The organism is Streptomyces sp. NPDC039736, assembly GCF_055596485.1.
Window position 1 is genome coordinate 1 of record NZ_JBVIUQ010000010.1, and the last position, 115,343, is coordinate 115,343.

At 72.6% G+C, this 115,343-nt stretch carries 91 protein-coding genes and 4 pseudogenes (1 of these 95 running past the window's edge); 32 read left to right on the forward strand and 63 right to left on the reverse strand.

Annotation, left to right across the window (positions count from 1 at the left end; all coding sequences use genetic code 11):
- Positions 1 to 295 precede the first annotated feature (295 nt).
- Both ACZ56L_RS27670 and dapA read right to left on the reverse strand, forming a co-directional pair.
- Entirely contained in the window at positions 296 to 1,981 is a 1,686-nt protein-coding gene (locus ACZ56L_RS27670) for a ribonuclease J (protein ID WP_345217309.1), read from the reverse strand.
- A gap of 145 nt (positions 1,982 to 2,126) precedes the next feature.
- The gene (dapA, locus tag ACZ56L_RS27675) at positions 2,127 to 3,026 is read right to left on the reverse strand and encodes a 4-hydroxy-tetrahydrodipicolinate synthase (RefSeq protein ID WP_345217308.1); all 900 of its coding nucleotides are present in this window, start codon (positions 3,024 to 3,026) and stop codon (positions 2,127 to 2,129) included.
- A gap of 385 nt (positions 3,027 to 3,411) precedes the next feature.
- Here dapA and ACZ56L_RS27680 point away from each other — a divergent pair, with 385 nt between their 5' ends.
- Both ACZ56L_RS27680 and ACZ56L_RS27685 read left to right on the forward strand, forming a co-directional pair.
- Positions 3,412 to 3,651, forward strand: coding sequence for a hypothetical protein (locus ACZ56L_RS27680; RefSeq protein ID WP_345217307.1), 240 nt, complete (start codon positions 3,412 to 3,414; stop codon positions 3,649 to 3,651).
- Between the two features lie 95 nt (positions 3,652 to 3,746).
- A complete protein-coding gene (locus ACZ56L_RS27685) occupies positions 3,747 to 4,298 on the forward strand; it encodes a hypothetical protein (protein WP_345217306.1) in 552 nt (183 codons plus the stop codon).
- Between the two features lie 96 nt (positions 4,299 to 4,394).
- On the opposite strand, the gene ACZ56L_RS27690 is transcribed toward ACZ56L_RS27685, so the two are convergent.
- From ACZ56L_RS27690 to eccD, 6 genes are all read right to left on the reverse strand, one after another.
- Positions 4,395 to 4,847, reverse strand: coding sequence for a hypothetical protein (locus ACZ56L_RS27690; protein WP_401762401.1), 453 nt, complete (start codon positions 4,845 to 4,847; stop codon positions 4,395 to 4,397).
- Between the two features lie 11 nt (positions 4,848 to 4,858).
- Complete coding sequence (dapB, locus tag ACZ56L_RS27695; protein WP_345217304.1) at positions 4,859 to 5,611, reverse strand: 4-hydroxy-tetrahydrodipicolinate reductase; 753 nt, start codon at positions 5,609 to 5,611, stop codon at positions 4,859 to 4,861.
- A gap of 29 nt (positions 5,612 to 5,640) precedes the next feature.
- Positions 5,641 to 7,020, reverse strand: a complete 1,380-nt coding sequence (locus tag ACZ56L_RS27700) for a M16 family metallopeptidase (RefSeq protein ID WP_468691396.1) — start codon at positions 7,018 to 7,020, stop codon at positions 5,641 to 5,643.
- A 2-nt stretch (positions 7,021 to 7,022) separates the two neighbouring features.
- Positions 7,023 to 9,236: a polyribonucleotide nucleotidyltransferase gene (locus ACZ56L_RS27705; RefSeq protein WP_380837817.1), complete on the reverse strand. Its 2,214-nt coding sequence runs from the start codon at positions 9,234 to 9,236 to the stop codon at positions 7,023 to 7,025.
- A gap of 369 nt (positions 9,237 to 9,605) precedes the next feature.
- Positions 9,606 to 9,896, reverse strand: a complete 291-nt coding sequence (gene rpsO, locus ACZ56L_RS27710; RefSeq protein WP_185034549.1) for a 30S ribosomal protein S15 — start codon at positions 9,894 to 9,896, stop codon at positions 9,606 to 9,608.
- Positions 9,897 to 10,084: 188 nt separating this feature from the next.
- Positions 10,085 to 11,626 carry a type VII secretion integral membrane protein EccD gene (gene eccD, locus ACZ56L_RS27715; protein WP_471067055.1) on the reverse strand — a complete coding sequence of 514 codons (1,542 nt, stop codon included), beginning with the start codon at positions 11,624 to 11,626 and terminating at the stop codon, positions 10,085 to 10,087.
- Positions 11,627 to 12,112: 486 nt separating this feature from the next.
- On the opposite strand from eccD, the gene eccCa reads away from it, so the two are divergent.
- Positions 12,113 to 16,219, forward strand: a complete 4,107-nt coding sequence (eccCa, locus tag ACZ56L_RS27720) for a type VII secretion protein EccCa (RefSeq protein WP_471067057.1) — start codon at positions 12,113 to 12,115, stop codon at positions 16,217 to 16,219.
- A 66-nt stretch (positions 16,220 to 16,285) separates the two neighbouring features.
- Here the strand turns inward: eccCa and ACZ56L_RS27725 are convergent, their stop codons facing one another.
- The 6 genes from ACZ56L_RS27725 to eccB all read right to left on the reverse strand — a co-directional run bounded on the left by ACZ56L_RS27725 (position 16,286) and on the right by eccB (position 21,650).
- Complete coding sequence (locus tag ACZ56L_RS27725) at positions 16,286 to 16,585, reverse strand: WXG100 family type VII secretion target (protein ID WP_345220150.1); 300 nt, start codon at positions 16,583 to 16,585, stop codon at positions 16,286 to 16,288.
- 44 nt (positions 16,586 to 16,629) lie between these two features.
- Positions 16,630 to 16,992, reverse strand: a complete 363-nt coding sequence (locus tag ACZ56L_RS27730; RefSeq protein WP_345220149.1) for a WXG100 family type VII secretion target — start codon at positions 16,990 to 16,992, stop codon at positions 16,630 to 16,632.
- A 16-nt stretch (positions 16,993 to 17,008) separates the two neighbouring features.
- The gene (locus ACZ56L_RS27735) at positions 17,009 to 18,286 is read right to left on the reverse strand and encodes a hypothetical protein (RefSeq protein WP_471067060.1); all 1,278 of its coding nucleotides are present in this window, start codon (positions 18,284 to 18,286) and stop codon (positions 17,009 to 17,011) included.
- A complete protein-coding gene (locus tag ACZ56L_RS27740; protein ID WP_471067062.1) occupies positions 18,283 to 18,741 on the reverse strand; it encodes a hypothetical protein in 459 nt (152 codons plus the stop codon). Before ACZ56L_RS27740 ends, ACZ56L_RS27735 begins: the two co-directional genes overlap by 4 nt.
- 171 nt (positions 18,742 to 18,912) lie before the next feature.
- Positions 18,913 to 20,148, reverse strand: coding sequence for a type VII secretion-associated serine protease mycosin (gene mycP / locus ACZ56L_RS27745; RefSeq protein ID WP_468691382.1), 1,236 nt, complete (start codon positions 20,146 to 20,148; stop codon positions 18,913 to 18,915).
- On the reverse strand, positions 20,145 to 21,650 hold the full coding sequence (gene eccB, locus ACZ56L_RS27750; protein WP_471067064.1) for a type VII secretion protein EccB: 1,506 nt from the start codon (positions 21,648 to 21,650) through the stop codon (positions 20,145 to 20,147). Before eccB ends, mycP begins: the two co-directional genes overlap by 4 nt.
- Before the next feature lie 153 nt (positions 21,651 to 21,803).
- Between eccB and eccE the strand changes: the two genes are divergently transcribed.
- The 9 genes from eccE to ACZ56L_RS27795 all read left to right on the forward strand — a co-directional run bounded on the left by eccE (position 21,804) and on the right by ACZ56L_RS27795 (position 33,963).
- Positions 21,804 to 22,952 carry a type VII secretion protein EccE gene (eccE, locus tag ACZ56L_RS27755; RefSeq protein ID WP_471067066.1) on the forward strand — a complete coding sequence of 383 codons (1,149 nt, stop codon included), beginning with the start codon at positions 21,804 to 21,806 and terminating at the stop codon, positions 22,950 to 22,952.
- Positions 22,949 to 23,710, forward strand: coding sequence for a hypothetical protein (locus ACZ56L_RS27760; RefSeq protein WP_471067068.1), 762 nt, complete (start codon positions 22,949 to 22,951; stop codon positions 23,708 to 23,710). Before eccE ends, ACZ56L_RS27760 begins: the two co-directional genes overlap by 4 nt.
- A 31-nt stretch (positions 23,711 to 23,741) precedes the next feature.
- On the forward strand, positions 23,742 to 23,975 hold the full coding sequence (locus ACZ56L_RS27765; RefSeq protein WP_345220142.1) for a DUF397 domain-containing protein: 234 nt from the start codon (positions 23,742 to 23,744) through the stop codon (positions 23,973 to 23,975).
- A 506-nt stretch (positions 23,976 to 24,481) separates the two neighbouring features.
- Positions 24,482 to 27,760 (forward strand): SCO5717 family growth-regulating ATPase, encoded by a 3,279-nt coding sequence (locus tag ACZ56L_RS27770; protein ID WP_471067070.1) that lies wholly within the window; start codon positions 24,482 to 24,484, stop codon positions 27,758 to 27,760.
- Between the two features lie 240 nt (positions 27,761 to 28,000).
- On the forward strand, positions 28,001 to 29,902 hold the full coding sequence (locus ACZ56L_RS27775) for an ABC transporter substrate-binding protein (protein WP_471067072.1): 1,902 nt from the start codon (positions 28,001 to 28,003) through the stop codon (positions 29,900 to 29,902).
- 77 nt (positions 29,903 to 29,979) lie between these two features.
- On the forward strand, positions 29,980 to 31,059 hold the full coding sequence (locus ACZ56L_RS27780) for an ABC transporter permease (protein WP_468691371.1): 1,080 nt from the start codon (positions 29,980 to 29,982) through the stop codon (positions 31,057 to 31,059).
- Positions 31,056 to 31,967 carry an ABC transporter permease gene (locus ACZ56L_RS27785; protein ID WP_471067074.1) on the forward strand — a complete coding sequence of 304 codons (912 nt, stop codon included), beginning with the start codon at positions 31,056 to 31,058 and terminating at the stop codon, positions 31,965 to 31,967. The genes ACZ56L_RS27780 and ACZ56L_RS27785 overlap by 4 nt, the downstream gene beginning before the upstream one ends.
- Positions 31,964 to 32,953: an ABC transporter ATP-binding protein gene (locus ACZ56L_RS27790; protein ID WP_345220137.1), complete on the forward strand. Its 990-nt coding sequence runs from the start codon at positions 31,964 to 31,966 to the stop codon at positions 32,951 to 32,953. Before ACZ56L_RS27785 ends, ACZ56L_RS27790 begins: the two co-directional genes overlap by 4 nt.
- Positions 32,950 to 33,963 carry an oligopeptide/dipeptide ABC transporter ATP-binding protein gene (locus ACZ56L_RS27795; protein ID WP_468691368.1) on the forward strand — a complete coding sequence of 338 codons (1,014 nt, stop codon included), beginning with the start codon at positions 32,950 to 32,952 and terminating at the stop codon, positions 33,961 to 33,963. Before ACZ56L_RS27790 ends, ACZ56L_RS27795 begins: the two co-directional genes overlap by 4 nt.
- A 53-nt stretch (positions 33,964 to 34,016) precedes the next feature.
- On the opposite strand, the gene ACZ56L_RS27800 is transcribed toward ACZ56L_RS27795, so the two are convergent.
- The 3 genes from ACZ56L_RS27800 to ACZ56L_RS27810 form a co-directional block, all read right to left on the reverse strand.
- A complete protein-coding gene (locus ACZ56L_RS27800) occupies positions 34,017 to 35,525 on the reverse strand; it encodes an ABC transporter substrate-binding protein (protein ID WP_468691366.1) in 1,509 nt (502 codons plus the stop codon).
- A complete protein-coding gene (locus ACZ56L_RS27805) occupies positions 35,519 to 37,615 on the reverse strand; it encodes a hypothetical protein (RefSeq protein ID WP_471067077.1) in 2,097 nt (698 codons plus the stop codon). The genes ACZ56L_RS27800 and ACZ56L_RS27805 overlap by 7 nt, the downstream gene beginning before the upstream one ends.
- Positions 37,616 to 37,756: 141 nt before the next feature.
- The gene (locus ACZ56L_RS27810; protein WP_345220133.1) at positions 37,757 to 37,960 is read right to left on the reverse strand and encodes a CsbD family protein; all 204 of its coding nucleotides are present in this window, start codon (positions 37,958 to 37,960) and stop codon (positions 37,757 to 37,759) included.
- A gap of 172 nt (positions 37,961 to 38,132) precedes the next feature.
- Between ACZ56L_RS27810 and ACZ56L_RS27815 the strand changes: the two genes are divergently transcribed.
- Positions 38,133 to 40,040 (forward strand): flavin monoamine oxidase family protein, encoded by a 1,908-nt coding sequence (locus ACZ56L_RS27815; RefSeq protein ID WP_345220132.1) that lies wholly within the window; start codon positions 38,133 to 38,135, stop codon positions 40,038 to 40,040.
- A 63-nt stretch (positions 40,041 to 40,103) separates the two neighbouring features.
- On the opposite strand, the gene ACZ56L_RS27820 is transcribed toward ACZ56L_RS27815, so the two are convergent.
- The 9 genes from ACZ56L_RS27820 to rimP all read right to left on the reverse strand — a co-directional run bounded on the left by ACZ56L_RS27820 (position 40,104) and on the right by rimP (position 52,164).
- Positions 40,104 to 41,051 carry a bifunctional riboflavin kinase/FAD synthetase gene (locus ACZ56L_RS27820; protein WP_345220131.1) on the reverse strand — a complete coding sequence of 316 codons (948 nt, stop codon included), beginning with the start codon at positions 41,049 to 41,051 and terminating at the stop codon, positions 40,104 to 40,106.
- A gap of 188 nt (positions 41,052 to 41,239) precedes the next feature.
- Positions 41,240 to 44,833 carry a serine protease gene (locus ACZ56L_RS27825; RefSeq protein ID WP_471067080.1) on the reverse strand — a complete coding sequence of 1,198 codons (3,594 nt, stop codon included), beginning with the start codon at positions 44,831 to 44,833 and terminating at the stop codon, positions 41,240 to 41,242.
- A gap of 230 nt (positions 44,834 to 45,063) precedes the next feature.
- The gene (gene truB / locus ACZ56L_RS27830; RefSeq protein WP_345220129.1) at positions 45,064 to 45,966 is read right to left on the reverse strand and encodes a tRNA pseudouridine(55) synthase TruB; all 903 of its coding nucleotides are present in this window, start codon (positions 45,964 to 45,966) and stop codon (positions 45,064 to 45,066) included.
- The gene (rbfA, locus tag ACZ56L_RS27835; RefSeq protein WP_345220128.1) at positions 45,963 to 46,412 is read right to left on the reverse strand and encodes a 30S ribosome-binding factor RbfA; all 450 of its coding nucleotides are present in this window, start codon (positions 46,410 to 46,412) and stop codon (positions 45,963 to 45,965) included. The genes truB and rbfA overlap by 4 nt, the downstream gene beginning before the upstream one ends.
- 26 nt (positions 46,413 to 46,438) lie before the next feature.
- Positions 46,439 to 46,732: a DUF503 domain-containing protein gene (locus ACZ56L_RS27840; protein ID WP_345220155.1), complete on the reverse strand. Its 294-nt coding sequence runs from the start codon at positions 46,730 to 46,732 to the stop codon at positions 46,439 to 46,441.
- A 158-nt stretch (positions 46,733 to 46,890) separates the two neighbouring features.
- A complete protein-coding gene (gene infB, locus ACZ56L_RS27845; protein WP_471067083.1) occupies positions 46,891 to 50,028 on the reverse strand; it encodes a translation initiation factor IF-2 in 3,138 nt (1,045 codons plus the stop codon).
- A gap of 155 nt (positions 50,029 to 50,183) precedes the next feature.
- Positions 50,184 to 50,474 (reverse strand): YlxR family protein, encoded by a 291-nt coding sequence (locus ACZ56L_RS27850; RefSeq protein ID WP_345220127.1) that lies wholly within the window; start codon positions 50,472 to 50,474, stop codon positions 50,184 to 50,186.
- 131 nt (positions 50,475 to 50,605) lie between these two features.
- On the reverse strand, positions 50,606 to 51,658 hold the full coding sequence (nusA, locus tag ACZ56L_RS27855; RefSeq protein ID WP_345220126.1) for a transcription termination factor NusA: 1,053 nt from the start codon (positions 51,656 to 51,658) through the stop codon (positions 50,606 to 50,608).
- Between the two features lie 2 nt (positions 51,659 to 51,660).
- The gene (gene rimP, locus ACZ56L_RS27860; RefSeq protein WP_345220125.1) at positions 51,661 to 52,164 is read right to left on the reverse strand and encodes a ribosome maturation factor RimP; all 504 of its coding nucleotides are present in this window, start codon (positions 52,162 to 52,164) and stop codon (positions 51,661 to 51,663) included.
- Positions 52,165 to 52,318: 154 nt separating this feature from the next.
- On the opposite strand from rimP, the gene ACZ56L_RS27865 reads away from it, so the two are divergent.
- The 3 genes from ACZ56L_RS27865 to ACZ56L_RS27875 are packed head-to-tail and all read left to right on the forward strand — an operon-like array spanning position 52,319 to position 54,190.
- Complete coding sequence (locus ACZ56L_RS27865) at positions 52,319 to 52,822, forward strand: hypothetical protein (protein ID WP_345220124.1); 504 nt, start codon at positions 52,319 to 52,321, stop codon at positions 52,820 to 52,822.
- An 11-nt stretch (positions 52,823 to 52,833) separates the two neighbouring features.
- Entirely contained in the window at positions 52,834 to 53,262 is a 429-nt protein-coding gene (locus tag ACZ56L_RS27870) for a ferritin-like domain-containing protein (RefSeq protein ID WP_345220154.1), read from the forward strand.
- 31 nt (positions 53,263 to 53,293) lie between these two features.
- The gene (locus tag ACZ56L_RS27875) at positions 53,294 to 54,190 is read left to right on the forward strand and encodes an aminoglycoside phosphotransferase family protein (protein WP_471067086.1); all 897 of its coding nucleotides are present in this window, start codon (positions 53,294 to 53,296) and stop codon (positions 54,188 to 54,190) included.
- Between the two features lie 145 nt (positions 54,191 to 54,335).
- On the opposite strand, the gene ACZ56L_RS27880 is transcribed toward ACZ56L_RS27875, so the two are convergent.
- From ACZ56L_RS27880 to ACZ56L_RS27935, 12 genes are all read right to left on the reverse strand, one after another.
- Positions 54,336 to 56,030, reverse strand: coding sequence for a proline--tRNA ligase (locus tag ACZ56L_RS27880; protein WP_345220122.1), 1,695 nt, complete (start codon positions 56,028 to 56,030; stop codon positions 54,336 to 54,338).
- Between the two features lie 67 nt (positions 56,031 to 56,097).
- On the reverse strand, positions 56,098 to 56,634 hold the full coding sequence (locus tag ACZ56L_RS27885; protein WP_345220121.1) for a GNAT family N-acetyltransferase: 537 nt from the start codon (positions 56,632 to 56,634) through the stop codon (positions 56,098 to 56,100).
- 34 nt (positions 56,635 to 56,668) lie between these two features.
- Complete coding sequence (locus tag ACZ56L_RS27890) at positions 56,669 to 57,514, reverse strand: GNAT family N-acetyltransferase (protein ID WP_345220153.1); 846 nt, start codon at positions 57,512 to 57,514, stop codon at positions 56,669 to 56,671.
- Between the two features lie 131 nt (positions 57,515 to 57,645).
- Positions 57,646 to 58,800: a flavodoxin-dependent (E)-4-hydroxy-3-methylbut-2-enyl-diphosphate synthase gene (gene ispG, locus ACZ56L_RS27895; RefSeq protein ID WP_345220120.1), complete on the reverse strand. Its 1,155-nt coding sequence runs from the start codon at positions 58,798 to 58,800 to the stop codon at positions 57,646 to 57,648.
- Between the two features lie 171 nt (positions 58,801 to 58,971).
- Positions 58,972 to 60,273 carry a M50 family metallopeptidase gene (locus tag ACZ56L_RS27900; RefSeq protein ID WP_345220119.1) on the reverse strand — a complete coding sequence of 434 codons (1,302 nt, stop codon included), beginning with the start codon at positions 60,271 to 60,273 and terminating at the stop codon, positions 58,972 to 58,974.
- Entirely contained in the window at positions 60,270 to 61,541 is a 1,272-nt protein-coding gene (gene dxr / locus ACZ56L_RS27905) for a 1-deoxy-D-xylulose-5-phosphate reductoisomerase (protein ID WP_345220118.1), read from the reverse strand. The genes ACZ56L_RS27900 and dxr overlap by 4 nt, the downstream gene beginning before the upstream one ends.
- A 151-nt stretch (positions 61,542 to 61,692) precedes the next feature.
- A complete protein-coding gene (locus ACZ56L_RS27910; protein WP_401762331.1) occupies positions 61,693 to 62,409 on the reverse strand; it encodes a hypothetical protein in 717 nt (238 codons plus the stop codon).
- A gap of 56 nt (positions 62,410 to 62,465) precedes the next feature.
- On the reverse strand, positions 62,466 to 64,412 hold the full coding sequence (locus ACZ56L_RS27915) for an acyl-CoA dehydrogenase family protein (RefSeq protein WP_468691352.1): 1,947 nt from the start codon (positions 64,410 to 64,412) through the stop codon (positions 62,466 to 62,468).
- Positions 64,413 to 64,924: 512 nt separating this feature from the next.
- Entirely contained in the window at positions 64,925 to 65,950 is a 1,026-nt protein-coding gene (locus ACZ56L_RS27920) for an AraC-like ligand-binding domain-containing protein (protein WP_471067090.1), read from the reverse strand.
- A 243-nt stretch (positions 65,951 to 66,193) separates the two neighbouring features.
- On the reverse strand, positions 66,194 to 67,639 hold the full coding sequence (locus tag ACZ56L_RS27925; protein WP_345220114.1) for an aldehyde dehydrogenase family protein: 1,446 nt from the start codon (positions 67,637 to 67,639) through the stop codon (positions 66,194 to 66,196).
- A 331-nt stretch (positions 67,640 to 67,970) separates the two neighbouring features.
- Positions 67,971 to 69,560 (reverse strand): PucR family transcriptional regulator, encoded by a 1,590-nt coding sequence (locus ACZ56L_RS27930; protein ID WP_471067092.1) that lies wholly within the window; start codon positions 69,558 to 69,560, stop codon positions 67,971 to 67,973.
- A 108-nt stretch (positions 69,561 to 69,668) separates the two neighbouring features.
- A complete protein-coding gene (locus ACZ56L_RS27935) occupies positions 69,669 to 72,071 on the reverse strand; it encodes a type IV secretory system conjugative DNA transfer family protein (RefSeq protein WP_471067094.1) in 2,403 nt (800 codons plus the stop codon).
- 229 nt (positions 72,072 to 72,300) lie between these two features.
- Here ACZ56L_RS27935 and gabT point away from each other — a divergent pair, with 229 nt between their 5' ends.
- Positions 72,301 to 73,644, forward strand: coding sequence for a 4-aminobutyrate--2-oxoglutarate transaminase (gabT, locus tag ACZ56L_RS27940; RefSeq protein WP_345220111.1), 1,344 nt, complete (start codon positions 72,301 to 72,303; stop codon positions 73,642 to 73,644).
- 328 nt (positions 73,645 to 73,972) lie between these two features.
- A complete protein-coding gene (locus tag ACZ56L_RS27945) occupies positions 73,973 to 74,548 on the forward strand; it encodes a phosphatase PAP2 family protein (RefSeq protein WP_471067096.1) in 576 nt (191 codons plus the stop codon).
- On the opposite strand, the gene ACZ56L_RS27950 is transcribed toward ACZ56L_RS27945, so the two are convergent.
- From ACZ56L_RS27950 to ACZ56L_RS27980, 7 genes are all read right to left on the reverse strand, one after another.
- Positions 74,517 to 75,017, reverse strand: a complete 501-nt coding sequence (locus tag ACZ56L_RS27950; protein WP_471067098.1) for a hypothetical protein — start codon at positions 75,015 to 75,017, stop codon at positions 74,517 to 74,519. The two genes, ACZ56L_RS27945 and ACZ56L_RS27950, sit on opposite strands and share 32 nt — an antisense overlap.
- A gap of 179 nt (positions 75,018 to 75,196) precedes the next feature.
- Entirely contained in the window at positions 75,197 to 76,615 is a 1,419-nt protein-coding gene (locus ACZ56L_RS27955; RefSeq protein WP_471067100.1) for an NAD(P)/FAD-dependent oxidoreductase, read from the reverse strand.
- Positions 76,616 to 76,648: 33 nt separating this feature from the next.
- Positions 76,649 to 77,455, reverse strand: a complete 807-nt coding sequence (locus tag ACZ56L_RS27960) for an ABC transporter permease (protein ID WP_345220107.1) — start codon at positions 77,453 to 77,455, stop codon at positions 76,649 to 76,651.
- A complete protein-coding gene (locus tag ACZ56L_RS27965) occupies positions 77,455 to 78,375 on the reverse strand; it encodes an ABC transporter permease (protein ID WP_345220106.1) in 921 nt (306 codons plus the stop codon). The genes ACZ56L_RS27960 and ACZ56L_RS27965 overlap by 1 nt, the downstream gene beginning before the upstream one ends.
- Positions 78,372 to 79,523 carry an ABC transporter ATP-binding protein gene (locus ACZ56L_RS27970; protein WP_345220105.1) on the reverse strand — a complete coding sequence of 384 codons (1,152 nt, stop codon included), beginning with the start codon at positions 79,521 to 79,523 and terminating at the stop codon, positions 78,372 to 78,374. The genes ACZ56L_RS27965 and ACZ56L_RS27970 overlap by 4 nt, the downstream gene beginning before the upstream one ends.
- Positions 79,524 to 79,631: 108 nt before the next feature.
- Positions 79,632 to 80,834, reverse strand: a complete 1,203-nt coding sequence (locus tag ACZ56L_RS27975) for an ABC transporter substrate-binding protein (protein ID WP_345220104.1) — start codon at positions 80,832 to 80,834, stop codon at positions 79,632 to 79,634.
- A gap of 139 nt (positions 80,835 to 80,973) precedes the next feature.
- Positions 80,974 to 82,488: a gamma-aminobutyraldehyde dehydrogenase gene (locus ACZ56L_RS27980; RefSeq protein WP_468691333.1), complete on the reverse strand. Its 1,515-nt coding sequence runs from the start codon at positions 82,486 to 82,488 to the stop codon at positions 80,974 to 80,976.
- Between the two features lie 206 nt (positions 82,489 to 82,694).
- Between ACZ56L_RS27980 and ACZ56L_RS27985 the strand changes: the two genes are divergently transcribed.
- Positions 82,695 to 83,240 (forward strand): NADAR family protein, encoded by a 546-nt coding sequence (locus tag ACZ56L_RS27985; protein ID WP_471067104.1) that lies wholly within the window; start codon positions 82,695 to 82,697, stop codon positions 83,238 to 83,240.
- Positions 83,241 to 83,653: 413 nt separating this feature from the next.
- Here ACZ56L_RS27985 and ACZ56L_RS27990 read toward each other — a convergent pair whose 3' ends face one another.
- Positions 83,654 to 84,331 (reverse strand): DUF4190 domain-containing protein, encoded by a 678-nt coding sequence (locus tag ACZ56L_RS27990; RefSeq protein ID WP_471067106.1) that lies wholly within the window; start codon positions 84,329 to 84,331, stop codon positions 83,654 to 83,656.
- Between the two features lie 182 nt (positions 84,332 to 84,513).
- Here ACZ56L_RS27990 and ACZ56L_RS27995 point away from each other — a divergent pair, with 182 nt between their 5' ends.
- The 3 genes from ACZ56L_RS27995 to ACZ56L_RS28005 all read left to right on the forward strand — a co-directional run bounded on the left by ACZ56L_RS27995 (position 84,514) and on the right by ACZ56L_RS28005 (position 87,146).
- The gene (locus tag ACZ56L_RS27995; protein WP_471067108.1) at positions 84,514 to 85,542 is read left to right on the forward strand and encodes an adenosine deaminase; all 1,029 of its coding nucleotides are present in this window, start codon (positions 84,514 to 84,516) and stop codon (positions 85,540 to 85,542) included.
- 62 nt (positions 85,543 to 85,604) lie between these two features.
- Positions 85,605 to 86,318 (forward strand): glycerophosphodiester phosphodiesterase, encoded by a 714-nt coding sequence (locus ACZ56L_RS28000; protein WP_345220100.1) that lies wholly within the window; start codon positions 85,605 to 85,607, stop codon positions 86,316 to 86,318.
- A gap of 54 nt (positions 86,319 to 86,372) precedes the next feature.
- Positions 86,373 to 87,146 (forward strand): SAM-dependent methyltransferase, encoded by a 774-nt coding sequence (locus ACZ56L_RS28005; RefSeq protein ID WP_468691325.1) that lies wholly within the window; start codon positions 86,373 to 86,375, stop codon positions 87,144 to 87,146.
- A 51-nt stretch (positions 87,147 to 87,197) separates the two neighbouring features.
- Here ACZ56L_RS28005 and ACZ56L_RS28010 read toward each other — a convergent pair whose 3' ends face one another.
- The 4 genes from ACZ56L_RS28010 to ACZ56L_RS28025 form a co-directional block, all read right to left on the reverse strand.
- Positions 87,198 to 87,731, reverse strand: coding sequence for a hypothetical protein (locus ACZ56L_RS28010; protein WP_471067110.1), 534 nt, complete (start codon positions 87,729 to 87,731; stop codon positions 87,198 to 87,200).
- Between the two features lie 153 nt (positions 87,732 to 87,884).
- Positions 87,885 to 89,090 (reverse strand): polyamine ABC transporter substrate-binding protein, encoded by a 1,206-nt coding sequence (locus ACZ56L_RS28015; protein ID WP_471067112.1) that lies wholly within the window; start codon positions 89,088 to 89,090, stop codon positions 87,885 to 87,887.
- A gap of 100 nt (positions 89,091 to 89,190) precedes the next feature.
- Complete coding sequence (locus tag ACZ56L_RS28020) at positions 89,191 to 90,630, reverse strand: gamma-aminobutyraldehyde dehydrogenase (protein WP_345220096.1); 1,440 nt, start codon at positions 90,628 to 90,630, stop codon at positions 89,191 to 89,193.
- A 99-nt stretch (positions 90,631 to 90,729) separates the two neighbouring features.
- On the reverse strand, positions 90,730 to 90,885 hold the full coding sequence (locus ACZ56L_RS28025; RefSeq protein WP_345220156.1) for a hypothetical protein: 156 nt from the start codon (positions 90,883 to 90,885) through the stop codon (positions 90,730 to 90,732).
- On the opposite strand from ACZ56L_RS28025, the gene ACZ56L_RS28030 reads away from it, so the two are divergent.
- The 7 genes and pseudogenes from ACZ56L_RS28030 (at position 90,809) to ACZ56L_RS28060 (ending at position 98,293) form a co-directional block, all read left to right on the forward strand.
- Complete coding sequence (locus tag ACZ56L_RS28030; RefSeq protein WP_345220095.1) at positions 90,809 to 91,300, forward strand: Lrp/AsnC family transcriptional regulator; 492 nt, start codon at positions 90,809 to 90,811, stop codon at positions 91,298 to 91,300. The genes ACZ56L_RS28025 and ACZ56L_RS28030 overlap by 77 nt on opposite strands.
- Positions 91,285 to 92,688: an aspartate aminotransferase family protein gene (locus ACZ56L_RS28035; protein ID WP_345220094.1), complete on the forward strand. Its 1,404-nt coding sequence runs from the start codon at positions 91,285 to 91,287 to the stop codon at positions 92,686 to 92,688. Before ACZ56L_RS28030 ends, ACZ56L_RS28035 begins: the two co-directional genes overlap by 16 nt.
- Before the next feature lie 210 nt (positions 92,689 to 92,898).
- Positions 92,899 to 93,651 carry an ABC transporter ATP-binding protein gene (locus tag ACZ56L_RS28040; RefSeq protein ID WP_471067115.1) on the forward strand — a complete coding sequence of 251 codons (753 nt, stop codon included), beginning with the start codon at positions 92,899 to 92,901 and terminating at the stop codon, positions 93,649 to 93,651.
- Positions 93,633 to 94,196, forward strand: a pseudogene (locus ACZ56L_RS28045) (hypothetical protein); the annotation flags it as partial. The gene ACZ56L_RS28040 and the pseudogene ACZ56L_RS28045, both read left to right, overlap by 19 nt.
- A 1,487-nt stretch (positions 94,197 to 95,683) precedes the next feature.
- Positions 95,684 to 96,808 carry an LOG family protein gene (locus ACZ56L_RS28050; RefSeq protein WP_345228049.1) on the forward strand — a complete coding sequence of 375 codons (1,125 nt, stop codon included), beginning with the start codon at positions 95,684 to 95,686 and terminating at the stop codon, positions 96,806 to 96,808.
- 54 nt (positions 96,809 to 96,862) lie between these two features.
- A pseudogene (locus ACZ56L_RS28055) lies at positions 96,863 to 97,231 on the forward strand (VOC family protein); the annotation flags it as partial.
- A 135-nt stretch (positions 97,232 to 97,366) separates the two neighbouring features.
- A complete protein-coding gene (locus ACZ56L_RS28060; RefSeq protein ID WP_471067117.1) occupies positions 97,367 to 98,293 on the forward strand; it encodes a DMT family protein in 927 nt (308 codons plus the stop codon).
- Positions 98,294 to 98,377: 84 nt separating this feature from the next.
- Here the strand turns inward: ACZ56L_RS28060 and ACZ56L_RS28065 are convergent.
- Positions 98,378 to 99,451: pseudogene (locus tag ACZ56L_RS28065) on the reverse strand (glycosyltransferase 87 family protein); the annotation flags it as partial.
- 142 nt (positions 99,452 to 99,593) lie between these two features.
- Here ACZ56L_RS28065 and ACZ56L_RS28070 point away from each other — a divergent pair.
- Both ACZ56L_RS28070 and ACZ56L_RS28075 read left to right on the forward strand, forming a co-directional pair.
- Positions 99,594 to 100,787 (forward strand): sensor histidine kinase, encoded by a 1,194-nt coding sequence (locus tag ACZ56L_RS28070; RefSeq protein WP_471067119.1) that lies wholly within the window; start codon positions 99,594 to 99,596, stop codon positions 100,785 to 100,787.
- On the forward strand, positions 100,781 to 101,482 hold the full coding sequence (locus tag ACZ56L_RS28075) for a response regulator (RefSeq protein ID WP_471067120.1): 702 nt from the start codon (positions 100,781 to 100,783) through the stop codon (positions 101,480 to 101,482). Before ACZ56L_RS28070 ends, ACZ56L_RS28075 begins: the two co-directional genes overlap by 7 nt.
- A gap of 67 nt (positions 101,483 to 101,549) precedes the next feature.
- Here ACZ56L_RS28075 and ACZ56L_RS28080 read toward each other — a convergent pair whose 3' ends face one another.
- The 9 genes from ACZ56L_RS28080 to rpsB all read right to left on the reverse strand — a co-directional run bounded on the left by ACZ56L_RS28080 (position 101,550) and on the right by rpsB (position 111,884).
- On the reverse strand, positions 101,550 to 102,590 hold the full coding sequence (locus tag ACZ56L_RS28080; RefSeq protein WP_471067122.1) for an ABC transporter ATP-binding protein: 1,041 nt from the start codon (positions 102,588 to 102,590) through the stop codon (positions 101,550 to 101,552).
- A gap of 18 nt (positions 102,591 to 102,608) precedes the next feature.
- Entirely contained in the window at positions 102,609 to 104,228 is a 1,620-nt protein-coding gene (locus ACZ56L_RS28085; RefSeq protein WP_471067124.1) for an ABC transporter permease, read from the reverse strand.
- Positions 104,229 to 104,338: 110 nt separating this feature from the next.
- On the reverse strand, positions 104,339 to 105,433 hold the full coding sequence (locus ACZ56L_RS28090) for a thiamine ABC transporter substrate-binding protein (RefSeq protein WP_471067126.1): 1,095 nt from the start codon (positions 105,431 to 105,433) through the stop codon (positions 104,339 to 104,341).
- Positions 105,434 to 105,674: 241 nt separating this feature from the next.
- On the reverse strand, positions 105,675 to 106,781 hold the full coding sequence (rlmN, locus tag ACZ56L_RS28095) for a dual-specificity RNA methyltransferase RlmN (RefSeq protein ID WP_345228061.1): 1,107 nt from the start codon (positions 106,779 to 106,781) through the stop codon (positions 105,675 to 105,677).
- A gap of 202 nt (positions 106,782 to 106,983) precedes the next feature.
- On the reverse strand, positions 106,984 to 108,237 hold the full coding sequence (locus tag ACZ56L_RS28100; protein WP_471067128.1) for a phosphatidate cytidylyltransferase: 1,254 nt from the start codon (positions 108,235 to 108,237) through the stop codon (positions 106,984 to 106,986).
- Positions 108,237 to 108,794, reverse strand: coding sequence for a ribosome recycling factor (gene frr / locus ACZ56L_RS28105; protein ID WP_401762263.1), 558 nt, complete (start codon positions 108,792 to 108,794; stop codon positions 108,237 to 108,239). Before frr ends, ACZ56L_RS28100 begins: the two co-directional genes overlap by 1 nt.
- A 211-nt stretch (positions 108,795 to 109,005) precedes the next feature.
- Positions 109,006 to 109,758, reverse strand: coding sequence for a UMP kinase (gene pyrH, locus ACZ56L_RS28110; protein WP_345228069.1), 753 nt, complete (start codon positions 109,756 to 109,758; stop codon positions 109,006 to 109,008).
- A gap of 183 nt (positions 109,759 to 109,941) precedes the next feature.
- The gene (gene tsf / locus ACZ56L_RS28115; protein ID WP_345228071.1) at positions 109,942 to 110,778 is read right to left on the reverse strand and encodes a translation elongation factor Ts; all 837 of its coding nucleotides are present in this window, start codon (positions 110,776 to 110,778) and stop codon (positions 109,942 to 109,944) included.
- Between the two features lie 182 nt (positions 110,779 to 110,960).
- Positions 110,961 to 111,884: a 30S ribosomal protein S2 gene (gene rpsB, locus ACZ56L_RS28120; protein ID WP_471067131.1), complete on the reverse strand. Its 924-nt coding sequence runs from the start codon at positions 111,882 to 111,884 to the stop codon at positions 110,961 to 110,963.
- Positions 111,885 to 112,206: 322 nt separating this feature from the next.
- Here rpsB and ACZ56L_RS28125 point away from each other — a divergent pair.
- Positions 112,207 to 112,716 (forward strand): annotated as a pseudogene (locus ACZ56L_RS28125) (peptidoglycan DD-metalloendopeptidase family protein); the annotation flags it as partial.
- A gap of 173 nt (positions 112,717 to 112,889) precedes the next feature.
- Here ACZ56L_RS28125 and ACZ56L_RS28130 read toward each other — a convergent pair.
- The 3 genes from ACZ56L_RS28130 to dprA form a co-directional block, all read right to left on the reverse strand.
- Positions 112,890 to 113,450, reverse strand: a complete 561-nt coding sequence (locus ACZ56L_RS28130) for a TetR/AcrR family transcriptional regulator (RefSeq protein WP_345229122.1) — start codon at positions 113,448 to 113,450, stop codon at positions 112,890 to 112,892.
- 110 nt (positions 113,451 to 113,560) lie between these two features.
- The gene (gene whiG / locus ACZ56L_RS28135; protein ID WP_345228076.1) at positions 113,561 to 114,397 is read right to left on the reverse strand and encodes an RNA polymerase sigma factor WhiG; all 837 of its coding nucleotides are present in this window, start codon (positions 114,395 to 114,397) and stop codon (positions 113,561 to 113,563) included.
- Between the two features lie 256 nt (positions 114,398 to 114,653).
- Positions 114,654 to 115,343, reverse strand: the 3' portion of a protein-coding gene (dprA, locus tag ACZ56L_RS28140; protein WP_471067133.1) for a DNA-processing protein DprA. Its footprint extends 486 nt past the window's final position; only the last 690 of its 1,176 coding nucleotides appear in the window; its start codon lies beyond the right edge, outside the window; the stop codon is at positions 114,654 to 114,656.

Sequence of the window (115,343 nt, forward strand, 5' to 3'; positions counted from 1 at the left end):
TTTTCGTTCGGTGTTTCTGTTGTTCTTGCGTCTCCGACTCTACCAGACTGTTTCCAGTGCCGATTTCCTCGGTTTCCGCTCGATGCTTTCCAGGTTCTCCGCTTTCGCGATTTCCCTTTCCGGCGGCTCCGACTTTATCAGAAGTTCTGAGTCGGAATTTCCAGTCCCGTGGAGGACGCAGACACGCGAACGTGTGTTGCTTCCCGCTGGGGTGGAAACGTAAACGTACTGGAGCGGGGTGCCTCGATGCAAATCGAGGTGCCCCGCTCCAGAAGATGAGGTACAGGGACCTCGGTCAGACCTCGACCACGACCGGGAGGATCATCGGCCGGCGGCGGTAGGTGTCGGACACCCACTTGCCCACCGAGCGGCGGATGAGCTGCTGGATCTGGTGCGCTTCCATCACTCCGTCGGCCGCGGAGCGCATGAGAGCTTCCTCGATCTTCGGGGTGACGCCGTTGAAGGCCGAGTCGTCGATGCCGGAGCCGCGGGCGTGGAAGGTCGGGCCGCCGACGATCTTGCCGGTGGAGCTGTCGACCACGACGAAGACCGAGATGAAGCCCTCGTCGCCGAGGATGCGGCGGTCCTTGAGGTGGGACTCGGTGACGTCGCCGACCGAGAGGCCGTCGACGTAGACGTAACCGGCCTGGACCTTGCCGACGATCTTGGCGCGGCCGTCGATCAGGTCGACGACGACGCCGTCCTCGGCGATCACGATGTGGTCCTTGCGGACGCCGGTGAGGGCGCCCAGCTCGGCGTTGGCGCGCAGGTGGCGCCATTCGCCGTGGACCGGCATCAGGTTCTTGGGCTTGCAGATGTTGTAGAAGTACAGCAGTTCGCCGGCCGAGGCGTGGCCGGAGACGTGCACCTTCGCGTTGCCCTTGTGGACGACGTTGGCGCCCCAGCGGGTCAGGCCGTTGATGACGCGGTAGACCGCGTTCTCGTTGCCCGGGATGAGGGACGAGGCCAGGATGACCGTGTCGCCGGGGACGATGCGGATCTGGTGGTCGCGGTTGGCCATCCGGGACAGGGCGGCCATCGGCTCGCCCTGGGAGCCGGTGCAGACCAGGACCACTTCCTCGTCGGGGAGGTCGTCGAGGGTCTTGACGTCGACGACGAGGCCGGCCGGGACGCGCAGGTAGCCGAGGTCGCGGGCGATGCCCATGTTGCGGACCATCGAGCGGCCGACGAAGGCGACGCGGCGGCCGTACTCGTGGGCGGCGTCCAGGATCTGCTGGATGCGGTGCACGTGGCTGGCGAAGCTCGCGACGATGATGCGCTTGTCGGCGCTCGCGAAGACGTTGCGGAGCACGTTGGAGATGTCGCGCTCGGGCGGGACGAAGCCCGGGACCTCGGCGTTCGTGGAGTCCGAGAGGAGGAGGTCGATGCCCTCCTCGCTCAGACGCGCGAAGGCGTGGAGGTCGGTGAGGCGGCCGTCCAGCGGGAGCTGGTCCATCTTGAAGTCGCCGGTGGCGACGACCAGGCCCGCGGGGGTGCGGATGGCGACGGCCAGCGCGTCCGGGATGGAGTGGTTGACCGCGACGAACTCGCAGTCGAAGGGGCCCAGGCCCTCGCGGTCGCCCTCGACGACTTCGAGCGTGTACGGGCGGATGCGGTGCTCCTGGAGCTTGGCCTCGATCAGGGCGAGGGTCAGCTTGGAGCCGATCAGCGGGATGTCCGGCTTGAGGCGCAGGAGGTAGGGGACGCCTCCGATGTGGTCCTCGTGGCCGTGGGTCAGGACGATGCCCTCGATGTCGTCGAGGCGGTCCTTGATGGAGGTGAAGTCCGGCAGGATCAGGTCGATGCCGGGCTGCTCCTCCTCCGGGAAGAGGACGCCGCAGTCCACGATGAGGAGGCGGCCGTCGAATTCGAAGACGGTCATGTTGCGGCCGATTTCGCCGAGACCGCCCAGCGGGGTGACGCGCAGGCCGCCCTTGGCCAGCTTCGGGGGGGCGCCGAGTTCGGGGTGCGGATGACTCAAAAGACTCTCCTTACCATGCGCGCCACGGAGCTCGGGGAGAGCGTGGCGAACATGTCGTGACGTGCGCGGACGGCACGTGTGGGGGTGGGGGCGGGGTGTCCGCCCGTGCTGGGGGTGGTGCTTGTTCAGTTGTGAAGTCCGTTGTTCAGAGCTGTACCCCGCCCGCGGCGAGGTCGATCTTGAGCTGGTGGGTTTCGTCGGCGGAGAGCTCGACGAGGGGCAGCCGCAGCGGGCCGGCGGGCAGGCCCTGGAGGGCGAGCGCGGCCTTCGTGGTGATGACGCCCTGGGTGCGGAACATGCCGGTGAAGACCGGGAGGAGCCGCTGGTGGAGCTCGGTGGCCTTCTGCACGTCGCCGGACAGGTGGGCGTCGAGGAGGGTGCGGAGCTCCGGGGTGACGATGTGGCCGACGACGGAGACGAAGCCGCAGGCGCCGACGGAGAGCAGCGGGAGGTTCAGCATGTCGTCGCCGGAGTACCAGGCGAGGCCGGAGCGGGCGATGGCCCAGCTCGCACGGCCCAGATCGCCCTTGGCGTCCTTGTTGGCGACGATCCGGGGGTGCTCGGCGAGGCGGACGATCGTCTCGGTGTTGATCGGTACGCCACTGCGGCCGGGGATGTCGTACAGCATGACCGGGAGTCCGGTGGCGTCCGCGATGGCCGTGAAGTGGCGGAGGAGGCCCTCCTGCGGGGGCTTGTTGTAGTACGGCGTCACCGCGAGCAGGCCGTGAGCGCCGATCTGCTCGGCGGCGCGGGCCAGCTCCAGGCTGTGGCGGGTGTCGTTGGTGCCGACTCCGGCGACGACGTGGGCCCGGTCGCCGACCGCTTCCAGTACCGCCCGTACCAGGTCGTTTTTCTCCGCGTCGCTGGTGGTCGGGGACTCGCCGGTGGTGCCGTTGACGACGAGGCCGTCGTTGCCTGCGTCCACCAGATGGGCGGCGAGCCGCTGAGCGCCGTCGAGGTCGAGTGCGCCGTCCGCCGTGAAGGGCGTGACCATGGCGGTGAGGACCCGCCCGAAGGGGGTCTGCGGAGTGGAGATCGGAGCCATGGGTAACACGCTACTCGCTGATCAGCGCGGGGTGTCCCCTCGGGGGGACACTGGGGAGGCGGGCAGAGGGGGGAAAAGGACACCGGCACTGCCTGCTCGGGGGTTCAAGCAGTGCCGGGTCCGTTTGTTCAGCCTAGATGAACTTCTCGAAACGTCGCAATACGGACACCTCGTGCGGCCCATCCGTACATCTGTGCCCGCCTCCTGTTCCGCAAGGGCCATGCAGGCGCGCAGGTGGCCGCGGGGAAATGAGGCGGCAGGGCGTTCTTTGAGCAATCCGGGGAAATCGGGCACCAAGTGAGACGGTTGTTCGTCTGTCTCTGTAGAGGTGCCTGTGCAGGGCATCACAGACACATCCGGATTGATGACATAAGGAGCGCCACCCATGTTTCGCCGGCGAGAAGCCGTCCCGTTCGCCTTCGTGGCCGAGGCCGACCGCTTCCGCAGTAACGTCGTCCCGCCCACTCCCGAACGCCCCAGTGCGAGTCAGGTGCTCGGCCGATCGCTGGTCGGTCTGACCGTGGTCGCCGGGCTCGTCGGTTCCCTGCTCTTCGGGCTTCCCGCGCTGGACCCGGGGCACTCGACGGGCAAGGTGCAGCAGTCCGAGGCGTCCGAGGGACGTTGACTCCTTCCGGCCCCCCTGAGGTGGCCCGGCAGGAGTCCGCTCGGTAGCCTCACCGGGCACAGCGAATCGAGCGTGCTTGTGAGTGAGGACCAGTCGTGCCCCTGCCTTTCCTGACGGCCGATCGCGCTTTTGAAACAGGCGCGGACGACATCGCGCTGCCGTTCGACGATCACGACCAGTGGCGGCGGCCGTACCGCCCCGGGCCCTACCGGGTCGGGACGGCCGCGCTGTTGCTGCTGCTGGCGTCGTTCGTCCTGCTGTCGGCGATGATCATCGCCTTCGCCGCCGAAGTGACCGGTGCGCTGATCGTGTTCGGCGTCGGGGCGGGCCTGATCGCCTGTGCGCTGCGCATCCTGCGGCTCGGGGTGTGGGTCAGCCGGGCCGGGCTGCGCCGGGTGGGGTTCTTCAGCACCGTGACGGTGCCGTGGGACCAGACCTCCCACGTACGGACCGTGCAGCAGCCGGTGCGGTGGCTCGGGCTGCCGCGCACGGTGCAGGGGCAGGCGCTGGTGATGGACCGGCAGGGCGGTGCGGCGCTGCCGCCGCTGCTCACCGACCACGACGCGGACTTCCTGTCCCGGGTGGAGGCGTTCGACCGGGCGGCCGACACCATTGAGGCGTGGGGCGAGGAGTACCGGGGACGGTAGCGCGACGCGCGGTCAGCACAGGTAAGGGGCGGCCTCCAAGGAGGCCGCCCCTTACCTGTGTGTCTTCGCGCGGATCCGGGAGGACCGGCCGGGTCCCTAGGACGGGACCTGCTTGCCGTCGTGCAGGGCGATGGCGCGCTGCATCGCCCTGCGGGCGCGCGGGGTGTCCCGGGCGTCCTGGTAGGCGACGGCCAGCCGGAACCAGCAGCGCCAGTCGGCCGGGGAGTCCTCGGTCTCCGCGCGGCGCCTGGCGAACACCTCGTCGGCGGAGTCGCGGTCGATCCGGCCGGCCGGAGTGCGCCGCAGTTCGTCGACGGGCAGTGCCCCTTCGGCGTCCAGGAGCGCCGCCAGCTTGTTGGCCTTCCGTACGAACTGGGTGTTCTTCCAGAGGAACCAGACGCCGATGAGTGGGATGATCAGCGCGGCGAGGCCGAGGCCGACGCCCAGCGGGGTGCCCAGTCGCATCATGGCGACGGCACGGCCGCCGACCAGGACGAAGAAGACGACCAGGACGGCTGCCGTGATGAAGTAGGTGATCTTTGCGCGCATGGCGGGTGCCGTCAGTTCAGGTCGAGGAAGTGTTCCAGGCCGAAGGTGAGGCCGGGGGTGGTCACCACGCTGCGAACGCCGAGCAGGATGCCCGGCATGAAGCTGCTGTGGTGCAGGGAGTCGTGGCGGACGGTGAGGGTCTCCCCCTCGCCGCCGAGGAGGACTTCCTGGTGGGCCAGCAGGCCGCGCAGGCGGACCGAGTGGACGGGGACGCCGTCGACGTCGGCGCCGCGTGCGCCGTCCAGGGCGGTCGAGGTGGCGTCCGGCATGGGGGCGCTGCCCGCCTCGGCGCGGGCCGCGGCGATCAGCTGGGCGGTGCGGGCGGCCGTGCCGGAGGGGGCGTCGGCCTTGTTGGGGTGGTGCAGCTCGATGACCTCGACGGACTCGAAGTACGGGGCTGCGATCTGCGCGAACTTCATGGTGAGGACCGCACCGATGGAGAAGTTCGGGGCGATCAGGACACCGGTGGAGGGGGATGCCTCCAGCCAGGAGCCGAGCTGCGCGAGGCGGTCGTCGTTCCAGCCGGTGGTGCCGACGACGGCGTGCATTCCGTGGCGTACACAGAATTCGAGGTTGGCCATCACCGAGTCGGGGTGGGTCAGGTCGACGACGACCTGGGCGCCGGAGTCCTTCAGGGTCTCCAGCGCGTCCTCCCGGTCGAGGGCGGCGACCAGGTCCAGGTCCTCGGCGGCCTCGACGGACCGGGCCGCTTCGGAGCCGATGCGGCCCTTGGCACCGAGGACCGCCACGCGCAGCTTGCTCATTGCTTCTTCCTTAAACGCCGTGAAGGGGGTTACGCGACCGCTTCGTCGAGGCGGGCGGCCTGCTTGTCCTTGAGCGGACCGATCACCGAGAGGGACGGCCGCTGTCCCAGGATGTCGCGGGCGACTTCCCTGACCTCGTCCGGGGTGACCTCGGAGATGCGGGTGAGCATGTCGGTGACCGACATGTGCTCGCCCCAGGCCAGTTCGCTCTTGCCGATGCGGTTCATGAGCGCGCCGGTGTCCTCGAGTCCGAGGACCGTGGAACCGGAGAGCTGGCCGACCGCGCGGCGGATCTCGTCGTCGGTGAGGCCGTCGGCGGCCACCTTGTCGAGTTCGTCGCGGCAGATCTTCAGGACGTCGTGCACCTGGCTCGGGCGGCAGCCCGCGTACACGCCGAACAGGCCGCAGTCGGCGAAGCCCGAGGTGTACGAGTACACGCTGTAGGCCAGGCCGCGCTTCTCGCGGACCTCCTGGAAGAGGCGGGAGGACATGCCGCCGCCGAGGGCGGTGTTGAGGACGCCGAGCGCCCAGCGGCGCTCGTCGTTGCGGGCCAGGCCCGGCATGCCGAGGACGATGTGGGCCTGCTCGGTCTTGCGGTTCAGGAGCTCGACGCGGCCGGCGGTGCGGAGCGTGCGGGAGCCCGCGCGCGGGGCGACCGGGGCGGCGTCCGGGCGGCCGAGGGCGCCGGCGTTCTCGAAGGCCCTGCGGACCTGGCGCACGACCTTGGCGTGGTCCACGTTGCCCGCGGCGGCGACCACCAGGTGGGTGGGGTCGTAGTGCTTCTTGTAGAAGCGGCGGATGCGGTCGGCCTGGAGCGCGTTGATGGTGTCGACGGTGCCCAGGACCGGGCGGCCGAGGGGGGTGTCGCCGAGCATGGTGTGCGCGAACAGGTCGTGCACGCAGTCGCCCGGGTCGTCCTCGGTCATCGCGATCTCTTCGAGGATCACTCCGCGTTCGGCGTCGACGTCCTCCTGGCGGATCAGCGAACCGGTCAGCATGTCGCAGACCGTGTCGATGGCCAGCGGGAGGTCGGTGTCGAGGACGCGGGCGTAGTAGCAGGTGTACTCCTTCGCCGTGAAGGCGTTCATCTCGCCGCCGACCGCGTCGACGGCGGAGGAGATGTCCAGGGCGCTGCGCTTGGCCGTGCCCTTGAAGAGGAGGTGTTCGAGGTAGTGCGTCGCGCCGTTCAGGGACGGGGTCTCGTCGCGGGAGCCGACGTTGGCCCAGATGCCGAAGGTGGCGGAGCGGACGGAGGGGAGGGTTTCGGTGACGATGCGCAGGCCGCCCGGGAGGGTGGTCCTGCGGACGGTGCCGATGCCGTTCTCGCCCTTGAGGAGCGTTTGGGTACGGGCGACGGCCCGCCCCTCCGAGGAGGGGCGGGCCGTCGCCGCGGAACTGCTCGACGTCACTTTTAGGCGTCGTCCTTCTGGTCGTCGTCGCCCTCTTCGCCCTCGATGACGGGGATGAGGGAGAGCTTGCCGCGGGAGTCGATCTCGGCGATCTCGACCTGCACCTTGGCGCCGACCGCGAGCACGTCCTCGACGTTCTCCACGCGCTTGCCGCCGGCGAGCTTGCGGATCTGCGAGATGTGCAGCAGACCGTCCTTGCCCGGCATGAGCGACACGAACGCGCCGAAGGTGGTCGTCTTGACGACCGTGCCCAGGTAGCGCTCGCCGACCTCCGGCATGGTCGGGTTGGCGATGCCGTTGATCGTGGCGCGGGCGGCCTCGGCGGCCGGGCCGTCGGCGGCACCGATGTAGATGGTGCCGTCGTCCTCGATCGTGATGTCGGCGCCGGTGTCCTCCTGGATCTGGTTGATCATCTTGCCCTTGGGGCCGATGACCTCACCGATCTTGTCCACCGGGATCTTGACGGTGATGATGCGCGGCGCGTTCGGGGACATCTCGTCCGGAACGTCGATGGCCTCGTTCATCACGTCGAGGATGTGCAGACGCGCGTCACGGGCCTGCTTCAGCGCGGCGGCCAGGACCGAGGCGGGGATGCCGTCGAGCTTGGTGTCGAGCTGGAGGGCGGTGACGAAGGTCTTCGTACCGGCGACCTTGAAGTCCATGTCGCCGAACGCGTCCTCGGCGCCGAGGATGTCGGTCAGCGCGACGTAGTGCGTCTTGCCGTCGATCTCCTCGGAGATGAGGCCCATGGCGATGCCGGCGACGGGGGCCTTGAGCGGCACACCGGCGTTCAGCAGCGACATGGTGGAGGCGCAGACCGAGCCCATCGAGGTGGAGCCGTTGGAGCCCAGCGCCTCGGAGACCTGGCGGATCGCGTAGGGGAACTCCTCGCGCGTCGGCAGGACCGGCACGATCGCGCGCTCGGCGAGCGCGCCGTGGCCGATCTCGCGGCGCTTGGGGGAGCCGACGCGGCCCGTCTCGCCGACGGAGTACGGCGGGAAGTTGTAGTTGTGCATGTAGCGCTTGCGGGTCACCGGGGAGAGGGTGTCCAGCATCTGCTCCATGCGCAGCATGTTGAGGGTGGTGACGCCCAGGATCTGGGTCTCGCCACGCTCGAACAGGGCGGAGCCGTGCACGCGCGGGATGGCCTCGACCTCGGCGGCGAGGGTACGGATGTCCGTGATCCCGCGGCCGTCGATGCGGACCTTGTCCTTGATGATGCGCTCGCGGACCAGCTTCTTGGTCAGCGCGCGGTACGCACCCGAGATCTCCTTCTCGCGGCCCTCGAAGGCCGGGAGCAGCTTCTCGGCGGCGATGTCCTTGACGCGGTCCAGCTCGGCCTCGCGCTCCTGCTTGCCGGCGATGGTGAGCGCCTGGGCGAGCTCGGACTTGACGGCCTTGGTGAGGGCCTCCAGGACGTCGTCCTGGTAGTCGAGGAAGACCGGGAACTCGCCGGTGGGCTTGGCGGCCTTGGCGGCGAGGTCCGACTGGGCCTTGCAGAGGTTCTTGATGAACGGCTTGGCGGCTTCCAGACCGGCGGCGACGACCTCTTCGGTCGGGGCCTCGGCGCCGTCCTTGACGAGCTGGATGGTCTTCTCGGTGGCCTCGGCCTCGACCATCATGATCGCGACGTCGCCGTCCTCCAGGACGCGACCGGCGACGACCATGTCGAAGACGGCGTCCTCGAGCTCGGTGTGCGTCGGGAACGCGACCCACTGGCCCTTGATCAGGGCGACGCGGGTGGCGCCGATCGGGCCGGAGAAGGGCAGGCCCGCCAGGATCGTGGAGCAGGACGCGGCGTTGATGGCCACCACGTCGTACAGGTGGTCGGGGTTGAGCGCCATGATCGTCTCGACGATCTGGATCTCGTTGCGCAGGCCCTTCTTGAAGGAGGGGCGCAGCGGCCGGTCGATCAGGCGGCAGGTGAGGATCGCGTCCTCGGAGGGCCGGCCCTCGCGGCGGAAGAAGCTGCCGGGGATCTTGCCGGCGGCGTACATGCGCTCTTCGACGTCCACCGTGAGGGGGAAGAAGTCGAGCTGGTCCTTGGGGCGCTTGGAGGCGGTCGTGGCCGACATCACCATGGTGTCGTCGTCCAGGTAGGCGACGGCGGAACCGGCGGCCTGCTTGGCCAGACGGCCCGTCTCGAAGCGGATGGTGCGGGTGCCGAAAGTGCCGTTGTCGATGACGGCCTCGGCGTAGTGGGTCTCGTTCTCCACTAGCGTTTTCTCCTCGTCTTCGTCTCCTGCACCCGTGTGGTGAGGGACGGTGGCGGAGAAGGGCGCGCTCCGTGGTGCGGGCCGGTCTTCGATCGAAGCACCCGGGGTCATGTTTCTCCGGGGGCCACTACCGAGGACCGGCGGGCTGGGCTGCGCCGCTTCTCGCTGCTTCGTTGTGCTGCTTCTTCGTTCTCGTTCGTCGTGCGGTGCTGCTGGGCAGCGGTGCTGCGCTCGCAGCGGTACTGCGGGTGTTCCGCGTACCAGACTAAATGGCGACCGGTACGTCGTGCACGTACGAGCTCCGTGAGCTCCGTACGTACGGCGAAGGGAGCGGCCCCAGTAGGCGGGAACCGCTCCCTTCGTGGCGTCTTACTTGGCGCCGCCGGCCGCACCGCGGCGGATGCCGAGGCGGTCGACCAGCGCACGGAAGCGCTGGATGTCCTTCTTGGCGAGGTACTGGAGCAGGCGACGACGCTGGCCGACCAGGATCAGCAGACCCCGGCGGGAGTGGTGGTCGTGCTTGTGCGTCTTGAGGTGCTCGGTCAGGTCCGAGATGCGACGGGAAAGCATGGCGACCTGGACCTCGGGAGAGCCCGTGTCGCCCTCCTTCTGGCCGAACTCGGACATGATCTGCTTCTTTACAGCGGCGTCGAGAGCCATGCGTACTCCTCGTGAGTGAAGTGACTGCCACCGAGTGCCCCTGGTCTTGGTCTCAGGGGAGCTTCCGTTACTCGGGAGGCGGGGATCCGCTGGGCGCAGCCCCCAGAGCTCCGGGGAGACTCCGACGAGCGCGTACACAAACGGCCGTAGGTCAGAGTACCAGGCGGTTTGTGCGGGCCTCGCCAGGGCTACCTCGGGCCCAGGCCGCGCAGGGTGCGGTAGGCGTCGAAGACGGCCAGGCACAGCGGGACGAGGGTGAGCAGGACGCAGCCTTCGGCGAGCTCCAGGAAGCGGCCCCAGAACGGGGTGACCCCCTTCTTGGGGACGATCAGCGCGATCGCGGTCAGGGCCGCGGCGGTGGCGGCGGTGCCTGCCGCGATGACGATCGTGCGCAGGCCGGGGTCGGGGGCGCCGGCGTGCGGCGGGTGCAGGGCGAGGCCGAGTCCGAGCAGGAGCAGGGCGGCGAGGCCCGCGCCGAGGGTGCAGGCGGCCTGGGCGGTGTGGCGGAAGAGGTGGGCGCGCGTCAGGAACGCGATGCCGAGGGCCAGGGCGAGGAACTGGGCGCTGAGGCCGCCGGAGAAGCCGAGGACGGCGGCGCAGGCGGTGGCGGTGAGGGCGCAGCCGCCGACGAGGGCGGTGAGGAGGGCGTGGGCGCGGTGGGTGCGGTGGACGAGGGGGACGGGGTCCGGGCCGCCGCCGGGGTGGGTGGGGTGCGTGTTCGCGTCGGCTGTCGGGGCGGGGGCGTCGGGGGTGACGGCTGTACGGGGTGGGGCGAAGCCCACGGGGAGGCGGGCGAAGCGGGCGGCGAGGCCGGGGAGGCAGGCGAGGGCGCCCACCAGGAGCGGGACGCCGAGGGCGGCGGTGCGGGCGGGGGCGAGGCCGGCGAGGGCGCCGGTGAAGGTGAGCAGCAGGCCGGTGGCGGCGGCGGTCGCGGTGGCGAGGAAGGGGGCGGCGGCGAGGGGGTGCGGGGCGGGGCGGGCTCCCTCCGGGAGGCGGGGTTTCGCCGTGGGGGTGGCCAGGGTCAGCAGGACGGAGGCGAGCAGTACGGCGGTGCAGGCCAGCAGGAGGTGGAGGCGGCCGGGGCCCTGGCCGGGGGTGGGCGGCAGGAGAGCGGTGGCGGCGACGGCCGTGTGCGCGAGCGCGGGCAGGCCGAGGGCGAGGGCGGCGCCCTGGTCCTCGTACACCCGGGTGCGTACGGCGGCGAGGGCGAGGAGGAGGACGGCGGTGACCGCGGCGAGGGCGGCGGGGAGGCCATGGGCGGGGGCCGCCCTCCAGAGGGCGAAGGCGAGCAGGGCGAGAAGTGCGGACGCGGCGAACAGACCTGCTTGGCGGGTGAGTTGGTCGCTCCAGAGGGTGCGGTCGCGGGCGACGGCGGCGGCGACCTCGTCGCACACGTCGTCGAAGACGGGCGGGGCGAGGGACTCCGCGTAGGGGCGCAGGGCCAGGATCTCGCCGTCGAGGACGCGTTGGGCGGCGAGGGTGCGGGAGCTGTCCAGCGGGGTGCCGTCGCGGCGGACCAGGTGGTGGCCGACGGGGGCGTAGGGGGTGGGGCGCGGGGCGGAGAGACGGAGGATCTCGGGGAGGAGCTCGGCGAGGGGGAGGTCGGCGGGGAGGGCGAGGTCGATGCGGGCGGTGGGGGTGGTGAGGGTGAGGCGGCGGAGGGGGGTCGGGGGGTGAGGTGGGGCCGGGGTTTGGGTGGGGGTGGGGGTTTGGGTCGGGGTGGTGGGCAACGGGAGGGTCTCCTTTCGGGGGATGTTCGGGTGGGGTGTTTCGGGTGGGGCGTTTCGGGTGGAGGTGTGAGGGGGCGTTGGTCCAACGGGGGTGGGGGCGGGGAGGGTGCGGGGGGCGCCGGGGGCTTGCGGGGGGACGGGGCGGGAGTTTTGGGGTGCGGGCCCGGGGGCCTTGGTGGACGTGTGGCCGGTGCAGGCGCTTGGGCAGGGGCGGCACCCGGGTGGGCCGGGAGCGGAAGGGGCCGCCCTCATGCCCGCCCTCCCCCAAGCTCTCGGCTTCGCTCAAGCAAGGGGTGCCCCCTCGCCCCCTTGGGGCGGCTGCGAAAGCCCAAGGAAGCGGGGGCGGCAGGGTGCCTGCGATGCGCAAGGGGACGGGGAGGAAGGAATGAGTGCATCGCCCGAGAGGTGGGGGCGGGGCAGTAGGGTTCGCGGGCGGTTGAGGGGGGTTGGGGGGCATACGGCTGTTCGGTGAGGGGATCGGGGATCGTGGGTCAGGTTGTAGTGAAGCGTCCGCCTCGGGTGTTGCCGCCCGTTTTCCCGGCCGAGCAGGTGCGGGTGCAGCCGCCGCCCGAGTTGCCGCGCGGGCAGCAGGAGGGGGTGCTGATGCAGCTCCTGCCGCTGCTCGGGATGGGCGGGTCGGTGGTCTTTCTGTTCCTCGGCAAGCAGACGATCATGATGGTGATGGGCGGGCTCATGATCGCCTCCACCGTCACCATGGCGATCGCCATGATGGTGCGTCACCGACGGGGCAGTCAGGGGCAGTTGGCGGATCTGCGGCGCGATTACCTCAAGCACCTCGCGCAGGCGCGGCGGGCCGTGCGGAAGATCGCCCGGACCCAGCGGGACGTGCAGTTGTTCGTGCACCCGGCTCCGGAGCAGCTCTGGGCGCTCGTGGCCGAGGGCAGCCGGGTGTGGGAGCGGCGGGTGGGCGACCCCGATTTCGTGCAGGTGCGGGTGGGGCTGGGGAGTCAGGCGCTCGCCGCTCCCCTGGAGGCTCCGGAGACCGCGCCCGTCGATGAGCTGGAGCCGCTGACGGCGGGGGCGCTGAAGCGGTTTCTGGCGGTGCACAGCACGGTGGACGATCTGCCGATGGCCGTGTCGTTGCGGGCCTTCTACCACGTGACGGTGAGTGGGGACGAGGAGCGCGCACGGGACGAGGTGCGGGCCGTGGTCGGGCAGTTGGGTGCGTTGCACTCCCCCGCCGACCTGGTGGTCGCGGTCGCGGCGGGCGAGCGGGCCGCGGCGGAGTGGGAATGGGTGAAGTGGCTGCCGCACGCGCAGGCGCGCGACGCGTCGGTCGCGGAGGACGGCGCCGGCTGCCGGAGGCTGGTGGCCGGCGGGGTGCGGGAGCTGGAGGAACTGCTCGGCGGGGTGCTGGAGGGGCGGCCCCGCTTCCGGGCGGACGGGGAGCCGTTGGTGGAGCGGCCGCACGTGGTGGTCGTACTCGACGGCGTGACGGTTGTGCCGGGGTGTGCGCTGGCCTCGGCGGACGGGCTCCAGGGGGTGACCGTGGTCGAGGTCGTGCCCGGGGAGCTGGGCGACGAGGACGCGCGGGGTGCGCTGTCCGTGGTCGTGCGGGAAGGAGCGTTGCGGCTGGAGTCGGGGCGGGCGGAGGGCGCGGTCGCGTACGAGGGCGTGCCGGACGCCCTCGAGGTCGCGGCGGCGGAGGCGCTGGCCCGGCAGCTCGCGCCGCTGCGGGCCCCGGTGGGGGTCGACGAGGGTGAACCGCTGCTGGCGGAGCTGGAGTTCACCGATCTGCTGGAGCTGGGGGACGCCGGGGAGGTCGAGGTCGCGCGGACCTGGCGGGCGCGGCCCCGGGCGGACCGGTTGCGGGTGCCGATCGGGGTCGGGGAGGACGGTGCTCCCGTACTCCTGGATCTGAAGGAGGCGGCGCAGGAGGGGATGGGTCCGCACGGGCTCTGTGTCGGGGCGACCGGGTCGGGCAAGTCGGAGCTGCTGCGGACGCTGGTGCTGGGGCTGGCGGTCACGCACTCGTCGGAGACCTTGAACTTCGTGCTGGCGGACTTCAAGGGCGGGGCGACGTTCGCGGGGATGGCGCGGTTGCCGCACGTGGCGGCGGTGATCACCAATCTGGCTGACGACCTGTCGCTGGTGGACCGGATGGGGGACTCGATCCGGGGCGAGCTGAACCGGCGGCAGGAGCTGCTGCGGGACGCGGGCAACTACGCGAACGTGCACGACTACGAGCGGGCGCGGGCGGCGGGGGTGCGGGCGGGCCGGGCGCCGTTGGCGCCGATCCCGTCGCTGGTGCTGGTGATCGACGAGTTCAGCGAGCTGCTGACGGCGATGCCGGACTTCATCGAGATGTTCGTGCAGATCGGGCGGATCGGCCGGTCGCTGGGGGTTCATCTGCTGCTGGCGTCGCAGCGGCTGGAAGAGGGGCGGCTGCGCGGCCTCGAGACGTACCTGTCGTACCGGGTGGGGCTGCGCACCTTCTCGGCTGCGGAGTCGCGGGCGGCGCTGGGGGTGCCGGACGCGTACCGGCTGCCGAACGTGCCGGGGTCGGGGTACCTCAAGCACGGGACGGACGAGCTGGTGCGGTTCAAGGCCGCCTACGTCTCCGGGCCGTACCGGAGCGGGGCGGACGCGGGGGACGCCGGGGCGGGGCCGGGGGCCGGGGCCCGGCAGCGGCGGGGACCGGTGCGGTTCACGGCGGGGTGGGTGGATCCGGTGGCGGGGGCGGGTGACGTGCGGGACGGGGACGCGGCACCGGAGGCGCGCTCGGCGCGGGGTGGGAGCGGGGCGCCGGAGGCGCACGGTACGCGTGGGGACACGCCGGACGGCGCCGGCGGGTGCGTCGGCACGGTTCCCCCGCCCGCGCGGTCGTCCGGGGGAGGTACGGAGGAGGCGCTCGGGGAGTCCGTGCTGGACGTGGTGGTGCGCAGGCTGGAGGGGCGGGGGCCCGGGGCGCACCGGGTGTGGCTGCCGCCGTTGGACTCTCCGCCGGCGCTCGACGCGTTCGGGGCCGTGGGCGCCCTGACCGTACCGCTGGGGTACGTCGACAAGCCGTACGAGCAGCGGCGGGACGTGCTGGTGCGGGACTTCTCCGGGGCCGGTGGCCACATGCAGATCGTCGGCGGGCCGCGGTCCGGGAAGTCGACCTTGCTGCGCACGCTCGTGGCCGCGTTCGCGTGGACGCACTCGCCGCGGGACGTGCAGTTCTACGGGCTGGACTTCGGCGGTGGCGGGCTGTCCGCCGTCGCCGGGCTGCCGCACGTCGGGGGTGTCGCCTCGCGGCTCGACCCCGAGCGGGTGCGGCGGACCGTCGCCGAGGTGCACGGGGTGCTGGCGGACCGCGAAGAGCTCTTCCGGGCCGCCGGCATCGACTCCGTGGCGACCTGCCGGACGATGCGGGCGCGCGGGGAGGGGGCCGCGGCCGCGCAGCCGTGGGGGGACGTGTTCCTGGTGGTGGACGGCTGGGGGAACTTCCGTACCGAGTACGAGGCCCTGGAGCCGGTGGTCGTCGACATCGCGGCGCGGGGGCTCGGGTACGGGGTGCACGTGGTGCTGACCGCCTCGCGGTCGATGGAGGTACGCGGCCAGCTCAAGGACCTGCTGATGAACCGGCTGGAGCTGCGGCTCGGTGACGTCATGGACTCCGAGCTGGACCGGAAGGCCGCCGCCCAGGTGCCGGCCGGGGTGCCGGGGCGCGGTCTGACCCCCGAGAAGCTGCACTTCATGGGGGCGGTGCCGCGCTGCGACGGGGTGGAGTCGGCGGAGGGGCTGGCGGCGGCCACCGCCGCGCTCGTACGGGAGGTCCGGGAGCGGTGGGCGGACGTTCCGCGGGCTCCTCGCGTACGTCTGCTGCCGAGGGAACTGCCCCTGCGGGAACTGCCGGGCGGCGGGGAGCGGCCCGGGGACGGGGTGGCGTTCGGCGTGGACGAGGACCGGCTGGAACCGGTGTTCGCGGACTTCGAACGGGACCCGTTCTTCCTGGTGTTCGGGGAGGGCGAGTCGGGCAGGACGAATCTGCTGCGGTTGCTGATCGGGCAGTTGAGCGAGCGGTACGCGGGCGAGGACTGCAAGTTCTTCGTGATCGACGACCGGCGCGGACTGCTCGGCGCCGCTCCCCCGTCGCACCTGGCGGAGTACGTGCCGATGTCGCACTCCATGGACCACCACGTGGAGGCGCTGGCCGAACTGATGCGGCGGCGGGCCCCGTCGGCGGACGTGACGGCGCGGGAGTTGAAGGAACGGAGCTGGTGGGAGGGGCCGACGGTGTTCGTGGTGGTGGACGACTACGACCTGGTGGCCACGTCGAGCGGCAATCCGCTGGCGCCGCTGGTGGAGCTGCTGCCGTTCGCGCGGGACGTCGGCGTGCGGTTCGTGCTGGCGCGGAACACGGCGGGGGCGAGCAGGGCGGCCTATGAGCCGTTCGTGCAGCGGATGGTGGAGCTGGGGGCGCAGGGGGTGGTGCTGTCCGGCGATCCGAATGAGGGGGAGGTGTTCGCCGGGGTACGGCCGAGACCGCTGCCCGTGGGGCGCGGGGTGGCGGTGTCCCGGCGGAGGGGGGCGGCGTTGGTGCAGACGGGGTGGGTGGAGCAGGGGGGACGCGTGGGAGCGGGCGGCTGAGGCCGGGACGCGGCGGAGCGCCCCTGCCCCGGCGCCGGGGCGGGGGGCGCTCGTGTGTGGTTCCGCCTACAGGAAGCCCTGGGCGGCTTTGCGGTCGCCCTCACGGTAGGCGGGCGCGGCGTTCTGGACGGCGCGGGAGATCTGGAGGAGGGAGGTGTGGATGGCCTTCGCCTCGCGGTCCCATTGGGCCTGGGCCGTGTTGTAGGCCTCGCGGGCGTCGCCGGCCCAGAGTTCGGAGACGGCGGAGATCTTCGTCCTGATGGCCTCGAGGCTCTGGTCCAGGCGGTTCGCCTGGGTCTGGATCGCGCGGGCCGCGTCGTCCAGAGCCGCGTACGTGACCAGCATGGTGCCGTCGTTGGCGGGCATGGCGGTGCTCCTCAAGGTGGATCGGGTGGGTGGAGGCCGGTGGGTCAGTAGCGGGAGAACGAGGAAGGGGGTGCGGGGGGTGTGGTGCCGCCTCCCTGGTAGCCGGGGGCCACGTCGATTCCGCGCATCGCGGCGAGGACGTCGTCCTCCGTGTTTCCCGAGATCGTGCGGGCCGCTTCGATCGCCTCCTGGAATTTCAGGAGGAGCTTGCCGATGCGGACCATGTTCTGGTTGATCTGCGCCTGTTTGGTGTTGAAGGCGCCCGCCCCGATTCCCTTCCACTGCCCTTCCAGGGCGTCGATCGTGGCGTGCAGCGCGTGGAGTTGGCCCTTCACGCTCTGGAAGTTCTGGTTGAGCTCCGTCTGGAGTTGCGCCAGCGCGACTCCGTTGACCTTCTGGACTGCCATGGGTGGGGTCTCCTCCTCAGTGCGGGTGGTGGGGGTCCGCCGGGGCGGTGATGACCGCGGGGGTGGCCGGGGGCCGGCCCGCGGTCCAGGTCGAGGTGTCCTCGGTGGCCCGGGGCGGCGGCGTCGCACGGCGGCCCGTGCGGGAGGCGGCGGCCGGCCGGGAGCGCACCAGGCCCGCGCCGCCCTGGGTGAAGGCGGGGCGGGGGGTGGGCGTCGCCGTTCGCGCGGGGATGCCGCCCGTGATTCCCGGGATGCCGGGGAGGGCGCGCGGGAGCGGGGCGGCCGGGGCGGGCCCGCTGCTCCCGGCCGGGGTCGCGGCGGAGCCGGGGACGGCGGTGGGGGGCAGGGGCGCGGGCGTTCCGTACCCGGAAGGCACCGCGCGGGTCAGCAGGGGGACGGCGACCCCTCCGGAGATCGCCCCGGGGAGCGGCTGCGCCGGGGCCGGGGCGGGGCCCGGTGGCTGGGCGGACGCGGCCGGCGGCGGGACCGGCTGCGCGCCCGGGGACACGCTGTTGAGCTCCATGGCCGTCGGCGGCGCGGACTCGGCGGGCGCGGCCGGGGCGAGCGGTGCGGGGGCTGCCCGGTGCGGTGGGCCCGCCGAGGTCAGGTCGTCCCGGGTGGCGACCTCGCCCCAGCCCGGAGCGGACCCGTGCGGGGCGGTGCGGGGGGCCGACGGGACCGTTCCGGAGGGGTCGGCCGATGCGGCGGGACCGCTGCCCGAACCACCCGCGCCGCCCGCACTACCCGGACCGCCCATGCCGCCCGCGCCCGTCGGCGCAGAAGGCGCGGCGGCGGCTCCGGGTGAGGCCGGTCGCGGGACGTCTGCCCGCAGGTCGGGGACGAAGGCGGGCGGTTCCGCCGAGGCCAGGTTCGCGCCCGCCACCGCGTAGAAGGAGGCCAGCCGGTTGAGCTGGTTCACCGCCTCCTGCCGGTGCGGTTCCGCCGGTCCGCCGGGCAGGCCCCCGTCCGGGGTCGTGCTCCGCGGCGGCATGGAGTTCCGTACCGACGTCAGGCCCCCGGCGGCCTCCTCCAGTTGGCCGGCGACGATGCCCGCGTACCTGCCCAGGTCGTCCGCGTGGTCGGCCAGGCGGGCGCCGAAGCGGCGGAACTCCCGTTCCGCCTCGCCCTTCCACGCCACCGCGTCCAGGCGGCGGCGCAGTTCGACCGCCACGTCCGCGAAGGCCGCGCGCACCCCGGTCAGTGCCAGGGCCGCGCCTGCCACCGCGCGCGGGTTCGCGGCGTCGACCAGGTCGATCATCGTGTTCAGGGGCTGGTCCTCGAAGCCGCTCGTCATGCGTCGGCCCGTCCTTCGTGTTCCGTACGGGACCGGATCGACCAGAAGCGCCGGCGCTGGTCCTCCTCCAGGTTGTCGAAGCCGATCTCCGCGCCATGGACCGCGATCGACAGGTACTCGATCTGTTCGGTGAGGGAGCGGGAGAGCTTCACCAGGCCCAGGTGCGCACGGCGGTACTGCGCGTGCAGGTCGTCGGCCTCCGGGAAGGAGGTGCCGGGTGCCCCCAGGTCGGCGCGGGTGAGGCGGTGGGCCGCCGGCCTTCCCGGGCCCGCCGGGCCGTCCTCGAACGTGGCGAGCAGCGTGTGCACGTGGGTGCGGAAGCGGCGCAGCGCGTCCGCGCCCCGGGCGAGGTCGCCGCCGAGGCCGCCCCCCGGTGCGGCATGGGCGGCCGGTGCGGTGGGGGCGGCCGGTGCGGTGGGGGCGGCCGGTGCGGGAGTGCGGTCTCCGTCGCGCACGGGGCTCCTTTCGTCCCGGAGGTAGGGGTGGTGCCGATCGGTTGAGCGTGCCATCGGACCGGGGTGGCGGATGCGGCCAAGTGGCTGGTCAGGGGCGGTGGTCGGGGTGGCGGGCCGGTGCCCGCGGGCAGGGGCGCGGGGCGTATTGCGACTGCCGTTCGGCGGGTGGCGTCAGGTTCCCGGGTCCTGCGGCGTCCTCCTGCGGCGCCTCGCGTCCCGTACCGCCACGGCGGTGCCCGTCAGGGTCGCCAGCGCCACCGCGCCGGCGGTCACGACGTACACCGCCAGGCGTACGGTCCGTTCCTGCGGTGTCTCGCCACTGGGGGCGTGCAGCGGGTCGGGCGTCCGCGCGCGGGGCGCACGCCCGGCGGCGGGGCGGGCGTCGTCGGTCAGGGCGCGCAGGGGGTCGGCGACGCCCCAGCCGAGGAGGGCGTCGGGGCCCGGGGACGGGCGTTCGGCGGTCTGCTGGATCCGGGTGACGACCTGGGCGGCGGTCCAGCCCCTGTGCTTGCCCCTGAGGAGGGCGGCGAGTCCGGCGACGTACGGGGCGGAGAAGCTCGTACCGCTGTCGGTGCAGTGGCCGCCGCCGGGGAAGGTGGAGACGATGTCCGTGCCGGGGGCGGCGATGCCGACGAAGTCGCCGGTCTGGGAGAAGTGGGCGCGTTCGTTGTCGCGGTCGGCGGCGGCGACGGCGAGAACGCCGTCGTAGGAGGCGGGGTAGGTACGTTTCGCCGTGCCGTCGGAGCCGCTGTTGCCGGCGGAGGCGATGACGACGATGTCGTCGCGGAGGGCGGCCCGCACGGCTCGTTCCAGGCCGGGCGGGTCCGTGGTGTCGGCCGTGTCCTGGGAGATGTTGATGATGTCGGCGTTCTGGGCCATGGCGTGCTCGATGGCCTGCGCCAGGGTTGCCGGGGTGCCCCCGCCCCGGGCGTCGTTCTGGTCGATCGGGATGATCGTGGCTTCCGGGGCCAGGCCGACGAAGCCCGTGCCGGGGCGGGGGCGGGCGGCGATGATCCCGGCGACCTCGGTGCCGTGGCCGACCTCGTCGTGGGTGCCGTTGGTGACGGGGCCGTGGGGGACGCCCCGGAGCGGGAGGGTGCGGCCGCGGGACGGGTCGACCGCGTCGCGGAGCTGGGGGTGCCGCGCGTCCACGCCGGTGTCGATGACGGCGACACGGATGCCTCTGCCCCGCGTGGTCGACTTCTCCCAGATCTCGTTCAGCGGGAGGCGTCGCAGGGACCAGGGGCGGCCGCCGTACGGCGCGGAGCCGACGGTGCACGGTTCCTGGCCGGCCGTGGCCTCCGACTGGCCGCGCGCCTGCGCCGACGGCAGGCAGAGCACCGCGAGCGCGAACGTCGCGGCGCAGCGGAGCGCCGTGCCCCGGTACGTGTTCCGGGTGCGGCTCACGGGCCCTGCACCTGCACCGCCGCGCCGGTCGACAGGCGGGGGCCGGTCGGCAGGAGGGAGGACCAGGCCATGGGGACCGGGATGTAGGAGGCGTCGGAGTAGCCGAGGAGGTCCACCGCGGCCTTCGGCGCGCCCTTCGCCGCGGGGTCGGGGCCGTCGCGGTGGCCCGTGTCGCCGGGTTCGGCGCCGCCCCTGGTCTGGATGCTGTGCCGGAAGCCCGCGTCGGTGGCGAGGAAGACGGGGCCCACGTCGGTCCGGTCGCCGGTGAACTGGCGGTAGAGCTGGCCGGAGCCGGGGGTGACGTAGGAGGGGGTGGTGGGGCCGGGGAGGGGGCGGGGGAAGCCGGGGCCCGACCAGACGCCGAGGGTGGTCCGGCCGGTGGCCCTGTCGACGGAGTGCAGGACGGAGCAGACGGTGGCGGAGGCGGGGCGGGCGGCGGGGGCCAAGTCGGGCCACCGTCCCTTTCCGTACGGGCGGAACCAGGCGCCCGTGGAGGGGATCCTGGCCGCGATGGGCTCGGTCTGCGGGATGGCCCTGAGCGCGTCGCTGCCGAGCAGGAGCGCGGCGACGAAATCGGTGACGGGTGCGATCCGGTCGGCGAGGACGACGTACCGCTGGCGCTTCCCGCCCTCGCGGGCTTGCAGGACCGTGCCGATCCGCCGGGCCTGCGGCGGCAGTTGGCGGACGCGGGAGGGTCGGGTGGCTCCGGGCACCGGGGGCATCGTGATCCGGCTACCCGCGTGGAGCGTGTCGAGCCATTCGCGCGAAACCGGCTGCGGCGCCCTCCCGCTGCCCACGACGAGCCTCAGCAGCAGGCCGTCCGTGTGGTCGATGGGGTAGGCCGTGCCCGTGGCGTCCACCACGTGGTGCCCGCCCCCCTCGGCCGTGCTCCGTACGTACAACAACTGGCCTCCGTGCAGCAGTCGGGGCCGCTTCAGCTTGTCCTCGTCCCGTGCCGAGAAGACGAAGACCGCCGTCCGGACGTCCTCGCCCCGGGGCACGGGACGGTCGCAGGCCGCCCAGCGCTTGGGGGTGGTCGCCTCCCTCCGGGAGGGCAGGCGGTCCGGTGCGTACGGAATGCCGACGGCGGGGCCGCGCGGCAGCTTCTCCGCCTCGTCGATGAGCCGATCGGCGACCCTGATGACGAGTTGGCCCCTCCTGCCCTGCGTGTCCACGAGGAGCCGGGCGGACGCCATGTTCAGGACGGGGTGGAGCTGCGCCTTCCCGTTGGTCCGCAGCACCACGTAACGGGTGGTGGACGGGTTCGCGACGATGACGTTCGCGTACGGGGCCTGCCAGCCCGGTGGCGCCATCGGGCTCAGCAGCCCCCACACCCCGAACCCCGCCAGTCCCACCGCCCCCGCCAGCACCCCCGGCAGAACGGCTCGCAGCGGGCGGGGGGCGCCCTCGTCCGAGCCGGTCGAGGTGGGGCGCAGGAACTGTGCGACCAGCCTCCGCTTCGCGAAGACGTACGCGTTGAGTTCGTCCCGTCGTGATGCCATCGGACCGCCGCCACTCTCCCCCGGTCGCCGCTTTCGGACCCCTCCCCCGCCGCCCCGAACCGCGAATTCGGTCACTCACAGCTCGGATAGGGTGAACGCTCCGTCAACTCCCGTGCGGAAGCGGGGGTTACGGCCGCAGGAGGCGGTACGGCGATGGGGGCGAGGGTGCGCGGGCTCAACAGGTCTTTCGGAGTACGGGAGTTGGTGCTCTGCGAAGGCGCCGTCGCGGTGGCCGCGGCAGGTGCGGCGGGCGGCCCGGCCTGGACCGTGCCGGGGGTGGCGGCCGGGGCGGCGGGAGTGTCGCTGGTCGTGCTGCGCCGGGGCGGGCGGAGTGTGTTCGGGTGGCTGGCGGTGGCGGCCGCGTTCCGGGCCCGGCGGCGGCGCGGGGATTCCGCTTGTGCGGGGCTCGACCGGTACGCGTACGAGAGACGGCGCGGACCGGCGGGGGCCCGGGAGGTCGGGATGGTGGGCGACGGAACGTTCCTGACGGCGGTGGTACGGGTCGAGGTCTCCGACGCAGGACTGCGCCCGGCGGACGGCGCGGCGGAACTGCCGTGGGACCTGCTCGCCGGGGCGCTGGAGGTGGACGACGTCGTCCTGGCGTCGGCGCAGGTGGTGCAGCAGGTGCGGGGCGCGGCGGCGGGCACGGCTGCGGTCCGGGGCGCGGGGGCGGCCGGGGGCACGCGCGCGGGCGGGGGCGCGCCCGTGGTGCGGGCGACGTGGGTGGCGCTGCGGCTGGAGCCGGAACTGTGCCCGGAGGCGGTGGCCGCGCGCGGCGGCGGGCCCGGCGGGGCGCAGCGGTGTCTGGTGCGGGCCGCCGACCAGGTGGCGAGCCGGCTGACGGAGGTGCACGGGCTGCGGGCCACGGTGCTGGACCAGCCGGGACTGGACTCGGCGCTGGGCGCGGCGCGGTGCGGCGGGCCGGGGCTCGCGGTGGGCGGCGAGGAGTCCGTACGGGCCTGGTGCGGCGAGGGGCGGGCGCACACCGTGTACGCGTTCGGGGGAGATCCGCGGGATGCCATGGCGCTCGCCGCGGCGCTGCCCGGGGAGGCGGCGGTGGCGGCCACGGTGAGCCTGACGCTGCGACACCGGAGGGCTCGGGGAGTGGTGGGCGGGGTGGGTGCGAGGAAGGCGGGCGCCGAGGGGCACGTGCGGGTCACCTGCGCGGAGAAGTCCGAACTCGACCGCGTACGGGAGGAGTTGGCGCGCGGGTTCCGGGCCGCGCGGCTGGATCTCGTACGGATGGACCGGGAACAGCTTCCCGGACTGCTGGCCACGCTGCCGCTCGGGGGTGGGCGGTGAGGAGCTTGTTCGGGGCGCGCGGCAGCCGGAATCGCGCTTCCTTCGGCCGTGGGCTGCCGGTCGGGGGCGACGGTGTTCCCGTCGGGGTCGACGCGCGGGGGCGGTTGCTGCTGCTCGGGTCGCACCGGTCCGTTCCGTACGACGTGGTGCTGATCGGCGGTGTGTGGACGGCGCAGGTCCTGGCGCTGCGGGCCGCGCGGGGCGGGGTGCGGGTCGTGGTCGAGACGGGCCGGGCGGGGCTGTGGGCGGGGGTCGCGGAGGCGGCCGGCGCGGAGGTGTGCGGGGTGGGGCGGGTGCCGGCGGCGGGCGCGGGCGAGGGGTGTCCGGTGCTGGTCGTGCGGGACTGCGGGATGCGGCCGCCGCGGGGGCGGGTGGCGCCCGCGCCCTGGCAGTCGGTACTGACGCTGCTGCCCTATCTGAGTCCGGTGGCTCCCGGGCTGGTGCGGAACGCGGCGCTGGTGGGCGTGCAGCGGGTCTCCCCGCAGGAGGCGGAACACCTGGGGCGTCTCCTGGCCCTCTCCCCCACGGAGCGCGACACCCTGCCGGGTCTGGCCGACGGGGTCACCCTGTGGTGCGCCGACGGCCCCGAGCGCCACTGGGTCACCACCGCACCGGACCCCTCGGAGTCGGCCCTGCTCGGGCCGCCGCGCCGGATGGATCCCGCCGGGGACCGGGCCCCTGCGGACAATGGCGCGATCCCCCTCCCGTCCATCGGGCACCATGGCCTAGGCAACGGCGCCCGCGAGGGCGACGGTTGAGCCGAGTGGACGTGACGAAGGGGACAGCGGAATGGGAACTCAGCAGGAGAAGGACGAGCTCTACGCCCTCGACATCTCGGATGTGGAGTGGCTCGGCGCGCCCGGCACCGAGGACGCCGAGGAGCGGGTGGAGATCGCGTACCTGCCCGGCGGCGCGGTCGCGATGCGCTCGTCGACGGACCCCGGGACGGTGCTGCGGTACACCGAGGCGGAGTGGACGGCGTTCGTCCTGGGCGCGCGGGACGGGGAGTTCGACCTCACGTAGCCGTGGAGGGCCGGGGCGGCCGCCGGAGGGGCTTCCGGGGCCGCCCCCTTCCGGTTGCGGGCGGGTGGGTGGGTAGCTGGATGGGCGGGCGGGTTGTGCGTGCGCGGTGGGCCACGGGTCCCGCGTCCTGCCGCACGTGCCGACATCTGATTGTTGGGAAGCGGGACGGGGTGCGTGGGCCGGGTCACCTTCCGTGCGGAGATGTCGAGTTGCGGCCGATTTGGTGGTCACGGAGTGGTGCCGCCGGGTCACGCGTGGGCGTCAAGTGGCGGCGGGGGCGCGGTTCGTCGGGTGAGCGGGCCTGCCGTACGGGCAGGGGCGACGACTAGGCTGACGCACGGGCCCGGCAGGCGCTCCCGTTCCGCAGGTGCGGAGTGGGCCGCGGACCGGCCGCGCCCCCGTACGACGGCAGGACACGGGGAAGCGCCGAGCGGATCGGACGACGGAAGCGGTCACCCCACCCAGCACACACGGCACCAGGGTGCTCGACCACAGCAGGAGGCAATGTGAACAGCGAGCGGGACGAGATCCGCGAGGGCTGGAACGTGCCCGTCAGCCCGCCCGTCGAGGAGTCGCCCGACGCGGAGGCCGAGCGGGCCGACCGGACGGGCGAGTTCACCATCGACTACACCCCGCCCGCCTGGTACACGCAGAACGCGGACGCGTCGGACGCGTCGGGTGCGCGTTCCGGTTCCGGGGAGGAGCCGGCGGCGGGTGCGGTGGCCGAGCCCTTCGGGGGCGGGGACCTGGAGAGCAACGCGACCATGCGCTTCTCCCCCGCCGCCCTCAAGCGGGAGCTGGCCGAACGTGAGGCCGCCGAGGACACGTCCGCGGAGGACGGCGGGGAGGCCGCAGGTGACGGTGCCGACGGGAGCCCCGGCGCGGATGTGGACGCCGGGCACGATGCGGCAACTTCCCTGACTGGCAAGGGCGTTGGCGGCGACGACGCGATCCTGAACGAGGCCCCGGCCGAGTCCGGCACCGACTCCGTCGAGCCCCGTGATTCCGTCCCGCACGGCTTCCCCTCCGACGACGCCACCGGTACGGACACCGCCGGACGCGACAAGGAGTACGAGGCCGAGGACGACGCCGTGGCCGACGCGTCCGCCGGCCTGGTCGCGGACGCGGGCACGGGCGGCGGTACGGACAGCGGTACGGGCAACAGCGCGGACGGCGGTACGGATGCCGGTGCCGACGCCCGGACGGGCGACGGCGCGGACGAGCCCGAGGACGGCATCACCGACGCCGTTCCGGAGGACCGGCCCGCGCTCCCCGCGGACGAGCCGCGGGACACCCCGCCCTCGGGGGAACCCGCCCTCCAGCCCTGGACCCCGCCCGCTCCCGCGCAGAGCAGCGGCCTGCCGCCGCTTCCGCCGTCCTTCCGGCCCGCGGCGCCCACCGCCGCCCCGCAGTGGCCCGCCCCCGCGCAGGCCCCGGCCCCCGCGCCGTCCGCCTGGCCGACGCCCGCGCCGTCGAGCGAGTCGTCGGGCCAGCGGGCGCAGGTGTCGTCCGGCTTCCCGGAGGACGCCGCCATTCCGCAGCAACCGGGAGGGTACGGGTTCCCGCAGCCCGAGGCCGTCGATCCGGCTGTGCCGCAGGGCGGCCACCCCGTACCGCAGCCGCCCGCGCCGCAGCCGTCTGCGGCGGAACCCTTCGCACTGCAATCGCCCGCCCCGCAGCCGCCCACGGCGGAACCCTTCGCACCGCAGCCGCCCGCCCCGGAGCTTCCGGGTCCGGGGGCGCAGCAGTCGTCCGCCGCGCTTCCGTCGCAGAGCGGGCACGCCGAACCGGTGTTCGGCACGCAGCCTCCCCAGGCCGCCGCGCCGGCTCCCGCTCCGTCGGCACCGCAGGGCGGGTACGGGTTCCCGCAGCCCGGCGCCGCGCCCGCCCCGGCGGCAGCCGGCACTCCCGGCGCGCCCGAGCCCGTACAGCCGCCTGCTCAGCCCGGTACGCCCGAGCCCGTGCAGCCGCCCGCGGCCCCGAGTGCGCCGCAGCCTCCCTTCGCCGTGCCGGGTGCCGCTCCCGCCGCCCATGAGGTGCCCGGCGGTTACGGCTTCCCGCAGCCCGGCGCCCCCGCCCAGGGCGGCTACGGCTTCCCCCAGCCGGAAGCGCCCCAGGCGCAGGCACCGGCACAGCCCGCAGCCCCGCAGGCCCCGGTCGACCCCCGTACCGGTGCGGCCTGGCCCGTCGCGCCCGATCCGCGTCAGGCCGCGAACCCCGGGGCGCCCCTCGGGTACACCGCCGCCGTCGAGCTGTCCTCCGAACGGCTGCTGCGCAACAACAAGCAGAAGCCCAAGAGCAGCCGCAACCCCTCCGTCGGGTCCCGCTTCAAGTTCGGCGGCAAGAAGGAGGAGGCCGAGCGGCTGCGCAGGCTGGAGCTGATCCGCACCCCGGTGCTCTCCTGCTACCGCATCGCGGTGATCTCCCTCAAGGGCGGCGTCGGCAAGACCACCACGACGACCGCCCTGGGCGCGACCCTCGCCACCGAGCGCCAGGACAAGATCCTCGCCATCGACGCCAACCCGGACGCCGGCACGCTCGGCCGCCGCGTGCGGCGCGAGACCGGGGCGACGATCCGCGACCTCGTCCAGGCGATCCCGTACCTCAACAGCTACATGGACATCCGGCGGTTCACCTCGCAGGCCCCCTCCGGCCTGGAGATCATCGCCAACGACGTCGACCCGGCCGTCTCCACGGCCTTCAACGACGAGGACTACCGGCGCGCGATCGACGTGCTCGGCAAGCAGTACCCGATCATCCTGACGGACTCGGGCACGGGTCTGCTCTACAGCGCGATGCGCGGAGTCCTCGACCTGGCCGACCAGTTGATCATCATCTCGACGCCTTCGGTGGACGGCGCCAGCAGCGCGTCGACCACGCTGGACTGGCTGTCGGCGCACGGGTACGCGGAGCTGGTGCAGCGTTCGCTGACCGTCATCTCGGGGGTGCGCGAGACCGGGAAGATGGTCAAGGTGGACGACATCGTGCAGCACTTCGAGCAGCGCTGCCGGGGCGTGGTCGTGGTGCCGTTCGACGAGCACCTCGCGGCGGGCGCGGAGGTCGACCTCGACATGATGCGGCCGAAGACGCGCGACGCGTACTTCCACCTGTCGTCGCTGGTCGCGGAGGACTTCGTACGGGCGCAGCAGGCGCAGGGGCTGTGGACGGCGGACGGCAACCCGCCGCCGCACCTGGCCCCGCCGATGCCGGGCGTGCAGATGCCCGGGCAGGTCCCGGGGCAGGCGCCCGGCCCCTACCAGCAGCCGTACGCCGCCCAGCCGCAGCCGGGGCAGCCCGCCCACCCGGGGCAGCCCGCCCAGCCGGGGCAGCCGCAGCCGGGCCAGCAGTGGCAGCAGCCCCTCCCCGCCCAGCAGCCCTACCCCGGCGAGCAGGCGGGGCAACCCGGCCACCAGCCCGGCCAACCTGCCCAGCCCCAGCCCCTCCCCGGCCAGCAGCCGCAGCCCGCACAGCCGTGGCAGCAGCCCCAGTCCCCCGGTGGCTGGCAGCAGCCTCCGGCACCGGGCGCGCAGGCTCCCGTGCCGCAGGGTCAGTTCGCGCAGGGGCAGCAGCAGTTCGCGGCACCGAACCAACCGGCCCACCCGGCCCCGGGGCAGTCGGCGACCCCGGGGTACCCGGCCCCGGGACAGCCTGCGTACCCCGCCGCCCAGCCGCTTCCCGGTCAGGTGCCCGCGCCCGGTGAGCAGCCGCGGCCCGACTCCGCCTCGGACGGTTCCGTACCGCCCGCCGGGTGGCCCCAGCAGCCGCCTTCGGCCCCTCAGCAGTAGGGCGTCAGGGGTATAGACCAATGAGGGCCCGCCGTACGGTCGCACGACGACCGCGCGGCGGGCCCTCCGGCGTTCCACGGCCGCCTGCCCGAAGACCCCGAACGGGCCATTCCCGCAGCCCACGCGGCAGTTGACACGCCGTTGACACGTCCGGAACGGCGCTGGTAGACCTGCGCCACACCACTCCGCCCACCCGAGAATCGCCCACACAGGATCAGTGACGACGCGAGGGCTCCCGCCATGGACACTCAGGGCACCACGACCGGCAGCACCCCCCACACCCCGCCACCGCACCCCGCCCGTCCCCGGGCCGCCCGCCGTCTCGCGGCGGCCGGAGCCGCCGTCTTCGCCCTGCTGGCCACGGCCGCGACCCCGCTGCCCCCGGCGGCGGCCCCACCGGAAGCACCGGCCAAGGTCCGGGCCGCAGCCCCCGAGCGGTCCCTCACCATCGCCGTCGCGCAGAGCGTGGACTCGCTCAGCCCGTTCCTGGCCACCCGGCTCGTCAGTACGACGATTCACCGGCTCGTGTACGAGTACCTGACGAATTACGACGCCAAGGACGCCCGTACGATCCCGGCCCTGGCCACCGCTTGGAAGTCCTCGCCGGACAAGCTGACGTGGACGTACACCGTCCGCGACGACTCGACGTGGACGGACGGCAGGCGGGCGACCGCCGAGGACGCCGCCTGGACCTTCAACAAGATGATGACGGACGAGGGCGCCGCCTCCGCGAACGGCAGCTTCACCGCCAACTTCAAGAAGGTCACCGCCCCCGACCCGCGGACCCTGGTCGTGGAGCTGAAGAAGCCGCAGGCCACGATGACGGCGCTGGACGTGCCGATCGTGCCCAAGCACGTGTGGGAGAAGGTCGGCGACCTCTCGAAGTTCAACAACGACAAGGCGTTTCCCGTCGTCGGGAACGGGCCGTACGTCATCACCGGCTACAAGCCCGACCAGTACGTGAAGCTGAAGGCCAACAAGAGCTTCTGGCGGGGCGCGCCGAAGTTCGACGAGCTGACGATGAAGTACTACAAGGACGGTGACGCGGCCGTCGCCGCGCTGCGCCGGGGCGAGGTCGGCTTCGTGCAGGGCCTGACCCCCGCGCAGGCCGCGTCCCTGAAGTCCGAGCCGGACATCAAGGTCAACGACGCGCCGGGCCGCCGCTTCTTCGCGCTGGCGACCAACCCGGGCGCGCGGGACAGGGCGGGCAGGAAGTTCGGCGACGGGCACCCGGCGCTGCTCGACCCGGCCGTGCGCAGGGCCCTGTTCCAGGCCGTCGACCGCAGGGCGATCGTCGACAAGGTCTTCCGGGGGCACGCGGTGGAGGGCCAGGGCTACCTCCCGCCGCGCTTCGCCGACTACCACTGGAAGCCGCCCGCCGGACAGCGGATCGACTACGACCCGGCCGCCGCCGCCAGGACGCTCGACGACGCCGGGTACAGGAAGAACGCGGACGGCAAGCGCGTCGGCAAGGACGGCAGGCCGCTCGACTTCCGCATCCTGTGCCACGCCACCGACCCGAACGACAAGGCGGTCGGCAAGTACCTCACCGAGTGGTGGGGCGAACTCGGCATCGGGCTGAAGGTCGAGTGCCTGGACAGCGTCTCGGACCGCTGGCTGGCCGGCGAGTACGATCTCGCCTTCGACGGGTACTCGGTCAACCCCGACCCCGACTACGTCCTGTCGATCCACACCTGCGCGGCGCTGCCCGCCACGCCCGACGCGTCCGGCCAGACCGACAACTTCATCTGCGACAGGCAGTTCGACGACCTCTACGGCCGGCAGACCGTCGAGTACGACAAGGCCAGGCGCGCCGACCTCGTGAAGCGGATGCAGTCGCGGCTCTACGACACCGGGTACATGAACGTGCTGGTGTACCCGAACGCGGTGGAGGCGTACCGCACGGACCAGATCGCGTCGATCACGACGATGCCGGCGGCGGGCGGCAACATCTGGGGCCAGGACGGCTACTGGAGCTGGTGGTCGGCGGAACCGGCGGCGGCGTCCGGTGACGCGTCCGGCCGGGGCTCCGGGCCGTCGCCCGCCGTGTGGATCGTCGTCGGGGCCGCGGTGCTGATGGTCTTCGCGATCGTCTTCGTCGTCGTCCGTCGCCGCGGCACCACGGCGGAGGACCGCGAGTAGGGCTCGCCCCGGACCCCCTTCCCCGACAGAACCGGGAGCACCCCCATGAACACCCGCACATCCGCGAGCCGCGCCGCATGACCGCGGCGAGCTCCCCCGCCGTGGTGCGGGAGCCCGACGGCGGCCCGGTGAAGCCCGGCCCCTCCCGGGGCGTCCTGGCGCGCGCCGCCGCCGGGCCGAGGACGGCGTATCTGCTGTACGTGGCGGGGAAGCTGGGCGGCGCGGCCGTCTCGATCCTCGCCGTGCTCGTCACCAGCTTCTTCCTCTTCCGGATCATCCCGGGCGACCCGGTGAAGGCCATGACGCGCAACCGGGCGGTGTCGCCGGAACAACTGGCCCTGCTGCGCAGGCAGTTCGGTCTCGACGCGCCGGTGTGGCAGCAGTTCACCGACTACTGCGGCAAGGCGCTCACCGGCGATCTCGGGATCTCGTACCAGTTCCACGCGCCCGTGGGCGAGCTGATCGCGGAGAGGTTCCCGGCGACGCTGCTGCTGACGGGGGTCGCCGTGGTGCTCTACTCGGCGCTGGGGCTGTGGCTGGGCACCCGGTCGGCGTGGCGGCACGGGCAGCTCGGCGACAGGCTGAACACCGGGGTCGCGCTGACGCTGTGGTCGGTGCCGTCGTTCTGGCTCGGGCTGCTGCTGATCATCGTGTTCTCGGTGGGGATCGGGCCGATTCCGGGCCTGTTCCCGACCGGGGGCATGGAATCGGGTTCCGCGACGGGCTTCGCGCACGTGCTGGACGTGGCGCACCACATGGTGCTGCCGGTGCTCACCCTCGTCGCGGTCGGGTACGCGCAGACGCTGCTGGTGATGCGTTCCTCGCTGCTCGACGAGATGGGCAGCGACTACCTGACGACGGCGCGCGCGAAGGGGCTGCGGGACGCGCTGGTGCGCCGCAGGCACGCCGTGCCGAACGCCCTGCTGCCGACCGTCACCATGGTGTTCATCAACCTGGGGCACGTGGCGGCGGGCTCCATCCTGGTGGAGTCGGTGTTCTCCTGGCCGGGGCTCGGCGGGCTGTTCTACCAGGCGATCCCGGTGCCCGATCTGCCGTTGATCCAGGGGTTGTTCGTGGTGTTCGCGGGGGCGATGATCCTGATGAACCTCCTCGCGGACCTCCTCTATCCGCTGCTCGATCCCCGGGTGGGCCGATGACGACCGAATCCGCGCCCGTACCGCCGGGCTCCCTCGCCTGGCAGCGCCGCCGGACGTCCGCGGCCCGCTTCTGGCGGCAGTACCGCTCGCATCGGGCGGGTCTGTACGGGCTGGCCGCGCTGGTGCTGATCGCCGCCACGGCGCTGGCCGCGCCGCTGCTCGTGGGCGGTGACGTCCAGGACGTCACCGGGGCGCCCGGAAGGCCGCTGGAGTCCCCCAGCTCCCGCTTCCCGCTCGGCACCGACCAGTACGGCCGCCCGCTGCTCGGGCTGCTGCTGCACGGGGCGCGGATCTCGCTGGCGGTGGGGCTGATGGCGGCGGTGCTGTCGGTGGCGATCGGGACGCTGGTGGGAATCCTCGCCGGGCACTTCGGCGGCTGGTTCTCGACCGTCGTCATACGGGTCACGGACTGGTTCCTGGTGATGCCCGCCCTGGTGCTGGCGATCGTGCTGGCGACGGTCCTCTCGCAGAGCGTCTGGACGGTGGTGCTGGCGATCGGCGTGACGTCCTGGCCGACCACCGCCCGGCTCGTACGGGCCCAGACGCTCGCCGTCGAGTCGCGGCCGTACATCGAACGCGCCCAGGCGCTGGGCGGCGGCCACGCCCACATCATGGCCCGGCACGTCCTGCCCAACGTCATGCCGCTGGTCCTCGCCCAGACCACCCTGCTCATCTCCGCCGCGATCCTCACCGAGGCCACGCTCGCCTTCCTGGGCCTCGGCGACCCCAACGTCGTCTCGTGGGGCGGCATGCTCCAGGAGGCGCGGGAGACGGGCGCGGTGTCGTCGGGCCACTGGTGGTACCTGGCGCCGCCGGGGCTGGCCATCGCGGTGGTCGCGCTCGCCTTCACGCTGTGCGGGCGCGCGGTGGAGTCCGTACTCAACCCGAAGCTGGGGACGAGCCGTTGAACAGCACCGCACCCGTCCTGGAACTCCGGAATCTGCACGTCCGGTACGGTCCGGACGTGCACGCCGTCCGGGGCGTCGACCTCACCCTCGCCGCGGGCCGGAAGCTGGGGGTGGCGGGCGAGTCCGGCTGCGGCAAGTCGACCCTCGCCCTGGCCCTGCTGCGTTTGCTGCCCGCCTCCGCGCACCTGACCGGCGAGATCCTCCTGGACGGCGAGGACGTCCTGACCATGAAGTGGGGGCGGCTGCGGGCCGTCCGCTGGGCGGGCGCCTCGATCGTCTTCCAGGGGGCGATGCACTCCCTGAACGCCGTGCACCGCATCGGCGACCAGATCGCCGAACCCCTCCTGGTGCACGGCCGGGCCACCCCGGCCGCCGCCCGCAGGCGCGCGGCGGCCCTGCTGGAGCAGGTGGGCCTGCCCGCCGCCCGCGCCGACGCCTACCCCCACGAACTGTCCGGCGGCCAGCGCCAGCGCGTGATGATCGCGATGTCGCTGGCCTGCGACCCGCACCTGATCGTCGCCGACGAGCCGACGACCGCACTGGACGTGATGATCCAGGCCCAGATCCTGCGCCTGATCGAGCGCCTGGTGGCCGACCAGGGCATCTCGCTCCTCATGATCAGCCACGACCTGGCGGTCCTCGCCGACACCTGCGACCGGCTCGCGGTGATGTACGCGGGCCGGGTGGTCGAGGAGGGTCCCGCCGCCACGGTCCACACCGCGGCCCGGCACCCGTACGCCCAGGCCCTGTCGGCGGCCTTCCCCCGCATCGGCGACCCGGCGTCCCGCCGCGCCCCGCGCGGCCTGCCGGGCGACCCGCCGGACCCGTCGCGGCTCCCCTCCGGCTGCACCTTCCACCCGCGCTGCCCGGTGGCTCTCGCCTCCTGCGCGCAGCAGGACCAGCCCCTGCGCGAGGCCGCGCCCGGCCACCACGCGGCGTGCGTCCACGTCTCCTCTGCGACCCCCCAGGGAGTCCCCGCCCCATGACCACCGCAGAAACCCCCGCCCCCGGAGCCCCCCTGCTCGCCTCGCGGGGCCTGCACGTCACCTTCCCCGGCCGGCGGGGGGCGCCTGCCGCGAGGGCGGTCGACGGGGTCGACCTGGAGCTGGCCCCCGGCGAGATCGTCGCCCTCGTCGGCGAGTCGGGGTGCGGCAAGACCACCCTGGCGCGGGCCCTGCTCGGGCTGGTGCGGCCCACCGGCGGGGAGGTCCGCTTCGGCGGCCGGGCGCTGGACCACCGGGCGCGCGGCCTCAAGGCGTACCGCAAGCGCGTGCAGCTCGTCCTCCAGGACCCGAGCGGGTCGCTCAACCCCCGGCACACGGTGTACGACGCGGTCGCCGAGGGGCTGCGCATCCACCGTCACCCGGGCGACGAGCGCGCGGCGGTGGCCGAGGCGCTCTCCCGGGCCGGTCTGCGTCCGCCCGAGCGGTTCTTCCTGCGCTACCCGCACGAGCTGTCCGGCGGGCAGCGCCAGCGCGTCGTCATCGCCGGGGCCCTGGTCCTGGGGCCCGAGCTCATCGTGGCGGACGAGCCGGTGGCGTCCCTGGACGCGTCCGTGCGGGGCGAGATCCTGGCGCTGCTCCTCGGGCTGCGCGACGAGCTGGGCCTGTCCGCCCTGGTGGTGACGCACGACCTCGGCCTGGCCTGGAACATCGCGGACCGGGTGGCGGTCATGTACCTCGGCCGGATCGTGGAGACGGGGCCCGTGGAGGACGTGCTCACGCGCCCTCAGCACCCTTATACGCAGGCCCTGTTGTCCGTCCTGCCGGAGGCCGGCGGCGAGCCCGTCGTGCTGGGCGGGGAGCCCCCGGACCCGTCCCGCATCCCGTCCGGCTGCCGCTTCCACGCGCGCTGCCAGGTCCTCGCCTCCGGGCAGGCGGATGCGGCGGGCGTCGCGGACCGGTGCCGCACGCAGGAGCTCGCGGTCCTGCCCGCCGACGCGGAGGCCCCGCAGGTGGCGTGCCACTGGGCGGCGGCCCGCCGGGAGGCCCGGTAGGGGCCCCGCGCAGGGCCGTGTCACCGCGTCACCGTAGGGTCACCTGCCCTGGGTTACGGACGCACGACCTCCAGGAACGCGTACTCCCCCGACGGCCGCATCTCCACCAGCGGCAGCGGCTTGTCCTGCGGGTCGCCGCGCGGCAGGAACCGGATCGGGCCGGAGACCCCGGGAACCGCGTTGGTGCCGCTGATCTGGAGCATCATCTGCCGCACCGCCCCCGCTTCCACCCTGTCGCGGCCGGCGGTCCTGATCGCGACGCCCATGGTGAAGAGGGCGTCATGGCCGGTGATGCCCTGCCCGTTGGACAACTGGTCGGCGCCGCGTCCGGTCAGCTTGTGGTAGCGCTTCTGGAAGTCGGGGAAGGGGTCGTCCTTGCCGCCCGGGTACCCCTCGGCCCACAGGCCGGGATGGGCGAGCGCCGTGAAGCGCACCGTCGTACGGCTCTCGCGCCACCGCTCGGCGAACCGCTCGCGGTCCTCCGCCGACCAGTCCGCGTCGTCCAGGCTGTCCGCGTCGTCGCCGGTGTAGACCGTCACCGCGCAGCGGCGCCCCGCCGCCGCCATCGCCTCGACGAACTCGCGCAGTTGCCGCCCCCGGCCCGCGAAGTACAGAGCCTGGGTCCGGTCCTGGCAGACCTTGTCCGCGATGGCGGAGAAGGCGCCCCGGGTGCCGGGCTCGGACGAGTCGTACGCGAGCCCCAGCTCGCGCAGCCGCAGCCCCTGGGCGCCGGCGGCACGGGTGAAGCCCTCGTGCAGGGACGTCGCGTAGAGGTCGTCCGGGTTGCGGTCGCGGATCACCGCCACCCGACGGCCGGATTCCTTGTCCTGCTCGCGGCGGAGGTGCTTCGCGATCGCCGACGCCTGGTCCTTGTTCGGCGGGACCACGCGGAAGAAGCCGGGTTCGGCTTCGCTGGTGAAGTCGTCCGCGGTGATGGTGGAGCCGATGAGCGGCAGCCCGGCGTCCCGCAGTCTGTCGATGGCCTTCTTCGTGGTCTCCAGGGACTGGCCGAAGCCCGCGACGCCGACCAGCCGGTGCTCGTCGTCGCCCTTCATCGCGATCAGGTCCCGGGTGAGCGGTTCCCAGTGCTCGGCCCCGGTCCCGGGATTGGCCAGCAGCAGCTTGATCTGCGGCTCCTCGCCGCGCCCGCCCTCGGCGTGCCGGTTCAGGGCGTGCTGGGCCAGATGGGCGCCCTCCAGCTCCTGGCGGACCGACCCGCGTCCCTTGTCCCCTGCCGCCAGGGTCATGGGCTGCAGGTAGGCGACGGACACCCAGGGCTTGCCCGACTTCTCGACGTTGCGGTTCTCGGCGTGAATGAGGCGGGTGATGTCCTCCAGGTACGCGTCGAAGACGTACGCGCCGTCGGTGACGCCCACGCATTCGCCGTCGGCCTCCGCCACCCCCTCCGCGCACTTGTCGAAGTGCTCGTAGAAGCTGCCCGGCAACGTGCTGAGGAACAGCCACCACGCCGTGGCGAGCAGCAGGAGCAGGCCGAGTCCCCAGAGCAGGAGGCGCTTCCGGAGCGGCGGCGGGGGCGGGCGGTTGGGCAGCGGGTTCACCATGGTCGGCTCTCCGGACGGTAGAGCATGGCCCGCCGCTGCAGGACGCCCATCGGGTGGGCGGTGAGTCCCTGGCCGAGCAGTGCCATGAGCTGCGTGTGGATCGTGTCGTGCAGTTCCGCCCTCGGGTCACCGAGCGGGTCCGACCACAGGTGGGCGTACGGATCGCTCTCCGGGTGCAGGGTCAGCCGCCCCGCGACGAGCAGCCGGGCGATCGGCCGCTGCGGATCGGGGACGCCCGGTGTCACGCGGTCGTCGAGGAGCTCGTACTCCTCCTGGGCGGTGCGTTCCACGGTGCCGGGCACCCAGCGGCGCGGGGCCCGCTGGACCCAGGACAGCAGCCGGCACCACTTCTCGACGGCGAGGGTTCCGGCCGCCACCCGCCGGAACTGCTCGTGCAGGTACGCGGCCGCCCCGGCGACGTCGTCCATGGCCAGCCGGTGGTAGGCGACCTCCAGGGCCGCCCGGTCCCGCACCCCGGCCTCCACCCCGGAACCGGCGGCGCGCTCCTGCGCCGCGTCGCGCAGCGCCCGGTGGGCGCCGTTCCAGCCGGCCGGATCGTCGTCGTCGGTGGCCGGGTGGCGGGCGAGCAGCCGCAGTTGGAGGAGGCGTACGACATCGGGCAGCACCGTCTCGGTCTCGCCGTCGACGTCGCGGGGCTCGCAGAACAGGTCGTCGATCCCCAGCGTGCCGATCCGGTTGCGCAGTTGCTCCCCGGCGGTGCCCAGCCACAGCTTCGGGGCGGCGACGGCCCGCCCCGGGGTGAACGCGGCCGCCGTGCGCGGCAGCAGCCACCGCACGTTCCCGGCGTCGGCCACCAGTCCGGCGAGCGCCGGGCCGACGAACCTCTGCTCCCCGGGGGCGAACAGGCGCCGCAGCCGGGTCTCCAGGGGCTCGTCGTCGTCGAACTCCTCCAGTCTCTCCAGGACCGCGGAGGTCGCCTGCGGATGCCCCCGGAGCAGTTCGTGCAGCAGCCGGCCCATCCAGTGGCCCGGCCGGGGAACGCCCCGGGTGGCGGCGGGCGACAGCCGCGCCAGTACGGGCCGGCACAGGTCCAGCACCTCGTCCCGGGCGAGGGGGCGCAGTTGGGCGGCGAGCAGCTCGCCGAAGCCGTGTCTGCGCAGGTGCAGCGGAGCGAGGCGGCCGGGGCCGGCCTCCTCCTCGTCCTCGCCCGCCCAGCCGGCGAGATAGCGGCCCGGCACGGGCTCGCCGCGTTCCAGCCGGGTCAGCACGCCGATCCTGCTGCGGGCGGTGGCCACCACGAGCAGCGGATCGGGCCGGTCGGACGCGCTCCTGACGGCCGCCAGCCGGGTCAGGAAGGCGTCCGCCGCGCCGCCCTCGCTGTCCGCGTCGTCGAGCAGCAGGACGCAGCGCAGCGTGCGGTTCTGGTCGCCGTACGCCTGCCGCAGATCGCCGAGCAGTGCGCCGACCAGCAGCTCCTCGACCTGTTCCCGGTGGCGTGCGGAGCCGTGCCGGAAGCGGTTGTTGAGCCGGACGAGGAAGTCGGCGGACCGTTCGGAGCGCTCCTCGTCGGAGGCCTTCGCGGCCTTGCGGATGAGCCGGTCGGTGCGGTGCAGCGCCACGGCCTTCTCCATGCCGCGGGCCAGCGGCACCACGCCCATCACGTAGCCGGGCATCCCGGTCGCCGCGCCCAGCGTCTCCACCAGGGCGTCGAGCACGGGCCGGTAGCGCCACGGGGCGCGTCCGGCGTCCAGGGCCTGGCGCAGTTGCTGGACGGCGCGTTCCCGCTGGGTGGGGTCCAGGTCGGCGGCGAGCGCCAGCGCGAGGGTGGCGAACGCCCCCAGCGGAAGCCGGGGCACCTGCGGCTTGGCCTCGTGGAGCTGGAAGGCGGCGCGGGCCAGCAGGCCCGCCACCGTCTGGTTCTCGGCGTCGAGCCCGGTGAGGTCCAGGTGCGCGAAGGGCGCGTACCGCACCTGCTGGGCGAGTTCGTCGAGCAGGACGGACTTGCCGCTCCCCCGCCCCCCGAGCAGCAGCAGCGGAGGAGGCGGCCCGAGCAGTGCGCCCGGCTCGCGGACGGAGTGCTCCGTGAGCCAGGCGAGCACCGCCCGGTCGCGTCGGGACGGCAGGGCCATGACACCCCCGATGATCGGCCTGGGACACAAAGGAATCCCCAAATCACCTACAGCACAAGGGTGTTGAAGAAGATCGTTTCCCCGTCGGACACGGCAGAGGGCCCCGGTGCGCACACCGGGGCCCTCTCCGCGCGTCCTGCCTCAGGCGTCGTCGTCCTTCTTGCCGGTGAGGGAGTCCTTGATGCCCTGGACCTTGCCCTTGGCCTTGTTCCCCAGTTCCTCGGCCTTCGCCTTGAGCTGGTCGGTCTGGCCCTCGCTCTCCAGCCGGTCGTTGCCGGTGGCCTGGCCGCCCACTTCCTTGGCCTTGCCCTTGAGCTTGTCAACAGTGCTTTCGGCGTCGGTCACGGTCTCGCCTTTCCCAGGGGTACGGGGATGTCGGAACGCCCCCCACGTTGCCGCAGGTCGCCGCGGCCCGCATGTCGAGCCGGAGCACCCCGTTGGGCGATACGGGTGAACGGCCGCACCCGTTCGGGTGTTCCCGGCCCCCTCCACCGCCCCGCCCCGGATCGTGTGAGGCGTGAACACACCACCTTCGCGGCGTACGGTCATCGCCGCCACCGGCACCGCCGCCCTCGCCGCCGGCCTCGCCCTGCCCACTGCCTCCGGCGCCCTCCCGGCCGCCCCCGCCGGCCCCCTCCCCGCCGCCGCTCCCGTCCCCCGTGACGTCTGCCGGGCCGTGGCCCGCGCCGTCCTCGTGCTGGACGGCGACAACCAGCCCCTGGTGCCCCGCTACACCCGCATCCTGTCCGGCGAGGGCCTGCCCCGCAGCCGCCGCGCGCCGAAGAAGGTGCTGGTCGTCGGCGCGGGCCCGGCCGGCATGACCGCGGCCCTCCTGCTGAAGCGGGCCGGGCACCGGGTCACCGTGATCGAGGCCAACGGCAACCGGGTCGGCGGCCGGGTGAAGACCTTCCGCACCGGCGGCCACGAGGGGGCCGAGCAGCCGTTCGCGGACCCCAAGCAGTACGCCGAGGCCGGCGCGATGCGCATCCCGGGCAGCCACCCGCTGGTCACCGCCCTCCTGGAAGCCCTGGGCCTGGAGCGCCGCCGGTTCCACCTCGTCGACGTGGACCCCCTGGGCAGGCCGGCCCTGCGCACCTGGATCTGCGCCAACGGGATGCGCGTGCGCCGCGCCGACTACCGCGAGGACCCGCGCCCCCTCAACCGCTCCTTCGGCGTCCCGGCCCGCTTCGAGTCCGTACCGGCGTCCCAGATCCTGCGCGACTCCTTCAGACCCGTGCACGCGCTCATCGAGGGCAAGCAGGGCGAGGCGCTGGTCGAGGGCTGGGCGACCGTGCTGGAGCGGTACGGGCACCACTCGATGCACCGCTTCCTGACCGAGGAGGCCCGGCTCGACGCCGCCACGATCGACCTGGTCGGCACGGTCGAGAACGTCACCTCTCGCCTGGGCCTCGCCTTCGTCCACAGCTTCCTGTCGGCGGCGCTGATCAGCCCGGACACCGCGTTCTACGAGCTGCCGGGCGGCTCGGGCACCTTCGCCGACGCGCTCTACGCGCGGGTGCGGGACTCGGTGCGGCTCGACCGCCGGGCGGTGCGCGTCGAGCACGGCGAGCGCGGGGTGAGCGTGCACACCGTCTCCGAGGGCCGCGACGGGGCCGCCGTCGAGCAGGAGACCTTCCACGGCGACGAGGTCGTCCTCACCGTCCCCTTCAGCGGTCTGCGCCACGTGACCTTCACGCCCGCCCTCCCGTACCGCAAGCGGCGCGCGATCACCGAGCTGCACTACGACTCGGCGACCAAGGTCCTGCTCGAATTCTCCCTCCGGTGGTGGGAGTTCTCCGAGGCCGACTGGAAGCGCGAGCTGGACGCGGTGCGCCCGGGGCTGTACGAGGAGTACCGGCGCGGCAGGGCGCCCGCCGACGGCTCCCTGCTGGGCGCCCACCCCTCGGTGCCGGAGGGGCACATCTCGCCGAGCCAGCGCGTGCACTACGCGGCGCACCGGGCCGCGCAGCCCGAGCAGCCCGAGGCGGCACAGGTCATCGGCGGCGGCTCCGCCACGGACAACCCCAACCGCTTCATGTACGCGCCCTCCCACCCGGTCCCGGGCAGCCCGGGCGGAGTGCTGCTCGCCTCCTACAGCTGGGCCGACGACGCGCTGAAGTGGGACTGCTTCGACGACGCGGAGCGCTACCCGCGGGCGCTGGGCGGCGTGCAGGACGTGTACGGGCAGCGGATCGAGGTGTTCTACACGGGCGTCGGCAGAACGCAGTCCTGGATGCGCGACCCGTACGCGTACGGCGAGGCGTCCGTGCTCCTGCCCGGCCAGCACACCGAGCTCCTCCCCGACATCCCCACCGCCGCGGGCCGCCTGCACTTCGCGGGCTGCCACACGTCCGTCAAGCCCGCGTGGATCGAGGGGGCGCTGGAGTCGGCGGTACGGGTGGCACTGGAGGTGCACACGGGGTGAGACGCACGGGGCCGCCCGGATTCCGAGAGGATTCCGGGCGGCCCCTTCGCGCCGTACCGCTGCCTACTCGGCGTCCGCCGTCAGCGACCGCGCCTGCTTCACGTCGTCCGCGATGGCCTCCAGCAGCCCGTCGAGCGACTCGAACTTCGCCATGCCGCGCACGTACGCCAGGAACTCGACGGCCACGTGCATCCCGTACAGGTCCAGCCCGACCCGGTCGATGGCGTACGCCTCCACCGTCCGCTTCTTGCCCTCGAACTGCGGGTTCGTCCCGACCGAGATCGCCGCGGGCATCCGCTCGCCGTCGGCGGTCAGCCAGCCCGCGTACACGCCGTCGGCGGGGACGGCGGTGTGCGGCAGCGTCTCGACGTTGGCGGTCGGGTAGCCCAGCTCGCGCCCGCGCTGCTCGCCGCGCACGACGACGCCCTCCACCGCGTGCGGGCGGCCCAGGATCTCGGCGGCGCCCGCCACGTCCCCCTCGGCCACCAGCCGCCGCGCCAGCGTGGAGGAGAACGGCTCGCCGCCGCCCGCCGTGCCGCTCACGAACAGGTCCACGACCTCGACCTCGTAGTCGTACGTCGGCCCCAGCTCGGCCAGGAACTCCACGTTCCCGGCGGCCCGGTGCCCGAACCGGAAGTTCGGCCCCTCGACGACGCGTCGCGCGTGCAGCTTGTCGACCAGCACCTTCACCACGAAGTCGGCCGGGCTGAGCTTCGAGAACTCGGTCGTGAAGGGGAGGATCAGCAGCGCGTCGACGCCCAGCTCCGCCATCAGCTCGGCGCGCCGGTGGTGCGGGGCCAGCAGCGGCGGGTGGCTGCCCGGCCGGACGACCTCGCTCGGGTGCGGGTCGAAGGTCACGACGACCGACCGCACGCCCAGCTCGCGGGCGCGCTCGACGGCCCGCCCGATGATCAACTGGTGCCCGCGGTGCACGCCGTCGTAGGAGCCGATGGTGACGACGCTGCGTCCCCAGTCCTGGGGAATGTCCTCCAAGCCGCGCCAGCGCTGCACTGTGACCGCTCCTCGTGTACGTCTCTGGTACGTGATGGTGACTGCCCGGGGATCCGGGCGACCCCCTGAACATGCTCTTACGCAGGTCTAAGACTGCCATGCCGGGCCTCGGCCCCCCGCATCGGTGTCCCGGCGCCCGCGCGGACGGCCGCGCCCGGACGCGGGCCGGGCCGCGGGGCCCTCCGGGGTCAGACTCCGGACAGGCTCGACTCCGCCAGCAGTCCCACCATCCGCCGCGAACTCGGCCCCACCATCGCCGCCCACTCCCCCGGCGCCCCCTCCAGCCACCCCGCCACCAGCCGGGCGAACCCCGGCACATCGCGGGCCAGCGCCACCAGCCGCCGGTCGAAGCAGGACGCCCCCTGCGGCGTACGGACCAGCAGCCCGGCCGTCCGCCGCACCAGCTCCCGCGTCCGCGCCGCCCCCCGCGCGTCCGCCCCGAGCGCCGCCGCCCGCAGCACGGCGTCGAGCACCGCGCAGTCCCCGGCGTGCGCCGGGTCGTCGCGCCGGTGCTCCTCGTACTCCAGGAGCACGTCGAGGAGTTCGGCCCGCAGCGGTCCCGACACCGGTGTCCCGGGCGCCGCGAGCACCGGGGCCAGCGCGCTGCGCACCGCACAGGGACCGCTCCGCAGCATCCCGCTGACCAGCGGAAACAGCTCGGCCCGTACGCCGGGCCCGCTCTCCAGGCGCGCGTCGACGTACGCGGCGGCGGGCCCGGCCCCCTCCGGCCGGTGCGCCACGTACTCCGCGACCAGGGCCGCGGCGCGGCGGGCCGGCGCGGGCGCGTGCACGTCGGCGAGCGCCTCCAGCACCTCCCCGGCCCGGGGCCCGGCCTCGTGCAGGGCGGTCCGGAGCGCGGCGAGCACCGGCTCGGGGTGCGTGTCCAGCGCGCTGACCAGAGCCCTCGCCGGAACCTTCGGCTCCCCCAGCACGAAAGCGGCCACCGCGCGCGGCAGGAACCGCGACCGCGACAGCGGATCGCGCACGAGGAGCGCGAGCGCGGCGCCGTGCAGGCCGAGGTCGCCGCCCCGGGCGAGCAGGGCCAGCGCGGCGAACCGGAGCAGCTCCCGGTCGGCGCCGCTCGTGGCGTGCCCGGCGACCACCCCCGCGTACGAGGCCGCGGCGACCCTGCGCTCGGCGCGCTCGTCGTGTGCCCACCGGTCGACGGCCCGGCACAGGGCGGCGGGTTCGTCGGCGGCGAGGACGTGCAGCACCTCGTCGGCGCGCGGATGCCCGGCCTGGACGAGCGTCTCCACGAGGTCGTCCAGGGCGAGCCCCCGGTGGGTGTGCAGGAGGGCCTGGGCGACCTCGGCGACGGTGAGCCGGGCGCCGCCGGGCAGACGGCGGTCGTCGTCGAACCAGGCGCAGAGCAGGACCTGTACGCGGCGGACGTCGGCGACCAGGACGCGGGCGACGGCGTCGAGGTGGCGGGGCGCGCTCGGGCTCTCCGGCGGCCCGTCCGCCGGGACCAGGACGCGCAGCAGGTCGACCCGTTCGGCCTGGTCGACGCCGAGCCGCTCCCAGAACCAGGGGCCGAACCGGGCGAAGCCGCCGAGCCCGTGCGGGCCGCCCGCCCGGAGGGAGCGGGCGGTGAGCGTCTCGGCCAGCTCCCTGAGGACGGGCCGGTAGGGGGCGAGGTCGGGGACGCGCAGGAGGGTCTCGCCCAGCAGCCGGGAGGCCCACCAGTGGGCGTCCTCGCTGTCGAGGACGTCCAGGGCGTGGATCAACTCCCGGAGCTGCCGCGTGAGGTGCTCGGGCCCCAGGTGCCGCTCCAGCAGGAGCACGGCTTCGACGACGGGCCCGATCCGGTGCCGGGGGACGGGGAGGACCCGGGATGCCTCGGCCGGGTCCCCCGCGACCGGCGGGGGCGGTCCGACGGGGGCGGCGTGAGCCCCCGGGGCTCCGTGGGCGCCCCTCCCCGCCCCTGCCCCGAAGCGCCCGGCGCGCGGCCGCGCGTCCTCGCCTGCCGGAGGGGCCGCCGGAGGGGCCGCGTTCCACACCAGCCCCTCCACCGCCTCCCCCAGGTCCAGGTGCGCGCCCTGCACCCAGTCCGCCACCTCCTCGTGGGCGAAGCGGTAGCCCGCGCCGGCGGGGACCAGGACGCCCTCCGTGAGGATCGCGGAGGCCCAGCCCGTGCGCCACGGGAAGATCTCCTCGAAGGAGACCCGGTCCAGCTCGCCCTGGCCCGGCCCCAGGCAGCGGCGGGCCGCTTCGTGGACCCGGCCGGAGACCTCCGCCGCCAGCCGGCGCACCGCCGCGCCCCGCACGGCCGGGCGCCGGGCGGCGGCCACCCGTACCGCCACCCGCAAGCACATCAGCGCCAGGTGCGCCTCGAACACCTCCTCCCTGGTCGGGCACCCGGGCGCGTCGCCCTGCGGGACCGCCGCCCGCACCTCCGCCAGCAGCCGCAGGGTGAGCGGATGACGGGCGTCGGCCTCGCGCAGGGCCCCGGCCCCGATCCCGTACCGTTCGCGGGCGTGCACCGCCTCCTGCGGGGAGAAGTCGCCGAGGGGAACGGCGGCGGCCCCCGGATACAGCTCCCGCGCCTGCTCCCAGTGCTCCGGGCGGCACCCCACCACCAGCCGTGCCCGGTTCTCCCGCAGCCAGTGCGCCGTGCCGGAGGTCCATTCCGGGAGCCGGTGGGCGAGGACCGGCGGCATCTCCTCCGGGCCGTCGAGGAGGACGAGCAGGGGGCGGCCCGCGTCGGCCGCCAGCCGGGCCACGCGCTCGGGCGTGGCGACGGACATGTCGCCGGGGGTCCCCGACGCCGCGACGATCCGGCCCGCCCGGGCCAGCACCCGGCCGACCGCCTCCGCGACCGAAGCGTCCCCGGCGCGCAGATCGGCCCCGCGCAGCCAGACGGTGGGGGCGGGTTCGGGACCGCGGGCGCGGCGGGCGGCGAGGGCGCGCAGTTCGGTGGTGCGGCCGGTGCCCGGGGTGCCGACGAGCCCCAGGACGTACGCCTCCCCGCTCGTGAAGGACGTGAAGGACTCGAACTCCCGGCGCGGGCAGGCCCGTTCCACCGGGTCGTGCCAGTCGGCAGGCCCGCCCGCCGGACCGACCGAGGTGCCGGTGAGCTGCAAGGCCCCCGCCAGGTTGAGGTCCTCGCCGTACGCGGGCACGGTCGCCGCGTTCCGCCGCAGCAGCTCGTCCAGCGGCCCCGCGCCCCCGCCGCCGAGCGGCACGGCGAACCCGGCGGCCCGGTGGGCCTGCGCGGCGTCCGCCGGCCGTACGGAGCGGAGCGCCTGGGGAAGCAGTGACGTGCAGAGGACCGCGAGGACCGCGCCGGTCTCCGCGTCCAGCACCGGCCCGCCCGCCGCCGTCCCGCCCAGCCGCAGCGCGTCGCTGCCCGCGGTGCCCATCGCCAGTTCCATCGCGGAGTCCAGCAGGTGGAAGCGGTCGGTCGCCGTGTACGTCACCGGGGCCGCCCCCAGCACCCGCGCCTGACGCCAGCCCCCGGCCGCCAGCCGTACGTACGTCCCGGCGGCGACCTTCCGCCGCCCGGTCACCGGCAGCGGGCGCACGTCGAGCCCCGAGGTGCGCACGAGGGCGAGCCCGTGCTCCGGGAGGGAGGTGATGGCGTCGTGCTCGGCCAGACAGGTGCGGTCGCCGGGGGCGTGCAGCACCAGCCGGGTGAGGCCGTCGACGGCCTCGTGGCTGGTGACGACCGTGCCCAGGTCGTCGGCGACGAAGCCGGTGCCGCGCGGCCGTCCGGCCAGGTCGCAGATCCGTACCAGCACCGTGGCCGGAACCGGGTCCGGCCGCGTCGCGTCCGCCGCCATAAAGGAACACCCCCTGCCCACGACCGTAGACAGAGGATGATCAGCGGCAGAAGAACGTCTGCCGAAAGCGCCCCCGCTCACTCCCCGCATTCACTCCGAGCGCCCGCCCATCGGGGTGAATCGGCCGTCCGAAACGGACAGACCCCAGGACAGAGGGGGAAGCGGGAGGGGACCGTGGAGCGGACGGCGCGTCGTCCGCCCGCTCCACGATGTCGTGCCGCGCGCGGCTCTCAGCCGAACACGGCCAGGCTCTTGGCCTTGCCCTTCTGGTCCTCGACCAGGGCGAGGAACCGCCCGTCGGGGCCGTACACGGCCACCGGGTTGCGCTCGTGCGCGGGCATGTCGATCCGCACGCCGTTCATGATCAGTCCGGCGCGCTTCTCGTCCACCTCCCAGCGTGGGAAGGCGGCCGCCGCCGCGTCCGCGATCGGCATGACGGCCAGCGACTCCTGGTGCGCCTCCAGGGTGCGGGCCGCGTCCAGTCCGTACGGGCCCACCCGGGTGCGCCGCAGCGCCGTGAGGTGTCCGCCGACGCCGAGCCCGGCGCCGAGGTCGCGCGCGAGGGCGCGGATGTACGTGCCCGAGGAGCAGACGACGGAGACGACCAGGTCGACGACCGGGGTGCCGTCCTCCGCGACCGCCGGGCGCACGTCGTACACCTGGAAGGAGGAGACGGTCACCGGACGGGCCGGGATCTCGAAGTCCTCGCCCTCGCGGGCCCGCTTGTACGAGCGCTTGCCGTCGATCTTGATGGCGCTGACCTTGGACGGCACCTGCATGATGTCGCCGGACAGCGCGGCGACGCCCGCGTCGATGCCCTCGCGGGTGACGGCGGAGGCGTCGGTGGAGGTGATGACGTCGCCCTCGGCGTCGTCGGTGAGGGTGTCCTGGCCGAGCCGGATGGTGCCCAGGTACTCCTTCTCGGTCAGCGCGAGGTGGCCGAGGAGCTTGGTCGCCTTCTCGACGCCGAGGACCAGGACCCCCGTCGCCATCGGGTCGAGCGTGCCGGCGTGGCCGACGCGGCGGGTCCTGGCGATCCCGCGCATCTTGGCGACGACGTCGTGCGAAGTGAAACCGGACGGCTTGTCGACAATGACAAGACCGTCCGGAGTCTTCGTTACTGCGTTGCTCATGCGGTGGCGTCGTCCTCGTCGTCGTCACCGGGCTTCTTGTACGGGTCGGCCTCGCCGGCGTACTGCGCGCCGGAGGAGGTCTCGCGCACCTTGGCGTCGGTGGCCCGCGCCTTGTCGAGGAGGTCCTCGATGGTCTTGGCGTTCTCCGGGAGGGCGTCCGCCACGAAGGTCAGGGTCGGCGTGAACTTGGTGCCCGCCGCCTGCCCGACCGCGGAGCGCAGGACGCCCTTGGCGCTCTGCAGCCCCGCTGCGGCGTTGGCCCGGTCCTCGTCGTCGCCGTACACCGTGTAGAAGACCGTGGCCTCCCGCAGGTCACCGGTGACGCGGGTGTCCGTGATCGTCACGTGCGTCCCCAGACGCGGGTCCTTGACCCCGCGCAGGAGCTTCTCGGCGACGACCTGCTGAATGAGGTCCGCCAGCTTCTTCGCCCGAGCGTTGTCGGCCACTGGTCCTTCTCCTTGTGTGTTCTTGCTCAGTCTTCGTCACTGTGCAGCCGCCGTCGTACCGACAGCAACTCCACTTCGGGCCGGGCGGCGACCAGGCGCTCGCACCGGTCCAGTACGTCTGTGAGGTGCCCCGTGTCGCCGGACACCGCCGCGACCCCGATCTCGGCCCGGCGGTGGAGGTCCTGATCCCCCACCTCCGCCACGCTGACCGCGAACCTGCGGTGCAGCTCGGCGACGATCGGCCGGACGACGGAGCGTTTCTCCTTCAGCGACCGTACGTCGCCGAGCAGGAGGTCGAAGGACAGCGTCCCCACATACATGTGTGTCCGGATGTCCCGCCGGTTCGGGTTCATGTGCCGCTGCCACTGCTTGGCAGGGACACCAGAACCGTACACGCAACGGCCGGGGCCGCTCGACGGAAATAATCTCCGCCGAGCGGCCCCGACTCCTCACTGCTTGCGGTGCTTGCTGCGGGGCCTCAGCCGCGCGGCTTCTCCCGCATCTCGTACGTCGCGATGACGTCGTCGATCTTGATGTCGTTGAAGTTCCCGAGGTTGATACCGCCCTCGAAGCCTTCGCGGATCTCGGTGACGTCGTCCTTGAAGCGGCGCAGGCCCTGGATGTTGAGGTCCTCGGCCACGACCTTGCCGTCGCGGATGAGGCGCGCCTTGGTGTTGCGCTTGACCTCGCCGGAGCGGATGAGGACACCCGCGATGTTGCCGAGCTTGGACGAGCGGAAGATCTCGCGGATCTCCGCGGTACCGAGCTCGACCTCCTCGTACTCCGGCTTGAGCATGCCCTTGAGCGCTGCTTCGATCTCCTCGATGGCCTGGTAGATCACCGAGTAGTAGCGGACGTCGACGCCCTCGCGCTCGGCCATCTGCTGAGCACGGCCGGCCGCACGGACGTTGAATCCGATGACGATGGCGTCGGAACCCGTCGCCAGGTCGATGTCGGACTCGGTGACCGCACCCACACCGCGGTGCAGGACGCGGATGTCGACCTCGTCGGAGACGTCGAGCGCCAGCAGCGAGGCTTCGAGGGCCTCGACCGAACCGGACGCGTCACCCTTGATGATGATGTTGAGGTCCTGCACGAGACCGGCCTTGAGGGCCTCGTCCAGGTTCTCCAGGGAGAACCGGACGCCACGGCGGGCGAACGCCGCGTTCCGCTCACGGGCGGCACGCTTCTCGGCGATCTGCCGGGCCGTGCGGTCCTCCTCGACGACGAGGAAGTTGTCGCCGGCGCCGGGGACGTTGGTGAGACCCAGCACCAGGACGGGGGTCGAGGGACCCGCTTCCTGCACGTTGTTGCCGTTGTCGTCGAGCATGGCGCGCACGCGGCCGTAGGCGTCGCCCGCGACCATCGTGTCGCCGACGCGCAGCGTTCCGCGCTGGACGAGGACGGTGGCGACGGCGCCGCGGCCCTTGTCGAGGTGGGCCTCGATGGCGATGCCCTGCGCGTCCATCTCGGCGTTCGCCCGGAGGTCGAGCGAAGCGTCCGCGGTCAGGATGACCGCTTCCAGCAGGGCCTCGATGTTGAGGCTCTGACGGGCCGAGATGTCGACGAACATCGTGTCGCCGCCGTACTCCTCCGCCACCAGACCGAACTCGGTGAGCTGGCCGCGCACCTTGGTCGGGTCCGCGCCCTCGACGTCGATCTTGTTGACCGCGACGACGATCGGGACACCGGCGGCCTTGGCGTGGTTGAGCGCCTCGACCGTCTGCGGCATGACACCGTCGTTGGCCGCGACCACGAGGATCGCGATGTCGGTGGACTTCGCACCACGGGCACGCATGGCGGTGAACGCCTCGTGACCGGGGGTGTCGATGAAGGTGATGGCGCGCTCTTCGCCGTTGACCTCGGTGGCGACCTGGTACGCACCGATGTGCTGCGTGATGCCGCCGGCCTCGCCCGCGACGACGTTCGTCTTGCGGATGGCGTCGAGCAGTCGGGTCTTTCCGTGGTCGACGTGACCCATGACGGTCACGACCGGCGGACGGGAGACGAGCATGTCCTCGCCGCCCTCGTCCTCGCCGAACTCGATGTCGAAGGACTCGAGGAGCTCGCGGTCCTCCTCCTCCGGGCTGACGATCTCGAGGACGAAGTTCATCTCGTCCGCGAGCAGCTTCAGCGTCTCGTCGGAGACGGACTGCGTGGCGGTGACCATCTCGCCGAGGTTCATCATCACGCCGACGAGCGACGCCGGGTTGGCGTTGATCTTCTCGGCGAAGTCGGTGAGCGAGGCACCGCGCGACAGGCGGACGGTCTGTCCGTTGCCGCGGGGCAGCATCACGCCGCCCACGGACGGGGCCTGCATGGCCTCGTACTCCTGGCGCCTCTGACGCTTCGACTTGCGACCGCGACGGGCGGGACCGCCCGGACGGCCGAACGCACCCTGCGTGCCGCCACGGGCACCCGGGCCGCCGGGACGACCGCCGAAGCCGGGACGGCCACCGCCGCCGCCACCGGGACGGCCGGCGAAGCCGCCGCCGCCACCACCGGGACCGGCCGGACGACCGGCGAAGCCGCCGCCGCCGCCACCCGGACGACCGGCGAAGCCGCCGCCGCCACCGGGGCGACCGCCGCCGCCACCCGGACGGCCCGCGCCGCCACCGGGACCGCGACCGCCGCCACCGGGACCGCCACCAGGACGGGGACCGGCAGCCGGACGCTGCGGCATCATGCCCGGGTTCGGACGGTTGCCCGAAGGGGCGCCGCCCGGACGCGGCGCGCCGCCCTGCGGGCGGGGCATGCCACCGGGGGTCGGACGGCCCGCGCCGCCCTGGCCGCCCTGGGGACGCGGAGCGCCGCCGGGACCGCCCTGCGGACGCGGGGCGCCACCGGGCGCACCGGGGCCGCCGGCCGGACGCGGGGCGTTGCCGCCGGGACGGGGCGCCTGGGGGCGCGCCATGCCGGTGGAACCGCCCGAGGTGAAGGGGTTGTTGCCGGGACGGGGGCCCGAGGGACGGGCACCGGGGCGCGGGGCGCCCTGACCGGCGGGACGTGCGGGGCGGTCGCCGCCGCGCTCGCCGCCACGGCCGCCCTGACCGCCGTCACGCTGGCCGGCCGCGGGGGCCGGACGCGCGGGGGCGGGACGGGGACCGGGGGTGGCGCCCGCGGGACGCGGGGCCTGCTGCTGCGGGGCCTGCGGCTGCGCGGGGGCAGGCGCGGAGAACTCGGCCTGCGGCACCGGGGTGACCGGGGCCGGCTTGGCCGGTGCGGGCTTGGGACCCGGGCGCGGGCCGGCAGCGGCCGGGCTCGCGGAGGCCGCGGGCTTGGGGGCCTCGGCGGCGGCCGGCTTGGGGGCCGGTGCGCCGGGCTTGGGGGCGCCGGGACGGGGAGCCGTCGGGGCTCCCGGGCCGGCGGGGGCGGCCGCGGACGGCGCCGCGGGCCTGGCAGGCGTCGCCTTGCGGGGCGCGCCGGGCTTCGCTGCGGACTTGCCGGCGTTGCCGCCGGGGCCCTGCAGTGCGTCAGTCAACTTGCGTACAACCGGCGCCTCGATCGTCGAGGACGCCGAACGGACGAATTCACCAAGTTCTTGGAGCTTGGCCATGACGACCTTGCTCTCAACACCGAACTCCTTGGCGAGTTCGTATACCCGGACCTTAGCCACTTCGCTCCTTTTAGGTCCGGGTTGAACGCCGGACCGTCGCTACTTCATGGGCGTACTCATCGCGTACTCATCGAGTGCTCATCGCAATCTCGACCTACTTCCAACTCGCGAGGTACCTGACCGCACGGGGACCCGTGCCGTTCGTTTGTTGCGTCTTACGATGTCGCCTGCTCGACGCACCGCGCCACGTATTTCTCCAGCGACGCGGTGTCGAGCGGCCCCTGGCCCCGAAAGGCCCGGGGGAACGCCCGGCGGCGGACCGCCAGGTCGTAACAGGCAGCGGCGGGGTGCACGTAGGCACCCCGGCCGGGCAGCGTACCGCGAGGATCGGGGACACACTCACCCTCGATCATCACGATGCGCAGCAAATCGCTCTTGGCCGCTCGCTCCCGGCAACCCACACAGGTTCGCTCAGGGCATGCGCCGGTATGCGTTTGGCCAGACACGACTAAGTCTACCTCCCCGCACCGACCTCACCCCTCTGGGGCAAGAATCGAAAGCGCGCTCGTACAAGATCGGGCCTGAAACCGATGTGGCCCGGGTCTCACCCGGGCTCACATCAGGACGTGGGGGAAGCTCAGCCCCGGTCGTCCCTGCGGTCCCGGCCGTCACCGTTGTCACGCCGGTACTCGCCCGGCTCCTCGCCCTCACCGAGCTCCTCGGTGTCGGGGCGGATGTCGATGCGCCAGCCCGTCAGGCGGGCGGCCAGGCGGGCGTTCTGGCCCTCCTTGCCGATCGCCAGGGAGAGCTGGTAGTCCGGCACGGTCACCCGGGCGGAACGGGTCGACATGTCGACGACCTCGACCTTGGAGACGCGGGCCGGGGACAGCGCGTTGGCGACCATCTCGGCCGGGTCGTCGGACCAGTCGACGATGTCGATCTTCTCGCCGTGCAGCTCCGCCATGACATTGCGCACACGGCTGCCCATCGGGCCGATGCAGGCGCCCTTGGGGTTGATGCCGGAGCGCGTCGAGCGGACCGCGATCTTGGTGCGGTGGCCGGCCTCGCGGGCGATGGCCTCGATGACCACGGAACCGTCCGCGATCTCCGGGACCTCCAGCGCGAAGAGCTTCCGCACCAGGTTGGGGTGGGTGCGCGAGAGGGTCACGGAGGGGCCGCGGACGCCCTTGGCCACCCGTACGACGAACGTACGAAGGCGCAGGCCGTGCGTGTACTCCTCGCCCGGGACCTGCTCCTGGACGGGGAGGATGGCCTCCAGCTTGCCGATGTCCACCAGGACGTTCTTGGCGTCCATGCCCTGCTGGACGACGCCCGCGACGACCTCGCCCTCCAGGCCCGCGAACTCGCCGAAGGTCTGGTCGTCCTCGGCGTCGCGCAGCCGCTGCAGGATGACCTGCTTGGCGGTGCTGGCGGCGATCCGGCCGAAGTCGTCGGGAGTGTCGTCGAACTCCTTGGGCTCCTGCCCCTCCTCCAGGTCGGCCGGGTCCTCCTTCGCCCACACCGTCACATGGCCGCTCTCGCGGTCCAGGTGGGCGCGGGCGCGGCGGAAACTGCCGTCCGTGCGGTGGTAGGCGATGAGGAGGGCCTGCTCGATCGCCTCCGCCAGCTGGTCGAAGGAGATCTCCTTCTCCTTCGCCAAGCCCTTCAGAAGCTTCACGTCGATGTCCACGGCTACGCCTCCTCTTCCTTCTCGTTCTTGTCCTTGCGGTTGAACTCGACCTCGACGCGGGCCTTCGCGACGTCCGCGAACTCCACGCGGCGGGCGGTGGGCCTGCGCCCCTTCACGCCCGGCACTTCCAGATCGAGTCCGTCCTCGTCGACGACGAGGATGCGGGCGGTCAGCTCGGCGCCGTCGTTCAGCTGGAGCCTGGCGAGGCGGCCGGTGGCCCGTACGTAGTGGCGGTGCTCGGTGAGCGGGCGGTCCGCGCCCGGGGAGCTGACTTCGAGGACGTACTCCTCGTCGCCCATCGCGTCGCTCTCGTCGAGCTTGTCGGAGATCGCGCGGCTGACCTCGGCGCAGGCGTCGAGCTCGACGCCCTCCTCCGAGTCCACGACGATCCGCAGCATGCGGCGCCTGCCCGCCTTGGCCACCTCGATCTCCTCGAGGTCCAGGCCCTGGGCGGCGACCAGCGGTTCCAGCAGTTCGCGCAGCCTGTCGCTCTGGGTGGTGCTCATCCGGGTGACTCCTCGGCCGCGTGTGCTGTTGTCTGTTTCGTCGTGTGTCAGGTCAAAGGGTATCCGGTCCCGAGGGGTGTTGCCGTCCGTCCCGGACATCGCGCGGGTACGCTCGCCTGCGGTGATCACCCGGGGACCGAGGGAGACGGAAGACGTGCGCACGCCCACCACTCGCAGACGTGCGCTGGCCCTGAGCGGGGCCGCCGCGGCGGGCCTGCTGGCCGGCTGTTCGAACGAAGGGACCCCGTCCGGCGCTTCCGGTACGGAGACCTCGTCGGCCGCACGGAGGGCGGCGCTGCGCATCCGCGAGACGGCGGTGCGCACCAGCGCGGACCTGCTGGCCCACTACGACGCCCTGCTGGTGAAGCACCCGGGCCAGGCGGACCGCCTCGCGCCGCTGCGCGCGGAGGTCGCCCGGCAGACGGAGGTGCTGCGCGGGACCGGTGTCCGGGCCGCCGCCGGGAGCGCTCCCGTCACCGTCGCCGCCGACCCGCGGGCCGCCGTGCGCGAGCTCGCGGCCGCCGAGCAGCGGGCCTGCGACGCGCAGTTCGCCGCCGTGGTGCGGGCCACCCCGGAGCTGGCCCGGCTGCTGGCCTCGGTGGCGGCGGCGGGCGCCGTGCACGTGTACCTGCTGACCGACGGGGGTGCGACGACGTGACGCAGCACGCGATGGACGCGGTGCAGGCCGCGCTGGCCGCCGAGCACGCCGCCGTGTACGGGTACGGGGTGGTGGGCGGCCGGATCGGCGCGGAGCGCCGCACCGAGGCCCGGGAGGCGTACGACGCCCACCGTTCACGGCGCGACGCGCTCGCCCGCACGGTGCACGACCTGGGCGGGAAGCCCGTCGTCGCGGAGGCCGCGTACGCGCTGCCCTTCCCGGTGCCGGACGCGGCGTCGGCGGCGAAGCTGGGGGCCGTGCTGGAGGAGCGGGTGGCGGGGGTGTACTCGGATCTGGTGCGGGCCGCCGAGGGCCCGCTGCGCCGGGAGGCGGCCGGGGCGCTGCGCGAGGCGGCGGTGCGGGCCGTGCGCTGGCGGGGCAGCAGCGTAGCCTTTCCAGGGCTCGCCGAACTGACCACTTCGGCACGCGAAGGCGTGTGAGCCCTGCGAATCGAAGGAGAACACCCCACCTATGGCTTTCGAACCGTCACAGCGCCTGGTGAAGGCGCTGGGCGAGGCGTACGGGGAAACGGTGGCCGCCGACTGGCTCGGAGGGCTTCCGTCGCTGACTCAGGAAGCCCTGGAGCGGAGGGAGTTGGCCTGTGAGCGGATCATGGCGCCGGGCGGCCGCAGCAGTGTGGTGGTGCTGGTGCGCCGCCCGGACGGCACGCAGGCCGCGCTGAAGCTCGTGCCCGCGGAAGCCCGCCCGGACCGGGAGCGGGCGGCGCTCGCGCACTGGAACGGCTGGGGCGCGGTCCGCCTCGCGGACGACCTGGCGGAGCCGGGGGCGCTGCTGCTGGAGCGGTTGCACTGCGAGGTGTCGCTGCGGTCGCTGCCGGAGCCGAAGGCGCTGCTGGAGGCGGCGGGGACGGTGCGGAAGCTGTGGGTGGAGCCCGCCGAGGGGCATCCCTTCGAAACGGTGGCCCGGCGCACCGAACGGCAGTCCGCGCCGATGCGCGAGGCCCCGGCCGAGCTGATGCCGCTGGTGGACGCGGCCCTCGCGGCCCGTGCGGAGCTGGTGGCCTCCTCCCCCGAGCTCCTGCTGCTGCACGGCAACTTCCGGCAGGGCAAGGTGCTGGGCGGCGACCGCGCGCCGTGGCTGGCGGTCGGCCCCGATCCGCTGGTGGGCGAGCGCGCCTACGATCTCGCCCGTCTGGTGCGGGACCGGATCGACGACCAGATCGCGACGGCGGCCGGGGCTCCGGCGACCCGCCGTCGCGTCAACCGGCTCGCCGACTCCCTGGACGTGGACCGGGAGCGGCTGCACGGCTGGACGCTGTTCCGGGCGGTGGAGTCGGGCACCCGGGCGCTGGCGGCCGGGCGGCGGCAGGACGGCGAGATGCTGCTGGAGTTCGCGAGCTGGCTGTAGGCCGCGAGGTGACACGTGACGGTGTCCGGACGCGGCGGGACGGCGGCCCGGACCGCACCGCTGGCGCCCGGAGGGCAGGCGGAAGGGCCCGCACCCGTGGCGGGTGCGGGCCCTTCCGGCGTGCGGACGGAACGTGCCGAACGGACTACTCGGCGGTCAGGCGGGCGACGGCCTCGTCGACCGTCAGCTCCTCGCGCTCGCCCGTGCGGCGGTCCTTCAGCTCCAGGACGCCGTCGGCGGCGCGGCGGCCCGCGACCAGGATCTTCGGGCAGCCGATCAGCTCGGAGTCGGTGAACTTCACGCCGGGCGAGACGCCGGGACGCTCGTCGACCAGGACGCGCAGACCGGCCGCGCCCAGCTTCTCGGCGACCTCGACGGCCAGCTCGGTCTGGAGCGCCTTGCCCGCCGCGACGACGTGCACGTCGGCCGGGGCGATCTCGGGCGTCCAGCACAGGCCCTTGTCGTCCGCCGACTGCTCGGCGAGGGCGGCCACCGCGCGCGAGACGCCGATGCCGTACGAGCCCATGGTGACGCGGACGGGCTTGCCCTGCTGGCCGAGCACGTCCAGGCCGAAGGTGTCGGCGTACTTGCGGCCGAGCTGGAAGATGTGGCCGATCTCGATGGCGCGGTCCAGCTTGAGGCCGGTGCCGCAGTTGGGGCACGGGTCGCCCTCTTCGACGACGACCACGTCGAGGTAGTCGTCCACCTCGAAGTCGCGGCCCGCGACGACGTTCCTGGCGTGGGTGTCGGCCTTGTTGGCACCGGTGATCCAGGCGGTGCCGGGGGCGACGCGGGGGTCGGCGATGTAGCGGACCTTGGCGAGGCCCTGGGGGCCGACGTAGCCGCGGACCAGGTCGTCGCGGCCCTCGAAGTCCTCGGCGGTGACCAGTTCGACCACGGCGGGCGCGAGGTGCTCGCCCAGCTTGCCGAGGTCCACCTCGCGGTCGCCCGGGACGCCCACCGCGACGATCTCGCCGTCGACCTTGACCAGGAGGTTCTTCAGGGTGGCGGAGGCCTCGACGCCGAGCTGGGCGGCCAGGGTCTCGATGGTCGGGGTGTCGGGGGTGTCGATGTCCTCGGCGGCCGGGTGGGTCTCCTCCACGGCCTTGAGCGCGAAGGTGACGGCCTCGGTGTTCGCGGCGTAGTCGCAGTTCGGGCAGTCGGCGAAGGTGTCCTCGCCGGCGGCGGCCGGGGCGAGGAACTCCTCGGAGGCGGAGCCGCCCATGGCGCCGGAGACGGCGGACACGATGCGGTGGTCCAGGCCGAGGCGGTTGAAGATCTTGATGTACGCCTCGCGGTGCAGCCGGTACGACTCGGCGAGGCCCTCGTCGGTGGTGTCGAAGGAGTACGAGTCCTTCATCTGGAACTCGCGGCCGCGCAGCACACCGGAACGGGGGCGGGCCTCGTCGCGGTACTTCGTCTGGATCTGGTAGAGCATCACCGGCAGGTCCTTGTAGGACGTGCACTGGTCCTTGACCGTCTGGGTGAAGACCTCTTCGTGGGTGGGGCCCAGGAGGTAGTCGCCGCCCTTGCGGTCCTTCAGGCGGAACAGCAGGTCGCCGTACTCCTCCCAGCGGCCGGACGCCTCGTAGGGCTCCTTGGGCAGCAGGGCCGGGAGGAGGACCTCCTGGGCGCCGATGGCGTCCATCTCCTCGCGCACCACGCGCGAGATGTTGTCCAGGACCTTCTTGCCCAGCGGCAGCCAGGTCCAGATGCCCGCGGCGTTGCGACGTACGTAACCGGCGCGGACCAGCAGCTTGTGGCTGAGGGTCTCGGCGTCCGCCGGGTCGTCGCGCAATGTCTTGACCATCAAACGGGACATGCGCTGGACCTGGGCCATGGTGAACTCCTGCTCGGAAGGGTGATGCCAGGAGGTTAGCCGGGCGGTGGGGGCGGGCGGAAATCGGTTAGCGGCGCAGCGGCAGCGGGGCTCCCATGACGGCGTACGCCCGGGGGGCGCTCGGGAAGAGCACCTGTTCGGCCAGGTCCACGTACCCCAGCGACCGGTAGAGGCCCCTGGCCGGGCTCTCGACGTCGATCGCGGACAGGATGGACCGGGGCTCGGCCGCCGCGTCCGTGAGGGCGGTGATCAGGGCCCGGCCGATGCCCCGGGCCTGGTGGTCCGGGTGGACGTGCAGCTCGGTGATGACGAAGGAGTCGTCGAGCCAGCCGTCGCGTCCGTGCCGGCGCAGATGGGGCTCGACGATCGTGGACCACCAGTGCGTGCGGTCGTTGGGCATCCCGTACACGAAGCCGACCAGGCGGCCGTCGGGGGTGGTCGCGCCGAGGGCGCGCGCGCCCGGGCAGGTCATGTGCCGCACCACGATGTGACGTCGTACGCCGACCTCGTCGGCGCTGAGACCGAAGGCGAGCGCCTGCACGGCGAGCGCCTCGTCCACGTGCTCCGCGAGGTCCAGGGGGCCGATGGCTGCTTCGTCCGTCATGGCCGAACCCTAGCCGTCGCGCGTCGCGGGGGCGTCAGAAGAGAACGCTCGTGAAGGCGCCGACCTCGCGGAAGCCGACGCGGCGGTACGAGGCGCGGGCGGGGGTGTTGAAGTCGTTGACGTACAGGGACACGACCGGGGCCACGTCCGCGAGGGCGTAGCGCAGGACGGCGGCCATGCCGGTGACGGACAGGCCCTTGCCGCGGTGCTCGGGGGCGACCCAGACGCCCTGGATCTGGCAGGCGGCCGGGGTCGCGGCGCCGATCTCGGCCTTGAAGACGACCTTGCCGTCGTCGTCGAGGCGGGCGAAGGAGCGGCCCGCGCCGACCAGTTCGGCGACCCGGGCCTGGTAGAGGAGGCCGCCGTCGCCCGCCATCGGGGAGACGCCGACCTCCTCGGTGAACATGGCCACGCAGGCGGGCATGATCGTCTCCATCTCGTCCTTGCGGACGCGGCGGACCAGGGGGTCGGGCTCGATGCCGGGCGGGAGCTGTTCGGCGACCATCAGCGGCTGGTGGGCGCGGACCTCGCGGGCGGGGCCCCAGTGGGGTTCCAGGAGCCGCCAGAGGAGGCCGGCGGGCTCGGCGGGCCCGACGATGGAGGAGCAGCGGCGGCCGGCCCTGCGGGCCCGTTCGGCGAAGGCGCGGACGGCTTCCCGGGTGGCACAGATCGGGACGAGGTTGGCGCCGGAGTAGCAGAGGCTGCGCAGCCGGCCGCCCTCGTAGAAGCCCCACATCTCGCCGCCGAGCCGCCAGGGGTCGAGGCCGGCGACCTGGACCCGGGAGGTCACGAAGGCGTTGTTGACGGGCTCGCTCTCCAGCAGGGCGAGCGCCTCGCCCAGGTCGCCGGGTGCGAGGACGCGGCAGGTGGTCGTCGTCAACACGTGGGGGCCTCACCGTACGGATCGCTGATCTCCGCACTGTACCCGGGACGTTCGAAAGCACCCACCCGGAGCGAAAAGCCCCGGCCCGCGGGGGTGGCGGGGCCGGGGCTTTTCGAGGGCGGGGGGCGTCAGCTGACGGAGACGGAGGGCTCGCCGGAGGGGATGCCGTCGGCCTCCATCTGCTCGGCGATCTTCATGGCTTCCTCGATGAGGGTTTCCACGATCTTGGACTCCGGGACGGTCTTGATGACCTCGCCCTTGACGAAGATCTGGCCCTTGCCGTTGCCGGAGGCGACGCCGAGGTCGGCCTCGCGGGCCTCGCCGGGGCCGTTGACGACGCAGCCCATGACGGCGACGCGCAGCGGGACCTCCATGCCTTCGAGGCCGGCGGTGACCTCCTCGGCGAGCTTGTAGACGTCGACCTGGGCGCGGCCGCAGGAGGGGCAGGAGACGATCTCCAGGCGGCGGGGCTTGAGGTTGAGGGACTCCAGGATCTGGATGCCGACCTTGATCTCCTCGACCGGCGGGGCGGAGAGGGAGACCCGGATGGTGTCGCCGATGCCCTCGGAGAGCAGGGCGCCGAAGGCGACGGCCGACTTGATGGTGCCCTGGAAGGCGGGGCCCGCCTCGGTGACGCCGAGGTGCAGGGGGTAGTCGCACTGGGCGGCGAGCTGGCGGTAGGCGTTGACCATCACGACGGGGTCGTTGTGCTTGACCGAGATCTTGATGTCGCCGAAGCCGTGCTCCTCGAAGAGGGAGGCCTCCCAGAGGGCGGACTCGACGAGGGCCTCCGGGGTGGCCTTGCCGTACTTCTTCAGGAGGCGGGCGTCCAGGGAGCCGGCGTTGACGCCGATGCGGATCGGCGTTCCGGCGTCGCGCGCGGCGTGCGCGATCTCCTTCACCTTGTCGTCGAACTGCTTGATGTTGCCCGGGTTGACGCGGACGGCCGCGCAGCCCGCGTCGATCGCGGCGAAGACGTACTTCGGCTGGAAGTGGATGTCGGCGATCACCGGGATCTGCGACTTCTTCGCGATCGTGGCGAGCGCGTCGGCGTCGTCCTGGGTCGGGCAGGCGACGCGGACGATCTGGCAGCCGGACGCGGTGAGTTCGGCGATCTGCTGGAGCGTCGCACCGATGTCGGACGTACGGGTGGTGGTCATGGACTGCACCGAAACGGGTGCGTCTCCGCCGACCGCCACGCTGCCGACCTGGATCTTGCGGCTGATCCTCCGGTCGGCGAGCTTCGTCGGAACGGCGGGCATTCCGAGAGAAATTGCAGTCATCTGCTGTGCAACCCCAAGTGTGGATCTAGGTCCCGGGCAATCGGCGGGCTCCGGCCTTCGAGCGTACGTCACCGGGAAAGGCCGGAATACACCACGTCGACAAATCCACTCAATGGAGCGCAGAAACCGGCACCCCCGCGGGGGCGCCGGTGACTGGCGGTGCTGTGCGGGTCAGGAGATGCGGACGGGGTTGACCACGTCGGCGATCAGGACCAGCACGGTGAAGCAGATGAAGAGGCCCGCGACGACGTAGGCGACCGGCATGAGCCGTGCCACGTCGAAGGGGCCGGGGTCGGGCCGCCGGAAGACCTTCGCCAGGTTGCGGCGCAGGGACTCCCACAGGGCGCCGACCATGTGGCCGCCGTCGAGCGGGAGCAGCGGCAGCATGTTGAAGAGGAACAGGGACAGGTTGAAGCCCGCGACCAGGGTCAGCATGAAGCCGATGGTGGTGTTGGTGGGCAGGCCCAGGCCCATGATCTCGCCGCCGACGCGGGCCGCTCCGACGACGCCCATCGGGGAGTCGGCCTTGCGCTTCTCGCCGTTGAACGTGGCGTTCCACAGGTCGGGGACCTTGGAGGGCAGGGCGATCAGGGAGTCCACGCCGGACTGGAACATGGCGCCCATCTGGTCGATGGACTCGCCGAAGGTGAGCGGGGTGACGGCCGCGCCGGGCCCGAAGCCGAGGTATCCGGCCTCGACGTACTCGTCCTTGACGGGGTTGCCGTCGGCGTCCTTCTTCAGGACCTTGTTGGTCTTCACCGTGGTGGTGAGGACCTTCTGCTGCCCGGCGCGCTCGACGGTGATGCTGACCTCGCCGCGCGAGGCGCGGATGCGGTCGGAGAGCGCCGCCCAGTCGCTGATCGGCTGCCCCTGGTAGGCGACGATCCTGTCGTCCTTCTGGAGTCCGGCGGCCTTGGCGGGCGACGGCGGGTCGGAGGCCCGGCAGTCGCGTTCGACGCTCTGCGCGAGCACGCAGGGGACGACGTTGGCGACGGTGGTGGTCTGCTTGTTCTGGCCGATGACCATGAACACGCCGAGGAACAGCACGAAGGCGATGACGAGGTTCATGAAGGGGCCCGCGAACATCACCACGAACCGCTTCCACGGTGTGCGGGTGTAGAACAGCCGCGTCTCGTCGCCGGGCTTCAGTTCCTCGTACGCGGCCGAGCGGGCGTCCTCGATCATGCCGCGCCACGGCGAGGTGGACCGGGCCTCGATCCGGCCGTCGGGGCCGGGCGGGAACATGCCGATCATCCGGATGTAGCCGCCGAGCGGGATGGCCTTGATGCCGTACTCGGTCTCGCCCCTGTGCCGCGACCAGACGGTGGGGCCGAAGCCGACCATGTACTGGGGGACGCGGATGCGGAAGAGCTTGGCGAAGGAGAGGTGGCCGAGTTCGTGCAGGGCGATCGAGACGAGCAGCCCGACGAAGAAGATGACTATCCCGAGGACGTTCATCAGGATTCCGGTCATGCGCGAGCCTCCGCCGTTGCCTTCTGGTGTGGTGCCTTCTGCCGGGCCAGTTCACGGGCGCGGGTCCGGGCCCAGGATTCCGCTTCCAGGACGTCCGCGACCGTCAGGGAGGTTCCCGACGCCGGGGTGCCGTGTTCCGCGACCACCTCTGCGACCGTATCCACGATTCCTGTGAACGGCAGCCGTCCGGCGAGGAACGCGTCCACGCATTCCTCGTTGGCGGCATTGAACACCGCCGGGGCCGTGCCCCCCAGCGTTCCGACGTGACGGGCGAGTCCCACCGCGGGGAAGGCCTCGGTGTCCAGGGGGAAGAACTCCCAGGTGGAGGCCTTGGACCAGTCGAAGGCGGGGGCGGCGTCCGGCACCCGTTCGGGCCAGCCGATGCCGATCGCGATGGGGCCGCGCATGTCGGGCGGGGTGGCCTGGGCGAGGGTGGAGCCGTCGGTGAACTCCACCATGGAGTGCACGTACGACTGGGGGTGGACGACCACCTCGATGCGGTCGAAGGGGATGTCGTAGAGGAGGTGCGCCTCGATGACCTCCAGGCCCTTGTTGACCAGGGTCGCGGAGTTGACGGTGATGACCGGGCCCATCGCCCAGGTGGGGTGGGCGAGCGCGTCCTCGCGGGTGACACCGGCCAGCTCCGCCCGCGTACGGCCGCGGAAGGGGCCGCCGGACGCGGTGACGACGAGCTTGCGCACGTCGGAGCGCTCGCCGCCGGCGAGCGCCTGGAAGAGCGCGGCGTGCTCGGAGTCGACCGGGACGATCTGGCCGGGCGCGGCGAGGGCCTTGACCAGGGGGCCGCCGACGATGAGGGATTCCTTGTTGGCGAGGGCCAGGGTGCGGCCCGCCTCCAGCGCGGCCAGGGTGGGCGCGAGACCGATGGAGCCGGTGATGCCGTTGAGGACGGTGTGGCAGTCGGAGGCCGCGAGCTGGGTGGCGGCGTCGGGTCCGGCGAGGATCTCGGGCAGCGGGTCCGTCCCGTACCGGGTGCGCAGCGCCTCGCGCAGGGCGGGGACGGCCTCCTCGCGGGCGACCGCCACGGTGCGTACCTGGAGCTGCCGCGCCTGGTCGGCGAGCAGGTCGACCTGCGATCCGGCCGCGGAGAGCGCGGTGATCCGGAAGCGGTCGGGGTTGCGCAGCACGAGGTCGATCGCCTGCGTGCCGATCGACCCGGTGGAGCCGAGGACCACGACGTCGCGCGGCCCTTCGGTCACGGCTCCGTGGCGGAGGTGCGGGTCGGCGAGGGGGGCTGGACTGTCGGTCATCCCCCCATTGTGGCCCGCGCGCGGGGGGCGGTGGACAGCGCGCCCCCGATCGGTCCGCGGAGTGCCGCCCGGCGGTCGCGGCGCCGGGCGTCCGCGGTGTCCGGCGCGGGTCACCAAAGCGCAGCCCCTCGTCGGCCGGCGGACCCGGAACTCACCCCCCGGGGCCGGTGAGGTTCTCCGTCTGGGCGTCCACGATCTCCTTCGGCACGCCGCCGGGGTCCTTGTCGTCGAGGCTCTCGGCCCGGAAGGAGACCAGGGTCGCCCCGTACCGGACCACGGTCAGGTACTCGTACGACGCGCTCCCGTTCCTTCCGTCGCGCAGGCCCAGCCGGTACGCCAGGGCCTCGTCGCCGGTCCCGGCGGGGGCGGCGGCCGCCGTGACGGAGGTGTACGTGCCCGAGCGGTCCCCCCGCAGCTCGGTGAACCCGCCGGCGCACTTCTTCCCGGCGGCGCGCAGGTCGTCCAGCACCGCGGCGGCCCGTCCCTTGTCGTACGACCGCAGTTGCACGGCGACGTCGGCGCCCCGGAGGTTCTCCGGGTCGGTCAGCCTGCGGTGCACCTGGGTGACGGGGCCGCCGCGGACGGCCCGCAGCGAGACCAGCGGCCCGCAGGCGGACGGCCGCGCACCGTAGGCGTCGCTCAACGGGCCGCCCGAGACGGTGTATTCGCCCGTACGGTAGGGACCTGCCTGCGTGCCGGGGCTCAGGGCGCGGGCGGCGAGCGCGGGCTGGCTCAGGGGCCGCGGGGCGGCGGAGGGCCCGGCGCCGGCGGGGGCGGCGGGGCCCGCGCAGGCCGTGAGGGCGGCGGCGCAGGTGAGCACCGCCAGGATCGTCCGTGTCGAAGCGTGCTTCCCGTACCCCTGGTTCATGGGGACATCGTGGGGCACGGGAAGCGGCGGTGTCACCCGTTCCGCTTGTCCGGCGGTCAGCGGACGGGGCGGTGGACGTTGTCCCCCTTCGCGGGTCCGGGGGTGGCGTCGGCGATCCAGGGACCTTCGCCGCTGGGGTCGACGATGCCCTCCTCCAGCCAGCCGTAGGTGCCGGTGAGGACGCCTTCGACGACCGTGCGGTCGAGGTCGTCGGTGTTGGTCCAGAGGCGGCCCAGGAGTTCCTCGGTGCGGATGCGGGACTGGCGGCAGAAGACGTCGGCGAGCTGGTAGGCCTCGCGGCCGTGGTCCTCGGTGGTGCGCAGGAGTTCGGCGCGCACGCAGGCGGCGCTCATGGCGAACAGCTCGGCGCCGATGTCGACGATCCGCCCGAGGAAGCCCTGCTTGGTCTCCAGCCGTCCCTGCCAGCGGGACATGGCGTAGAAGGTGGAGCGGGCGAGCTTGCGGGAGGTGCGCTCGACGTAACGGAGGTGGCCGGAGAGGTCGGGGTGGCCGGCCGGATGGAACTCGCCGAAGCTGCGCGGGAGCTGGCCGGGCCCGGTGACGAGCCTGGGCAGCCAGCGCGCGTAGAAGCCGGTGGCCTGCGCGCCCGCCTTCGCCTTGTCGGAGAGGGTCTTGTCGGGGTCGATGAGGTCGCCCGCGACCTTCAGGTGGGCGTCGACCGCCTCGCGGGCGATCAGCAGGTGCATGATCTCCGTCGAACCCTCGAAGATGCGGTTGATCCGCAGGTCGCGCAGGATCTGCTCGGCGGGGACGGCGCGTTCGCCGCGGGCGGCGAGGGAGTCGGCGGTCTCGAAGCCGCGCCCGCCGCGGATCTGGACGAGTTCGTCGGCCATCAGCCACGCCATCTCGGACCCGTACAGCTTCGCCAGGGCCGCCTCGATCCGGATGTCGTTGCGGTCCTCGTCGGCCATCTGCGAGGACAGGTCCAGGACGGCTTCGAGGGCGAAGGTGGTGGCGGCGATGAAGGAGATCTTGCCGCCGACGGCCTCGTGGCGGGCGACCGGCTTGCCCCACTGCTCGCGCACCGCCGACCACTCGCGGGCGATCTTCAGGCACCACTTGCCGGCGCCGACGCACATCGCGGGCAGGGACAGCCGCCCGGTGTTGAGGGTGGTGAGGGCGATCTTCAGACCCGCCCCCTCGGGCCCGATCCGGTTCGCCGCGGGCACCCGCACCTGATGGAAGCGGGTCACCCCGTTCTCCAGCCCGCGCAGCCCCATGAAGGCGTTGCGGTGCTCGACGGTGACGCCGGGCGAGTCGGCCTCGACGACGAAGGCGGTGATGCCGCCCCGGCCGGTCTCGGTCCTGGGCACCCGCGCCATGACGACGAGCAGGTCGGCGACGACGCCGTTGGTCGTCCACAGCTTCACGCCGTCCAGGACGTACGCGTCGTCGCCGTCCGGGACGGCGGTGGTGGCGAGCCGGGCGGGGTCGGAGCCGACGTCGGGTTCGGTGAGGAGGAAGGCGGAGATGTCGGTACGGGCCAGGCGCGGCAGGAACGCGTCCTTCTGCTCCTGGGTGCCGAACAGCTTCAGCGGCTGCGGTACGCCGATGGACTGGTGGGCGGAGAGGAGTGCGCCGACGGCGGGGCTGGCGGAGCCGGCCAGCGCGAGCGCCTTGTTGTAGTACACCTGGGTGAGCCCCAGGCCCCCGTACTTCCGGTCGATCTTCATGCCGAGCGCGCCGAGTTCCTTCAGCCCGTGAATCGTCTCGTCGGGGATGCGGGCCTCGCGCTCGATGCGGGCGCCGTCGATCCCGTTCTCGCAGAAGGCGCGCAGCTTCGCGAGGAACGCCTCGCCGCGGGCGGCGTCCTCGGCCGGGGGCATCGGGTGCGGGTGGATGAGGTCCAGGCGGAAGCGGCCGAGGAAGAGCTCCTTGGCGAAGCTGGGTTTGCGCCAGTCCTGCTCGCGGGCGGCCTCGGCGACCTGCCGGGCCTCGCGTTCGGTGACCTTGGGGGGCCGGGGTGCGTGTGGTGCGGACATGAGGCTCACCTCGCCGCGCGTCGGGGTCAGGGACCCGGGGGGCGCCGTACCGCCGCGCGTTGCCGCGTACGGCTACCGACCGGTGCTACCCACTCGTATCTACCGCATCGCGCTCCGTGCCACCAGCCCTCGCGGGAGGGCGTCCGGCCGCCCCCGGTTTCCTTCGGCGCGGCCGGAAGGTGTTCCGTGCCCCGGCCGGGGTGGCGCGCACGGCGGCGGACCCGGCGCGGGCGCGTGCTCCCCGGCGGGTCCGCGGCCGGTCTCCCGCCGTGCCGGGCGCACGGCGCGCCCTGCGCCGCGGGACGTACGGGAGCCGCCGGCGGTGCGTGCGGCGGCCGGGGGGACCGCTCGGCACCGGAAGGCCGGGGTGCGGCCTTCCGGTGCCGTTCTCCGAGGGGGTCGCGCTCGGGCCCGCAAGGTCCGGCCCCCACGCGCTCCGGTGTCCCGGACCGCCCGGACCGCGGTGCCCGGCGCGTCTGCTCCGCCCCGTGCCCGATCCTCCCGCGCGGGCGTCACCCCGTCATTGCGCTTCGGCGCACGCTTTCTTGTCGCTGCGCGCGGGGCGGGCGGGGCAGGCTCCTGCGGTACGCGGCGGGCGGCATTCCGTACTCCCGCTTGAAGAGGCGGTTGAAGCCCGCGGGGTCGGCGAGCCCGTTGCGGGCGGCGACGGCGTGCACCGGCAGGTGGTCCAGCCGCCGGTCGGCGAGGTCCGCGCGGCAGCGTTCGAGGCGCCGGCGGCGGATGAACGCGGACACGGTCTCGGCGCGAGCGCGGAAGAGCTGGTGCACCTGGCGCACGGAGATGTGGTGGTGCGCGGCGACGGCCTGCGGGGTGAGCCCGGGGTCGGCGAGGTTCTGCTCGACGAACGCCTCCAGCCGGGCCAGGAGTGCCGCGCTGCGGGTCTCCGGTTCCAGGAGGTCCTGCCGGTCCAGGCGCGTCGCCAGGAGGGCGCGCACCAGGTGCAGCGTGGTCTCGCCGACCGCGGCGGCGGCCGCCTCCTCCAGCCGGGGGGCTTCGTCGAGGACGGCGCGCAGGTGCCGGTCGAGGACGGCGCCGACGCCGGAGCGGGCGGTGAGGCCGGTGGCGAGGAGCGCGGCGGCCCGGTGGTCGGGGAAGGGCAGGGACGTCCGGGGCAGGTGCAGCACCACGGCCCGCGCGACTCGGGCGCCGTCCCCCTGCCCGGAGACGAGTCCGGTGTAGGGCAGCGAGGAGCTCCACATGACGAAGTCGCCGTCCGACATGCGGACCTCTCGGCGCTCCTGCGAGACGCTCATCGTTCCGTTCAGGACCAGCGCCAGTTCGTACGTCTCCGGGTCGGACTCCCTGACCAGGCGCGCCGTGCGCTCCGAGTGCAGCGTGGGAAAGGCCATCAGGGTCGCCCGCAGAGGGCCGGCGGAGAGCATGCCGACGTGCCCCGCGAAGTCGGCGGCGTGCTCGCTGCTGATCCGGGTGGGAGCGGCCGAGCGGGCGACCTCCTGGCACCACCACTCGAACCGGTCCTCGCGCGCGAGCGACATCGTGTCGACGACGTGGAACACCCCGGCCCCCTCCACTCGGTCCCCGGACCGGCCGGGCCGGCGCGTGTCCGTGGCCGGCATTGTTCCGGGGACGGGGGGCGTCCGGAATGGCACGGACGTGTCATGTTCGGGGCGGGAGCCCGGGGCCGGTTGCCGGTGGCCGCCGCTTCCCGTGTCCGCGCACAGGGCGAGGGAGGCCGGCGGGCCGGGCGCCGGGGTCGACGTCCTGCCCACCGGCCTCCCTCGCGTGGTGCCGCGGGTTCCTTACAGGTCGATGCCCGTCAGGACCAGGACCCGCTCGTAGGTGTAGTCGTCCATCGCGTACCGGACGCCCTCGCGGCCGACGCCGGACTGCTTGACGCCGCCGTACGGCATCTGGTCGGCGCGGTAGGAGGGCACGTCGCCGACGATCACGCCGCCGACCTCCAGGGCGCGGTGGCCGCGGAAGGCCGCCTGGATGTCGTGCGTGAACAGACCCGCCTGGAGGCCGTACTTGGAGGAGTTGACCGCGGCGAAGGCCTCGGCCTCGCCGTCGACCTTCTGCACCGACAGGACCGGGCCGAAGACCTCCTCGCAGGAGAGGGTCGTGTCGGCCGGGAGGGCGGCCAGGACGGTCGGCGCGTAGGCGGCGCCGTCGCGCGTGCCGCCGGTCAGCAGCTCGGCGCCGGCCTTGACGGCCTCGTCGACCCAGGACTCGACGCGCTTGGCGGCGTCCTCGCTGACCAGCGGGCCGACGTCGGTGGCGGCGTCGGAGGGGTCACCGGTGACCTGGGCCTCGACGGCGGCGACGATCTTCGGAACGAGCCGGTCGTACACGGAGGCGTCCGCGATGACGCGCTGCACGGAGATGCAGGACTGGCCGCCCTGGTAGTTGGAGAAGGTCGCGATGCGGGTCGCGGCCCAGTCCAGGTCCTCGTCGGAGGAGAAGTCGCCGAGGACGACGGCCGCGCCGTTGCCGCCCAGCTCCAGGGTGCAGTGCTTGCGCGGGACGGAGTCGAGGATCGCGTAGCCGACCTTCTCGGAGCCCGTGAAGGACACGACGGGCAGCCGCTCGTCCTGGACCAGGGCAGGCATCTTCTCGTTCGCGACCGGCAGGACCGACCAGGAGCCCTCGGGCAGGTCGGTCTCGGCGAGCAGCTCGCCCAGGATCAGGGCGGACAGCGGGGTGGCCGGGGCGGGCTTGAGGATGATCGGCGCGCCGACGGCGATGGCCGGGGCGACCTTGTGGGCGCACAGGTTCAGCGGGAAGTTGAACGGGGCGATGCCGAGGACCACGCCGCGGTTGAAGCGCCGGGTGAGGGCGAGCCGCCCCACGCCGCCGGCGTCGGTGTCGAGGCGCTGGGCCTCGCCGCCGTTGAAGCGGCGGGCCTCCTCGGCGGCGAACCGGAACACGGACACCGCGCGGCCGACCTCGCCGCGGGCCCACTTGATGGGCTTGCCGTTCTCGGCGGAGATCAGTTGGCCGATCTCCTCGGTGCGCTCGGCGAGACGGTCGGCGACGTGGGTGAGGGCGGCGGCGCGGACGTGGGCGGGGGTGGCGGAGAAGCTGTCGCGCACGGCGTGGGCGGCGGCGACGGCTTCCTCGACCTGGGCGTCGGTCGGAACGCTGACGGTGCCGACGGTGCGGCCGTCCCAGGGGGAGGTGACGTCGAAGGTGTCGTCGCCGGTGGCCTGGCGGCCGGCGAGCCAGAAGGCGTGGGTGGAAGTCATAGCGAGGTCCGGCCCTTCCGAGGGGGTGGGGTCAGTGGGTGGATTACGGGTCCACCGTAGGGGCGGGGGCGGATGGCGTCGTTTGTCCGGGGTGGAGTGTTGGGGAGGGGATGGGTGCCGGAATGGTGTGGGCCGGGTGGGCCGGGACGGCGCCCGGGGGCGGGCCGACGGTTCCGTGCGGGTGCGCGGCGGCTGGTCGCACGGTTCCCCGCACCGCTGACGGCACCTCCCGTGCCGGAAACGAGCAGGTCAGCCCGTCCGGCGCGACCCGTGCGGGGGCGCGGGGCGCGGCCCCGGCACGAACAGCGGCCCGCGCCGTGCCTCCCGAGCCCTACGAACCCGACGTCGCCTTCAGGGCGAGCCACAGCTCCATCCGGACGTCCGGATCGTCCAGGGAGCGGCCGAGGATCTCCTCGACCCGCCGCATCCGGTACCGCAGCGTGTGCCGGTGCACCCCGAGCTGGGCCGCCGCCGCGTCCCACTGCCCGTGCCGGGAGAGCCACGCCCGCAGCGAGGCGACCAGGTCGCCCCGGCCCGTGGCGTCGTGCTCGCGCAGCGCCCGCAGCATCCCGTCGGCGAAGGCCCGTACCGCGTCGTCCGCGAGCAGGGGCAGGACCGACCCCGTCGCCAGCTCCTCGTGCTCGACGAGGGAACGCCCCCGCCGCCGGGCCACCGACAGCGCCTGCTCGGCCTGCTTGAAGGCCGTCGCCGCCGCGATCGGCCCGGCGGGGGCCGACAGGCCGACCACCACGTCGTCCTGCTCCGCGGGCTCCATCGGGCGGGCCGCCTCCCCGCGCCGCGCCGCCATGTGCGCCGCACACGCCGCGACCGCCTCGCCGCCGTCGGCCGCCAGGACCACGACGCGCTCCCCGTCGGGCACCACAAGGACGACCTCGCCCGCCCGCGCCGCCGCTCCCTCCAGCGCGTCGACGAGGACCTGGAGTGAGTCGCCCGCGTCCGCCCCCTCGGCCGCCGCCTCCGCGATCAGCAGGCGGAACGGGGCGTCGAGCAGGCCGCCGTACAGATCGCCCGCCACGGCCCGCGCGTGATCCGGCTCGCCCGCCAGCAGCATCCGCAGCACCGCCGCTCCCAGCCGCGTCTCGGCGGCCTGGAGCGCCCGGGTCCGTTCCGTCGTCAGCGTCAGCAGGGCGATCGCCGAGTGCACCGCGTACCGCTCGGCCGTGCCGAGCGGCGCGCCCGTCCCGACGGCGAGCGTGCCGCGCGCCCGTCGTCCGGCGCCCAGCGTCTGGAGTTCGACCCGGTCCTCGCCGGGGCCGCCGTCGCCCGCCCCGGCGACCACCGTGCTGGCCGGCGCCGGCCGGTCCCGCAGCCGCTCGACGTCCGGGACGAGCCGGGCGGCCCGCCTGGCCGCCCACTCCGGTGCGGCGGCGACGAGGGCCCCGGACGCGTCGTACACGGCGGCCCAGCCGGAGACGTGCGCGGCGAGCCGGGCCACCAGCTCGCCGGGCCCGGTCAGCGCCGCCCGGGTCAGCTCCCGCTGGGCCTCGAAGCCGGCGGTGACCGCACGGTACTGGTCGGCCGCGATGGCCGCCGAGACCGCCTTGGAGATGGCGAGGAAGGGGGTGCGCCGCGGCACCTCCAGCAGCGGGAGCCCCTCCTCCTCGGCCGCCGCCAGCAGGGCCCGCGGAATGTCGTCGTACGACACGCCGACCGCGAAGCCGAGCCCGACGACGCCCGCGCCGACCAGCCTGCGCACGTACTGGCGCATCGCCTCGGGGTTCTCGGCGTCGAGCTTCATGGCGGTGATCAGCAGGAGCTCGCCGCCCTCCATGTACGGGACGGGATCGGCGAGTTCGCTGACGTGCGCCCAGCGCACCGGGGTCTCCAGCCGGTCCTCCCCGGCGCGCACGACGAGTTTGAGCGCGGAGTGGTGGACGAGGGAGGCGAGCGTGGGCGGCATCGGAGGGCGGGACCTTCTCACGGGAAATGTGCCGTCCCGTATGAACGGCACTGCCAATTCTGCCAGGGCGTACGTAAGGCGCGCGTCGCCCCTTCGGCGGACCGGCCGTCAGTCCCCCAGGTCCACCAGCAACGGCGGGGCGTGCTCCCCGGCCACCGTCGTCAGCGACAGCACCGCATGCCCCGCCGGCACCCCGCGGGCCAGCTCCGACGCGGACCAGCGCTCGCGTTCGACCTTCTTCACGGTGACCGCCTTGGTCACCACGGCCTTCCCGGTGACCAGCTTGCGCAGGGCGTGCACGGCCCGGGTGAAGGGCTGGTTGGCGAACACGGTGTGCTGGGCGACCTCGGTGGTCTCCACCCACTCGGTCCCCCACGCCTCGGTGAAGCGACGCCCGTCCCAGGTGGTGACCCCGGAGAACGCCATGTGGCAGCCGACCGCCCCCAGCAGCGGGACGTGCAGCGCCTCGGGCACGTCGTCGACGGTACGCAGACTGAGCACCACCCCCGCGTTCGCCGACCGCAGCCGCCCGATCCCGCGCACGGTGTCGGGCGTGAGGGTGGCCGTCGCGTCGTCCAGCACCAGGCAGGCGAAGAGCGAACGGTCCGCGCGCGCGGTCACCGCGGTCAGGAACTGCGCCAGGACCAGCCGCGCCAGCAGCCGTGAGGCCTCCGCGTACCGCTGCTCGGGCAGTTCCACCCGCACCCGCATCGGGTGGCGCTGGAGCGCCCGCAGCGAGAAGGGCCTGGCCGCCGGGTCGGTGGTGAAGAAGTCCGCGAACGCGGGCCGGTCCAGCAGCGCCAGCCGGTCGGCCAGCGCCGGGCACGGATCGGCGGCGGTGCCCATCTGGCGTACCCGCGAGGACAGGTCGCGCAGCATGCCGCTCTGCCCCGCCGCGTCGAGGTCGGCCGCGAGCCGCTGGAGCGCGGCGGGGTCGGCCCGCAGCAGCTCGTACAGCTCGGGCACGGCCGGGAAGCGGCCCCGCACCGCGTGGTACGGCCCGATGAGCTGGGCCAGCGCGGTCGCCGCCCGCCCGGTGTCGACGGTGTCGAGGTCGCCGACGAGTGCCTCGGCGAGCACGGCGGAGGCGGCCTCGGGGTCGGTGGTGCCGCCGTAGAGGTCGAGGTCGTGCACCGAGGCGGGGTCGCCGACGCGCACCACGACGTCGTACGCCTCGTCGTCGGCCAGCGGGGTCCCGGCGGCGCAGACGGCGAGGACGGCGCACTTCCCGGCGAGCGCCTGGAGGGCGAGGGACTCCACCACGGGGGCGGTGAGCCTGCGGGTCTTGCCCGCGCCGGGCGGCCCGACGGCCAGCAGCGAGGTGCCGAGCACGGCGGGCTCCAGGGCGACGCCCGCTCCCCACGTCCGGTACGGGTTGGGCTCGCCGTCGGCGTACCGGCCGATCCGCACCTGCCCGGCCAGGAGGTCGTGGCGGGCCGTGCGGCGCGGGAGGTCGCGGGCGCCGGAGGGGTGGACGAAGGCGGCGGCGCCGTCGCGCAGGACGGTGGCGGCGAAGTGCTCGCGGCGGGCGGGGTCGTCGGCCGCGGCGTCCCAGGCGGCCCGCACCCGTACGACGTCGAGGTCGTTCATCCGCCCCTGCCGCATCTCGGCGGTGAGCAGGTCGGCGACCTCCCCGAGCCCGGCTGCCCGCAGCTCGGGCCAGCGGGCGGGGGTTTCGGCGGGCGGGGGCGGGGCGGCGGGGGCGGTGTTCTGCCGAGACCTGCCGCGCAGGCGTCCCGTCAGTCCGCTCAGCCGGATGAAGGGGAGGAGGAAGACCACCGCGAGCACACCGTGGACGCTGTACGAGACGAAGCGGGCCAGCGCGTGACTGCCGCCCCCCTCGTGCCACGTCGTGGGCAGCAGACCCAGCACGGCCGGCTCGAAGGGCAGGGTGCCGGTGATGACGAGGGCCTGCACCACGAGCGCGCCGGCACCCGCCAGCACGGCGCGCACGGGCTGCTCCCGCGCCATCACGAAGCGACGAAGGAACTCGGCCCAGTTCCCCAGCTGGGCGAACCAGTAGATGATTCCCGCGCACAGCACGGCCAGGTAGACGTTCTGCGCGTCGTACGCCTGCTTGGTCCGGTATCCGCCGTACGCCCCGAACTCCCACCAGTCGGAGGGGGTGAAGAGCTGGAGCGGGACCCTCCAGTACGGCAGGTAATTATTGTGGAGCAAGGACCAGAGCAGTGCTCCGGACAGCAGGGTGATGACCGCCCCGGCGAGCAGCGACCGGTCGCTGACCTGCTCCTCCGCCCGCTCGCCCCGCTCCTCGTACCCGTACCGCCAGATCCCCGGCCCCGCCTCCGGCCGCTCCTGCGCCAGCCAGTCCTCCGTGGGGGACGACGGCGGCACCGCGCCACCCGGCGCCGTCGGCGGATCGGCGGGTCGCGGACCGGCGGACCGCGGACCGGCGGGTCGCGGACCGGCGGGTCGCGGCACCCCCGCACTCGACCGGACGCCGCGTCCCCCGTGGGCATGGCGCGCGTCGTGCCTGTCACCGGTGTTCATGTGCTGCCCCTCGTCCCCACGAACCAGCTCGCCTGTGCGTCAACGGCCCAATCTAGTGGCCCGTTCCCCCGCGTCCGGGCTCCCGCACCCCCGGTCCCGCTATGTCCGTACCGGACAACACACCCCCCGTACTTCTCCGAGACGGAACATGCCCTCCGCCCCGCACCGCCCCTAGCCTGCGGAGTAACCGAAAGCGTCCGATTCACCCCACCCCCACCAGGAGCCCCTCATGAGCGCAGTCCCGCAGGAGCGCCGCCTCGTCACCGCGATTCCCGGCCCGAAGTCGCAGGAGCTCCAGGCCCGCCGCACGGCCACGGTCGCCGGTGGGGTGGGCTCCGTGCTTCCCGTCTTCACGACCCGGGCCGGCGGCGGCATCGTCGAGGACGTCGACGGCAACCGTCTGATCGACTTCGGCTCCGGCATCGCCGTGACCTCGGTCGGCGCGTCCGCCGAGGCCGTGGTGCGCCGCGCGTCCGCGCAGCTCCAGGACTTCACCCACACCTGTTTCATGGTCACGCCGTACGAGGGCTACGTCGAGGTCTGCGAGCAGCTCGCCGAGCTGACGCCGGGCGACCACGCGAAGAAGTCCGCGCTGTTCAACTCGGGCGCCGAGGCCGTCGAGAACGCGGTGAAGATCGCCCGCGCGTACACCAGGCGCCAGGCCGTCGTCGTCTTCGACCACGGCTACCACGGCCGCACCAACCTGACGATGGCGCTGACCGCCAAGAACATGCCGTACAAGCACGGCTTCGGTCCGTTCGCCCCGGAGATCTACCGCGTCCCGGTCGCCTACGGCTACCGCTGGCCGACGGGCGCCGAGAACGCCGGCGCCGAGGCCTCCGCCCAGGCCATCGACATGATCAACAAGCAGATCGGCGCGGAGAACGTCGCCGCGATCATCATCGAGCCGGTCCTCGGCGAGGGCGGCTTCATCGAGCCGGCCAAGGGCTTCCTCCCGGCGATCTCGCAGTTCGCCACGGACAACGGCATCGTCTTCGTCGCCGACGAGATCCAGTCCGGCTTCTGCCGCACCGGCCAGTGGTTCGCCTGTGAGGACGAGGGCGTCGTCCCGGACCTCATCACCACCGCCAAGGGCATCGCGGGCGGCCTGCCGCTGGCCGCCGTGACGGGCCGCGCCGAGATCATGGACGCCCCGCACGCGGGCGGCCTCGGCGGCACCTACGGCGGCAACCCGGTCGCCTGCGCCGCCGCGCTGGGCGCCATCGAGACGATGAAGGAGCTGGACCTCAACGGAAAGGCCAAGCGCATCGAGGAGGTCATGAAGGGCCGCCTCGCCGCGATGGCCGAGAAGCACGACGTCATCGGCGACATCCGCGGCCGCGGCGCGATGATCGCCGTCGAGCTGGTCGAGTCCGGCACCCGGGACGGCGCGAAGACCCCGGACGCCGCCGCTGCCGCCGCCCTCGCCAAGGCCTGCCACCAGGAGGGCCTGCTGGTCCTGACCTGCGGCACCTACGGCAACGTGCTGCGCTTCCTGCCGCCGCTGGTGATCGGCGAGGACCTGCTGAACGAGGGCCTGGACATCATCGAGAACGCCTTCGCGGGCATCTGATCCGCCCCTGCGGCACACTGCCTCTGTGAAGAACGTGTGGGGGGCCGATGGCGGGATCGGGTTCCCGCTGTCGGTCCCCCCTCTCCTGTCGTACGGTTCCTGGCAGATGAGAGAAACACCCCGCCCGCAGGGGACTGCGGGCGAGTCCGGGGCAGGGCTTCCCCAGCACCTCCCTGGTCGTGCCTTCGCGCACACCCCCGGAGCCTCTGGCTCCGGATCTCCTCACCGATCGGACGACGGTACGCCCCACACCCCCCGGGGCGGCCGCCCCTCCGGTCCGGTCGACTGCCCCGGAGCTTCCCCCCCTGCTCCGGGGCAGTCGGCGTTCGTGCGCACGCTCGCTTCCGCCGCGCTGCTGTTCGCGCTGGTCACCTGGCAGGTCGTGGTCCGTGGCCCGCTGTGGCGCGCGGACGTGCGCGTCGACCGCGCGGTGGCCGGGGCCGGGCCCCGGTGGCTCACCGAGTTCCTCGCGGACCTGGGCAACGTCCAGGTCGCGCTCCCGGTGCTGGCGGCGGCCGTGGCGTACGCGCTGTGGCGGCGGCTGCGTGCCGCGCCGGCGGCGGCGCTCCCGGCGATGGCGGCGGTGCCGCTCGTCGTCGTACCGCTGAAGGCGTGGATCGACCGGCCCGCGCCCCTGGACGCGGCGCTGTCCGGGTACTTCCCCTCGGGGCACGCGGCGACCGCGGCCGTCGCGTACGGCGGGGCGGCGCTGCTGCTGCGGGCGTGCGGGCACGCCCGATGGCCGGTGCCCGTCGCGGTGGGGCTGACGGCGGCGACCGGCATCGGGCTGGTGCTGCGCGGCCACCACTGGCCGCTGGACGTGGTGGGCAGCGGCTGTCTGGCCGTGCTGCTGCTCGGGCCGCTCGCGTGGCTCAGTCGCCGTCCCCCGGGCTCTCGGGGCTGAGGTCCGCCGGGGGGCGCGGGGCCCGCACCATGCGGCCGGCCGCCTCGTGCATGGCCAGTTCCAGGACCGCCGGGTCCGTCAGGGTGCCCCGGCCGTCCGGGACGACCAGCCAGCGCACCCCGGCGGCGGTGACCCGGCCGGGGTACGGGACGACGATCCAGGTGCCGCGGCCCGCGCCCCGTACTCCGGTGCCCAGCCAGCGGGCGGCCGTGCCCGCGGGGACGAAGAAGCCGGTGCGGGCGTCCCCGAAGTCGGCGAGCACCGGACCCGGGCGGTCGACCAACCGGGTCAGGACGTCCAGGGTGGGGTGGCCGAGTTCGCCGGGGAGGATCAGGACGTCCCAGCGCCTTCCGGCCGGCAGCAGGGCGACCCCGTGGGGGTTGCGCTCCCACTCCCACCGGCAGGCGTCGGGGTCCGGGGCCACCGAGACCAGCCAGTCCACCGCGGTCTTCGCTTCCGAGCCAACCATCGCGGGTGGGCCTCCTTCTCGCTTCACTGTGCACGGATCGGTGCGTACACAGGAGAGAAGGGGCGGGAGCCGGATCATTACGCGGGTTTCACCGGTTGTCGGCAGTGAGCCGGCTCACCGCTGGGAACAGATGTGCGCCCCCGGGCCGGCCGGGGGCGCACACCCCGCGGGCGCACGGCTCAGCTGTCGAAGCCCAGGCCCACCTTGTCCATGGCCTTCAGCCACAGGTTGCGCCTGCCGCCGTTGTCGTCGGAGCGCGCCATCGAACGCTTGGTGATCTCGATGCCGGCCCAGGCGATCGGCTCCGGCGGGAACGGCAACGGCTTGCTGCGGACCATCTCCAGTTCGGTGCGCTCGGTCTTCCTCCCGTCGAGCAGGTCGAGCATGACCTCCGCGCCGAAGCGGGTCGCGCCGACGCCGAGGCCGGTGTACCCGGCCGCGTAAGCGACCTTGCCCGCGTGCGCCGTGCCGAAGAACGCCGAGAAGCGGGTGCAGGTGTCGATCGCGCCGCCCCAGGCGTGCGTGAAGCGCAGGCCCTCCAACTGCGGGAAGCAGGTGAAGAAGTGCTCGGCGAGCTTGAGGAAGGTCTCCGGGCGGGAGTCCAGTTCGCCGCTGAGCCTGCCGCCGAAGTGGTAGACGGCGTCGTAGCCGCCCCACAGGATGCGGTTGTCCTCGGAAATGCGGAAGTAGTGGAACTGGTTGGCGCTGTCGCCGAGACCCGCCCGGTTCCGCCAGCCGACAGCGGCGAGCTGCTCCTCGGTGAGCGGCTCGGTCATCAGGGCGTAGTCGTAGACCGGGACCGTGAAGTGGCGCAGCCGCTTCACCAGCGAGGGGAAGACGTTGGTGCCCAGCGCCACCCGGCGGGCGAAGATCCGGCCGTACGGGGTGCGCACGGCGGTGCCGTTGCCGTCCGAGGCGAGCTGGGTGGCCTTGGTGTTCTCGTAGACGCGGACGCCCAGGTCCAGGCACGCCCGCTTGAGGCCCCACGCCAGCTTCGCCGGGTTGAGCATGGCCACGCCGCGCTTGTCCCACAGGCCGCCGAGGAAGGTCGGCGAGTCGACTTCGGCGCGCATCGCGTCGGCGTCGAGGAGTTCCATGTGCTCGGCGAGACCGAGCCCGTCGGCCTCCTCGTACATCTCGTGGAGCTCCTGGAGCTGGTGCGGCTCGGTGGCGACGTCGATCTCGCCGGTGCGCTCGAAGGCGCAGTCGATGCCGTACTTCCGCACGGCCTCCTCGATGGCGTCGAGGTTCTTCTCACCGAGCTCTTCGAGCTTCTTGATCTCCTCGGGCCAGCGGGCGATGCCGTTGCCGAGACCGTGGGTGAGGGAGGCGGCGCAGAATCCGCCGTTGCGCCCGGAGGCGGCCCAGCCCACCTCGTTCGCCTCGATGAGGACGACGTCGCGCTGCGGGTCGCGCTCCTTGGCGATCAGCGCGGTCCACAGTCCGCTGTAGCCGCCGCCGACGACCAGCAGGTCGCAGCGCTCGTCCCCGGTGAGGGACGGTTCGGGGGCGGGCCTGGCCGGGTCGTCCAGCCAGAACGACAGCGGCTTCGCGCCGGAAAGGGATCGTGCGGCACTACGCATGGCGACCGGGGCCATGGTTTCCAACTCCTTCAAGCTCCTGAAGAGGAACTACTTGGGTGATGCGCTGTTCTTCCGGCGGCTCGCGAGGAACTGGCCGCCGAGGACCACCAGCACAGCGATGACGAACATGGCTGTACCAATGACGTTAATTTGTACGGGTGTGCCGCGCTGCGCGGAGCCCCAGACGAACATCGGGAAGGTGACCGTCGAGCCCGCGTTGAAGTTCGTGATGATGAAGTCGTCGAACGACAGCGAGAAGGCCAGCAGCGCGCCCGCCGCGATGCCGGGGGCGGCGATCGGCAGGGTGACCCGCAGGAAGGTCTGGACGGGGCCCGCGTACAGGTCGCGGGCGGCTTCCTCCAGCCTCGGGTCCATCGACATGACACGGGCCTTGACGGCGGTCACGACGAAGCTGAGGCAGAACATGACGTGCGCGATGAGCACGGTCCAGAAGCCCAGCGGCGCGCCCATGTTGAGGAAGAGGGTCAGCAGCGAGGCGGCCATGACGACCTCGGGCATCGCCATCGGCAGGAAGATCAGCGAGTTGATCGCGCCGCGCGCCCGGAAGCGGTAGCGGACCAGCGCGAAGGCGATCATCGTGCCGAGGACGGTCGCGCCGAGCATCGCCCAGAAGCCGAGCTGGAGCGACAGCGCGAGCGATCCGCACAGGTCGGCGACGCCGCACGGGTCCTGCCAGGCGTCCGTGGAGAACTGCTGCCAGGCGTAGTTGAAGCGCCCGTTCGGCTTGTTGAACGAGAACACCATCACGACGACGTTCGGCAGGATCATGTACGCGAGGGTCAGCAGACCCGCGATGACCACGAGGTTGCGGCGGAGCCACTTGAGAGCCTGCATCAGACGAGGTCCTCCGTCCCGGACTTGCGCATGTAGACGGTGACCATGACCAGCACGATCGCCATGAGGATGAAGGACAGCGCGGCGGCCGTCGGATAGTCCAGGACCCGCAGGAACTGCGACTGGATGACCGAGCCGACCATCTTGGTGTCGGTCGAGCCGAGCAGCTCGGCGTTGACGTAGTCGCCGGCCGCCGGGATGAAGGTGAGCAGCGTCCCGGAGACGACACCCGGCATGGACAGCGGGAAGGTCACCTTCCGGAAGGTCGTCGCCGGGGTCGCGTACAGGTCGCCCGCCGCCTCGTGCAGCCTGCCGTCGATGCGCTCCAGCGAGGTGTAGAGCGGCAGGATCATGAAGGGCAGGAAGTTGTACGTCAGACCGCAGACGACCGCCAGCGGCGTGGCCAGCAGGCGCCCTCCCTCGGTCCAGCCCAGCCAGCTCGTCACGTCCAGGACGTGCAGGGTGTTGAGCACGTCGACGACCGGACCGCCGTCGGCGAGGATCGTCTTCCAGGCCAGCGTGCGGATCAGGAAGCTGGTGAAGAACGGCGCGATGACCAGCACCAGGACCAGGTTGCGCCAGCGCCCCGCCTTGAAGGCGATGAGGTACGCGAGCGGGTACCCGAGCAGCAGGCACAGGACGGTCGCGGTGCCCGCGTAGAGCAGCGAGCGGACGAACTGCGGCCAGTACTCGGCAGCCGCGTCCAGATACGTCCGGAAGTGCCAGGTGACCTTGAACCCGGCCTCCAGCGAGCCCTCCTGGACGGAGGTGGAGCCCTGGTAGACCAGCGGCAGCGCGAAGAAGACCAGCAGCCACAGGATGCCGGGGAGCAGCAGCCAGTACGGGACGAGGCGCTTGCGCGTCGAGGGCTTGTGGACGGGGGGCTCCGTCGCGGCGGGGGGCGCTTCGGTGACGGTCACGAGGCGTCCTCCACCGACTGCACGCCCGCGTCGATGGCCTGGTCCCCGTCGAGGCCGAAGGTGTGGTCCGGGTTCCAGTGCAGGACGACCTCGGCGCCGGGGGCGAGGCGGGAGTCGCGCTCGACGTTCTGGACGTACACGTCGAAGTCGGCGCAGGAGGGGCTGTCCACGATGTACTGGGTGGAGACGCCGATGAAGCTGGAGGCGGCGATCCGTCCGGTGATGCGGTTGCGCCCGGCGGGGATCGAGGCCGCGGCGTCGGCGTGGGTGATCGACACCTTCTCGGGGCGCACGCCCACCAGCAGCTTGTCGCCGGTGGAGGTCTGGGCCCGACATCGCGCGGCCGGGATCTTGATCTTGGCATCGCCGCAGGTCACGGTGATGACGTCGGCGCTCGCGGCGGCGACCTGGGCCGCGATGAGGTTGGAGGTGCCGAGGAAGTTGGCGACGAAGGTGGTCCGCGGGTTCTCGTACAGGTCGGCGGGGGCGCCGAGCTGCTCGACCCGGCCGCCGTTCATCACCGCGACCTGGTCGGCCATCGTCATGGCCTCCTCCTGGTCGTGGGTGACGTGCACGAAGGTGATGCCGACCTCGGTCTGGATGCGCTTGAGCTCCAGCTGCATCTGACGGCGCAGCTTGAGGTCCAGGGCACCCAGCGGCTCGTCGAGGAGCAGCACCTGCGGGTGGTTGATCAGGGCGCGGGCGACGGCGACGCGCTGCTGCTGGCCGCCGGAGAGCTGGTGCGGCTTGCGCTTGGCGAACTGGCCGAGCTGGACCAGCTCCAGCATCTCGTCGACCTGCTTCTTCACGGACTTGATGCCGCGCCGGCGCAGCCCGAAGGCGACGTTCTCGCTGATGTCGAGGTGCGGGAAGAGCGCGTAGCTCTGGAAGACGGTGTTCACCGGGCGCTTGTACGGCGGCAGGTGCGTGACGTCCCGGTCGCCGAGGCGGACGGTGCCGGTGGAGGGGTCCTCCAGGCCGGCGATCATGCGCAGCGTCGTCGTCTTGCCGCAGCCGGACGCGCCGAGCAGGGCGAAGAAGGAGCCCTGCGGGACGGTCAGGTCGAGCGGGTGCACGGCGGTGAAGGAGCCGTAGGTCTTGCTGATCCCGGCGAGGCGGACGTCGCCGCCTTCGGTCTTCTGAGTCATCGGTTGCGGTCCCAGGGGGGAGTCGGGGTGCGGCAGGGGGGCGTGGGGGGGCCGCCCGCACGTGGTGACACGTGCGGGCACCGGGTGGCGCGGGCCTCTTCGACGCGGTTACGCGCCGATGAGCTTGGCGAACTTCTCCTCGTACGTCTTCTCCTCCGCCTCGCTGAGCGTGCGGAAGGGGTGCGCCTTGGCCGCCATCTCCTTGTCGGGGAGGATCAGCGTGGAGTCCGCCAGCGCCTCGTCCAGCTTGGCGAGTTCCTCGCGGACGCCCTCGACGGGGCAGACGTAGTTGATGTACGCGGCGAGCCGGGCCGCGGGGCCAGGCTCGTAGTAGTAGTCGATCAGCTTCTCGGCGTTGGTCTTGTGCCGGGCCTTCGCCGGGACCAGCAGGTTGTCCGAGGAGGAGATGTAGCCGGCCCGCGGGATCGCGAACTTCACCGACGGGTTGTCCGCCTGGAGCTGTACGACGTCACCGGCCCAGGCGACACAGGCCGCCAGGTCGCCCTTCTCCAGGTCGGAGGTGTAGTCGTTGCCGGTGAAGCGGCGGATCTGCTTGCTGTCGACGCCCTTCTGGAGCCGGGCGACGGCCGCGTCGTAGTCGTCGTCCGTGAACTTCGCGGGGTCCTTGCCCATGTCCAGCAGCGTCATCCCCATGGTGTCGCGCATCTCGGACAGGAAGCCGACCTTCCCCTTGAGCCGGGGATCGTCGAGCAGTTGCGAGATCGACTCGACCTTGCGCCCGTCGGTGGCCTTCTCGTTGTACGCGATGACCGTGGCGATGCCGGTCCAGGGGTACGAGTGGGCGCGGCCCGGGTCCCAGGAGGGGTTGCGGAACTGGGCGGCGAGGTTGGCGTAGGCGTGCGGCAGGTGCGTGGGGTCGAGCTTCTGCACCCAGCCCAGCCGGATCAGCCGGGCGGCGAGCCAGTCGGTGACGCAGATGAGGTCGCGGCCGATGTCCTGGCCGTTGTGCAGTTGCTGCTGGATCTTGCCGAAGAACTCGTTGTTGTCGTTGATGTCCGCCGTGTACTTGACGGATATCCCGGTGCGCTGCGTGAAGGCCGCGAGGGACGGATATCCCTTGTCGTCCTCGCCGACGTCCATGTACTCGGTCCAGTTGGAGAAGACGACCCGCTTCTCCCCGGCCGAGAAGTCGTCCGAGACCCCGGCCGTCCTGTCCTTGCCGCCCGCGGCCGGAATGCCGCAGGCGCCGAGCGCCCCGATGCCGCCGAGGGCGAGGGCGCCGCCGCCCGCGGCGCGCAGCAGCGAACGGCGGGTGAGTGCGCCGCGGCCGCTCGTGATGCTGCGCCGCATGGCCCTCTCCACCGCGTCGCCGCGGTGACTGCCGCGGCCGCTGCCGCCGGTGCCGCTTGCCGCGGAGGGTGACCCGTGCTGGAACTGCTCCATGCGCAATTGCCCTTTCGGGTGGGTTGCCGCTGGTCGAGCGGACTCTTTATCGGTCCCCGAAGATCGTGCGGTGCCAGTCCTTGCGGGCGACCGCGGTGTTGTCGAACATGACGTGCTTGACCTGCGTGTACTCCTCGAAGGAGTACGCCGACATGTCCTTGCCGAAGCCGCTGGCCTTGTATCCGCCGTGCGGCATCTCGCTGAGGATCGGAATGTGGTCGTTGACCCACACACAGCCCGCCTTGATCTCGCGGGTGGCGCGGTTCGCCCGGAAGACGTCCCGGGTCCAGGCCGACGCGGCCAGCCCGTACGGGGTGTCGTTCGCCAGCGCGACGCCCTCGTCGTCGCTGTCGAACGGCAGCACCACGAGCACCGGTCCGAAGATCTCGTCCTGGACGACCTCGCTGTCCTGGGCGGCGTCGGCGATCAGGGTCGGGCGGTAGTACGCGCCGTCCTCGAGGCCGCCCCGCGGGGCCTCGCCGCCGGTCACGACGCGGGCGTACGAACGTGCCCGGTCGACGACGGCGGCGACCCTGTCCCGCTGGGCGAAGCTGATGAGCGGGCCGAGGTCGGTGCTCTCCTCGAACGGGTCCCCGAGCCGTACGGACTCCATGAGCTCCGCGACACCGGCCACGAACGCGTCGTACAGCGGACGCTGTACGTACGCCCGGGTGGCGGCGGTGCAGTCCTGCCCGGTGTTGATGAGCGCGCCGGCGACCGCGCCGTTGACCGCCGCTTCGAGGTCGGCGTCGTCGAACACGAGGAACGGGGCCTTGCCGCCCAGCTCCAGGTGCAGCCGCTTGACCGTCGAGGTGGCGATCTCCGCGACGCGCTTGCCGACGGGAGTGGAGCCGGTGAAGGAGGTCATGGCGACATCGGGGTGACCGACGAGGTGTTCGCCGGCGTCCTTGCCCGCACCGGTGACGATGTTGATGACACCGTCCGGCAGCCCGGCCTCCGTGGCGGCCTGCGCGAACATGATCGAGGTGAACGGGGTCAGCTCGGCGGGCTTCAGCACGACGGTGTTGCCCGCGGCGACGGCCGGGAGGATCTTCCAGGCGGCCATCTGGAGCGGGTAGTTCCAGGGCGCGATGGACCCGACGACGCCGATCGCCTCGCGCCGGACGTAGGAGGTGTGGTCGCCGTCGTACTCACCGGCGGACCTGCCCTCCAGATGACGGGCGGCGCCCGCGAAGAACGCGACGTTGTCGACGGTTCCCGGTACGTCGAACTCCCGCGACAGCTTGATCGGCTTGCCGCACTGGAGCGACTCGGCGTACGCGAAGTCCTCGGCCTGCTCGGCGAGCACGGCGGCGAACCTGTGCAGGGCGTCGGAACGCTCGCCCGGGGTGGCCCCCGACCAGCCGGGGAAGGCCGCCTTGGCGGCTGCCACCGCCGCGTCCACGTCGTCTCTTCCGGCCAGTTCGTAGGTGAGGACCCCCTCGCCCGTGGCGGGGTTCACGACCGTGTGAGTACGACCCGAGGTACCGGGACGCAACTGCCCGCCGATGTACTGTGCGCCGCCTGCGAAGCGGTCCTGCACCTGGAAGCGGTTGCCCATGACGCTCTCCTCCGCCGTTCACCCCGTCATACGGAGGTCGGCGTAGCTCCAGCTTGATTTGATTGCCGATCCTGACAGAGCAGTTCGCCACCAACAAGTGATTCCGTTGTTGCCTTTTGGTTACGCGACGGATTCGGTCGACCGTGTGTCGAGTTGGCGCGGAAATTCCGTACGGAGTGTCAGTGGCGGATGCCAGACTCGCATGCATGGGGAAGATCGAGGAGCTTGCGGCGCAGGTCAGCGGGGGCGAGCGGGTGAAGTTCCTGCACTTCTGGGGTCACCGCCCGCGACCGGACGGGACGCTGGGGCCGAGCATATTCAGCCAGTGGTGGCCGTCGCCGTTCACGGTGGACGGGACGCTCTACGCCACGGCCGAGCACTGGATGATGGCCCGCAAGGCGGAGCTCTTCGGCGACGCGGAGGCGGAGCGGGCGGTGCTCTCGGCGGCCTCTCCCGCCGAGGCGAAGAACGCGGGCCGACTGGTCCGCGGCTTCTCCGAACCGGCCTGGGCCGCCGCGCGCTACGACATCGTCGTCGCGGGCAACCTCCACAAGTTCACCCGGCATCCGGAACTGGGCGCGTACTTGCTCGGCACGGGCTCGCGGGTACTGGTGGAGGCCAGCCCCCTCGACCGCGTCTGGGGCATCGGACTGGCCGCGGACGACCCCCGCGCCGACACCCCGGCCGCCTGGCCCGGCCAGAACCTCCTGGGCTTCGCCCTGATGGACGTGCGCAGCGCACTGGCAGGCTGAGGACGGCCTCGGGCCGGGCGCCATAGGGGGGTGCGAGTTCCGGGTGGGGCGCGCAGGTCCGGGGCGGGGTGGGCCGGGTCCCGTGCGGGGCGGTGCGAGTTCCGTACGGGGTGGGCCGGGTCCCGTGCGGGGTGGTGCGGGTCCCATTGTGCTCGGGTGCGCGGCGGCTCAGCCGTTGTTCCGTGCGGACGCGTCATGGCTGGTCGCGCAGTTCCCCGCGCCCCCGACGGCATGCCCTCCGGGCAGCCGTCCCCGCGCCCGTCGCTCCAGCCCCCTTGGGCGGCGGGGCCGCCCCCGAGGGCGGAACGGGCGGGCAAGGGGGCGGCCCCTCCCGCTCCCGGCCCACCCCGACACCGCCCCGCCCAAGCCCCCGTACCGGCCGCTCAACGCAGCGAGCCCCCGGCCCATCACCACTACCGCTGCGCGACGATGCTCCAGACGACGAACCCGAGGAACGCCGCCGCGACGGCGATCCCTATCGACCCCGTGATGATCCCCGCCAGCGCCATCCCCGGGTTCGTCGCCTCGCCCCGCGCCGCCTTCTTGCGCCCCAGGATCCCGAAGATCAGCGCGAGCGGGCCCAGGACCACCCCGAGGTGCACGCAGAAGAGGCAGAGGGACAGGATCCCGAGCACCATCGCCGCGATCCCGAACCCGTTCTGAGGCTGGGCGGCACCCGTCCACCCGCCGGGCCCGGGGTACCCCGGGTATCCGGGATAACCGGGGTACCCCGGCCCCGCCCCGCCGGGCGCGCTCCCCGACGGATAGGCGGGCGGGTACCCGTACTCCCCCGGAGACGCCCCCGGAGCCGGCGGATACCCGTACGCCGCCGGAGCACCGGGAGCACCAGGAGTGCTGGGAGCCCCGGGAACGCCCGGGACCGTCGGCGCCCCCGGCGCCCCCGGCATCCCGTCCGCCCCGGCCCCCGGCATCGACGTCACGGTCGGCTGATCGTGCACGGGGTTCGCGTACGCACCGCCCGCCCCCGGCTTCTCCAGCGGCACCCGGTTCGCGGATTCCTCCGGCGGCGCCCACGGGTCCGGCGCACCCGACGGTCCCGTCCCGTTCGGCTGCGGCGTGCTGTCTGACATGGCTCTCCCCCATCGGCGGTTCCCGGTCATGCTACGGCGTACCTCACATGGCCCAGTGCCCCGCCTACGATGATCCCGAACCACCCCGTGTCCGCCCGCCACCCGCCCGTACCTGCCGGAACGCGCCCGGTCCGGGCACCCGCACCGCACCGCACCGCACCGCATCGCACCAGGAGGAACCGATGTCAGACCTGCGCCCCTTCGTCGCGGGCCTGCCCAAGGCAGAGCTGCACGTCCATCACGTCGGTTCCGCCTCCCCCCGGATCGTCGCCGACCTGGCAGCCCGGCACCCGGACTCCAAGGTCCCCGCCGACCCCGAGGCGCTCCGCGAGTTCTTCACCTTCACCGACTTCGCGCACTTCATCGAGGTCTACCTCGCCGTCGTCGACGTGATCCGCACCCCCGAGGACGTGCGCCACCTCACCTACGAGGTGGCCCGCGACATGGCCCGCCAGAACATCCGGTACGCCGAACTGACGGTGACCCCCTTCAGCTCGACCCGCCGCGGCATCCCCGAGGCGGCCTTCATGGAGGCCATCGAGGACGCCCGCAAGGCCGCCGAGTCCGAACTCGGCGTCGTGCTGCGCTGGTGCTTCGACATCCCCGGCGAGGCGGGCCTGGAATCGGCGGAGGAGACCGTACGGCTCGCCCTGGAGCACCGCCCCGAGGGCCTGGTCTCCTTCGGCCTCGGCGGTCCGGAGATCGGCGTGCCCCGCCCCCAGTTCAAGCCGTACTTCGACAGGGCGATCGAGGCCGGCCTGCACTCCGTCCCGCACGCGGGCGAGACCACCGGCCCCGAGACCATCTGGGACGCCCTGACCGACCTGCGCGCCGAGCGCATCGGCCACGGCACCAGCGCCACCCAGGACCCGAAGCTGCTCGCGCACCTGGCCGAGCGGCAGATCCCGCTGGAGGTCTGCCCGACGTCCAACATCGCGACCCGCGCCGTCGCCACCCTCGACGAGCACCCGATCAAGGAGATGGTCGCCGCGGGCTGCCTGGTCACGATCAACAGCGACGACCCGCCGATGTTCGGCTCGGACCTGAACAACGAGTACGTCGTCGCCGCCCGTCTGCTGGACCTGGACGAGCGGGGCGTGGCGGAGCTGGCGAAGAACGCGGTGCGGGCGTCCTTCCTGGACGAGTCCGGCAAGGCGAGGCTCAGTGCCGAGATCGACGCGTACACCAGCGACTGGCTCGCCCGCCGCTGACCGCGAACGGGCGGCCGCCCGCTGAGCGAGCGCGCGGCCGCCCCTTCCCCAACAATGGCCCCATGAGCACCGACCGCGACACCGTCCTCTCCGTGGGCCACCGCGGCGACCCGTACCGCTTCCGCGAGAACACCCTCGCCTCGATCCGTTCCGCCCTGGAGCTGGGCGCGGACGCGGTGGAGGTGGACGTGCGCCTGACCCGTGACGGCGTCCCCGTCCTCCTCCACGACGAGAAGCTGGAGCGGCTCTGGGGCCACGACCGCTGGCTCGTCGACCTGACGAAGGCCGAGCTCGACGAGCTGACCGGTCACGGGGTGCCGACCCTGCGCGAGGCGATCCTCGCGGTCGGTGCCCGGCGCCTTCTGCTCGACCTGCCGGGTGCGTACACCGATGCCGTACGGAAGGTGGTGGGCGTCGTCCACGAGGCGGGCGCGGGCGAGCGCACGTACTACTGCGGCGGTCCGGCGGCCATGCTCCGGGTCCGCGCCGCCGACCCGCACGCGGAGCTCGCCCTGTCCTGGGCGAGCAGCGCCCCGCCCCGCCCCGAGGTGATCGCCGCGCTCACCCCCCGCTGGCTGAACTACCGCTTCCCGCTGATCGACCGGGCACTGGTGGACCGGGCCCACCAAGGCGGCCTGCTGGTCTCCGCCTGGACCCCGGACACGGCGGGCAGCATGCGCCGCGTGCTGGCCGCGGGCGCCGACGCGATCATCACCAACCGCCTCGACCTCCTCTCCCGCACCATCACCAAGTACCGCACCGGGCACCTCGGTTGACGCGTCCGGCATGATGGCGTCCCACCACCCCCGCGCCGGAGGAGAACGCGCCGCATGCCCGCCGACATACGCACCGACATCGCCCACAGCGCCCGCGTCTGGAACTACTGGCTGGGCGGCAAGGACCACTACCCGGTCGACGCCACCGTGGGCGACCAGGTGACCTTCCTCTACCCCTCCATCCGCGACGTCGCCCGCGCCGACCGCCGCTTCCTGGGCCGCGCGGTCGAGCACCTGGCCGGGACCGCGGGCCTGCGCCAGTTCCTCGACATCGGTACGGGCCTGCCCACCGCCGACAACACCCACGAGGTCGCCCAGCGCGTCGCCCCCGCCTCCCGCATCGTGTACGCGGACAACGACCCGGTGGTCCTCGCCCACGCCCGTGCCCTCCTGACGAGCACGCCCGAGGGCGCCACCGCCTACGTCGACGCGGACGTCCGCGACCCGGAGAAGCTCCTCGAAGCGGCCGCCGAGACCCTGGACCTGGACCGCCCGGTCGCCGTGATGATGCTGGGCATCCTCAACTTCGTGGCGGACACGGCCGAGGCGCGGTCGATCGTACGCACCCTGCTCGACGCCCTCCCGCCGGGCAGCCACCTCGCGCTTACCCACCCCACCCTGGAGCTGGGCGGCGAGGGCAACGAGGCCGCGATGGCCTTCTGGAACGAGAACGCCACCCCGCCGATCCGCACCCGCACGGGAGCCGAATTCGCCGCGTTCCTCGACGGGTTGGAGATCCTTGACCCCGGCATCGTGTCCTGTGCCCGGTGGCGCGGTACGGACCCCTCGGTGGCCCAGTTCGGCGCGGTGGCGGTCAAGCGCGGCTGAGCACCCGGCGGGGCAGCGGCCTCCGCGCCGGCTTCGGTCGCCGCTCCCGCCTCAGCGCGGGGCGAGCGCCCGCCCCGCGACCGTGACCGGTGCCGTCAGCGCCTCCAACTGCTTGATCTTCCGGCGCACGACCGCCAGCGGGATCACCCCGAACACCCCGAAGGCCATGTCGATCAGCGACCAGCCGAAGGGGATTCCCCGGATCGGTCCGCAGACCAGGGCGAGCGGGATGATCCCGGCGCAGGCGATCATCCCGAACTCGATCACCCAGATGTTCCGCACCGGATCGCGGTAGGGCCCGTGGAACGCCACCGCGATCACCAGGTGGGCGTAGGCCAGCCAGTCCGTCCCGTACAGGATGAACGGGTACTTCGCCTCGGTGGCGACGAGCCCCTCCCGGCACCGCTCGATCCACTCCGTGAACCCGGGCATCGCGTCGGACAGCGGTGACGACTTCAGCACGTCGGCGAGCCGGTTGAGCTCGGTGACGAGCGGGAAGGCGGTGAGCCCGCTCAGCACGAGGCACACGATGAAGAAGATCAACCACACCCGGATGCGCCGCAGAAGGACGGCTGGCTCGTTCATGTCCGCAGCGTACGAGGCCCTTTACCGGAGCTTCACAGGTCCCCCGCACGCACCGCGGACAGCCCGTACGGCAGACTGAGCCGTTACGCGCCCCTTCCGGCACAGCCCTTGGCTCCCGGCGCAGGCCGAGCAGGTGACGGCGCCGTACAGCCCCTACAGCCCCACGATCGAGTTCCACCTCTTCGCGAACTCCAGCCGCTCCTCCGCCGTGATGTCCCGGGCGATGGTGAGCCGTTTGCGGACCTCCCCGTCGGGGAAGATCAGCGGGTCCTCGGCCAGGGCGGCCGTCTCCTCGTCCTTCGAGGAGGCGATGATGTCGCGGGCGGCGGGCACCGGGCAGACGTAGTTCACCCAGGTGGCCAACTCGGCGGCCACCTCGGGCTCGTAGTAGTAGTCGACCAGCCGCTCGGCGTTCCGCTTGTGCTTCGCCAGGTTCGGGATCATCAGCGACTCCGCCCACAGTTCCGCCCCCTCCTCCGGCACCACGAACTCGATGTCCGGGTTGTCGGCCTGGAGCTGAATCACGTCGCCCGAGTACGCCTGGCAGGCGAGCACGTCGCCGCCGGCCAGGTCCTTGACGTAGTCGTTGCCGGTGAAGCGGCGGATGTGCTTGGTCCTGACCAGTTTCTCGACCTGCTCGCACATCCGGTGGAAGTCGTCCGCGACCCACTGGGTGACGTCGGCGCCGAGTCCCTGCATGAGCAGCGAGAAGCTCTCGTCCAGCCCGGAGAAGAGCGTGACCCTGCCCTTGAGTTCGGGTCGCCACAGGTCCGAGGTGTGCTTGATCTCGCGGCCGAGCTTCTTGCGGTTGTACGCGATCCCTGTGATCCCCGACTGCCACGGCACGGCGTGCCGGCGGCCCTTGTCGAAGGCGGGGTCGCGCAGTTGCGGGTCCAGGTACTTGGCCACGTTGGGCTGCTTGGCGCGGTCCATCTCCTGGACCCAGCCCAGCCGTACGAAACGGGCCGCCATCCAGTCGCTGATGACGATGAGGTCGCGGCCGGTCTCCTGGTGGTTCATCAGCGCCGGGCTGACCTTGCCGAAGAACTCGTCGTTGTCGTTGATCTCCTCGGTGTACCGCACCGAGATCCCGGTCCGCCGGGTGAACTCCTCCAGCGTCGGCCGCTTCGACTTCTCCTCCTCATCGGTGTCGATGTAGAGGGGCCAGTTGGCGAACTGGAGGTTCCTGTCCCGGTCGGAGGCGTCCGTACCGGCACGGTCGCCCGGCTTCACGTACGCGGCCGGAACCCCGCACCCGGTGAGCGCGGCGAGCGCCCCCGACGTGCCGATTCCGTACCCGATACCGCGGAGCACCGTACGGCGCGAGAGACGACGCGAAACGCGACCAAGATCACCCATGCTGCCCACCCTTTCCCGACGGACGAGGGGCGGGCAATAGACACTGTGCCTACCGCCCGCCCCGCAATCCGTCAGCCCGTCTCGGGCCGCGCGGTCCGTCTCAGCCCTCGATGGACGTCATGACGTGCTTGATGCGGGTGTAGTCCTCGAAGCCGTATCCGGAGAGGTCCTTGCCGTAGCCGGACTTCTTGAAGCCGCCGTGCGGCATCTCGGCGACGAGCGGAATGTGGGTGTTGATCCACACACAGCCGAAGTCGAGGTTCTTGGACATCCGCATGGCGCGCGCGTGGTCCTTGGTCCACACGGAGGACGCGAGGGCGTACTCGACGCCGTTCGCCCACTCCAGCGCCTGGGCCTCGTCGGTGAAGGACTGGACGGTGATGACCGGTCCGAACACCTCGTTCTGGATGATCTCGTCGTCCTGCTTGAGGCCGGAGACGACGGTCGGGGCGTAGAAGTAGCCCTTGTCGCCGACCCGCTGACCGCCGGCCTCGACCTTGGCGTGCGCGGGGAGGCGCTCGATGAAGCCGGAGACCTGCTGGAGCTGGTTGGCATTGTTGAGCGGCCCGTAGAGCACGTCCTCGTCGTCCGGCAGACCGGTCTTGGTGTCGGCCGCGGCCTTGGCGAGGGCGGTCACGAACTCGTCGTGGATGGACTCCTGGACGAGGACGCGGGTGGCGGCCGTACAGTCCTGGCCGGCGTTGAAGAAGCCCGCCGTCGAGATGTCCTCGACGGCCTTGGCGATGTCGGTGTCCTCGAAGACCACGACGGGGGCCTTGCCGCCCAGCTCCAGGTGGACCCGCTTGAGGTCCTTGGACGCGGACTCGGCGACCTGCATGCCGGCGCGTACGGAACCGGTGATGGAGGCCATCGCCGGGGTCTTGTGCTCGACCATCGCGCGGCCGGTGTCGCGGTCGCCGCAGACGACGTTGAAGACGCCCTTGGGCACGATGCCGCCGATGATCTCGGCGATCAGGACGGTCGAGGCGGGGGTGGTGTCCGACGGCTTCAGCACGACGGTGTTGCCCGCGGCGAGCGCCGGGGCGAACTTCCACACCGCCATCATCATCGGGTAGTTCCACGGTGCGACCTGCGCGCAGACGCCGACCGGCTCACGGCGGACGATGGAGGTCAGACCCTCCATGTACTCGCCCGCGCTGCGGCCCTCCAGCATCCGTGCCGCGCCCGCGAAGAAGCGGATCTGGTCGACCATCGGCGGGATCTCCTCGGTGCGGGTGATCCCGAGGGGCTTGCCGCAGTTCTCCGACTCGGCGGCGATCAGCTCCTCCGCGCGCTCCTCGAAGGCGTCCGCGATCTTCAGCAGGGCCTTCTGCCGGTCGGCGGGCGTCAGGTCGCGCCAGGCGGGGAACGCCTCGGCGGCGGCGGCCATCGCGGCGTCGACGTCCGCCTGGCCGGAGAGCGGCGCGGTCGCGTACGCCTCGCCCGTCACCGGATTGATCACGTCCGTGGTCCGCCCGTCGGCGGCGTCGCGGAACTCTCCTGCGATGTAGTTGCGCAGACGGCGCAGCTCGGTGGTCACGGCCACTCTCCCTCTCAGATGTCCGGTGGATGAGACACCCACCCTAGCCAGTGGGGTGTCGCTTTCGACATACCCACCCACCAAGAACTTCGGATTCAGTCAAATCTTGACCCACTGACAACGAATTTCATCGGTTTGCTCTTGCGAGACGGCCGAGACCTCGTGCAGAGTGGATGCCGTGGTCAGTCGTAGCGCAGAACCCAGGCCCGGCAGCGGAAGCTCCCCGGCGATCGATGCCGTCTCGTTGGCGATCATCGAGCAGCTCCAGGAGGACGGCCGCCGTCCGTACGCCGCCATAGGCAAGGCGGTCGGCCTCTCCGAGGCCGCCGTGCGCCAGCGCGTGCAGAAGCTGCTCGACCAGGGCGTCATGCAGATCGTCGCCGTCACGGACCCGCTCACCGTGGGCTTCCGCCGGCAGGCGATGGTCGGCATCAACGTGGAGGGCGACCTCGATCCGGTCGCGGACGCCCTCACCGGGATGCCGGAGGTCGAGTACGTCGTCGTGACGGCGGGCTCCTTCGACCTCCTCGCGGAGATCGTCTGCGAGGACGACGACCACCTCCTGGAGATGATCAACAAACGCATCCGGACCCTCCCCGGAGTGCGCTCCACCGAGAGCTTCGTCTACCTCAAGCTCAAGAAGCAGACCTACATGTGGGGAACCCGATAGCCGTGAGTGCCACAAGCAACCCTGCCGCCGGCAAGGACCTCTCGAAGACCGCGTACGACCACCTGTGGATGCACTTCACCCGCATGTCGTCCTACGAGAACGCCCCCGTGCCGACCATCGTGCGCGGCGAGGGAACGTACATCTTCGACGACAAGGGCAAGCGCTACATCGACGGCCTCTCCGGCCTGTTCGTGGTCAACGCCGGTCACGGCCGCCACGAGCTCGCGGAGACCGCGTACAAGCAGGCCCAGGAGCTGGCCTTCTTCCCCGTGTGGTCCTACGCCCACCCGAAGGCCGTCGAGCTCGCCGAGCGCCTCGCGCACTACGCGCCGGGCGACCTGAACAAGGTCTTCTTCACCACCGGCGGCGGCGAGGCCGTCGAGACCGCGTGGAAGCTGGCCAAGCAGTACTGGAAGCTGCGCGGCCACCACACCAAGTACAAGGTCATCTCGCGTGCGGTCGCCTACCACGGCACCCCGCAGGGCGCCCTGTCGATCACCGGCCTGCCGGCCCTGAAGGCCCCCTTCGAGCCGCTGGTCCCCGGCGCGCACAAGGTGCCGAACACCAACATCTACCGCGCCCCGATCCACGGCGACGACCCGGAGGCCTTCGGCCGCTGGGCCGCCGACCAGATCGAGCAGGAGATCCTCTTCGAGGGCCCGGAGACCGTCGCCGCCGTCTTCCTGGAGCCGGTGCAGAACGCCGGCGGCTGCTTCCCGCCGCCGCCCGGCTACTTCCAGCGGGTCCGCGAGATCTGCGACAAGTACGACGTGCTGCTGGTCTCGGACGAGGTCATCTGCGCCTTCGGCCGCCTGGGCACGATGTTCGCCTGCGACAAGTTCGACTACGTCCCCGACATGATCACCTGCGCCAAGGGCATGACCTCGGGCTACTCCCCGATCGGCGCCTGCATCGTCTCGGACAAGATCGCCGAGCCGTTCTACCAGGGCGACAACACCTTCCTGCACGGCTACACCTTCGGCGGCCACCCGGTCTCCGCGGCGGTCGGCCTCGCCAACCTCGACATCTTCGAGCGCGAGGGCCTCAACCAGCACGTCCTGGACAACGAGGACGCGTTCCACCAGACGCTCCGCAAGCTCCTGGACCTGCCGATCGTCGGCGACGTCCGCGGCAACGGCTTCTTCTACGGCATCGAGCTGGTGAAGGACAAGGACACCAAGGAGTCCTTCACCGACGAGGAGACCGAGCGCGTCCTGTACGGCTTCCTCTCCAAGGCGCTGTACGAGAACGGCCTGTACTGCCGGGCCGACGACCGCGGCGACCCGGTCGTCCAGCTCGCCCCGCCGCTGATCTCCACCCAGGAGACCTTCGACGAGATCGAGGGCATCCTGCGCGCGGTCCTCACCGAGGCGTGGACCAAGCTGTAGTCCCCGGCCCCACCGAGGATCCGTCTGTCCGTACGGCCCGGATGCACCCGTTCCAGTGAGAACGCGGGGCGTCCGGGCCGTACGTCTGCCGTGCCACCCCCACCTCCGCACCACAAGTCCCTACGGTGCGCAGTGACCGATCGGCTCCGCGCTTCGTTCCCCCGGAAGGGGGACGGAAAAATCGATCCGACCTGACTTGAGGTGTACGCCATGGTGGTCCCGCCGGACACTGCCCCACCGGACAACGACGCCCTCTGGGCCCGCTCCCTGCACCACTCCCACGAGGGGTCCCCCGCCCTCGTCGACGTGTCGCTGGCCGTCCGCGAGGGCGAGATCCTCGCCGTCACCGGCCCGCGCGGCAGCGGCAAGACCACGCTCCTCAACTGCCTCTGCGGGCACCTCCTCCCGGACGACGGCGAGGTCTGGTTCAACAGCGTTCCCGTGCACACCCTGGGAACCCTCGCCCGCGAACGGCTGCGCCGGGACCGCTTCGCCTGGATCTCCTCCTCCCCCGACCTCGTCCCCGAACTGACGGCCTGGGAGAACACGGCGCTCCCCCTCCTGCTGCGCGGCGAGAGCCACCGCACCGCCAAGGCCACCGCCATGGAGTGGCTGGACCGCCTCGACGTCGGCGCCGTCGCCCGCAGACGCCCGACCGCCCTCCTCCAGGCCGAGCGCCAGCGCGTCGCCATCGCCCGCGCCCTGGCCACCACCCCCTCCGTCCTCTTCGCCGACGAACCCACCGCCCCCCTGCACCGCGCGGACGCCGCCCAGGTGCTGCGCACCCTCATGACCGCGGCCCGCTCGCACTCCCTCACCGTGGTCCTGGCCACACACGACCCCGAGGTCGCCGCCCTCGCGGACCGCGCCGTGCCGCTCCTGGACGGCCGCCACGCCGCCACCGCGACGCTCTCGGGCGCCGCCGGACCGGAAGGGCGGCCCGCGTGCTCGCTCTCCGCCTGACCCGGGGCGCCCACCCGCTGGTCCTGCTGCGCCGCCTGTTCGTCGCCGCGGCCTCGGCGGGCGTCGGCTTCCTCCTCCTGTGCACCCTCGGCTACGCCCTCACCCACCCCGGCCAGTCGGCCTCCTCCCTGCTGCGCCTCCTGTGGTGCCTCGCCCCGCTGGCCGCGACCGTGCAGTTCGCGGTGGCGGTGGCCCGTACGGACCCGAGCACCCGGCCCCGCCCCGGCCTGTCCTCGGTGGGTCTGGGCCCGGCCCGGCTGGCGGCCACCGCGGCCGCCTCGACGGCTCTGTCCTGCACCCTCGGCAGCGTGGTCGCCCTCTTCGTCTTCCTCCACCTCCGGGGCGACCTGACCAGCCTGCCCTTCGACGACGCCGGCACGGAACTCCTCGCTGCGGACCGGCCGTTGCCCCTGGCCGCCGTCCTCGTCCTCCTCGCTCTGTCGCCGCTCGCCGCCTCCGCGGCCAGCGCCTGGGCCCTGCGTCCCCGCACCGGAACACGGGACCGCACGGGCGGCCCCCGCCCCCTGGGCCCGGCACCCCGGCCCGGCACCCCCGTCTCGGCGGGCCCCCGGCCCGCCCTCACGCGGTCCGCCCCCATGCTGTTCGCTCCCACCGGACCCGCACCCACGCGGTCCGCCTCCACGGGGTCGGCGTCCACGGGGTCCGCGCCCATGGAGTCATCGCTCGCGGAGTCCGCGCCCACAGGGTCCACGCCCACGGAGTCCGCTCCCATGGAGTCCGCTCCCACGGAGTCCGCTCCCACGGGGGCCATGCCCACGCGGTCCGCTCCCACGGGGTTCGCTGCCGCCCCGAGCGCGGCGCCCGCCACCACGGATGAGGGCATCCCCGCTACCGACATGCCACTGGAGGGGGACACACCCTTCACCGACTCCTCGCGCGCCGAGGGCACTCCGCAGGGGAGGGCTGCTCGGCTCGGGGGTACCCCCGGCACCGACGCTCCCCCGGCCGAGGGCGCCCCGACGGGCAGGACGGCTCCACTCGGGGGCACTCCACTCGCCGAGGGCACCTCGCCGGACAGGCCCGCTCCGGCCGGGCCCGCTCCGGCCGGGCCCGCTCCGGCCGGGCCCGCTCCGGCCGGGCCCGCTCCGGCCGGGCCCGCTCCGGCCGGGGGGAACGCTCCGCTCAAGGGCAATGCTCCGCACAACCCCGCCCGTGCTCCGTACACCGCCGACAGGGGCCGTGGCGTGGCCACCGCGGCTCTCGCGCCGCCCTCGTCGTCCATCCCCCTCTCCGCCGCTTCCGCCGTCACCTCACCGCCGACCGGTCTGCCGTGGGGGATCGCGCTGAGCGCCGCCGGGCTCGCCGTCGAGGCGTATGCGAGCCGGGGCGGCGCACCCGGCCGGACGCTGCCGCTGCCGGGCCACGCGGACATCGCTCCGGCCGGCGTCCTGGCCGGCTGGTCGCTGACCGCGCTGGGTCTGGTACTGGCCGGCCCCGGGCTGGTCCATCTGTGCGGCTTCCTGCTCCAGGCCGTACGTCCCGGCGCGGTACGCCTCCTGGCCGGGCGCATGCTCCAAGGAGAGTCCCGGCGCATCGGCCGTCCACTCGGGGTGGTCTGTGCGACCGCATCGGGGCTCATCGCAGCCGCCGCCCTGTACTCCCGGGCCCCGGGCCCCTCCTTCGGACCGCTCACGGGGCTCGGCGCCGCCCTGGTCGTGGCCTGCACGACAGGGACCCTCGTCCTCGTGGCTCTGGAGACCAGGCAGGCGCGCGCCGCCACCACCCAGGCCCTGATCCGCCAGGGTGCGGCCGCCCAGACCCTGCGCGCGGCGGCCGTCACCTGCCTGATCGCCCTCATCACCCTGTTCGTCCCGCTCACCTGGGTCCTCGCCACTCTCGCGGCCGGTCCCCTGACCCCGTGACCCCCGCCCTCCGTGGGCGCCGCGGATTCCGCCGCGGCGCCCACCTCCGGCCCCGACCTCGCACGCACCCTGCCGGCTGAACTCCCGTTCCGGGCAGCCCCCTCCGGGCCCCCTCCCGTGCGCGGACACCCGCCGCCTACGATGGCCCCGTGCGCCCACAACCGGATCATCACCACGAGATCGAGACCCTGGCCGCGTTCGACCAGGTCGTCGTCGGCGGCCCCCTCACCGGCTACCGCGTCCAGTCCGTCGACCTGACGGACCGTACGGAAGCTCTGCTGGCCACCGATGCGACCGAGGCGGTCTTCCTCGGCTGCCCGATGAGCGAGGAAGCGGAAGCCAAGGTCCGCGCGGACGGTGCGCTCGTCTTCCCACCGGTGCCGAACCTCCCGTTCAATCCCTACCGGGGGCTGCTCTACACCCCCGACTCGCTCTTCGAGGGCCTCACCGACGGCGGCTACGAGGCGACACCCGACGCCCTGGCCTACGCCTGGTTCCAGCAGACCAAGGCCGACGGCGACATATTCGCCTCCATGCTGCGCTCGGTCCACGACGACGCGATCTCCGACAGCCTCGACGAGCACGTCCTGGGCTCCCCCGTGGTGGGCGTCATGGGCGGGCACGCCATGGCCCGCGGCACCGACGCCTACGCCGGGGCCGCCCGGCTCGGCCGCAGCCTCGCCCGCGCGGGACTGACGGTGGCGACCGGCGGTGGGCCGGGAGCGATGGAAGCGGCCAACCTCGGTGCCTACGCCGCCCCGCTCGCGGACGGAATGCTGGACGAGGCCCTCCTGATCCTCGGCAAGGCCCCGTCGTTCACCCCGTCCGTCACCGACTGGGCCGCCGCCGCCTTCGCCGTACGGTCCCGCTGGCCGGCGGGCGGCGATTCGGTCGGTATCCCCACCTGGTTCTACGGGCACGAGCCGCCGAACGCCTTCGCCTCCCACATCGCGAAGTACTTCGCCAACGCCACCCGCGAGGACGGCCTGTTGGCCCGCTCCACCGCCGGTGTGGTCTTCCTGCCGGGCGCGGCCGGCACGGTCCAGGAGATCTTCGACAACGCGACCCCGAACTACTACGAGTCGCGCGGCGAACCCACCCCCATGGTCCTGGTGGACCGGTCCCACTGGACGGAACGGCTCCCGGCGTGGCCCCTCCTCCAGGCCCTCGCCGAGGAGCGCCCGATGGAACACCGCATCGCCCTGGTCGACTCGGTCGCCGAGGCCCCCGCCGCCCTGGAGCGCCTTCGGTCCACGGCGATTCCCCGGACCTGATCCGTCGTACAAAACCGGTGGCCGTCGCATGACCGTGCGGTCATAGTGGCGCGCATGGCATCTCTCGTGCGACATGTGACCATCGACTGCGCCGACGCCCACAAGCTGGGCTCCTTCTGGGCGGCGGTGCTCGAATGCCCGCTCGCGGACGACGACTTCCCCGGTGACCCCGAGGCCCTGCTCCAGACGCCGGGCGTCGGGGTTCTGTTCGTCCAGGTCCCCGACTCCAAGACGGTCAAGAACCGCGTCCACCTCGACATCCAGCCCCAGGACCGCACCCGCGACGAGGAGGTCGAGCGCATCCTCGCGCTCGGAGCCACCCTGGTGGGCGACCACCGCAAGCCCGACGGCACCGGCTGGGCGACGCTCGCCGACCCCGAGGGCAACGAATTCTGCGTCGAGCGCAGCGCCGCCGAGCGGGCCGGCTGACCGCCTCCGGCACATACGGCCGATCCAGAAGCAACGTTCACGGGAAAACTCACGTCTCGTAGTCGGAGGGCGTCCCACGTCCTCCCCGGACGACACGTACGACTCGCACTTCCGTGAACGGAGCTTCAGGTGCTCATCGGCCTCATCACCGCCATTGCGGCCTCGGTCTGCTACGGCACAGGCTCCGTCCTGCAAGCCGTCGGCTCGCGGAAGTCCGCCCGCCGGGAGGCCGCGTCGGCCACCGCTGCGGCCGGTGTCACGCAGCACGGCGGCCCCAGCCTGTCTTCCACCGCCAAGGCGGCGATGACCTGGGAGTTCATCGTCGGGACCATTCTCGACTTCGTCGGCTTCGGGCTCGGTGCGCTGGCGGCGCGCATGCTGCCGCTGTTCCTTTCCCAGACCGTGATCAGTGCCAACCTGGTGATCACGGCGGTGCTGAGCGTGCGGATGCTCGGCATCCGGCTGAGCCGCAAGGAATGGACGTCGATCGCCGTCGTCTGCGGATCCCTGGTGCTGCTCGCGACGGCGGCCGGCCACGAGGGCGGCGGGCACACGGACCGGGCGACCCACTGGTGGCTGCTCGTGGTGTCCGTGGCGCTCATGGTGCTGGGCACGGTGGCCGTGCGTCTGATGGGCGGGGGCGCCGCGATCCTCGCCGGCCTGCTCTCCGGCCTGGGCTTCGGCGCCCTGGGCGTCGGCGTGCGCATCCTCGACGGCGTGGACCCCTTCGACCTCGGGACCTTCCTCGCCGACCCGGCCCTGTACGCCATCCTGGTCGCTGGAATCGGCGGCATGTACCTGCACACGGTGGCCCTCCAGATCGGCTCGGTCAACGGTGCCACCGCCGCCCTCGTGGTGGGTGAGACCGTCCTGCCCGGTCTGATCGGCGTGGTCTGGCTGGGCGACGCCTCCCGCCCGGGGTTCGGATGGGTCGCGATCATCGGTTTCATGATGGCCGTGGCGGGTGCGGTCGCGGTCGCCTGGTACGGCAAGCACGAGGGCGAGGCGAGCACGGAGCCGGACGAGCCACGGCACTTGGTGGAGGCTTCCCACTAGCCGGTCGGGCCGCCCGAACACGCCGAGCAGGACCAACGGGTAGACGACGTAACCGAACCGGCTGGCCGGCATCAGCGTCATCGCGAGCGCCAGCCCGTACGCCAGCCGGACGGCCGCCGCCCGCACGGTGCGCGGCGGCCGCACCACCAGTGAAGCTCCGATCAGCAGGGCACCGGCTCCCAGCAGAGCCAGCGCGATGCCCCGGCCGCCGGGCACGTACATCGCGAGCAGCCACCCGGGCAGCGGGCTGGCCGCCGGGGACTGCACCCCGGCCAGCCCCAGCGGGAACGCGATCGCATTGCGGTAGAAGGCTTCCGGATCGGCCACCGCCACCGGCAGGACCAGCGCCCCCGCGACCACTGCGGCGACACTCGCGCACCGCGCCGCCGCCCGGCGCCCACCGCCGACGGCCGTGAGCGCGACCGCCACCGGAAGTGCCGGCCACGCCGTCCACTTGAGAGCGGCCGCAACCCCGAGCGCCATTCCGGCAAGTCCCGCCTTCCCCTGCCCGGCCCATGCGAGGCCCAGGCACATCAGCCCCACGACCGGAAGGTCTATCCCGCCGACCGCCAACGGCAACGCCACCAGCGGGCACGCGGCGAGCCACCACGCCCGCCCCCGCCGGGCCGCGTGGAGCGTCGCGAGCAGGAATCCCGCCCCGAACCACCACCGCGCGTCCGCCCACAGCCCGTCCCCGAACAGCGCGTACGGCAAGCCGAAGACCGCCATGCCCGGCAGGTACGGGTTGAAGTCGGCCAGCACTGCCGGCTCCGTGACATACGGGCTCCCGGTGGCGGCCAGCAGCTCGGCCGACCGCTCCACCACCCGTACCTCCAACTGCCCCTGTCCGGTCAGCACGAGAGCGGCCAGGGGTAACAGCACAGCCCCCACCACGGCGACGCCCACCGGCCGCAACCGCACCCGTCCAAGGGCCCGTGGACGCGCCGCCGCCCACGCCGCTGCCCCGTACCCGCACGCGGCCGTCAGCGCCCAGGCCCGATGCGGCCCCAGCTCAGAGACAAGCCCGAAGAGGAACGAGCCCGCGGCGCACACCATCCACAGGGCCGTCTCGCGCCGAACCCGGGGCGCGTCCGCGCCGCTCCTGCCCTGCACCCGCTCGTGCCGTACGAAGTCGTGAACCGCCGTTGTCCTGGTCATGCGTTCACGGTGCGGGACGGGACGCCCGCACTGCGTCACACCACGGGGCCAATCTCCACGTCAACCCGTGGCATGAGAGGGCTCCTCGGATTCAACCCGTGCTCCGATGCGCACCACCCCGACCGGGGCGAAGAATCCTCGTATGCGATCTTCCGTGCGACGGCGGGCGACCCTCTGGGCCGAAAGCCCCGCCCAACCCTGGCTCACCGGCGGTGCGTTGACTCTCCTCGCTCTCACCGAACAGACCCTCGCGTCTGCGCCCGTGCAGGTGACGGCGGCGACGCTGCTGGCCACGACCGCGTTCATGGGCCGGCGACGACGGCCGGAACTCGCAGCAGTGAGCGTCCTCGCGGTGCTGCTCAGCTTCGCGCTGGGGGCCGACATTCCGGCCACCGGCGCCGTCACCGGCCTTTTGAGCTGCTACTTCCTCGGGCGTCGACGCGTCCTGCACCCGGCGGTGACGATGGGCGCGATTCTGTCGGCGGCCCTTGCGGTGAATCTCCTCCACATCGCTCAGTGGGCACAGGCCGACCCGTCGGCCGCCCTCTCCCTGCGGGCGGCCGACTGGTGGAGTCCGGGACTCTATGCCGAGACGCTCGTCCTGGGTCTCGCCGTCTTCGGGGCACTCGCCACCGGCGACGCCGTCCGAGCACGTGCGGAGGCCCGGGCGGACCGCGCCGCCTCCCAAGCCCGGCTCTTCGCGATGGAACGCCGCCAGGCCGCAGAATCGGAACGGGCCGCGATCGCCAGGGAGTTGCACGACCTCGTGTCCCACTCCGTCTCGGTGATCGCCGTGCAGGCGGAAAGCTCGCTCTACACCACCCCCGACCTGTCGCCCCAGGCCCGCGAGGGTTTCCAGCAGATCGCCGAAACGGCCCGCTCGTCGCTGGCCGAGCTGCGTCGTCTCCTGGGCGTGCTGCGCACGGACCGGGACGCCGCGGCGGCCACCGCACCGCAGCCCACGCTCGCTCGTCTCGGTGAACTCCTGGAGCAGCACCGGGCCGTGGGGGGGCGTGCTGAACTGCGGGTCAGCGGCGACGAGGTGCCGATGCCGACCTCCCTGGAGCTCTCGGCCTACCGCATCGTGCAGGAAGCTCTGACCAACGCACGCAGGCACGCGCCCGGCGCGCTCGCCCATGTGCAACTCCACTACCAACCGGACGCGCTGGCCATCCAGATCAGCGACGACGGCCCCGGCCCCGTCTCCGAGCCGGCGAACGGGACCGGGCACGGACTGGTCGGCATGCACGAACGGGCGGCACTGCTCGGCGGAACGCTCACCGCAGGCCGGGGCCCGGCCGGCGGCTTTCTCGTAGAGGCGGAACTCCCGTGGTGATCAAAGCAATCGTGGCCGACGACCAGGCGATCCTGCGGACCGCGTTCAGCAACCTCCTCAACACCCAGGACGACATCGAGGTGGTCGGAGAGGCGGAGGACGGCGCCCAGGCGGTGCAGTTGGCCACCCGGTACCGCCCGGATGTGGCCCTGCTCGACATCCGCATGCCGCACAAGAACGGCATCGAGGCCGCCCGGGAGATCGTCTCCGCGTCCAAGGGAGCCACGAAAGCGCTGATGCTGACCACCTTCAGCCTCGACGAATACGTCTACGCCGCGTTGGAAGCGGGAGCCAGCGGTTTCCTCCTCAAGGACGCCACCTTCCCCGAACTGCTCCAGGCCGTACGGGTGGTGGCGGCAGGAGAGGCGCTCTTGGCCCCGTCGGTCACCAAGCGGCTGATCGCGGAGTTTGGCCGTCGAGGGGCCCGCCCGCAGGCCGGCGTCCACGAGGTCGAGGGGCTGACGGGCCGCGAGGTGGACGTGCTGGTCCTCATCGGACAGGGCCTCTCCAACGCCGACATCGCCACCCGGCTGTGCATCAGCGACCACACCGTGAAGACCCACATCAACCGGCTCTTCGCCAAGATGGGCCTGACCGGCAGGGCGCAGGCGGTGATCCTGGCCTACGAGCTGGGTCTGGTCGTGGCGGGCGCCGCCCACACGGACAGCCCGCAGCCGGCCCGAGGAGGCGGCTGACATGGCCCCGCGGACCGCACGCACCCCGCAGGGGCCCCACCCGGTGCCCCTGCCGGGAGGCGCCCCCTCATCCCTCCAGCAGTACGACCTCGTCCGCCGCGAACACCGCCCCGGCCTCCGTGCCCACCTCCGGCGCTTCGCGCAGTGGGCACTCGGCCTCCAGCAACGGGCCCTCCGCCGGGCGGAGCCGTACCGCGACGTGGTGGCCGCGGAAGGTGCGGGAGACCACGGTGCAGGGCAGCCCCTCAGCGGCCGGCACCAGCCGCACACCGGCCGGGCGTACGAGCAGCCGCGCTGGGCCCTGCCGGGCCCCCGGAGCAACGGGGACCTTGCCCCAGACCGTGTCCGCGGCCTCACCGGTGATCGTCGCCTCGACCACGTTGTCGAAGCCGAGGAAACGGGCGACGAACTCCGAGGCGGGCCGCTGCCACACCTCCAGCGGGGTGCCGGACTGCGCGATCCGGCCGTCCCGCATCACGACGACCCGGTCGGCGAGAGCGAAGGCCTCGCCCTGGTCGTGGGTCACGGCGAGGACCGTGGTGCCCAGTTGTCCGAAGAGCTGGCGCAGCTCCACGACGAGGCGTTCGCGCAGGCTGCGGTCGAGCTGCCCCAGCGGTTCGTCGAGCATCAGCAGCGCGGGCCGGGGCGCCAGCGCGCGGGCGAGAGCGACGCGTTGCTGTTCCCCGCCGGAGAGGGTGGCGACGGACCGGCCCTGGGCGCCGGGCAGGCCGACGAGTTCGAGGAGTTCCTCGACGCGGGCTGTCTGTTCGGCCCGCCGTGCACCGCGCATCCGCAGTCCGAACGCGACGTTGCCGCCGACGTCACGCTGCGGAAAGAGCTGATGGTCCTGGAACATCAGGCCCACCCCGCGCCGGTGCACAGGGGTGCCGGTCCGGTCGGCCCCCTCCAGGAGCACCCGTCCGGAGTCCAGCGGCTGGAGCCCGGCCACCGCGCGCAGCAGCGTCGACTTGCCGCTGCCGCTCGGCCCGAGCACGCACACGATCTCGCGCGCGGCCACCCGCAGATCGACCGCGTCGAGCGCCGGCCGCGCACCGAAGCGCACCGTCGCGGCCTCCAGATCCAGCAGGGGCGCAGCGGTCTCGATCATGCGGGACTCCCCGGTCATTCAGAACTCCCCGGATGTGGATCGGTCGGGCCGGATGCGTTCCAGCACCAGCAGCGACACCGCGCACACGACCATCAGGATCGTGCTGAGGGCCATCGCCTGCCCGTAGTTGAGGTCCCCGGCCCGCCCGAGCAGCCGGGCCACGGCCACCGGAAGCGTCGGGTTGTCCGGCCGGGCGATGAAGACGGTCGCGCCGAACTCTCCCAGCGAGACGGCGAAGGCGAACCCGGCCGCGACGAGCAGTGCCCGCCGCACCATCGGCAGGTCGACCTCCCGCCACGCCCGCAGCGGCGACGCCCCGAGGACGGCGGCGGCCTCACGCAGCCGCCCGTCCACCGCACGGAGCACCGGAAGCATGGTCCGTACGACGAACGGCACTCCTACCAGCGCCTGCGCCAACGGCACCAGGATCCACGAGGTCCGCAGGTCCAGCGGCGGCTGGTGGAGGGTGATCAGGAAGCCGAAGCCGACCGTCACCGCGGACACTCCCAGCGGCAGCATCAACAGCGCGTCGAAGCCCCGCACGAGCCGTCCCGCACGCCGGGTGAGCGCGGCAGCGGCCAGGCCCCCCACCACCAGGGCGATGAGCGTCGCCACGACGGCGTACTGAAGGGAGTTGCCGACCGCTTCCAGCGGGGGGACGAGGAAGGTTCCACCGCCTCCGTCGGCCGACTGCAGTGCCCGGTAGTAGCGGAAGCCGTATCCGTCCGGGCCGTCGAAGGAGCGTTCGACCAGCACCGCGAGCGGCAGCAGGACCAGCACGAGCACGGTGGCCAGCACCCCGCCGAGCAGCGCCCACTGCCCCACCCCGCGCGGCCGTCGCGCCGTACGGGACGGGTCGACGAGCCTCAGCGCGCTCTCCCTGCGCCGCACGGTCCAGGCGTGGACGGCGAGGATCACCCCCACCGCCGCGAACTGGACGAGGGTGAGCACGGCCGCCGTCGAGAGGTCGAGGAACTGCGCTGTCTGGCGGTAGATCTCCACCTCCAGGGTGGAGAAGGACGGCCCGCCCAGGATCTGCACCACTCCGAAGGAGGTGAAGGTGAAGAGGAAGACCATCAGCGCGGCCGCCGCCACCGCCGGCGCCAGCGCGGGCAGGGTCACCCGCCGCCAGGCGGCGAAGCGCCCCGCGCCCAGGACGCGCGCCGCCTCTTCCTGACGGGGGTCGAGCTGCGACCACAGGCCGCCCACGGTCCGTACGACCACCGCGTAGTTGAAGAAGACGTGCGCCAGCAGAATCGCCCACACACTGGTGTCCAGCCGCACCCCCCACAGCTCGGCCAGCAGCCCTCCCCGTCCCAGCACGGCCAGGAAGGCAGTGCCCACCACGACCGTGGGCAGGACGAACGGCACGGTGACCACGGCCCGCAGCAACTGCTTGCCGGGGAAGTCGAACCGGGCGAAGACATAGGCCGCCGGCAGGGCCAGCACCAGAGTGAGCGCGGTGGAGGCGAGCGCCTGCCAGGTCGTGAACCACAGCACTCCACCGATGTCGGGGTCGCCGAGCACCTCTCCGATCCGCCCGAACTGCCAGGTACCGCCGGACCTCAGCCCCCGCCCCACGATCGCGACGACCGGGTAGGCGAAGAACAGCGCGAAGAAGGCGAGCGGCACGGCCATCAGCCCGCAGCGCACCGCGCTCCCGCGCCACGCGCCCCGCCGCCCGGCCGGCCCGGCGCCGCCACGGGAGCCCCTGTCGGGCCCTCGACGGCCGCCCGGCCGGGTCTCGGCTACTTCTTCACCAGCGAGGACCACGTCTTGACCCACTGCTCACGGTTGTCGGTGATCTTCTTGGGCTCGACGGTCAGCGGCTTGTCGACGGTCTCACCGAACTTCGTGTAGACCTCGGGCAGTGCGGTGCCCTTGACCGCCGGGTTCACGAACATCTTCAGCGGCAGGTCCTCCTGGAACTGCTTGCCGATGAGGAAGTCGAGAAGCGCCTTGCCGCCCGCTTCGTTCTTCGCGCCGTCCAGCAGCCCGGCGAACTCGATCTGCCGGAAGCAGGTCCCGGTGGCGACACCGGTCGGGGCCTCGGCCGGACGCGGCTCGGCGTAGAGCACCTCCACCGGCGGGCTGGAGGCGTAGGAGACCACCAGCGGCCGGTCCGCCTTGGCCTTCTTGCCGCCGGCGGACCCGGAGAACTCCTCGTTGTACGCCTGCTCCCAGCCGTCGACGACCTTGACGCCGTTGTCCTTGAGCTTCTGCCAGTAGCCCTGCCAGCCGTCGTCGCCGTACTGACCGGCGGTGGCGAGGAGGAAGCCGAGGCCCGGCGAGGAGTTCGCGGCGTCCTCCACGACGAGCAGGTCCTTGTACGCGGGCTTGACCAGGTCGTCGAGGGTCTTCGGCGGTGCCAGCTTCTTGTCGGCGAAGTACTTCTTGTCGTAGTTGACGCAGATGTCGCCGATGTCGACGGGGGTCACCCGGTGCTCGGCCCTGTCCAGCTGGAGGTCCGCCGGTATTCGCTCCAGGCCCTTGGCCTCGTACGACTGGAACAGCCCGTTGTCGAGCGCGCGCGAGAGGAGGGTGTTGTCGACGCCGAAGAAGACGTCGCCGCGCGGCGAGCCCTTGGTGAGGATCTCCTGGTTGAGCGCGGCGCCGGCGTCCCCGCTCTTGAGGACCTTCACCGTGAAACCGGTCTGCTGTGTGAACGCCTTCAGCACGGCGGGCGACACGTCGAACGAGTCGTGGCTGACCAGCGTGACGGTCTTCGAGGCGGCCCCGCCGCTCCGGGCGGAGTCACTGTCGGAGCCCCCGCAGGCGGCGAGCGCGCTGACGCCGACGGCTGCGGCCAGTGCCGTGGCGGCGTACCTCTTGATGGTGCTCAAAACATCCTCCTGGGCATGACCAGGAAGAGACGCGGCCCTGCCCGCCCCCGAAGAAGGGGTGCGGGCAGGGCGCAACAGCTTGAGTAACGACCGAACTTCCTACCCAGAATGACCTGGGCAAGGTTCAGAGGGTCTGCGGCCTTGTCCGTACGCAACGAACGGTGCCGCACTCTCAGCGCTGTGGCGCTCCCCTGTCGGAAATATGTAAATGTGCAGCCCAGCCTACAGGGGCTCCATCGAACTAGCGCTCGGACGCCGCCAGCTGCCCGCAGGCCCCGTCGATCTCCTGGCCCCGGGTGTCCCGCACGGTCACCGGCACCCCGTGCGACGCGATGGCCTCGACGAAGGCCTTCTCGTCCTCGGGCCGCGAAGCGGTCCACTTGGAGCCCGGCGTCGGGTTCAGCGGGATGAGGTTGACGTGCACCCGCTTGTTCTTCAGCAGCCGGCCCAGCAGGTCGCCCCGCCAGGCCTGGTCGTTGATGTCCCGGATCAGCGCGTACTCGATCGAGATGCGGCGGCCGGACTTCTCCGCGTACTCCCACGCGGCGTCCAGCACCTCCCGCACCTTCCAGCGCGTGTTCACCGGCACCAGGGTGTCGCGCAGCTCGTCGTCCGGCGCGTGCAGCGACACGGCGAGACGGCACTTGAAGCCCTCGTCCGCGAACCGCAGCATCGCGGGCACCAGACCCACGGTGGAGACCGTGATGCCACGCTGCGAGAGCCCGAGCCCGTCCGGCTCGGGGTCGGTCAGCCGGCGGATGGCGCCGACGACGCGCTTGTAGTTGGCCAGCGGCTCGCCCATGCCCATGAAGACGATGTTCGACAGCCGCGCCGGTCCGCCCGGGACCTCGCCGTCGCGCAGCGCGCGCATGCCGTCGACGATCTGGTGCACGATCTCCGCCGTCGACAGGTTCCGGTCGAGACCGGCCTGCCCGGTGGCGCAGAACGGGCAGTTCATGCCGCAGCCCGCCTGTGAGGAGATGCACATGGTCACCCGGTCCGGGTACCGCATGAGCACGGACTCCACCAGCGTCCCGTCGTGCATCTTCCACAGCGTCTTGCGCGTGGTGTCCTGGTCGGTCGACAGGTGCCGTACGACGGTCATCAGTTCGGGCAGCAGCGCGTCCCGCAGCTTGTCGCGCGAACCGGCGGGGATGTCGGTCCACTCCGCCGGGTCGTGGGCGTACCGGGCGAAGTAGTGCTGGGACAGCTGCTTGGCGCGGAACGGCTTCTCGCCGATCTCGGCAACCGCTTCCTTGCGCTCGGCGGGCGTGAGGTCGGCGAGGTGCCGCGGGGGCTTCTTGGCTCCGCGGGGCGCGACGAAAGTGAGTTCTCCGGGTACAGGCATGGTCTCTCCAGTGTCGCAGACATCGCGAGCACCCACCGAAAGCGGCCATTGCGCGCCCAGGACCGCGGCCGGCCGCCACCGTGAGAGCGGCGGCGGCTCAGCCGCGAGAAGCGGATGAGGGGCCCGCCGTCCTGTGGACAGCGGGCCCCTCATCCGTACAGCAGCAGGTCGAGCGCCGGTCAGGCGACCGCGGGACCCGGGATCACGCGGACCCCACGAAGATCACCAGCATCAGCCACACCACCGGAGCCGTCGGCAGCAGCGAGTCCAGCCGGTCCATGATGCCGCCGTGGCCGGGCAGCAGCGTGCCCATGTCCTTGATCCCGAGATCCCTCTTGATCATGGACTCGCCCAGGTCGCCCAAGGTGGCACTCGCCGCGACCGCGAGGCCCAGCAGCATGCCCTGCCACCACGTGCCGCCGTCGACCAGCAGCGTCATGCACAGCACGCCCGCCGCCATCGCGAAGGCGATCGCCCCGAGCAGCCCTTCCCGGGTCTTGCCCGGGCTGATGCTCGGCGCCAGCTTGTGCCTGCCGAAGCGCCAGCCCACCGCGTACGCACCGGTGTCGCTGACCACGGTCAGCAGCAGGAAGGTGAGCACCCGCTGCGGCCCGTCGTCGGCGGTGAGCATCAGCGCGACGAAGGTGGCCAGGAACGGGACGTAGAACGCGGCGAAGACCCCCGCGGTGACATCCTTGAGGTACCCCTCGGGGGGTTCGGTCATCCGCCAGACCAGCACCGCCAGCGCGGTGAGGGCCATCGCGACCCACGCGCCCTCGGGCCCGCGCACGTAACCGGCGACGACCATCGCCGCACCGCCGACCGCGAGCGGCACCAGCGGCGCCTTGATCCCCTTGCGCTCCTCGAGGCGGGAGGTCAGTTCCCACAGCCCGACGACCACGGCGACCACTATGACGCCGATGAAGGCGGGCGGCCAGATGAACAGGGAGGCGAAGATCACGGCGCCGAGACCGAGACCCACCCCTATGGCGGCCCGCAGATCACGGCCCGCCCGCTTCTTCTGAGGAACCTGAGGGACCTGTGGAGCCTGGGAGACCTGAGGAGCGTGCGGACCCTGGGAAGCCGGAGGCGGCTCGGGCGCCAGAGGCTGAGCAGCCTGAGGGGGCGGGGGCGGCTGCTGCGCCTGAGGCTGCTGCGGCGCCGGGGGCGGGGTGGACATGAGCTCCTGCGGCATCTCTTCGCGGAACGGAGAACCGCCCTGCGGCATGTCGTCGCCGAACGGGGGACCGCTCCGCCTCGCAGGAGCGGTCCCCCGGTTCCGGTCGTCGCGGTCGTCGGCGTCTCTGCCTGTCTCGGGCACGATGGGCATGGGCCGAGTGTGCTGGGCGTCATACGCATCGTACGCGGGACCCGCCGGGAGGGGCCCCTGGTCGGGGGCGGTCCATTCACCGGCATAGCCCGCCCTCGGCCGGGCTCCCCAGGAAGAGTCGTTCATCAGACCTCGAGCAGCTCGGCTTCCTTGTGCTTCAGCAGCTCGTCCACCTGCGCCACGTACTTCGCGGTGGTGTCGTCGAGCTCCTTCTCGGCACGGCGGACCTCGTCCTCGCCGGCTTCCTTGTCCTTGACCAGCTTGTCGAGGGTGTCCTTGGCCTTGCGGCGCACGGAGCGGATCGAGATCCGGGAGTCCTCGGCCTTGTTGCGCGCGACCTTGATGTAGTCCTTGCGGCGCTCCTCCGTCAGCTGGGGGAACGTCACTCGGATGATGCGGCCGTCGTTGCTCGGGTTGACGCCGAGGTCGGAGTCGCGGATGGCCTGCTCGATGTTGCGCAGGGCGCTCGCGTCGAAGGGGGTCACCACGGCCATGCGGGGCTCGGGGACCGAGAACGACGCCAGCTGGTTGATGGGGGTCAGAGCGCCGTAGTAGTCGGCCACGATCTTGTTGAACATCGCCGGGTGCGCACGGCCGGTGCGGATCGCGGCGAAGTCCTCCTTGGCGACCACGACGGCCTTCTCCATTTTCTCCTCGGCCTCAAGAAGAATTTCTTCAATCACCACGTACTCCTGCATGTCTTGAACTGCGCTGCATGACTTGGACTGCTGCGTACACCTGCTGCGTACACCTGTTGCGTACCACTGCTGCTGTCGCCGCCCGCACCTGCCGCTGCGTACATCTGCTGCTGCGTGCGTCGTCTCCTGCACGGTGTCCGACCGGCAGGACATTGTCCATCCCCCGGCGGGGCCGGGGGTACGGACCACCCACCTGTCAGCCCCGAGTGCCCCGGGCGTTGACGAGCGTGCCGATCTTCTCACCCTTGACCGCGCGGGCGATATTGCCCTCGGCCAGCAGCTCGAAGACCAGGATCGGCAGGTCGTTGTCGCGGCACAGCGTGATGGCGGTGGCGTCGGCGACCTTGAGGTCGCGGGCCAGCACCTCGCTGTACTCCAGCGCGTCGAACTTGACCGCTTCGGGGTTCTTCTTGGGGTCGGAGTCGTAGACGCCGTCGACCCCGTTCTTGCCCATCAGCAGGGCTTCCGCGTCGATCTCCAGCGCGCGCTGGGCAGCGGTGGTGTCGGTGGAGAAGTACGGCATGCCCATGCCCGCGCCGAAGATCACGACGCGCCCCTTCTCCAGGTGACGCACGGCGCGCAGCGGAATGTACGGCTCCGCGACCTGGCCCATGGTGATGGCGGTCTGGACGCGGGAGTCGATGCCCTCCTTCTCCAGGAAGTCCTGGAGCGCGAGGCAGTTCATGACGGTGCCGAGCATGCCCATGTAGTCCGAGCGGGCCCGGTCCATGCCGCGCTGCTGGAGTTCGGCGCCGCGGAAGAAGTTGCCGCCGCCGATGACGACCGCGATCTCCGCGCCGTCGCGTACGACCGCGGCGATCTCACGCGCGATGGCGTGGACGACGTCGGGGTCGACACCGAGAGCACCGCCACCGGCGAACGCCTCGCCCGAGAGCTTCAGCATGAAGCGCCCGGTCCTCTTGCCGCTGTCCTGATTCGCCTGATTCATGGGGGAATTCTCCTCGTGCACATACGAAGAAGGCCATTGCCGGTGGATCCTTGCGGTTCCCTCTGCGGCAATGGCCTCCTCGTCAGATCCGCGGCCGTCCGGCGCGTACTCCGGGCGGCTGCCTCAGACCCTAGTCGGGCCTGGCGATGTTCGCGTTACGTCGACAGGGTCGGACGTACGGACTCAGATGCCGACCTTGATGCGCGCGAAGCGCTTCAGGGTGACGCCGGCCTCGTCCAGGACCTTCTGGACGGACTTCTTGTTGTCCAGCGCGTACGGCTGGCCCAGGAGGGTGGCCTCCTTGAAGAAGCCGTTCACGCGACCCTCGACGATCTTCGGGAGGGCGGCCTCGGGCTTGCCCTCGGCGCGCGTGGTCTCCTCGGCGACGCGGCGCTCGGCCTCGACGACCTCGGCCGGGACGTCGCCCTTGTCGAGGTACTTCGGCGCGAAGGCGGCGATGTGCTGGGCGATGCCACGGGCCAGCTCGGCGTCGGCCTTGTCCAGCTCGACCAGAACACCGATCTGCGGGGGCAGGTCGGGCATGGTGCGGTGCATGTACGCGGTGACGTAGGCGCCCTCGTACTGGGCGAAGCGCTCCAGGACGATCTTCTCGCCGAGGTTGGCGTTGGCCTCGTCGACGAACGCCTGGACCGTCTTGCCGGCCTCGATCTCGGAGGCGAGCAGCGCGGCGATGTCGGCCGGCTTGGTGGCGGCGACGTGCGCGGCGAGCTGGTTGGCGACGGCCTGGAACTTCTCGCCCTTGGCGACGAAGTCCGTCTCGCACTTGAGCTCGACGATGACACCGGAGGTGTTGTCGTCGGCGATCAGGGAGACGACGGCGCCGTTCTCGGCCGAACGGCCCTCGCGCTTGGCGACGCCCTTCTGGCCCTTGATGCGCAGGGCTTCGACGGCCTTGTCGACGTTGCCGTCGGCCTCGTCGAGGGCCTTCTTGCAGTCCATCATGCCGGCGCCGGTGAGCTCGCGGAGCTTCTTGACGTCAGCGGCGGTGTAGTTCGCCATGAGTCTGTGAATCTCTTCTCGGAAGTCGTGATCTACGAGTCGTGATCCGCCAGATCGACGTGATCCACGGGCTGCCCGGTTCACGGGCGTCCCGGATCGACGCGATCTACGGGTGGACGGCGGGGGCGGAGCGCACGCGGTGCGCTCCCTCCCCCGCCGTCAGTCAGCCGTTACGGGCTGGTTCAGGCCTTGTCGGCGTCCGCGGCCGGAGCCTCGGCAGCGGCCTCGGCCGGCTTCTCGGCCTCGGCGGCCGGGGCGGCCTCGGCGTCGGCGGCCGGAGCAGCCTCGGCGGCAGCGGCGTCGGCGGCCGGAGCCTCGTCGGCCTTCTTGTCACCCTCGAGCAGGTCGCGCTCCCACTCGGCGAGGGGCTCGCCGGCGGCCTTCTCGCCCGGCTTGGAGTCGCCCGTGGCGGCACCGGAACGGGCGATGAGGCCCTCGGCGACGGCGTCGGCGATCACGCGGGTGAGCAGCGTGACGGAGCGGATCGCGTCGTCGTTGCCGGGGATCTTGTAGTCGACCTCGTCGGGGTCGCAGTTGGTGTCGAGGATCGCGACGACCGGGATGCGCAGCTTGCGCGCCTCGCCGACGGCGATGTGCTCCTTCTTGGTGTCGACGATCCACACCGCGGAGGGAACCTTCGACATCTCGCGGATACCGCCGAGGGTCTTCTCCAGCTTGGCCTTCTCACGCGAGAGGACCAGGAGCTCCTTCTTGGTGAGGCCCGACGCGGCCACGTCCTCGAAGTCGATGAGCTCCAGCTCCTTCAGGCGCTGGAGGCGCTTGTAGACGGTGGAGAAGTTGGTCAGCATGCCGCCGAGCCAGCGCTGGTTCACGTAGGGCATGCCCACGCGGGTCGCCTGCTCCGCGATGGCCTCCTGGGCCTGCTTCTTCGTACCGACGAACATGATGGAACCGCCGTGGGCGACGGTCTCCTTCACGAACTCGTAGGCGCGGTCGATGTACGACAGCGACTGCAGGAGGTCGATGATGTAGATGCCGTTGCGCTCCGTGAAGATGAAACGCTTCATCTTCGGGTTCCAACGACGGGTCTGGTGACCGAAGTGGACGCCGCTTTCCAGCAGCTCCCGCATCGTGACGACGGCCATGGCCGTACTCCTTGAGGTACTCGGTTACCGCTTCCGCCGGACGGCGGTCGCGCCTGACGCCCCACGCGCTGTGCCCATGAGGGTCCGGACCGTGCGGTCGGAGACTCCGAGGACCGAGCAGCGCTGCCACTGACCGCTGCGACGAGGGTGATGGCGGGACGTGCGAAGTCGATCCGGTGACCCGGATCGCCACAAGAAGTGTACGGGACCCGCACCGTGCCGGGTGACGGCGTTGTCCACAACCGCCCGGCTGTCCACAGGAACGGTCCATGATCCCCGCGAAATCGCCCGTTGCGGGAGCGTTCTCGGCATGCACCGACTGATGACGCTGACCCTCGCCGTCCTCCTCTGGCAGGCCGCACCGGCGCACGCCGCCCCGGACCCGGACCGTTTCTGGCCGGTGGGCGTACGTCCCGATGTCGTACGGGGCTGGGAGCCGCCCCCCTCGCGGTACGCGGCCGGGCACCGCGGCGTGGACCTGGCGGCCCCGCCGGGCGCACCGGTGCGGGCGGCGGCCGCGGGGGAGGTGTCGTTCGCGGGCCGGGTGGCGGGGCGCGGAGTGCTGTCGGTCACGCTGCCCGGCACCGGCGACCCGCCCCTGCGCACGACGTACGAGCCGGTGCGCGCGCTGGTCGCGGAGGGCGACGAGGTGGCGGCGGGCCAGGTGGTGGCGGTGCTGGAGGCCGGTGCGCACCACTGCCCGGTGGACGACTGTCTGCACTGGGGCCTGCTGCGGGGCCCGGACTACCTGGACCCGCTCTCCCTGCTCCCGCCCGCCCTGCTGCACCGCGGCCCGCCCCGGCTGCTGCCGGTCTTCGGGGTTCCGCTTCCCGCCGCCGCACAGGCCCGGGCACTTCCCGCAGGCGTACGGAGCCGGGCGCTTCCGGCGGAGGCAGGGCCCCGGGCGCTTCCCGCAGGGCTACGGGGCCGGGCCCGGCTGGCGGTGGGACGGGACGGGGTGCCGCCCGGGGCGGTGCTCGTGTGCCCGGTGTGGTGGCTGGGGCGTCAGCCCCGGACGCCGCGCAGGGCCATCGAGACGGCGGCCTCGGTGATGACGGCCGGGTCCTCGGCGGCGCCGCCCAGCTCCAGGCGGCGGACTGCGGCGTCCACGACGCCCTGGAGCATCATGGCCGCCAGCCGGGGCTGCTCGTGGCCCAGGTCGCGCAGGGCGTCGCCGATCATCGTGACGAGTCCGCCGTGCGCGGCGCGGATCTTCTCCCGCGCGCCGGCGTCCAGCTCGCTCGCGGAGATCGCGACGACGGCCCGGTGACGGCGGTCGCCGACCAGCGTCAGTTGCTGCCGCACGTAGGCCTCGACCTTGCCCTCGGCGGTGCCGGCCGCCGCCATGGCGTCCTCGACCTCGGCCGCCCAGACGGGGAAGTCGACGGCGCACAGCTCCTCGACGACCGCTCCCCGGGAGCGGAAGTACTCGTAGACCGAGGAGCGGGCCAGGCCCGTGCGCTCGGCGAGGGCGGGGAAGGTCAGAGCCTCCGTACCGCCTTCGGACAGGAGGGAGCGGGCAGCGTCCAGAAGGGCGCTGCGCTGCATCGTCCGGTGCTCGGCCACGGAGGCCGCTCGAATCCTTGGCACGCCTCCACTCTACGGATGCCGGGTCGAGATGACGACGGGGTACACCCGGCAGGGACGATTCAGCGCGATGTGCGGTGTTCGCCCGGTCAGCGTCCGGCGTCGGCAAGCTTGGCCCTGAGCTGCAGGACCGACTTGGTGTGGATCTGGCTGACCCGGCTCTCCGTGACGCCGAGCACATTGCCGATCTCGGCCAGGGTGAGGCCCTCGTAGTAGTAGAGGGTGATCACGGTCTTCTCCCGGTCGGGCAGGGTGTTGATGGACCGGGCCAGGAGTCTGCGCAGCTCACGGTCCTCGGCGACCTCGACGGGGTTGTCGGCGCTGGTGTCCTCCAGCGTCTCCATCAGGCTGAGGCGGTCGCCGCCCTCGCCGCCCGCGTGCAGCAGCTCTTCGAGGGCGACCACGTTGGCGAGCGACAGCTGGCTGAAGACCGTGTGCAGTTCCTCGACCGCGATGCCCATCTCGCCGGCGACCTCGCCCTCGGAGGGGGTGCGCCGGAGCTTGGCCTCCAGGGTGGCGTAGGCCCGCTCGACGGCCTTGGCCTTCTGCCGCACGGAGCGCGGGATCCAGTCCAGGGCACGCAGTTCGTCGATCATCGCGCCGCGGATGCGGGTGATGGCGTACGTCTCGAACTTGATGGAGCGCTCGATGTCGAACTTCTCGATGGCGTCGATCAGCCCGAAGACGCCGGAGGACACGAAGTCGGCCTGCTCGACGTTGGCGGGCAGGCCCACGCTGACCCGGCCCGCGACGTACTTCACCAGCGGCGAGTAGTGCAGGATCAGCTGCTCCCGGAGCCGCTCGTCGCCCGTGGTCTTGTACGACCGCCACAACTCGTCCACGGTCGAGGGCGCCGGGGGCCGTACGGCACCGCGGGCAGCCGGGGGCGCTGCCGCGCGGTCAGACCCGGAGGTGTGCTGGGGCATGCGTTGCCTTGAGCCGTTCTGGTGTGACGTGAGGGGGACTTGGTGCCGTGTGTGGTGCCTGAGCGGGGCGAAATCTTTGCGAGCGTAGCGTGACAGAGGCGTCGCGGTGCGCGAAGGACATGGAGCCGGATCGTCCGGTTGACGGCCGCGGACCGCGTCCGGCCACCGGAACCGCCGTCGCGCGCGGCTGCTCCCGACGAGGTCGGACGCCTGGTGCCACGGTCATCTCGTTACCTTTTCACTCCGGAGCCCCTGGTCAAGCACCGCCTCGCCGGTCACACGCGGCGCGTACCGCGCTTGACGCCAACTGCCAGCCGTCGCCCCGGCGTTCGACGAACCCCAGGGAGTGCAGTTCGTACAGCCGGGCGAGCGCCTCGTCCCGGGTGGTCACCGCTCCGCGGGCGACGTCGCGCGCGTCGACGGCGCGCCGGGCGGGCAGCGCCTCCAGCACCCGGGCGGTGACGGGGTCCAGGAGGTCCTTGGGCAGGACGGGTCCGCGCCGGGCGGGGGCGAGGTCGCCGATCTCGCCGACGAGTTCGGCGACTTCGTCGGCGTCGGTCACCAGTACGCCCTCGCCGCGCAGCAGTTCGTGGACTCCGGCCGAGAGTCCGCTGGTGGCGGGCCCCGGCACGCCCATGGTGAAGCGGCCCAGGCGCTGGGCGCAGCGGGCGGTGGCGAGCGAACCGCTGCGGTACTCGGCCTCCACGACGACGGTGCCGCGGGTGAGGGCCGCGATGACCCGGTTGCGCAGCACGAAACGGCTGGGGGTCGGATGGCTGCCGGGCGGCAACTCGCTCACGACGAGTCCCTGGCCGGCGACGCGCCCGATCAACTCGGCGTGCCCGCGCGGGTAGACGACGTCGGTCCCGCAGGCCAGCACCGCCACGGTGGCCCCGTCCGTGCCCAGCGCCCCGCGGTGCGCCGCGCCGTCGATGCCGAAGGCGGC

Coding starts and splice junctions, on each gene's coding strand:
- dapA (WP_345217308.1), bottom strand. CDS start 3,026: ATGGCTCCGATCTCCACTCCGCAGACCCCCTTCGGGCGGGTCCTCACC.
- ACZ56L_RS27680 (WP_345217307.1), top strand. CDS start 3,412: ATGTTTCGCCGGCGAGAAGCCGTCCCGTTCGCCTTCGTGGCCGAGGCC.
- ACZ56L_RS27690 (WP_401762401.1), bottom strand. CDS start 4,847: ATGCGCGCAAAGATCACCTACTTCATCACGGCAGCCGTCCTGGTCGTC.
- dapB (WP_345217304.1), bottom strand. CDS start 5,611: ATGAGCAAGCTGCGCGTGGCGGTCCTCGGTGCCAAGGGCCGCATCGGC.
- rpsO (WP_185034549.1), bottom strand. CDS start 9,896: ATGGCTCTCGACGCCGCTGTAAAGAAGCAGATCATGTCCGAGTTCGGC.
- ACZ56L_RS27725 (WP_345220150.1), bottom strand. CDS start 16,585: ATGCCCGCCAACGACGGCACCATGCTGGTCACGTACGCGGCTCTGGAC.
- ACZ56L_RS27730 (WP_345220149.1), bottom strand. CDS start 16,992: ATGGCAGTCCAGAAGGTCAACGGAGTCGCGCTGGCGCAACTCCAGACG.
- ACZ56L_RS27735 (WP_471067060.1), bottom strand. CDS start 18,286: ATGACGAGCGGCTTCGAGGACCAGCCCCTGAACACGATGATCGACCTG.
- eccB (WP_471067064.1), bottom strand. CDS start 21,650: ATGGCATCACGACGGGACGAACTCAACGCGTACGTCTTCGCGAAGCGG.
- eccE (WP_471067066.1), top strand. CDS start 21,804: ATGGGGGCGAGGGTGCGCGGGCTCAACAGGTCTTTCGGAGTACGGGAG.
- ACZ56L_RS27765 (WP_345220142.1), top strand. CDS start 23,742: ATGGGAACTCAGCAGGAGAAGGACGAGCTCTACGCCCTCGACATCTCG.
- ACZ56L_RS27775 (WP_471067072.1), top strand. CDS start 28,001: ATGGACACTCAGGGCACCACGACCGGCAGCACCCCCCACACCCCGCCA.
- ACZ56L_RS27780 (WP_468691371.1), top strand. CDS start 29,980: ATGACCGCGGCGAGCTCCCCCGCCGTGGTGCGGGAGCCCGACGGCGGC.
- ACZ56L_RS27785 (WP_471067074.1), top strand. CDS start 31,056: ATGACGACCGAATCCGCGCCCGTACCGCCGGGCTCCCTCGCCTGGCAG.
- ACZ56L_RS27795 (WP_468691368.1), top strand. CDS start 32,950: ATGACCACCGCAGAAACCCCCGCCCCCGGAGCCCCCCTGCTCGCCTCG.
- ACZ56L_RS27800 (WP_468691366.1), bottom strand. CDS start 35,525: ATGGTGAACCCGCTGCCCAACCGCCCGCCCCCGCCGCCGCTCCGGAAG.
- ACZ56L_RS27805 (WP_471067077.1), bottom strand. CDS start 37,615: ATGGCCCTGCCGTCCCGACGCGACCGGGCGGTGCTCGCCTGGCTCACG.
- ACZ56L_RS27825 (WP_471067080.1), bottom strand. CDS start 44,833: ATGGCGGCGGACGCGACGCGGCCGGACCCGGTTCCGGCCACGGTGCTG.
- truB (WP_345220129.1), bottom strand. CDS start 45,966: ATGAGCAACGCAGTAACGAAGACTCCGGACGGTCTTGTCATTGTCGAC.
- ACZ56L_RS27840 (WP_345220155.1), bottom strand. CDS start 46,732: ATGTATGTGGGGACGCTGTCCTTCGACCTCCTGCTCGGCGACGTACGG.
- rimP (WP_345220125.1), bottom strand. CDS start 52,164: ATGAGCACCACCCAGAGCGACAGGCTGCGCGAACTGCTGGAACCGCTG.
- ACZ56L_RS27870 (WP_345220154.1), top strand. CDS start 52,834: ATGGACGCGGTGCAGGCCGCGCTGGCCGCCGAGCACGCCGCCGTGTAC.
- ACZ56L_RS27875 (WP_471067086.1), top strand. CDS start 53,294: ATGGCTTTCGAACCGTCACAGCGCCTGGTGAAGGCGCTGGGCGAGGCG.
- ACZ56L_RS27880 (WP_345220122.1), bottom strand. CDS start 56,030: ATGGCCCAGGTCCAGCGCATGTCCCGTTTGATGGTCAAGACATTGCGC.
- ACZ56L_RS27885 (WP_345220121.1), bottom strand. CDS start 56,634: ATGACGGACGAAGCAGCCATCGGCCCCCTGGACCTCGCGGAGCACGTG.
- ispG (WP_345220120.1), bottom strand. CDS start 58,800: ATGACTGCAATTTCTCTCGGAATGCCCGCCGTTCCGACGAAGCTCGCC.
- ACZ56L_RS27900 (WP_345220119.1), bottom strand. CDS start 60,273: ATGACCGGAATCCTGATGAACGTCCTCGGGATAGTCATCTTCTTCGTC.
- dxr (WP_345220118.1), bottom strand. CDS start 61,541: ATGACCGACAGTCCAGCCCCCCTCGCCGACCCGCACCTCCGCCACGGA.
- ACZ56L_RS27910 (WP_401762331.1), bottom strand. CDS start 62,409: ATGAACCAGGGGTACGGGAAGCACGCTTCGACACGGACGATCCTGGCG.
- ACZ56L_RS27915 (WP_468691352.1), bottom strand. CDS start 64,412: ATGTCCGCACCACACGCACCCCGGCCCCCCAAGGTCACCGAACGCGAG.
- ACZ56L_RS27925 (WP_345220114.1), bottom strand. CDS start 67,639: ATGACTTCCACCCACGCCTTCTGGCTCGCCGGCCGCCAGGCCACCGGC.
- ACZ56L_RS27930 (WP_471067092.1), bottom strand. CDS start 69,560: ATGCCGCCCACGCTCGCCTCCCTCGTCCACCACTCCGCGCTCAAACTC.
- ACZ56L_RS27935 (WP_471067094.1), bottom strand. CDS start 72,071: ATGAACACCGGTGACAGGCACGACGCGCGCCATGCCCACGGGGGACGC.
- gabT (WP_345220111.1), top strand. CDS start 72,301: ATGAGCGCAGTCCCGCAGGAGCGCCGCCTCGTCACCGCGATTCCCGGC.
- ACZ56L_RS27950 (WP_471067098.1), bottom strand. CDS start 75,017: ATGGTTGGCTCGGAAGCGAAGACCGCGGTGGACTGGCTGGTCTCGGTG.
- ACZ56L_RS27955 (WP_471067100.1), bottom strand. CDS start 76,615: ATGGCCCCGGTCGCCATGCGTAGTGCCGCACGATCCCTTTCCGGCGCG.
- ACZ56L_RS27960 (WP_345220107.1), bottom strand. CDS start 77,455: ATGCAGGCTCTCAAGTGGCTCCGCCGCAACCTCGTGGTCATCGCGGGT.
- ACZ56L_RS27970 (WP_345220105.1), bottom strand. CDS start 79,523: ATGACTCAGAAGACCGAAGGCGGCGACGTCCGCCTCGCCGGGATCAGC.
- ACZ56L_RS27975 (WP_345220104.1), bottom strand. CDS start 80,834: ATGCGGCGCAGCATCACGAGCGGCCGCGGCGCACTCACCCGCCGTTCG.
- ACZ56L_RS27980 (WP_468691333.1), bottom strand. CDS start 82,488: ATGGGCAACCGCTTCCAGGTGCAGGACCGCTTCGCAGGCGGCGCACAG.
- ACZ56L_RS27985 (WP_471067104.1), top strand. CDS start 82,695: ATGGGGAAGATCGAGGAGCTTGCGGCGCAGGTCAGCGGGGGCGAGCGG.
- ACZ56L_RS27990 (WP_471067106.1), bottom strand. CDS start 84,331: ATGTCAGACAGCACGCCGCAGCCGAACGGGACGGGACCGTCGGGTGCG.
- ACZ56L_RS27995 (WP_471067108.1), top strand. CDS start 84,514: ATGTCAGACCTGCGCCCCTTCGTCGCGGGCCTGCCCAAGGCAGAGCTG.
- ACZ56L_RS28000 (WP_345220100.1), top strand. CDS start 85,605: ATGAGCACCGACCGCGACACCGTCCTCTCCGTGGGCCACCGCGGCGAC.
- ACZ56L_RS28005 (WP_468691325.1), top strand. CDS start 86,373: ATGCCCGCCGACATACGCACCGACATCGCCCACAGCGCCCGCGTCTGG.
- ACZ56L_RS28010 (WP_471067110.1), bottom strand. CDS start 87,731: ATGAACGAGCCAGCCGTCCTTCTGCGGCGCATCCGGGTGTGGTTGATC.
- ACZ56L_RS28015 (WP_471067112.1), bottom strand. CDS start 89,090: ATGGGTGATCTTGGTCGCGTTTCGCGTCGTCTCTCGCGCCGTACGGTG.
- ACZ56L_RS28025 (WP_345220156.1), bottom strand. CDS start 90,885: ATGATCGCCAACGAGACGGCATCGATCGCCGGGGAGCTTCCGCTGCCG.
- ACZ56L_RS28040 (WP_471067115.1), top strand. CDS start 92,899: ATGGTGGTCCCGCCGGACACTGCCCCACCGGACAACGACGCCCTCTGG.
- ACZ56L_RS28070 (WP_471067119.1), top strand. CDS start 99,594: ATGCGATCTTCCGTGCGACGGCGGGCGACCCTCTGGGCCGAAAGCCCC.
- ACZ56L_RS28080 (WP_471067122.1), bottom strand. CDS start 102,590: ATGATCGAGACCGCTGCGCCCCTGCTGGATCTGGAGGCCGCGACGGTG.
- ACZ56L_RS28085 (WP_471067124.1), bottom strand. CDS start 104,228: ATGGCCGTGCCGCTCGCCTTCTTCGCGCTGTTCTTCGCCTACCCGGTC.
- rlmN (WP_345228061.1), bottom strand. CDS start 106,781: ATGCCTGTACCCGGAGAACTCACTTTCGTCGCGCCCCGCGGAGCCAAG.
- ACZ56L_RS28100 (WP_471067128.1), bottom strand. CDS start 108,237: ATGAACGACTCTTCCTGGGGAGCCCGGCCGAGGGCGGGCTATGCCGGT.
- pyrH (WP_345228069.1), bottom strand. CDS start 109,758: ATGAATCAGGCGAATCAGGACAGCGGCAAGAGGACCGGGCGCTTCATG.
- tsf (WP_345228071.1), bottom strand. CDS start 110,778: ATGGCGAACTACACCGCCGCTGACGTCAAGAAGCTCCGCGAGCTCACC.
- rpsB (WP_471067131.1), bottom strand. CDS start 111,884: ATGGCCGTCGTCACGATGCGGGAGCTGCTGGAAAGCGGCGTCCACTTC.
- whiG (WP_345228076.1), bottom strand. CDS start 114,397: ATGCCCCAGCACACCTCCGGGTCTGACCGCGCGGCAGCGCCCCCGGCT.